We start from the raw sequence: 99,274 nt of genomic DNA, 5'->3' as shown, positions 1-99,274 counted from the left end.
CGATGTTGCAGCCCTGCCCGGCCAGATAGTTCGAGATCGCCGCAACGATCCCACGCGTCGATTGGCACGTCACTGTCAATACATAGCTCGTCATGCTGATCTTCCTCCGCCGTCCGCGGCCAAAATTCCGCTGCCGCGCCGGGGGAATGCACCCCGGCGCCTGAGCCCTGAAGGGCATCTTGCCGCCACGCACTCAGATATCGAGCGTGCTGTCGCGCTCCCACTGCGTGAAGTGCGAGCAGTAGGCGTTCCACTCCTGATGCTTGAGCTTCAGATAGGCTTCGGAGAATTCCGAACCGATCGCCTGCTTCAGCCCCTCGTCCTCGTCATAGGCACGCAGCGCATCGAGCAGATTGAGCGGCAGTCGCGGCGCATTCTTCACGAGATGACCCTCCGCATACATGTCGATATCGTGATGAGGCCCCGGATCGGCCATGCTGCGTAGGCCATCGAGGCCGGCAGCGATGATGACGGCCTGCAGCAGGTAGGGATTGACGGCACCATCGGGCAGACGCAGCTCGAAGCGGCCGGGACCAGGCACGCGCACCATATGGGTGCGGTTGTTGCCGGTCCATGTCACGGTATTGGGAGACCAGGTGGCACCCGATGTGGTGCGCGGCGCATTGATGCGCTTGTAGGAATTAACGGTGGGATTGGTGATGGCCGCCAGCGACGAGGCATGCTTCATGATGCCGCCGAGGAAATGCTTGCCCTCGGCCGACAGGCCGAATTCGGCCTCCCTGTCGGCAAAGACATTGATCCTGCCGTCATTATCCCAGACGGAGATATGGCAATGGCAGCCGTTGCCCGTCAGCCCCTTGAAGGGCTTCGGCATGAAGGTTGCTCTAAGACCATGCTTTTCGGCGATCGACTTGACCATGAATTTGAAGAAGGAGTGCTTGTCCGCCGTCTTCAAGGCATCGTCGAATTCCCAGTTCATCTCGAACTGGCCATTGGCATCCTCGTGGTCGTTCTGATAGGCGCCCCAGCCAAGCTCCAGCATATAGTCGCAGATCTCGGAGATGACGTCATATCGCCGCATGACAGCCTGCTGGTCATAGCAGGGCTTTTCAGCCGTGTCGTATTCATCCGATATCTTGGCGCCATCGGCGGTGATCAGGAAGAATTCGGCTTCGACGCCGGTCTTGACGCGCTTGCCCGCGGCTTCCGCTTCCTTCACGAGCTTCTTCAAGACGTTGCGCGGCGCCTGGGCGACCAGCTCGCCCTCCATCATGCAATCGGCCGCGACCCAGGCAACATCCTTCTTCCACGGGAGCTGGATAACGGAGGAGGCATCGGGTACGGCAAAAAGATCGGGATGGGCGGGCGTCATGTCGAGCCAGGTGGCAAAACCGGCAAAGCCGGCACCCTCCTCCTGCATCCCGGCAATCGCCTGCGCCGGGACCAGCTTGGCACGCTGGCCGGAAAAAAGATCCGTATAACTGATCATGAAATATTTGATGCCTTTGTCCTTTGCAAAGGCAGCAAGATCCAGTGTCATTCTCGTTCCCCTTTGGATTTCTTCGAGACACTTCGATGATGCATGCAGCGGCCGGACCTCTCGGCCCGGCCGGTATCTTAAAAGCCTCCCTTGCCCGGGTACCAATTGGTGCCGGCGAGCGGAATCTGCGCCATGGCGGCGGCCTCCATCGTCAGCGCACAGAGATCCTCCGGCTCCAGGTTGTGCAGGTGATTCTTGCCGCAAGCACGCGCGATCGTCTGCGCTTCCAGCGTCATCACCTTGAGATAATTGGCAAGGCGCCGGCCGGCTGCAATGGGGTCGAGCCGGCTTGCGAGCTCAGGATCCTGGGTCGTGATACCGGCTGGGTCCTTGCCCTCGTGCCAGTCGTCATAGGCGCCGGCCGTCGTGCCGAGCTTCTGATATTCTTCTTCCCATTTGGGATCGTTGTCGCCGATCGCGACCAGCGCCGCCGTACCGATGGCAACGGCGTCGGCGCCCAGCGCCAGCGCCTTCGCCACATCGGCTCCGGAACGAATGCCGCCCGAAATGATGAGCTGTACCTTGCGATGCATGCCGAGATCCTGCAGTGCCTGGACTGCGGGGCGGATACAGGCAAGCGTCGGCATGCCGACATTCTCGATGAAGACATCCTGCGTCGCAGCGGTGCCGCCCTGCATGCCGTCAAGCACGACGACGTCGGCACCGGCCTTGACCGCAAGAGCCGTATCGTAATAGGGGCGCGCACCGCCGACCTTCACGTAGATCGGCTTTTCCCAATCGGTGATCTCGCGCAGCTCCATGATCTTGATTTCGAGATCGTCCGGACCGGTCCAATCCGGATGGCGGCAGGCCGAACGCTGATCGATGCCCTTCGGAAGATTGCGCATATTGGCGACGCGATCGGAAATCTTCTGGCCGAGCAGCATGCCGCCGCCGCCGGGCTTGGCGCCTTGGCCCACAACGACTTCGATCGCATCGGCGCGGCGCAGATCCCTAGGGTTCATACCGTAGCGCGACGGGAGGTACTGATAGACCAGCGTCTGCGAATGGCCGCGCTCCTCGTCCGTCATGCCGCCGTCGCCTGTCGTCGTCGACGTGCCTGCGATCGTAGCGCCGCGGCCAAGTGCTTCCTTGGCATTGCCGGAAAGCGCGCCGAAGCTCATGCCAGCAATAGTGATCGGGGTCTTCAGCGTGATCGGCTTCTTGGCGAAACGGCTGCCGAGGACGACGGTCGTATCGCACTTCTCGCGATAGCCTTCGAGCGGATAGCGCGATATCGACGCGCCGAGGAACAGTAGATCATCGAAATGCGGCACCTTGCGCTTGGTGCCGGCGCCGCGAATGTCGTAAATGCCCGTCGCCGCCGCGCGGCGGATTTCGGCGAGCGTATGATCGTCGAAGGTAGCGGACTTGCGAGGCGGCGTGTGCGGATTGTGGTAGCTCATGAGGTCCCCTTCGCCTTAGTACGCGTCGGCATTGTCGATATTGAAATTATAGAGCTTGCGCGCCGATCCATAGCGCTTGAATTCCTCCGGCCTGACGCCGCGCACGCCGGCCTTTTCCAGAAGCTCGGAGAGCTTCTGCAGGTGTTCCGGGCGCATCTCCTTTTCGATGCAATCGGAGCCGAGGCTTTTCACCGAACCGCGGACGAAGAGCTTGGCCTCGTAGAGGCTGTCCCCCAGCGCATCGCCGGCGTCACCGAGCACGACCAGATGGCCTGACTGTCCCATGAAGGCCGACATATGGCCGATATTGCCGTAGACGACGATATCAATGCCCTTCATCGAGATGCCGCAGCGTGAGGCGGCATTGCCCTTGATGACAAGCAGGCCACCCTGCCCGGTCGCCCCGGCATACTGGCTGGCATCGCCTTCGATGACGACGGTGCCGGACATCATGTTTTCCGCAACGCCCGGTCCGGCCGAACCGTGGATGGTGACGTTGCCGCCATCATTCATGCCGGCGCAGTAATAGCCGACGGAGCCCTTGATATCGACAGTGACGGGCGCGTCGATACCTGCGGCAACAGCATGATGGCCGCGCGGGTTGACGACTTCGAAAGCCGTATCGTTGGTGCCGGCGGCGAGGCCATGAAGGGCGCTATTGAGTTCGCGCAGCGGCGTGACGGATAGGTCGAAAACTGGCATGTAAGATCTCTCTCGATTACGGCGCTTCTGATCAGGCAACCTTTTCGTGATCCCAGAAATAGACGGTCGCCGGCTCCGGCTCCCAGATGCGGGCATCCTCGATGCCCGGAAGACTGACGAGCGCACGATATTCGGAGCCGAAGGCGACATACTGGTCCGTCTCGGCCATAACTGCCGGCTTGCAGGCGATGGGGTCGCGAACGACGCCGAAGCCGGACTTGGTGCCGACGACGAAGGTGAAGAAGCCGTCGAGATCGTCGACCGCGCTTTCGAGCGCCGCCCCGAGATCCTTGCCCTTGGCCATCTCGGCCGTCAGATAGGCGGCCGCGACCTCGGTATCGTTTTCCGTCTCGAAGGTCATGCCCTCGCGCTTCAGCTCGCGCCGCAGGTTGTTGTGGTTCGATAGCGAACCGTTGTGAACCAGGCACTGGTCCGAGCCGGTGGAGAACGGATGAGCGCCGAGCGTCGTGACGGCCGATTCCGTCGCCATGCGCGTATGGCCGATGCCGTGCGTGCCTGACATGGCGGTGACGCCGAAGCGCGAGACCACATCCTTCGGCAGGCCGACCTCCTTGTAGATCTCGACGGTATCGCCGCTGCTCATGACCCGGATATTCGGGCGCAGACCCGCCAGAGCCACCCTGCCCTCTTCAAGCTTGTCCTTGGCAAGGGTGATGACGGCATGCGTGCTCTTAACCGCCACGGCCACGGGAATGTCGAGCGCCCGCCTCAGCTCATATTCCAATCCGTCGAAATCCTTGACCGGATCAGGTGACTGAACGGTGATCTTGGCCGAGCTGCCATTATCGTTGCCGTAGATCGCGATACCCGCACTATCAGGTCCGCGATCGGTCATCGTGATCAACATGGAAGACAGAAGCGCGCCGAGTTTCGGCTCCAGCGCCTTATCCTTCAAGAAAAGACCGACAATTCCGCACATGCCCAAAGCCTCCGTTTTCGCATCTGCAAAAATGGCTATCAGGTCCGTCGCGGTTTTTCAACTCAAAAGAATAATTTTTTCTTTTAAGGCAAGTCAGTCGGTCTTGCCTCGCTGTGGGTAACTAATGATCGAAAGGTATTTTGCCGGCAGTTTCACCAGCACCTCCGGGCCATGCGGAGCATCCGCATCGAAGAAGAGGCTATCGCCGGGCTGCATGGGGTAAAGCTGGTCCCCATGGCGGTACATGACCTCGCCCTCGAGCATATAGAGGAACTCCATTCCCTCATGCTGAAAGGTCGGGAAGACGTCGGAATCCGCCGTCAGCGTGATGAGATAGGGCTCGACGATGACGCCGCTGGAATTGTTGTCGATATGGCCAAGGAGATTATATTGATGGCCCGCGCGCGTGCCACGGCGTTCCAGCTCGACACCCTGGCCCGCCTTGACGAAGACGGCGTTGCGCGGCTCCTCATAGCGACGGAAGAATGCGGTCAAGGGCACGCCGAGCGCACGCGACAGCGATTGCAGCGTCGTCAACGACGGCGAGATATTGCCGTTCTCGATCTTCGACAGCATGCCGAGCGAGATCCCCGTCGCGGCGGCGAGATCCGTCACGGTGATGCCGAGCTTCTTGCGATAGGCGCGAACTTCGTGGCCGATCGCCATTTCGAGATTGTTTTCCTTCGGCTCGCGAACCGCATGCGGGTTTTGGGAGAAGGCCGAGCGTCCAGCATGGGATTGGTCGTCGGCCGATATCGTGTCTGCCTTGGTTTTCATTCTGTATCCTTTTTTGTCGGCAGGGCCTGCTGGGAAGAACTCTATCCTCCCAGTGAAATTTTCTCAACTGCGACGAAAATCAAACGCGGCGGGTTTCGCTGGGTGCCATGCCATAAAGCGAGCGATAGGCTCTGGAGAAATGCGCGCCGCTGGAAAAGCCGGTGGCGATGGCGATTTCGGAAATCGAAAGTGGACTTTGCTCCAGAAGCCGCCGGGCATGCCGCAGGCGTATCAGCCGATATTGATCTAGGAATGTCGAGCCGAGATGACTAGCAAACAGCCGGTCAAGATGACGCGGCGTGACACCTGCAATGCGCGCCATGGCCGTACGGTCGAGCGGCATCTCGATCGTTTCCTCCATTTTTGCAAGAACGCTGAGCAGGCCCGGATGGTGAACGCCGTAGCGTTCTGCGAGCGAACCACGTTGCGGCGCCGCTGGCTCGCCGACTTCGGTGTGCAGATACCAGTCGCTGACGCGCCGGGCGAAATCGGCGCCCATGTGCTCAGATATTAGCACATGCATCATGTCTAGCGGCGCGATGCCACCGCCGCAGGTGATGCGATTGCCATCGATGACGAAGCGTGCCTGGCGCGGCGCAAGTGCTGGAAAGGCTTCGAGCAGGGCCGGCGCATGCTCCCAATGAATGGTGAAATCGCGCTCGGCCAAAAGCCCGGCGGCGGCAAGCAGATAGGGGCCACCGGAGATGCCACCGATGCGCACGCCCTCGCGTGCGAGCTGGCGGAGGCAGGCGAGAACCGAAGGGTAGTGCCAATCGCGCGGCGAGCCGCCGGCGCAGACGAAGACCGTGCCGAGCTCGGATCCGCGACCCGGGAGAGGGTCGGCCGGCACCGGTACACCACCAGAGGATACCGCCGGGATGCCATCCGGCGAAAAAATCGACAATCGATAGATTTCACGTCCGGCCAAAAGATTCGCGGCGCGCAACGGCTCGCTCGCGGAAGCATAGGACATCAGCGCGAATCCCGGGATCAGGACGAAGCCGATGGACTGACTATTTCTTGCATCGATTGGCGCCATGTCCCTTTTCTATCGAAAGAGGTCCTAATTGGGCAAGTCGGCATTTGCCACTCTGTCATCATGAGCGCATTCACAGCGGATCGAACCATGCGCTATTCGGCTTTCTCTGTTTTCCTCAACGGTCTTCGCGGCAACACCGGCTGGGCGCCCGCCTGGCGCCAGCCACAACCGAAACCGCATTATGACGTCATCATCGTCGGTGGCGGCGGTCATGGGCTGGCAACCGCCTATTATCTGGCCAAGACCTTCGGCATCACCAACGTCGCCGTTCTGGAAAAGGGCTATCTCGGCTCGGGTAATGTCGGCCGCAATACGACGATCATCCGCTCGAACTACCTGCTGCCCGGCAACAATCCGTTCTACGAGCTCTCGATGAAGCTCTGGGAAGGGCTGGAGCAGGATTTCAATTTCAACGCCATGGTCTCGCAGCGCGGCGTTCTCAATCTATTTCATTCGGATGCTCAACGCGACGCCTATACCCGTCGCGGCAACGCCATGCGCCTGCACGGCGTCGACGCGGAATTGCTCGATCGCGAAGCTGTTCGCAAAAAGCTGCCCTTCCTGGATTTCGAAAACGCCCGCTTCCCGATCATGGGTGGCCTGTTGCAGGCGCGCGGCGGCACGGTGCGCCATGACGCAGTCGCCTGGGGCTATGCCCGCGGCGCCGACAGCCGTGGCGTCGACATCATCACCGGCTGCGAAGTGACTGGTATTCGTTCCGACAATGGCCGGGTCCTTGGCGTCGAGACCACGAAGGGCTACATCGGTTGCGGCAAGCTGGCGCTCGCGGCCGCGGGCAATTCCACGGTGGTCGCCGACATGGCGGGTCTGCGCTTGCCGATCGAGAGCCATGTGCTGCAGGCCTTCGTCTCGGAAGGCCTGAAGCCGTTCATCGATTGCGTCGTCACCTTCGGCGCCGGCCATTTCTATGTCTCGCAGTCCGACAAGGGCGGTCTCGTCTTCGGCGGCGATATCGACGGATACAATTCCTACGCCCAGCGCGGCAATCTCGCGACCGTCGAACATGTCGCCGAAGCCGGTGTGGCGATGATCCCGGCGCTGACGCGCGTGCGCTACCTGCGCACATGGGGTGGCGTCATGGACATGAGCATGGATGGCTCTCCAATCATCGACCGGACGCATATCGACAACCTCTATCTGAACGCCGGCTGGTGCTACGGCGGTTTCAAGGCCACGCCGGCGTCGGGCTATTGCTACGCGCATCTGATCGCCCGCAACGAGCCGCATGAGACAGCAATGCAGTTGCGCCTCGATCGCTTTCGGCGCGGCTATCAGATCGATGAAAAAGGCGTCGGCGCCCAGCCGAACCTGCATTGAGGACATGATGACATGGCAAGCCTGATTTCCTGCCCTCACTGCGGCGCCCGGCCCAAGGAAGAGTTCACCATCAAGGGCGATGCGAACCTCAGCCGCCCGAAAGCCGACGCCGGCGCGGAAGACTGGTACGATTACGTCTATCTGCGCGACAATCCGAAGGGGCTTCACAAGGAGTATTGGCATCACTCATCCGGTTGCCGCCGCTGGCTGATCGTCGAGCGCGACACTGTTACCCACAAGGTCCATGGCGTCAGCGACGCGGCACTTGCCAAGCTTGGGGGCGGCGCATGAGCAGCTATCGTCTTTCCTCCGGCGGCCTGATCGATCGTTCGAAGACCCTCGCCTTCAGCTTCGACGGCCGGGATCTGACGGGCCATCCCGGCGACACGCTTGCCTCCGCCCTGCTCGCCAATGGTATCCAGCTTGTCGGCCGCAGCTTCAAATATCATCGCCCGCGCGGCATCTTGACGGCGGGTGCCGCCGAACCCAATGCCCTTGTCACGACCGGCACGGGCGGACGAACTGAAGCCAATACCCGTGCCACGATGATCGAGCTTTACGATGGGCTCACGGCGCGCAGTCAGAATCGCTGGCCGTCGCTCGGCTTCGATATCGGCGCCGTCAACGGCTTGTTGTCGCCTTTCCTCAGCGCCGGCTTCTACTACAAGACCTTCATGTGGCCCGCCGCCTTCTGGGAGAAGGTCTACGAACCGCTGATCCGCAAGGCCGCCGGTCTCGGCAAGGCATCCTATGAGGCGGATCCCGATTCCTATGAAAAATGCTGGGCGCATTGCGATCTGCTCGTGATCGGCGCCGGACCCACAGGTCTTGCCGCGGCGCTGACGGCGGGACGCGCCGGAGCGCGGGTGGTTCTTGCAGACGAAGGCTTCGCCCTCGGCGGCGGTTTGCTCGCAGAGAAGAATCCGACGTTCGAAAGCATGATCAATGAGCTCGAAAGCCTGTCGAACGTGCAGTGCCTGCCGCGAACGACAGTTATCGGCTGGTACGACGACAATGTCTTCGGGGCGGTCGAACGCGTGCAGAAGCATGTGGCGACGTCTGATCCGCGACGGCCGGTCGAGCGCCTGTGGCGCATCATCGCCAAGCAGGCGATCCTCGCGACCGGAGCGGAAGAGCGCCCAATCGTCTTCGGCGGCAACGACATTCCGGGCGTGATGATATCAGGCGCAATGCGCAGCTATCTGAATCGGCAGGCGGTTGCGCCTGGCAAGCGCACGATAGTCTTCACGACCAACAGTTCCGGCTACCGCACCGCCGCCGAGCTCGAGGCAGCGGGCGTCGAGGTTACCGCCATCGTCGATAGTCGCGCCGATGGCAACGATCTCTGGAACGGCAAGGCACAAGTCTTGGCCGGCGCTCGCGTCATTGACGCGCATGGCGGCAAGCAGCTGCGCCGTGTGACCGTGGCGAGCTCCTCCGGTAGCCGGGAAATCGAAGCCGACGCGCTTGCCATGTCCGGCGGCTGGAGCCCGATCATTCACCTCGCCTGCCATCGCGGTGCAAAGCCGACCTGGTCGGAAAAGTGTGCAGCCTTCCTGGCCCCTGAAAGACAGGATGGCTTGCTGATTGCCGGCTCCGCAGCCGGCCTTGCCTCCACCGATAGCTGCCTTGGCGACGGGGCAATGAAAGCCGCCGAGGCGCTGGAAGCAATCGGCCTTGGCAAGATCGTCCCGGCCTTTGCGTCAATGGAGGAAGTACCGCCTGCTGCCAAGCCGCTCTGGTTTGTCAAAGGTGGCAAGGGCAAGGCCTTCGTCGACTATCAAAACGACGTGCACCTCAAGGATCTCGGCCTTGCCGTTCGTGAAGGCTATGGCGATGTCGAGCTTGCCAAGCGCTATACGACCAACGGCATGGCGACCGATCAGGGCAAGCTCTCCAATGTCAACGCCATCGGCATACTCGCCGAGGCCCGCGGTGTATCGCCGGCCGCGGTCGGCACCACGACGTTTCGTCCCTTCTATACGCCGGTCACTTTCGGGGCGCTGACGGGCGCCTCGCGCGGCAAGCACTTCCAGCCCGCGCGCAAATCCCCTTTACACCAGTGGGCAAAGAAGAATGGCGCGATCTTCGTGGAAACCGGGCTTTGGTATCGCTCCTCCTGGTTTCCGCGCGAGGGTGAAAAAACCTGGCGCGAAAGCGTCGATCGCGAAGTGCTGAACATCCGAAAAAATGCCGGCATCTGCGATGTCTCCACACTCGGCAAGATCGAGATCTTCGGCAAGGATGCCGCCACTTTCCTCGACCGTATCTATTGCAACGGTTTCGCCAAGCTTTCCGTCGGCAAGGCGCGCTACGGCATCATGCTGCGCGAAGACGGCATGATCTATGATGACGGCACCACCAGCCGGTTGAATGAAGACCATTTTTTCATGACCACAACGACAGCGCTTGCCGCCGGCGTGCTCACCCACCTGGAGTTCTGTGCCCAGACGCTCTGGCCCGAGCTGGAGGTCTGTTTCGCGTCGTCAACCGATCAATGGGCGCAGATGGCGGTCGCCGGACCGAAGTCGCGGTTGATCCTCTCCGAAATCGTCGACGAGGATATTTCCAACACCGCCTTCCCGTTCATGAGCGCGCGCGCGGTCTCATTGTTCGGCGGCAAGCTTGAGGGTCGCCTCTTCCGCATATCTTTTTCCGGGGAGCTCGCCTACGAGCTCGCCGTGCCGGCGGCCTATGGCGAATTCGTCGCCGACGCCATCATGGAGGCGGGTCAAAAGCATGAAATTTGCGCCTATGGCGCCGAGGCGCTTGGCGTCATGCGTATCGAGAAGGGTCATGTCACCCATGCCGAGATCAACGGCACGGTAACGCCAGGCGATCTTGGCTTTGCCCGCATGGTTTCGGCGGCGAAGCCTGATTTCATCGGCAAGGCGATGCTCGCGCGCGATGGTCTCCAGGCCGCCGATCGGCCTCGCCTCGTCGGTGTCAAACCGGTGGACCCGGCAACAAGCTTCCGTACCGGCGCTCATATCCTTGCGGACGGTGGGGCGGCGACACTCGAAAACGACCAAGGCTATGTGACATCGAGCGCCTTTTCCCCCAGCCTCGGCCATACGATCGGGCTCGCTCTCATCAAGAATGGAGCGGAGCGCATCGGCGAGAAGGTCGTCGTCTGGAACGGGCTTAGAAACGAATACACGGATGCAATGATCTGCAGCCCGGTCTTCCTCGACCCGCAGAATGAGAAACTCCATGCCTGATTTGCCGATATCGAAGCCGGTCCTTGCCGGAAAGGCCGTCCTGCAAAGCGAGACCATCCGGCTTGAAGCCCTGCCTGAGGGACATCTCCTGCATGTGCTGGGCACGACCACGAGCGAAGAGCTTTTGGCCCATCTTCCTGTGGCCGGCCTCAAGCGGAGTTCCGTACGCCCGGCGGGATACCGGCAATGGTTCATCGCCGGTAACGAGCAGCTCGTTCAATCCCAAAGGCGGACTCTCGCCGATGCCCTCGCCGGCCGCGCCTTCATCTGCGACCAAAGCCACGGCCGTATCCGCCTCCTGGTTTCGGGCCGGGACGCGCCCCGGATACTCAACAAAGGTACGGCCGTCGATCTGCATCCATCGAGCTTCCCGGAGGGGCGCAGTGCCATGACGCTTTTCGGTCATATCTCGGTGCAGCTTACGCGCATCGGCATGAACGATTTCGAGCTGACTGTGCTGCGCAGCTTTGCGGAATCGCTTTATGAGGAACTCGAGGCTCTGGTTCGATCTCAGGATGCCGAGCAGCTCGCGCTCTGAACCACATCTCTGGCGCGGACATGGTCGGGCAGGGCTATCTTGCCCGCAACCGCAATACGCGCAAAGCGCGAGGTGCGCCTCAAACACAACGTTAGTAAGAAAAACTTATAATTAGGTCCCTGTTAACCATCTTGAGCTTAGAGATTGTTGATCCAGAGGCACGTCCGCCTTCCCCTGTTTTGCGAATAAATCGTTCATGTCGATCATCCACGCCCTCGGCGCAAATAGCGGTCGCCTCATCAGAATCACCTTTGGTCCGGGTGGACGCGAACGCCCGCCAGTACGCGCGACGGGCAAAGCCAAACTCGCCAAAGCTCGCATCATGATGCTCGCGGGTGGGCTGCTCGTCTGCTATGTGGCGATTTTTGCCAGGCTTACCTATTTCGATATGGAGCCGAGGACCGACACCTCGGCGATTCCGCCTGATCATGTCAGCGCCGCGCGCCCGGATATCGTCGACAGAAACGGCGAATTGCTCGCAACCGATATTCGCACAGTCTCGATGTTTGCCGAGCCCAACCGCGTGATCGATCCGGACGAGGCAGTGGAAAAGATCGCCTCGATCTTTCCCGATATCGACCGAAAATCACTTTATAAAAAGCTTTCCGACCGCCGCTCGCATTTTGCCTGGCTGCGCCGGCAGCTGACGCCGAAGGAACAGAGCGAGATCCTGGCGCTCGGCATTCCGGCGATCGGCTTTCGGCCTGAGGTCAAGCGTTTCTATCCGGGCGGGCGAACAGCCGCACATATTCTCGGCTATGTCGATATCGACAATCACGGCGTCGCCGGCATGGAGAAATACCTCGACATGCAGGGCCTGTCGGATCTCGCTTCCACGGGCCTGACGAGCCGCGACCAATTGGAGCCGGTACGGCTTTCGATCGATCTTCGTGTTCAGAACGTTGTGCATGACGTGGTGTCGGATGCAATCGGCCGATATCAGAGTCAGGCGGCCGGCGCCGTCATCCTCGACATCCATACCGGCGAAGTGCTGGCCATGGCCTCGGCTCCCGATTTCGATCCGAACGATCCGCAGGCTGATGTCAAAGGCTGGCTGAACCGCATGTCGAACGGCACCGACGAGATGGGCTCGGTGTTCAAGACCTTCTCGATCGCGATGGCCGTCGACACGGGCATGGTCAAGCTGACGGATACCTTCGACGCCAGCGCCCCTCTACATTACGGCGGCTTCACCATCCATGACGACCGCGACGTGCCGCGGCGTGTCCTGTCGATCCCGGAAATCTTCCGCTATTCGTCCAACATCGGCACGGCCAAGATGATGGATAAGGTGGGCATGACCATCCAAAAGAGCTATCTGACCCGCTTCGGGCTGTTGACGAAGATGCAGACCGAACTGCCCGAGGTGAAGGCGCCCAGCCAGCCAAAGGTTTGGAAGAAGCTCAATTCTATCACCATCGCCTTCGGCCACGGCGTCGCCACCACGCCGATGCAGACGGCCGTCGCTGGCGCAGCCCTCATTGATGGCGGCAAGCTGATCGAGCCTTCCTTCCTTCCGCGCACGCAGGAAGAAGCGGAAAAGACCGAGACGATGATCGTCAAGAAGAGCACCAGCGACACGATCCGCTACCTTTTCCGTCTGAACGGCGAACAGGGCACCGGCAGAGCCGCCGACGTCCCCGGCTATCATGTCGGCGGGAAGACGGGCACCGCAAACAAGGTCATTCACGGCGTTTACTCGCACAAACTCAGCTTCAATTCGTTCCTGGCGGCATTTCCCATGGATAATCCGAAATATGTGGTGCTGGCCTTCATCGACCAGCCGCTGACGGGTGTTCACAACCTGAACCTCGCTGCAGAAACGGCGGCCCCCATGGTCCACGATATCATCAGCCACGCCGCGCCGCTGCTCGGCGTCGAGCCTGATTTCGGATCGAACTTGCTCGCCGCCTACTGAGGATTGGGTGTTTGATCCCTAGCTTCGATGGGCAAAGTCACGCCTTTCTCGAAAGCCGCGGCTTGATGAAATGCGTCTTGCCCCAAAAGACAGGGCTCGCCACCTCAGCTTATGTTCCACAATGAATCTATCTTATACAATTTAAGATTGTATATTTCAAATCACTACCGATACTAGGTTTAGCTATTTCTCGCACCTCCCTCGACGGGCATTTGTATGTTTTGCTGTTGGTCTTGCCCCGACAAGCGGGGCAAGCATATTATCGCGAGGTAGCCGGTGAGTTCTTCACCGATCAGGCAACCTCCCGCGCTAGTGTTTCAAAGATTGGCGTCAGCCGCCGATGGCGGCCGACCGGTGGATGCTCGATTTCCACCAGACGCCCGGATTTCTTCTGCCGTTTCAGCCATTCGCGCAGGGTTTCGGCGCTTGTATGATCAAGGTAGTGCAGGCGCGTGCCGGCAATCCTGATCTTGCGACCCTCGGGAAGCGTTTCCAGCATATTGAGCAGGGCGGGAACATCCTTGCATGTCGCCACGCCCACGAGGTCGAGATGGATGGTTTCATCCTCTTCCAATCTGTCGATGGCGAGCTTGCGACGCAGATATGGAAGGATTTCCAATATGGACAGCGCAAGACCGAGTGCCACGCCCACAAGCAGGTCCTGAAGCACCACCATCGCGACCGTCGCGGTCCAGATCCCGACAGGGACCCAGCCGTGATGATCGAAGAGATGCCGGACATGATGAAGACTGATCAGCCGCCATCCTGTCACCAGCAGCACCGCGGCAAGCGCCGTCAGCGGCACCATCGCGAGCAGCTCCGGCAGAAACGCCACCAGTCCGAGGATCCAAACGCCATGCAGCACGGCCGACGCCCGCGAGCGCGCGCCAGCCTGAATATTGGCGGACGACCTGACGATGACACCGGTGATGGGCAGCGCACCCAGCAGACCGCAAAGCCCGTTGCCGATACCCTGCGCAAACAGCTCCTTGTTGAAGCGGGTCCGCACGCCATCATGCATGCGATCGACGGCGGCGGATGAGAGCAGCGTTTCCGCACTGGCGATCACCGCGATGACCAGCGTCGTCACGATGATGCCGGGCTCGACCATCCTGGCAAAGCCATCCAGCGTCGGCAGTGTAATGCTTTCGATAAGGGAGGACGGCACCTCCACTCTTGCGATTGGCAGCTGCATGCCAACCGTCAATATCGTACCGGCCGCAACGCCCACCAGGGCACCGGGTATCAGCATCAGTGGCTTCGGCCTGAATTTCTCCCAGGCGATCATGGCCAGCAAGGAAATCAGCCCCACGAGGAGAGCGACTGCTTCACGCGTCAGCCCCGCGCCCCATACGCGAGCAAAGGTCTGCTCCATGGCGGTGACGTTCTCGATGCCTCCGGCAGCCGGTCTCGCCCCCATCAGCACATGGATCTGGCCAAGAATGATGAGGATGCCGATCCCGGCGAGCATGCCGTGGACGACCGCGGGTGAAATCGCCCGGAACCACGAGCCGATCTTCAGGAATCCGGCAAGGACCTGCAGTAAACCCGCAACGATGAGAACCGGCCCGAGCATGGCGATGCCATATTGCTCGACGAAGCCGAAGACGATCACGGCAAGGCCAGCGGCCGGCCCTGATACCTGAAGCGGAGATCCCGCCAAAAGGCCGACGACGATACCGCCGACAATGCCTGAAATGAGGCCCATCGCCACCGGAACGCCTGAAGCCACGGCAATGCCGAGGCAGAGCGGTATGGCGACGAGGAATACGACGAGCGATGATGCGAGGTCGCGTGAAAGAGCAGAGCTTGACATCATCGGCCTACTCCGCGGCTTGCGGGATCACATGCGGACGACCACGACCCTTAACCGCGACAGCCAAGGGCCTGTCCTCAAGGATTTCCGTGAAGCGAGCGGCCGTACCGTCATAGACGAGCACCTCCCCCGTCTCGATATCGAAGAACCATCCATGCAGTGTGATGTCGTTGATCGCAAGCTTGGCGGCGACGGAAGGATGCGTGCGCAAGTGGTCGAGCTGAACGACGACGTTTTCCATCGCGATGGCGCGAACCCTTTGACGCTCGGACAGGTCGGCGGGGTAGGCTTCGCAGACGATCGAATGGGCGGCATGACTGTGCTTCAGCCAGGCGGCGACATTCGGCATCGGTTTCAAAAGATCAGGATGGCAAAGCCCTTTCATCGCACCGCAATCGGAATGCCCGCAGACGATGATATCACGAACGCCGAGTGCTACGACCGCATATTCTATTGCCGAGGACACACCGCCATTCGCCGTGGAAAAGGGAGGAACGATGTTTCCGGCATTGCGGCAAACGAAGAGTTCGCCGGGGCCGGATTGCGTGATCGTTTCAGGCATGACCCGGCTGTCGGCGCAGGAAATCATCAGCGCTTGCGGCTGCTGCCCCTCCTCCGCCAGCTTGCGATAAAGTGCCTGATGGTCGGGAAAGACGGCACCGCGAAAGCTGGAGATCCCTTTAAGCAAATCACCCATTGTCGAGTCCTTGTAATGGGCCGGACGGCAGGCAGGGGGCGTACCCATGCCCGGCGGGTTGGAATGCGCGATCATCTCGCAAGTGCGAGATAGGAACTGGAAACGGGAAGAAAATAGCGAGCGCCGAATTAGCGTAGCCTAATTTATAAAAATCTTGTGAGTGGACTGTGAGATCCTTTTAGTTGACCTCCGGCGCATGCGTCACAACGACAGCCCATATGAGACCATTGGACGGTGCTCTTCCAATCGGTAAGGTCCGTCCCTGATCTGCGAGCCTCGCCGACTATGATCCGGATGGCCGCTGCTAGGCCTGCGGATCGCTTCTCGCCGGCCGTCTCCTTGACCGGCAGCCTAGAGGCGCCTTTGCATCAAGCCACCGGCGGGTGGTGGCTGGAAATGGGCGATAAGGTTATTGACGCTCACCGCCTTCGGATGCGCAAGCAGGCGCCGCCGGCAATTATCGTTGGAAACGTCGCTTTCGACCACGTGAATTTACTCATAAAACCGCTCTGTGATCTTCCCGTCAATTGGCGGGCAGACTAATGACCGCCAAGTCCGAAATCGCTAGGGTGATCCGCCCCACCCGCCTCCTTCATGAAGGCGAGCAGCAGCTCGCTCAGCCGGCCCGGCTGCTCCTGCTGGATCCAGTGACCGGCGCCGTCGATCAGCTCGATGCCAGCCATCTTCGTCGCTGCCTTTGTCCTCATGATATCGAGCGCGCCCGGCGCCGCGTAGGTGCCCCAATCGCTCTTCCCGCCGACGAAGAGTGACGGGATATCGATCGTCCTGCCCGAAAACAGGCGCAACTCGGCATTCAGGTCAGGATCGGAATAGACGCGATAAGTCTGCAGCGCGCCCTGAAATCCGGTGCGGCCATATTCCTCCGTGTATATGTCAAGTTCCGGCTCGGTGAGCCATTTGCAGGTTTGGACCTCGGCGGCGGAAGGCTGGAATGGAGCGACAGTCTCGGGCATCGTCTTGCCGAGATCCATGACATAGTAGGTGGGCATTTTTGCAAGCTCCGTGGCGGTTCGCGCCTGCAGCGGCTGCGGCTTGTTTCCCGGCCAGTCGGCGCTCTTGACGTAGAAAAAGGTACGAAGAAACGCATGTAGACCTTGAGGGGGGTGCCACATGTCGTCATTGGCCTCCCGAGTGCTCAAATATTGCTGATAATACTCTCTGGGCGGATCGAGCGCAGCCAGCGCGGCCGCCAACCTTTGATTGTCAGTGTTCGATTGGACCGGCGACGATGCCTCGCTTTGCGCGGTGTTGAACGGAAATGCCGGCGGGCCGGGGAAAGGCGCGCTCATCAGCACCACCGATGGAAAGACGTCAGGTCGAGCGAGCGCGCAATAAGCCGCCACGGGCGAACCGAAGTCGTGCCCGACAAGAATCGTCGTGCGCCGATACCCCAGCGCCGAAACCAGCCCGAGCGCGTCGCGCGTCATGTTCAAGAGGCTGAAGGGCGCGAGCGGGGTGTCATAGCCGTTCATCCAACCGGTGGTGCGGCCAAAACCCCGCTGATCGGGCGCCACGACATGGTACCCCGCGTCAGCCAGAATCGGAATCAGATGTCGCCAGCCGTAAGCCAAATCCGGAAAGCCGTGCAGAAGCAGCGCGAGCGGCCGGCCGGCGTTTTCGTAACCGGCCTCGAGAATATGGACATCAAGGCCGTTGACCCCGTGGATCATGCGCGAGCGGACCCCCTTGGGAAGCGTTCCCCCGCCGTAAGGTGGTGTAGTCAAAGCACTTCCTCCCATGGGGTTTGAGCGAGCCGATCGAAGGGACGCGGCAACCAGACTGGCCGCGCCCATCGCCAGGACGGCGCGTCGGGACATCGATGGTTTGAAACGAACGGGATGATTCATCCGCCAGCCTTTTTCTATGGTGATCACCATAGTATGGCGATCGCCATAGCCTCGTCAAGCGAACCGTGTTATGTTTATTGCATGCCACGTAAGACTGACGCCCGCGCCAACGCGATTGCCACGGCCCAAAGACTGTTTCGCATCCAAGGCTATACCGCGACTGGATTGACCCAGATCATTGAAGAAAGCGGTGCCCCTAAAGGATCGTTCTACTTTCACTTTCCACGCGGCAAGGCACAGCTCGCAGAAGAAGCAATCGATCAATACGTCGCGAGCCGAATTGCGGTTTTGCGAAATATCTCCGCGAACACGGCCGGCGATGCGGAAAATTTCGTTCGCCAGATTTTCGGAACATTCGCCGCCGAAATGGTCGCCTCCGACTTTCAATATGGCTGTCTGATGCAAAATCTGGCGAATGAACTGCCCGCGCTCGACGCTGAGCTGACCAAAAGGGTCGCGCGCGGATTTGTCGATTCGACCGAGATTATTGCAGAGCATTTCAGGCGGTGTGGCTTCGCTCCCGCGCGCGCGTCCTCCACCGCGGCCGCTTTGGTAGCCGCGCTCGAAGGCGCGCGAACGATCGCACGCCTGGAACGCACGCCGGCCGTATTCGAGGCACTGGCGGAGGTTAGTTGCCAGAGGTGCTTACCACCGGCATGACTACGGGCAGCGTCCTCTCGACAAAATAATATCGCGACACATGCGCTGCCGCGCGAACGTGATCGCTCCCGGCGCCACCCATCAAAGATCTGGATGCAGATCCCTGACGGTGCTCACACTCTCCAGTTGGGACGCGACCGCCAGGATCGTCGACTCCGCCAGCCAGCTGCCGACGATCTGGACGTTGATCGGAAGACCTTCCCTGCTCGTGCCGAACCGCATTGAAATTCCCGGCAAGCCGGTGACGTTGAGCGGCACGGTCGCACCCTGCAGATATGTGGCGTCGACCGCCCGGCCATTGATGACGAACTCCTCCTGGCCGTGCTTGTGGGCCGGCAAGGGCAGCACCGGCGTGATCAGCGCATCGAACTTCTGGAAATACTCGGCGAAGCCATCGCGCAGACGCTCGGCCGCCTGCTCGGCCTCGATGAAATCTGCCATGGAGGTGTCCGGTAGCGACAGCATCGTCTTGGACATCTTGTACATCTGGTCTTCGTGCCCGGCGGTCGCCTCCGCGAAGGCCTGCTTCATCTCCATCACGTGGATACGATTGAAGACATCGAGCGCAAAATCCCTTTCGAGCGCGGGAATGCGCACCGGCTCGACATGTAGCCCGAGACCTTTGAGCGCCCCGGCGGCCGCCTCGACCACCTTGGCTACTTCAGGGTCGATCGGCCCGAAGCCCGGTTCGACCAGCCAACCCACCCGGAGCTGCCGATAGGGCTGACGGCCGATACCGGCGTCGAATTGAACAGTGCTCGTCGCGAAAGCGTCATGGCCGTCAGGACCGGCAAGCTGCGAGAAGGCGAGCGCCAGGTCGCGGATGCTGCGGGCCATTGGACCTACGTGCCAGAAGCGGCGCGGCGCGCGCGGATAAATGCCGGTCATCGGCACACGGCCGTGCGTTGCCTTGATGGACGAGATACCGGTCTGGGCGGCCGGTCCACGCACCGAGATGGCGAGATCGGTGCCGAGGCCGATCGGCGACATGCCCGCCGCAATCGCGGCCGACTCGCCACCGCTCGAACCGCCCGGCGTCCGCGAGAGATCCCAGGGATTGTTGGTGCGGCCGGTAAGCAGATTGTCGCTTTCGATCCAATAGGAGAATTCAGGAAGATTGGTCTTGGCGAGCAGGATACCGCCAGCCCTCTTCATGCGTGCGACGCTGGTGGCGTCGGCATCGGGCATGCGTCCCTTGAAGATCGGCGAGCCGCGCTGCGTCGCCACGCCGGCGGTATCGATCGAGTCCTTGACCGTGAAGGGGACGCCATGAAGGGCACCGAGCTCATCACCCGCGCGGACCGCGGCGTCCGCCGCCTCGGCCTTTTCCAGGGCGTCTTCGGCGAGTGTGACGATCGCATTGATCTTCGGGTCAACCGCCTGGATGCGATCCAGATGGGCCTTGACGACCTCGACCGCTGAAACCTCGCGGCTGCGGATCATCTCAGCGAGCTTGGTCGCGTCTGAATAGATGATGTTCTCACTCATGGCTTTCTCTCTCTTCCGGCTACGTCCGCTCCGGACGTGGCCAACCTAACGTTCGTTAGGGAGAGATAAACCCTTTCCTTTTTGTGCGTCAACCCCTATCTAACATTTGGTAGGGCAATAACCATTCAATCCTCGCCGCTGAGATGACGATGACGAATTCAAAGGAAGCGATCCTGGCCGCTGCCAGGCAGATCGCTCAATCACATGGCTACAGCGGGCTGAACTTCCGCGATCTCGCGGCCCAGGTCGGGATCAAGGCAGCGAGCATCTATCATCACTTCCCAAGCAAGGCGGGGCTCGGTGCGGCGGTTGCTCGGCGCTACTGGGAGGATACCGAACGGGAGCTCGATACCCTCCTTATAAACGCGGCCGATCCAATCAGCGCGCTACGGGAATATCCGAAAATCTTTCGAAGGTCGCTGGAGAGCGACAACCGACTTTGCCTCTGCAGCTTCATGTCGGCGGAATATGATGACCTTCCAGATGAGGTGACGGCGGAGGTTCAGACCTTCTCCGACGTCAATGTGGCCTGGATCAGAAAGGCGCTCGCCGCCGCCGGCGTGACGCGCCCAGAAGACAGCGAGGCGCGGGCACGTGCGATCTTTGCGGCGGTCGCCGGAGCTCAGCTGATGGCGAGAAGCCGCTGCGACATATCATTGTTCGACGCCTTGATCGAAAGCTACCGAGCCACGGGGCTCCTGCCGGCATAGACGTGATCCGCGCTCGGTTGCCTATTAGCATTCAATTCAACGCGCCGCCGGCATTCGCCCAGCTTAGCTCCACCTGCTCAATCACCGGCTCCAGGCTCCTTGCAGGACGGCATCAGGGTGCCATGGGCGGCTCGTTCCGCTTCATATGGATTATGCCGGCTGGAGCCCGCGGCCTCACCTCTCGAGTGGCAGGATCTGCGTATCGGTTATCAATGCCCGCAAAGCGCTGATCACCTGGTATTTGCACGGGGGTATGAGAGGAGCGGCGAGATCGAGCCGATCCCCGAAGCATAGATCACCACGACAATTGCGGATGCCTGGATCACACGATGTCGGTGACAAACTCATCACGGCTTCGTCGGACCTTCTTCAGGTGCACGAGCCAATCGCCCTCTGGGGCTCGGTATCCAATCGGCAGCATGACGACGCTGCGCAGCCCCTTCGATCGCAGGTCCAATATCTCGTCGACCGCGGCCGGGTCGAAGCCTTCCATAGGTGTCGAGTCCACCCGTTCGAAGGCTGCCGCGATGACGGCGACGCCCAAGCCGATATAGGCCTGCCGGGCAGCAGCTTGATGATTGGCCTCTGTTCCCTGCGCGGCGACTATACTCAACAGTTTCTTGCGATAATTTTCCCAGCCCTCGTTTCTAAAACCTCGAACCTCATTGGTGAGGTCGAACATCATGTTGACGCGAGCAGCGGTGATGTCGTCCCAGGCAGCAAAAATCAGCAGGTGCGAGCAGTCGGTGATTTGCGCCTGATCCCAGGCCGCGGCTCGAATTCTCGTGCGGACGTCCTGGTTGCTAACGACAATCAGCTCGAAGGGCTGAAGCCCGCTCGACGTGGGTGCTAGGCGCACCGCCTCGACAATGCGCGAGAGCGTGTCGGGGGCGACGCTCCTGCTCGGGTCGTATTTCTTGGTCGCATAGCGCCATTCCAGACGTTCATTCACAGTCGTCATCGTGGTTTTCCTTTTCGTCTCGTATCCGGACGGCAATCGCATCGCTGCCGTGTCGAAATAGAGGTAGCCTCACTGTGGAGCTAGGAAAATTAGGGTTCGTCGCATTATAATGCTGCAATATGTGCAGCAATCCTGCTTCTCTGAAAGCGATTTGGAGGCGATCCGATAATCATGTATCTCGAACAAGCGCGGACCGACGAACTTGCAGCACTCGTGGCTGTTGCCAGGGAAGGCTCATTCGTCGCGGCAGCCGCCATGCTCCGCCGACACCCGACCATTGTGTCCAAACGTATCGCCGCGCTGGAACGACGCCTCGGCGTGCGTCTGCTCGAAAGAACGACACGGCGGGTTCGACTAACGGAAGCCGGTGCCCAGCTCGCGGAACGCATTCTAAGTGCAACCAACGCCATTTTAGAGGCCGAGCAGGAGGCGGCCGCCGGCGGTATCGAGCTCAAAGGTCGGCTGCGCCTGGCCTTCCCGGCGGCGATGGGCCGGCAATGGCTGGCGCCTGCGATGCCAGCTTTTGCTCGCCGATATCCAGGCCTTGACATCGAGGTCGACTACGCCGAGCGGCATGTCGATCTCATCGGCGAAGGATTTGACGCAGCAGTACGCCTTGGAACGCTCGGTGACAGCCGTCTTGTTTCACGCAAGCTGGGCGACCACCGGATCGTTCTCGGCGCATCACCGGATTATCTCGATCGCCATGGGATTCCCGCCTCTCCCCGCGCGCTCGTGGACCACAACCTCCTTCGATATACCGGGCCAGTGCTGGTGCCGGAGTGGCGCATGCGGAAAGGCCCCCTTCGCGAGACGATCCTGCCTTCCGGAAGCTATCGATCGAACGACATCGATACGCTGCTCGAAGCGGCACGGCAGGGAATCGGCATCGTCGGCTTCGGCGAGTGGTCCATGGCCCGTGACTTCGCTGCCGGGACGCTCGTCCGGCTCCTACCTGAGTGGCAGTTCGAGATCGATGGCGGGATCCATCTTGTCCGTCCGTCCGCGAAATTCACGCCGGCACGAACTGAAGCGTTTATACAGTGGATCACGACACTATTCGCTGGCGGGCTTCCATGGGAGAATCAGAGTATACGCAATGAAATGCAGGTTCCGACCTGCTGATCGGGCGGGCTACCGAGTGATCCCGCGGCTTTTCCGTTTCGGGAAGACGCGGCTTTACGATGCAGCGCTCTCTCACCACATCGGCTGCTTCTCGGACACGGCCCCATCACCTTGATGGCCTTGCTCCGACGACCACTCGATTTCATCGAACGCGTGCCGCCGCAACAGCATGAAAATCGCTTCGTTTATGTCGCGTCCGTCGAGGAGGCTTGGATTGTCGCACAACACATCAATCGTCCGTTGAGTGACACGTCTCGCGACCGCCTCGGATCTGGTAAACTTGCGAGCCCAAACCAATAACGCTTCGCGAAAATTGGGATCATCTGGAATAGATGCGTATTTCCGAAAGGGCATAATACCGCTCCCTCGGTCTTGCAGGCGGGAGCACGTCTAAGCCCTCCGTCGTCACCGCCTACGTATTCGGTTGGTGCCGATACTTCATCTTACGCTTCGAGAAAGACGAGTCCACCAACTTCTATGAACGCTAGCGAACAAAGCTTTCGGGAGCTCTTAGGCCTAAGTCCCTACTTGATCGGGACTTTCGTCCGTATTCACGAGCAGTGCTCATGGCATACTACATTTAGGGCGCGGGTTAGCGCGCCGCAGCTGTACATAAATCGGAATGGAAAGACATGAAAAGAATCGTAATCGCAGCGTTGGCGCTCGCCACGACCTTGGCCGCGTCCCCGGCATTCTCTCAGGTCTACTTTGAATACGGAGTTGGGCCTCGCTACGACTATGATGCGCCGCCGCCGCGTTATTATCGTGCTCCGCCGGCCTACGCGGATGATGGGTACTATGACGGCCCACGCTACAGATATCATCGCCGGTGCTGGACCGAGAGACGCTACAGCTACCGCCATCATCATCGGGTAGTGGTGCGCGAAACCGTCTGCGATTAGTTGGCGCGAAAGACCCAGTTGTGATTCCGCCTGCCCGTCTTCGGATACCCCTGGCGGCATTCACAAAACCGCGGCACAATGATAGATTGGATCGTGCAAGTTACTGAACTCAAGTTCACAGCCGACACGCGCGATAGTGCTACGCAGCCGCCCTGCCTGGGCCCACCGGGCACGGCAATTCATCTCAGACCACTGAAACCTTTCCCAATCGCCGCCCGGTGGCGTGGTCTATTCCAGGGCGGTTCGGCGCTTCATCCAATCAGGAAATCGCCCTTTGTTTTTTCGCAATTCCGGACGAACACCGCTTCGTACTTTTCCGGGAACTCTAACGGCTCGCCGACTGACCGGCCGTGCCTATGAAAGGATTGCGCTTCAGCGCGGCAAGCACGGCCCATGCCGTCGCTCCTATATGGGGAAGGCGGAAGTACTTGAAGTCAACGGAGGTGGAGTCGGGCCCAACCTTCAGGCCGGTCGATAGCTCAGCGTTGACCGTGGCATAGAGCAGGCCATCGGGGGCAACTTGCCTGGAAATCGTCTCGAACAACGGCTCAGCCTCTTTCCCCCTGCCGCTCAGACGAAACACGAGGGCGGCCTGGGCAGTGCCCTCAAGCCAGGTGCCGTCGCGGTCATTGTTGAAGTCGAAACCACCATCAACGCCATGATTGCGTTTCGTCCATTCCAGGACGCGCGCGCGCCTGAATGCATAGGCCGGCACGGCGATGAGCGGCCACAATTCGGCGTCGAGACCCGACATCCTTGTATTCGGCACGGCGCTGTCCGGCAGGCTGCCGACAAAGAAACGACCGTCCTCGAAATCCCACATGGCCTCCAGAAACGCGCGCGCTTTCTCGGCGTGATGCATCCAGTCGCCCATGGGATCGAGCCCGGCAAGCCAGCGATCCGCCGCATAGACATCGAGGTTATGTTCCGTGGATTTCCAGCCTATGCGTTCCGGTGAGGGCTCCTGACCAAAAAAGCCTCCGAAATAACCGGGATTTTGCGGATCTGCGGTGCTGCGATGGATCCAGTCCATGATTGTCCGAGCGGCATCCAGATAGGGCCTTCGGCCGGTCTGTTCGTAGGCGGTCAGCAATGCCAGCGCCCCCCAGGCCGTGCTGCCCGTCGCGCTGCCGACCTGATAGTCGTCTTCAATCCAAGACTTGCTAACGGGGCTCCAATAGCCCGGAAGCAGCATGCTGCCGTTATCCTCAACCGGGCCGGCGCGATAGGCGTTTCGGAGCCGCCCATCGTGATAAAATCGATCCGTCTTCAGCGCGAGCACCAATGCATCGGCGACCCGGCCCGCTTCCGACTTTCGGCCACAGGCATATAGCGCCATGACCGCCAGTGCGTTGTCATAGGTGAAGCCCGCATTCTCGAGCGCGGGATGGAGCGGCGAAGCATCGGCCGGAGGCTCGTAGCTGCGGAAGACGAAAGGCTGCGCCGGCTCGCCGCTCATATGCGCAACAAGGCCGGCGCAAAGCCTTGCGGCGAGTTGAACATGCCGCTCCTCGCCTGCCCATGCCCCGTTTACCCAACATGCGACGACGGCGCCGGCCAGAAAGGCCCTGAAAAAGCTTCGCATATATCACCCTGGGTCTGTCGAATGGTCCTGCCCGCCCATCAGGAAAAGGCGCGCCACAAGAGCATCTGCATCGATTTGCGCAAGTCTCCCCGTTCCGCGACGTTGTCGGGCGCGCTCCTGAAAAGTAGTCGCAGGATGGCATTGTGCTGCTCCGGCGTCGGCATCAGGCAGAAAGCCGTCGACGATGGCGCCACTCTGGCCGAGGAGGAAATCCAGCCGACTTCCGGGATGAACACGGCCTCGTCCTTCGCACCGGCCGGGCCGTGCTCCGCCAGCGTCACGCCTTCAGTGGACACGGCCGTTATCGTCACGTCGGCGATGTGCCCATTGGCCCGGTGCCGTCCGCGAAGCCGGACTTCGATCGGTTCTTCCTGGCCGAAACGCGGCAGCTCTATGCAACAAAGCAGGCTCGTGAACGCAATGATCATCGCCACCGACGACCAGACGAGATTAAGGCATTCGCGTGCGGAAAATTCAACGGGCGCATCCCACCCATAGACCACCCGGACGACGGACAGCCCCGACATGGCCGCTACGAAGCCGAAAAACAGCGCGGTCGGGCGGTGAACGCGGATCGCGGACCTGTCCCCTCCCTTCTCCGTCACCTTGAAAGGGCGGCCAAACGGCTTACGGATCGCCTGGAAGAGAGTGATGGTGATCGGCACGGCGGTCAACGCATGTGTAACCTCGGTGAAGAGCGGCAGCGTGCGCCTTTCGGATATCCATGTCGAATAGGTCCAGAACAGGAAGAGCGAGCTGAGGCCGTATTTCATGAAAAGCAGTTCGTCAGCCTGCAGCGCCGAAACTCCGGTCAGCCAATAGACGGACGGCGCCAGCAAAAGGCAGAGGATGAAAGGCTTCGACAGCCAACAGAATAGCCCGTGCAGATAATGCAGACGCTGGATGAGGGTGAAGTTGCCGCGCCAGAGCGGCCCGTTGCGCAGCAGGCCGATCTGGATCGTGCCGAGGCACCAGCGAGTTCTCTGCGTGATATATTCGGGAATCCCTTCGGCTGACAGGCCGACACTCAGCTTCTCGTTCAGCCAGCGGGTTACATAGCCCCGCTCCATCAGACGGTAGGTAAGCAGCATGTCCTCGGACAGCGCATCATGCGGAAAGCCGCCGATCTCGTTGACGGCGACGCGACGCACCACGAAGCTGGTGCCCACACAGAACGCGCATCCGACGGCATCCTTGGCGGGCTGGAACGTGTCGAAGAAGACCCGCTGGTCATCGACGAAGGAACGTCGGATGCCGAGATTGTGTTGGATCGGATCACTGTTGAAATAAAATTGCGGCGTCTGCACGACGGCCACCTTCCCGTCCTTGAAGAGACCGATGACTCGGTTCAGGAAATTTGCCTGAGGGGCGAAATCCGCATCGAGAACCATGATGAAATCGGAAGTCTCGGCGAGCGCGTTCGTATGATTCAAGGCATTGTTCAGATTGCCGGCCTTGGCATGCTTGTTATCCGGACGCGTCAGGTAGTTCACACCGACGCGTGCGCAATAGTCGCGCACTTCCTGGCGACGAGTGTCGTCGCAGACGAAAACACGAAGCCTGCGATAGTTCATCGCCTGGGCGGATATGACCGATTTTTCCAGGACATTCAGTGGCTCGTTATAGGTGCAGATGAAAACGTCGACGGAAGGAATGTCGGCCTTGGCCGCCAGTTCCTTTTCACCGAGATCGGCCTCCCTCTTCCAGTCAGTCGTTCTCAGAAGGATCAGGATCGAACCGATGGCGTAAAGCACCGACACCGCCTCGAAGAGGAAGTAAACATAATTCCAGAGCACTTCGGCGGAAAACTCGAAGGGCGGAAGCGTGTCGAGGGCGCGCCACGAAAGATAGAGCCCGAGCGACAAGAGCATGAGCAGACTGAATGCCGCCCGCTCGAACGGTTTCTTCGGGTTTGCGAGCATCGCGAACAACATCGCGCAAGCGGCGATGACAAGATCGAAGGTCAGAACACTGAATAAGTCGTCGTCGGAACTAAAGAACACGGTCTGTTTCTCCCTGACTTCAGCCTGGATGCGATCGGTCACGGGCCGCCGGGTGCCGCAGCGACTTGCGTCAGCTTTTCACCGGCGCAGCTCTCATTCGCTCGTTAAGGAGCTCGACGGCATGCGCCTCGGCACGCCGAGGCTGGGGATAGAGGATCCTCCAGCTGGCGCGGATGTCCCGAGGGCCCTTTGCAAGGCGCTCCTCCAAATTGAGCACGCCGAACTGTTCGGCCGACCGCCGGACGAGACCGGTCAGTTTTGTCTCAGCCGCGGGCCATTGCGCGGCGGATGCCTGGGCTACGCCAATGAGCGATGTCGATGCCTCGCGTATATAATGCTGCGTTTTCTGAAGCCATTCCTGGGGCATCGTCACGTCGACCCACGTGCCGACAGAGCAGAACGGACTGCCTCGCAAGTCTGCCGTGCCAGGCTCGGTCAGGCGGATGTACGCATAGAGCTCGCGACGCTCCGTCGGCGGGAAAGGAACGGCGTAATCGAGATCCACCCTGTCGGTCGTACGCGGAACCAGCCGCTCGACGACGCCGCTTGCCGCTTGAGGCCAACCTTCGGCATTGACATCAACCTTCGACCCCACGACGAGGGCTTGCGCCTGCCGCTCGGAAAAGATTGCGACGACAAAGGCGTCGCGGCAGTCGAGCGTTTCAGCGAGCGTGTCGCCAGCCGTGACCTCGCGTCCGGATGCAGCCACCGGCTTGTAAAGCTGGCTCGTCGAGGGAACGTGCAAATCGGCCCGCGCCAGCCTGTCGACCCGCGATGCCTCCGTCATCACGAGCGAGCCGAGCTCGGTCTCTTTCGTGCGCATCGTCGCGATCTGCAACTTGATCTGCAGGAGGTCGGCCTTGCGCGTGCGGATTTCCTGCTGGAGATTTTGCAGCGACTGCAGGTCGGCGCCAACATAAACACCCTGTCGGGCAAAATCGAGTTCCGAGGCGAGCTTGGCCACGGCGAGCTTGGCGGCTTCAAGCTTGGTGTCCTCCAGACGAACCGTATCGGCGACCTCGCCTTCGCTGCCGGCGGCGATACCCCGAGCCATGAGCCTGAGTTTGCGCGCCGCCTCGGCTTTCGCGATGCGTGACGAGTAGGTCACCATCTCCAGAGCCGCCTCGGCGGCCTTGAGATCCGCGGTGATCCTGACGAGGAGTGCCGCCTGCTGGCCGGAAAGATCGTTTTCAAGGTCGCCGATACGCTGGGCGTAGTCGCCGACGATCGAATTCTTCTGTTCCATCTCGTTGCGCAGCGCGGCAAGCTGAACCTTCAAGCCGATCAAGGTCGAATTGTCGACGCGATCGTTCTCGACCGTTATTTCGCCCGCTGCGCCGAGCGACGTCACCTTGCCGCTGATCGGCGTTGTCAGCGGCACGAGCGGTGCGTTGATCACAGCGCGAGTAGAAGTCGATGTGAAGAATGGAGGGAATGCGGATGAGGCAAATACTGTACCCATTACACCAAGTACAGCGTAAGATGCCAATCTCACCGATGCATCATTATTTCTGCCATCTTTGCTTTTTCTAAAGAAAAACATAGCCATAGATCCTTTGATGAATGCGCTATATTATTCCTCCCGAAAGAATGCAGCGATCGTTGCACGGTTTTTTGTGCGCCGCAATATCGTTAAGATTGTGCTAACGGCATGGTCCGCAGATGCCCAATATTTGACCAGCAATCTGAAGGGGCCATCTTACGAATTGGGATCAGCCTTTCAGTCCATCCCGCTACAATAGCAGCCGTTATATCCGCTACGGTGAGAAGCGAAGTCCAGCGCGCGCAAGTGAAACACGTGGCATTATTTGTGCATCCTTGGCTCCTGGGAGCTTGGCGAAACCGACCATTCGCAACTTATACGATTAATTATCTTGCTAAATACCACCATCGTATGATCTACAGCTTCGAAACTCATCATAAAGAAGTAGATGAAACGCAGCGTCGGCGCGGATTCCCCCCAGATTTCCACCTTCTGCTGACGGCGCTACTCCAAAAGGATGATCAGATCCGTAAGCCGGTCTTCCGCCTTAGTACTGGAATTAGGTTTCAGATGAAAACATGCGTCACTCTCCGCATCCAGCCGGATGGCTTTGCATGTCGGTCGCAAGCCGGCTAGATTGGTATTGGCTTGGCGCCAGGAGATCGAGGCTTTGAAGGAGCCGCTTGGAGGGGTGTCTGGTCATCGTGAAAGAGCGTTTATCGTGGGGCGCCTTTCTTAAGGGCGGTCACCAGCTTCGCCGAGCCGGATTCGCAAAGCGGGCGGGGAGGCGGCAACTCCCAACTGCCTGATTCGCATGCAGCGAAGACAAGCTGTGGATGTTCTTTGCCGGCACTCATGTTCCGCAATGGACGTCCATAGGAAAGGTCAAGGATAAGGAATGGTCTGTCGCGCAGCCCCGCATCGACCATCTTGGCACGTGCGATACCACCCTAATTCGCGGAGGCGTCATGCCCGCTCTCGGCTCGTCGAACCAGGCGAGCGACCACCTCAGTCCGGTTCTGCGCCTGCAACTTACGCATTATGTGTTGCAGATGCATCTTCACCGTATGCCCCGACAAATTGAGTTTTCCTGCAATAACCTTGTTCGAGCAGCCACATTGCAACTCCGCGAGGACCTCCGCCTCCCTGGGAGTGAAATCGGCGATCGTCCAATATTGCGTCCTTTCATCCAGGTTTTTCTCCACCTCGTTTCTGGCCGGAACATGCTCGCTTGATTCATCTGCAACAACGCCTAACAGCTGCGGGCAGAATGTTCCTCCCGCCAGAACGAGACGAAGGCCGGCAAGGGCGATATCAATGGGAAGTGAAGTCGAAAAGAAACCGCGGATGCCCATTTTGAGCGCCTGACGGACTATGTCGACATCATCCGTACCTAAGAGCAGGGTGATGGGAGCCTGGGGAAAGCGCGCGGCAATCGCGGCGAGATCATTACGCAGGCTTGCACTCTCGACACCTCTGCCGGCCAGATCCAGCGCAATCAAACGTACCTCGGCACCAAGGGCTCTATCGAGACTTTCCGTCGAGATCATGTCGACAAAATTCCAGCCGGCGAATTCACGCTCAAGAAGCTTCACCACAGTCGTACGCGCCAATGTGGAATGCTGAATAACGACAATAGTTGGTATATTGCGCCCCATATGACGCTTGGATTTGGCACTGTTGGACACTTGACCGCTCCCCGGAATATCTGCAGCCCAACCGCAACCCAGATTATTTCCGCTCTCGTTTCATGTCATGACATGAAAAAGAGGTACTATCGATATCAATAGTCTTATCTATCACGAGAGTTGTTATAGAGTGCAATGGCTCAAGGACAGTCAACCTTTGCATGTATATCGCACTGAAATCATTATTCACTAATATATGTTGCATCGATTCACTTCGTTGAATTCATATGCAGAAAGCGTGTCAACAAAGCTATCGGTGACATTAAAAATACATATGATATTCGACAAATACATCACAGGAAAAACAGACAGAATATCATTATCTGTCAATGAGATTCAGTTCAAGCACGTCCTTCAACTTAAAGCAGCCTCAATACTGTATTGGCACCTATAGGTTCCGATCAGACACAACAGCCTAGAACGATCGAGATTTATAACAACATAAATTGGGTTACGAGGGGAATACTCGGCGTCTCGGTGACCGGGCATTCCGCGCCATGCCTCTCCGAGAGGCAAGGCCAAACGGATGAAGCAATCCAGCATATGGTTCTTAAAGGCGCGGAGAATGGCTTCATGAAGTTGAGCCTTCACAATGCCCGCAAGGAGACTATCTGTCAGGTATGTACGAAGCCCAGAATGTCGTCTACGAGAGCCGAATGGGCGTCCGTAAGATTGCCGCCGCCACCGTGGCCGCCGACGCCGGCCAATTGAAGTGCATGCTGATCGTAGAGAACATGGTCGATCTGCTGGGCGTCCGCCGTCCCACCGGCAGGAACTGCGATATTGATGGGATGGAAATAGGCGAGATTAATGTCGACCATGCTGCCGGTCGATGATCCAACGCCACCACCGCCAGCTTCATGGCTGCCGGTAAAAATCGTCCCCGATGACATGTTGAAGCCACCACCGTTGCCGCCGATGCCGGCAATCTGCATCGTGCCCTGATCAAAAACCGCATTGTTTGTCTGATGGGCTTCGGCCGAACCGCCTGCGGCGCCTACCGCGATGTTGATCGGGGAGAAAATGGCCACGTTCACATCGACCATGCTGCCGACGAAAACTCCGTTGCCGCCATGCCCCGCATAATTGTCACCGGTAAACGTAACCGCGGTTCCCGGGTTCATCGTCGAGTCGTGGATCGCGACATTATGATCGCCGCCGGAGCCACCGATGCCGCCCATCTGGGTTGCCCCCTGCAGGAACAAAGCGTTGTTCGATTGATCGGCGTGAGCCTCAGCGCCATGGCCAACCGCCACAGCCGTGTTCACGGGAGCAAACACCGCAACATCAGTGCTCACGAGACCGCCAAAAAAGAGGCCGTTGCCACCGGTGCCGGCATGACTGACGTCGCCGCCGCCAATCGCAATATTGCCACTTCCGCCATTCCCGCCGATCCCAGCCATTTCGGTGGGATGCTGGTTGACCAGCGCATCGTTACCCTGGAAGGCGTCCGCGCTCGAATGAGGTCCCGCAATGGCAGCATTGGAAGGCACGAAGACGGCCAGCGCGTTGCTGTCGATCACGCCTTCGCTTATCCCGTCGCCGCCGCTACCAGCTGAGTTGTAGTTCGGACCCGACGCGACATCCAGTGGAAGCCAGGTTGGCACCAGAGCCAGGTGCCCCGCTGCCGAATTGGAGGTGAGGTTTTGATCGGTGCCTGTTTTGGGTAAGTCTTCCAATAAGGGACGGGTGTCCGTCATAACCATCTCCATTGCAAATCAACCGAACATCCCACAAGGCGAGCAACTTATGCAGGCAGGATTTTTCGGACATTGTGCACCTGAACGTGAGAAAAGCAGAGCCTGCAATTCGTCTACATCCTGCCGGCTAGCGTCCTAGCCATTTGGCTATCATGGATCGAGCGCCCCGCGATGAGAATTCGAGGGCGCCAAACTGGCCTTGCAGCAGAGACCCGAATGCCGCCTGTTTGCTTGAACCTCCTTTGCTTCGAAAGATCAGGCGTGTCGATCGGGCCGCAGGCCCGATCATGACCATCTCATCTGGTGCCGACCACGACGCGCCGAGGTCAAATTGCGCTCATCTCCAAGCATACGCCTGAAGGAGCGTCACCGAATATCTAGATAGCTCCCAGATTTGACCGCGGGTAATATTCACCCGCGGTTGTATTGCGGGCGGTGAGACGCTGGAGACCCATGCCGTAGAACCACACGGACGAAACGAAATCGAAGGAGGAACATCAATGCCTATCCCACAAATATCTGACACGATCCATTTCAGTGACCCGGTTGCCGGCGACGCGAGCGCCGGCAACGGCGGCGATGGCAACAGCCATGGCAATATTGACTACAATCCAGTTGCGTATGTCGCCAATACGCAAACGGTCGACGGGGCATCCATCGATCTGCACAACGGCGATCACGTGGGGCAGATGGCAGATTGGACCGCCGGCAGCGGCGGACCTGGCGGCTTTGCGCAAGCCCAGAATGGCTTCCTAGCGGCGGTCACGAATAGCGGCGCGGGAGGCGCCGGAGGAGATTCTCATTCCAACGGCAGCCAGGGAAGCGTGAGCGGCGGCGACACGGCGGCGGTCAGCGCGGATACCACGGCGACACAATATACTCAGCTTCTTGCAGATCAGCATGCCACCATTCTTGCTGGCGTCGGCGGCAACGGCGGCAACGGCAACTTGGCTCGCGGCGGCGACATCTCGGCAGCGCTCGTTCACACGGACCCCTCAACGACGACAGTGAACAATGCTCTCGATCATTTCTCGAACGACTTCGGCCATATCGATCTCAGCCATCTTGGCTCATGAACCCCAAACCCAGAGGGTCGCCGGCTTCACTCGGCGACCCTCATAGGTTGCGGAACCCATCGGCAGCCTCGTCTTGTCAGTCTCACGCGGAGCGAGATCGGATAATGGCAACGCTTTCTGTAACGCCATCGCGCCAACAGACACAGCTCGTCATCGCGCTCCGGGCTTGCGCCGGAGCACTTGGGCTGGTTTTCCTCTATAGCTGTGGCTACAATCTCTTCCTTCTGGCGCCTTCCGTTTATCTCCTGCAGATCTATGACAGAGTTCTGTCGAGCCGCAGCGCCGACACGCTTCTGATGTTGACAATAGTCATCGCCGTCGCCGTGGTGGTTGGCGCAACGCTGGACATTGTGCGCCGGGCAGCCCTCTCGCGCATCGGCAGCTGGCTGGATCACAGGCTACGGCCCATGGTGCTTACCGCATCATTCGAATATGCCGCACGCGCCGATGCAGGAGCCGCCACGGAGTGCTTCAGGGATCTGACCACCTTACGCCAATTCCTCGATTCCCCGGCAAGTTCCCTGTTTTTTGACCTCCCATGGGCACCGATCTTCCTGCTCCTGCTCTTTCTTGTTCATCCGCTGCTTGGGGCGCTCGGTCTTCTGAGCGCATTAGCGCTTCTGCTGTTTGCCTGCCTCACGGAGCTAGCGACGCAAGAACCGCTTGCCAGCGCCAATCTTGCCCTCTCCAGAAGCTATCTGCGGTTCGCGAACGCCCTAAAAAACATCGAGGTGATCCGGGCGATGGGCATGGAATATGGTGCCGCGCTAGTGGTCTATCGCGATGCGGAAATGGCAAGACGAGCACAAGACATCGCGATGCATCGGACGGAGATCATTCTTGGTTTTTCCAAATCGATCCGAACACTGGCGCAGATCCTGTTGATGGGATCCGCGACCTGGCTGGTGCTCTCGAGCAACAGCAGTCCCGGTATCATCTTCGTCGCCAGCCTGCTGCTCGGGCGCGGACTTGCGCCGATCGAAGGCGCGATAGGCGCATGGCGCTCCCTAATGTTTGCTCGCAACGCCTTCAATCGCCTCAACCGCATGCTGATCGCCGTTGCGTCGGAACGCGATGCCCGAACGGTGCTTCAGCCGGAACCCAATGGCCTGGTTCTCGAAGACGTCGGCTATATTCAACCATTCGCCAACAGGCAGATACTAACCGGAATCACGTTGCGCCTGGCGCCTGGCGATTGCGTTGCCCTCATCGGCCCTTCCGGATCGGGAAAATCGACGTTAGGTCGTGTTATTGCGGGCGTCGTGCAAGCAACAAGCGGGTGCGCCCTTCTTGGTGGGGTAGATGTTTCGGCTCTGCGTCTTTGCGGAGGCGCCTACCACGTCGGATATCTGCCGCAGGACATCGAGCTTTTCGGCGGGGCAATCAAGGATGTGATCGGCCGGCTGGATGGAGGAGATCCCGCCAGGGTAATCGATGCAGCCAAGCTGGTTGGATTGCACGAGGCGATCATGCGGCTGCCAAAGGGGTACGAGACCGATATTGGAGAAGGTGGTAGCCTGCTCCTTCGCGCTCAGCGCCAACAGCTGGGGCTGGCACGGGCCGCCTATGGAAATCCATCCCTCATCGTTCTCGATGATCCGAACTCTAGCCTGGACTATGATGGCGAGCGCATGCTGCACAAGGCAATTGAACGCATGAAATCCAGGGGCATGACCGTTGTTATCATAACTCACCGCATGGGTATCCTACCAGTTACCAACAAGATCGCCATTATGCGCAACGGGACGGTGGCTGCCTTCGGCGACAGCGAGCAGATTTATGAAACCTATCTTCAACCGCCGTCGCGAACGGGAACATAGAGGGGACTGGGACATGACCCTTGTGCAACTGGATGCAACGCTGGCGAGATTTTCAAGTTCGTCAAAAGTGAGCCAGCGCTTTGCCGAACGATCGACGGCGACAGACAAGCAACAGACAGCTTACGCGCCGGTGTTCGGCACGAAACAGCGCGGACCCGCTCCCCCTTCGCCCATGCCGCGGCTCAGGGGCGTTATATGGACGGGGAACCTGTTGATCGGAGTCTTTATAGTCGGATTGGGAATCTGGTCGGTGCTGGCGCCGCTGAAAAGCGCCGCAGTTGCATCCGGCGTCATCGAGCCGGAGTCTAGCCGCAAGACCATTCAGCACCTGGAAGGCGGTATCGTGCGACGGATACTCGTCAAGAACGGCGATGCCGTGACGGCAGGGCAAGTCGTGATAGAACTCGACGATACGAAGTCCCGCTCGGAGCGCGACAATATTCAAGGGCAACTTTGGGACGCCGAAGCAAGCCGCGCCCGCCTGCTTGCCGAGCAGACGGGCGCCGATCATATCGCTTTTCCGCAGGACCTCAGGTCGGCAATGGACAGAGATCTCTCAGTCGGCGCGATTCTGACTGGACAGCGGAAAATCTTCGAAGCGCGTCGTCAGGTCATGCAGGCGGAAGTTGGCATAACCAGCGAGAAGATCGCACAGGTGCGGCAGGAAATCGTAGGGCTTGGCGCGCAGAAGACAGCACTGACCGACAGGGCGGCAATCTCGCAGCAGGAACTGGATCAGGTTACGGCCCTCAACGCCAAGGGATTGGAACGAAAAAATACTGTTCTCAACCTCCAGCGGGAAAAAGCAGACCTTGCCGGCCAGCAGGGTCAGGTGGAGGCCCAGATTTCGCGCGCCTACCAGGTGATCAGCGAGGCACAGGCCGATCTCGCAAAGCTCGAGAGCGACCGGCTGAGCGAAGTCGCGCAGGGCATGCGCGACACGGAAAGTCAGATCATGCAGTTGCGCGAGCGCTTGTGGGCGATCGACGACCAGCTTTCAAGGACCGATGTCCGGGCGCCCGAAGACGGAACAATCATGAACCTGCGCATCCACACCGCCGGCGGAGTGGTCGGCGCGGGCGAGCCGCTCGTCGACCTTGTGCCGCGCAGCGATCGCCTCATCGTGTCCGCCCACGTCAGACCGGAAGACATCAATCTCGTCCGTGCGGGGCTTGAGGCGCAGGTTCACCTCCTTCCATACAATCAGCGGCGCGTTCCATTGCTGAAAGGCAGGGTCGAGTATGTATCAGCGGACCGTCTCACCGACGCGCAGAGCGGCCAGCCATACTTTGCCGCGACGATCCGAGTGACGGACGAGCGGTTGGCTAAAATGAACGATGTCGAATTGGTCGCAGGCATGCCTGTGCAGACACTGATCGAAACGGGCAAAAGCAGCGTGGCATTCTATGCCATCAGACCACTTATCGACAGTTTCCACAGAGCATTTCGTGAGGACTAAAGCGGTGATGGGCAAGAGAAAATTCGACGACGATCAGATTACCGGCATACTAAAAGAGCACCAGGCTGGGGTGACGGTTGCTGATGTTTGCCACAAGCACGGTATCAGCGAGCCGACCTTCTATCGGTGGCAATCCCTTCATTTCGGAAATGCCGGTCTCGATTCCAAAAGAATGAGAGCACTGATGGAAGAAAACCAAAAGCTTAAGAAACTTTTAGCCGAAGCCATGCTCTCGGCGGCAACGCTGAGTGAGATGCTGGCGAAGACATCGAATGGGCGAAACTAATCCCCAATCATGGAGTGCGGCCGCGTTCGGCCCATCTCTACGCGATAAACCATTGCGATTGCATTCATCCTTCAACGAAGGCGGCAAGCTCGTCGGGCGTCCCTTGAGGAAAGGCCTCCTTCAGATAATCCAGGAATGCCGAAACACGCGCGCTGAGGAGCCGACGCGTTGGATATAGTGCCCAAAGAGCGGTCTGAAGCCCCGCTAGCTCACCCCAGCTCACCAGCCTGCCGGTAGCCAAATCCGGAATGGCGAGCGATAGGGGTAGACGCGCCGCTCCCGCCCCCGCTCGAACGGCATCACGAACCATGATGAACGAGGAGACGCTCAGAACTGGCCTTGCCGCGATGCTCAATTTTCCCGCTGAGGTCATGACCTCCCACGATTCAGCTTGGGCCATCGATCCACGAGTGATGGCGGCAACGGGCTCGCGGCCCATCGGGCGCGGTAGATCGGGGCTTGCCACGACCACCAGCCGATCATGCAGGAACACGCGACCAACGAGGCTTTCGTCCGGCTCAGGATTGACGCGAATGACTAGATCATAAGCCTCCTCGATCATATCGACGGCCCGGTCTTCCGTCGTGATCTCAAGCTGAACTTCGGGGTGTTTCAGGACGAATCCCGCCGCAAGCTTCCCCATTGCCGTCTGGGAGAACAGCAAAGGCGCGCTGATCCGCAATCGCCCTCGGGGACTATGTCCGCCCGAGGCGATAGCCTTCGCCGTTTCGTCAAGCTCGGTCAGGAGTGCGCCTGTTCGCTCGAAGAGTGCGCGCCCTTCCTCAGTGAGCTTTAGCGTCCGTGCACCGCGCTCGAACAGACGCAGGTCGAGACTTGCCTCAAGGTCGGCCACACGCCGCGACAAGGTTGCCTTCGGTCGGCCAGTGGCGCGAGCAGCCCTGCCGAACCCGCCGTGGCGAGCGACCAGATTGAAATCGGCGAGAGCGAGCAGATCCATGTGTTTCACCAACGAGACAGTCTGTCCAAATAAGACGTCTATCGGGCATAATTTGGATCATTAAATTGATGACTGTCAACTGAACACCTCAACGGAGCAATCACAATGACCATTCTCGTTACGGGCGCCACTGGTCGTGTCGGCCACCACGTCGTGGATCAACTCATCAAGCGTGGCGCGAAGGTTCGCGTGCTGACCCGCGATCCCTCAAGGGCCAATGTCTCGGCCGGCGTCGAAGTTACTCAAGGCGACCTGCTCGACATCGATGCGCTGCGCAACGCCTTCCACGGCGTAAGCACGCTCTTTTTGTTGAATGCCGTTACCGGCGATGAATTCACCCAGGCGATCATCACGCTCAACATCGCCCGCGAGGCGGGCGTCGAACGGGTCGTCTATCTCTCCGTGTTCGATGCCGATCGTGCGGTGAATGTGCCGCATTTCGCCGTCAAGTTCGGTGCTGAGCGCATGCTCGTCCAGATGGGCTTCAGCGCCACCATCCTGCGCCCGACATACTTCATCGACAATGAGCTGATGATCAAGGACGTAATCCTCAATCACGGCGTCTATCCGATGCCGATCGGCGGCAAGGGCGTCGCCATGGTCGACGCCCGCGATATCGCCGAGGTCGCCGCCATCGAACTGATCCGCCGCGACCAGGCTGCCCGCAAGCTACCGATCGAGACGATCAACCTTGTCGGCCCCGACACACTGACCGGCCCGGATGTGGCCAAGATCTGGTCGGACCTGCTCGACCGCCCGGTTGTCTACGGCGGCGACGATCCCAGCGGATTCGAGCAGAACATGGCAAGCTTCATGCCGAAGTGGACGGCCTATGAGATGCGCCTGATGGCCGAACGCTACGTCACCGATGGCATGATCCCCGAGCTCGGCGACGTCGAGCGGCTGATCACGATCCTGGGTCGCCCTCTGCATTCCTACCGGGCCTTTGCCAGTGAGATCGCTACCGCGGCCTGAGGCCCGGCAGCCAAACCGCTCCGGAGAGGGAGTGGGCGCGACGCGCCTCTTCCTCCCATCCGGCCTCCGCACCCAATGCGATGTGACGAGCATACGCGAGTCACCGATCAATAACAGGAAGCAGGAACATCAATCCGTGCCAAGGGCAGGACATTGCCATTGGGCGTGATCGCGGGGCGACCTTCAGGTCAGCTCGCCTCGGCCCAGGCGACCGCGTCGGCGCCTGCGGGGATTCGCACGGGGCTCGAGGGATCGTTCACCGCGCGCCACACGGCTTCGGCGACATCCCGCGAACAGGTGACCGGACCCGGCTGGCTGAAGCGGGCCATGAAGCCTTTGACGAGATCGGCATAGGCCTCGTGGTCGAGACCCCGCATTCGGGAGCTGCCATTCTCGGCGAAGCGGGTCTCGGGCGCGCGCCTGGGTAGCACGATGTGCGCGCGTATGCCGAACTGTGCGACTTCCAGCGCCATGGACTCGGTAAAGGCGTTCACAGCCGCCTTGCTCGCCGTGTAGACTGCGCCTTCACCCGCCATGTCGGGCTGCCGCCCGCGCGCTATGCGCGGCAGCAGGACCTCCCTGCGTCCTAAGAGCCAAGAAGCTCGGCGCTACGCTCTGGATGGCTATCGGTACATGAGCACCGTCCCGCCTCAAGCGTTTCGCTCGACGCAGGCGCCCGCCAGGATGAAATCGACGCCGGCAACGAACTGTTGGCGATCGTCATGCTCGCTCAGTTGCGCCGCCACCCGCCGAAGAAATGGACGCGCTTCGGGATCATCCTGAATCCAGCCCGTGGCGATGGTTTCCAGCCACGCCTTGCGATCCGTTCCGTCCGGAAGCGTGCGGGCGTTGGCCGCGTTCTGGCCGGCCACACCGAGGATGTAGTTCGTCAGCGCGGAGGCGCAGTCGAATTGTGCATCCGCAGGAACACCAAGCGGCTGGAGCCATCCGCCGATGCGTTCGAAGATCTCTCCGACCGCGGAATGCCATGGCTCGCGCGAAAGGTGAGCGCCGGCCCAGGGGTGAGCGTCAATCGCATCGAGTACCGCGAGCGCGATGGCGCGGATCGCGGCTCTTGGCTCCTCTTCCTTGGCCACATTCGCCAGGGCGCGGGCAAGAACATCTCCCGTCGCTGCGGCAAGCAGGTCGTTCCTGTCGGCGATATGCCAGTAGATCGCCCCGCTGCCCGTCGCCAGCTGTATCGCCAGCGCCCGAAATGTCAGAGCGGCCTCCCCGCGCGCATCGAGAATCTCGACCGCCGCCTTGACAATCCGCGCCTTGGAAAGGGCGTCCGCGCGTCGCGCTGTCTGGTGAGCTCGTTTAGACATATGCCTATGATGACATATCTGGAACGCCGTTCCAATCCCTGCTATATGGAACAATGTTCCAATCGTCTCGAGGTGCCATCATAACCACTCCCGTTACTATTGTTGGCGCAGGCCTGGGCGGCCTGACCCTCGCCCGCGTGCTCCACCTTCACGGCATCACCGCCACGATCTTCGAAGCGGAGCCCTCCCCACACGCCCGCACTCAAGGCGGCCAGCTTGACGTTCACGAACATGACGGTCAGCGCGCGCTCGCTGCCGCCGGCCTGACCGACGCATTCCGCGCAATCGTTCACGACGGTGGCGACGCGACGCGCGCCCTCGACCGAAACGGCAATGTGCTGCTCGACCAACCCGGAGACGGCCGACGTCCCGAGGTGCTCCGAGGCGACCTGCGGCGAATCCTCATCGACTCCTTGCCTGCCGGGACGATCCGGTGGGGGCGGAAGCTCGCCGGAGCCAGACCGCTTGGCGCCGATCGTCATGAACTGACGTTCACCGATGGCTCAGCTGTAGAGACCGCGTTGCTCGTGGGAGCCGATGGCGCCTGGTCAAAGGTACGCCCGCTGTTGTCAGACGCGAAACCCGGCTATGTCGGCGTTTCCTTCGTCGAGACCTACCTGCATGACGCTGATCGGCGGTTTCCCGCAACGGCCGCGGCGGTCGGGGCCGGCGGAATGTTCGCGCTCGAACCGGGCAAGGGGATCACCGCGCACCGGGAGCCGGCAGGCGCTCTCCACACCTATGTTCAACTGATGCGACCTGCGGCTTGGTTTGCGGACATCGACTTCAACGACGCCGAGACTGTGAAAACACGGATAGCAGCCGAATTCGACGGGTGGACACCCACTCTCACCTCATTGATCACCGGCAGCGACACGGCGCCGGTCCTGCGAGCGGTCAACGCGCTCCCGGTTGGTCATCGATGGGATCGTACGCCAGGAGTGACGCTGCTCGGCGACGCCGCGCATCTGTCGCCTCCGGCCGGCGACGGCGCAAACCTGGCGATGCTCGACGGGGCCGAACTCGGCGAGGCCATAGCCGCTCAGCCTGGAAACATCGAGAATGCGCTGACCGTCTATGAGGCGGCGATGTTCGCGCGCAGCAAGGCCGCTGCCATTGACGCGCACCGAGTCCTAGACCTTTGCCTGGGTGAGCATGCGCCCTTCAGCCTCATCGACTTTCTCAACGCCGCGTCATAACCGCGGCGCGCCAAAGAAACGAAGCTGGCATTGTCGAACGTATCGGCTGTTGCGCAGCGAGCGCGTTCAGCCATGTCGGCCTGCCCTCCGCCAGACAGCGGGCCTACTCTGATCCACCGCGACCGGTAGGAGCATGCTTGTCTTGATCATAACGCGCCCGGTTGTTCTCGATCTCGTCGATATGCTCTCCCGCCCACGCACCCAGTGCGCGGACCGGCACAGCCAGGGATTGTCCAAGTTCCGTCAGGGCATATTCGACTTGCGGTGGGACCGTCGGATAGACCGTCCGGCTCACCATCCCGTCGCGCTCGAGCGCCTTCAGGGTGCGTGTCAGCATCTGCTGCGAGATGCCCCCGACCGTCCGTTTGATCTCGTTGAAGCGATGCGGCCGCTCGACCAGTATCCTGACGATCATCACTGTCCATTTGTCGCCGACGATGGCGAGCACTTTGCCGACCTTGTGGCATTGGGCGCTGACGGCCGGCGAGGCAGGCATATCCATGTGACCAGGTCCTAAAAATATGCGTTCTTGGCGGAGCACCTGTGGTCACATAGATAGTCCTGGTCACAAATCAAGACCGGAGATATCCAGTGAAACTTCTTCATCTCGACTCCAGTATCATGGGCGCAAACTCGGCAAGCCGGGTGCTCTCTGCCGCTATCGTCGAGCGGATCGTCGAAACACATGACGCGGTGGACGTCACCTATCGCGACCTTGCCAGCGAACCGCTCCCGCATCTCACCCTCGACGCGTTCAAGGTGCTCGACGCCGGCACTGACGTGCAGCAATTCCTCGACGCGGACGTTGTGGTGATCGGGGCCGGCTTCTACAATTTCTCTGTTCCCACCCAGCTCAAGGCCTGGATCGATCATATCGTCGTGCGGGGAAAGACCTTTGCGCGCGGCGAAAACGGGCCGATCGGTCTCGCCCAGGGAAAGCGCGTGATCGTCGCGCTGGCGCGCGGCAACGTCTACAGCGATGGCTCGCCCTATCACTCGTTCGAACATGCCGAGACGCTGCTCCGCTCCGCATTCGCATTCATGGGTGTCACGGATATCGAGTTTATTATCGCCGAGGGGCTCGGGCGCAGCGAGGAGGTGCGTCGGGCCTCGATCGCGGGCGCACTTGAAGAGGTGCGCAAGGTCTCCCCAAACCCCAAAGCTCCGGCTCCACTCGGAGCTTGAGAGCACAGACGCGAATGCACGGCATGCCTGGCTTTCGCGCCGTAACGGAGGAATCGCTGCTTCAATTGCTCGGACGAAATTTCCTGATGGCAGATCTCTCGGCCGGGCATGTCGGACAGGATCGCGGACATGCCGTTGTCGGACAGATCCTCGCGGCCAACCGCGGGGATCCTCCTGCCGGCCGGCGACCAAAACGGGAACCATGTTGAACGTGTCCGCTCCACCGTTAAGGGAGTGACGAGAAGGACTGCTCACTACCAGACGCTAGGCGACGTCCAGCTTCACCCGCCTCGACCTGCCGGCGGCCATATTGCCGGGGCGAGCAGTTCATCACCCGCTTGAAAGCGGTACTGAAGGACTTTTCGGATTCGTAGCCAAGCGCCAACCCGATCTCGGCAAGCGACTGACGCGTCGAGGTCAGCCTGTCCGCCGCCTGCATCATGCGCCAGCGCGTCAGATAGTCCATCGGCGAAAGGCCAACCCTTTCCTTGAAGGTCACCGCGAAGGCGGTGCGCGACATCCCAGCCTCCCTGGCGAGGGTCTGCAGCGTCCATCGCTGGCCAGGTGCTCCGTGCATTGCGGCGATGGCCGCGCGCAAACGCTTATCCGCGAGCGCGGAGAGCCAGCCTGCTTCCTCGGCCGTCCGGTCGGACAGGTAAAGCCGCAGCGCCTGCACCAGCACGATCGTCGCCAGTTGCTGCGCGACGATGAAATCGCCGGGCTGTCCCTCCGACAGCTCCTGCCGCATGCGCTCGACGCACCAATTCAGGGTCGCGCTGCCAGGACGATCACGGATGTGCAGGAGTGGCGGAAGGACGTTCAAGAGCAGCTCCGACTGGCCCTCCGACAGCGTGAAGTAGCCGCCAATGCTGAGATAGTCGCCACCGCCATTGTAGGTGAGGATGCGGCCGCTCGGCCGTGGCGGCAGGATCTGACTGACATCGACCGGCGCGACCGACAGGTCGCTTGCGATCCGGAACGGCCGGCCACGCGGCAGCAGGAAACATTCGCCGGCGCTGACCTGAACGGGAGACTCGCCTTCCACCGATATCCAGCACGAGCCGGTCACGACGGCGTGAAACTTGATCCCGTCGTGCGGCCCGAAACTGATCGCCCAATCGCCCCCCGCATCAAAGCCGCCCGACACATAGCCGCGCAGCTTCAGGAGCGAGAGCACATCCGAGAGTGCATCCATCCGTGACTTCCTGAACGATCGAAAACCATATTCGAACTATGCGGCATGGATCGTTCCCGATCAACGGCCTAAATTGGGTTTGAAGTCAAATACAGGAGAAGCGCCATGCGCATATTCGTGACCGGTGCCACCGGCTTCATCGGGTCCGCCATCGTCCGCGAGCTCGTCGAGGCCGGGCATAACGTCACCGGGCTCGTCCGCTCAGCAGAGGCAGCTGCGAAGCTTGAGGCGGCCGGTGCGAAACCCCAGCGCGGCGGAATCGAGGATCTGGAAAGCCTCACCCGCGGCGCCGGCCGGGCGGACGGCGTGATTCACACCGCCTTCTTCCATGCCTTCTCGCACGCCAGTCTCGCAACGCGCCTGCGGGTCATGCTCGGCGGCAGCCCGACCAATATCGTCAAGCGGTTTATGACTGCCGCCGTCGAGGCGGACCGGCGCGCGATCGAGACGCTCGGCAACGCGCTGCGCGGAGATCAGCGATCGCTGGTCATTGCCTTTCCGACAATGGCGATGGTTCAGGGACGGCTGGCGGTTGAAACGGATCCCGCCGATCCGAATGCTGTGGGCGGTCTCAGGGCCCGATCCGAGGGGGCAGCCCTGGCGCTCGCAGCCCGCGGCGTGAAGGCCACGATCGTTCGGCTACCGCCTTCGGTACACGACGAAACCCGGCAGGGCCTCGTCACCCAGTTGATCGCTATCGCGCGCAAGAAGCGGGTCTCCGCCTATGTCATCGGCGATAGCGAAAACAGGTGGGGCGCTGTCCATCGGCTCGACGCATCGCGCCTCTTCCGCCTCGTCCTCGAACAGGGCGAAGCCGCCACCTGCTATCATGCGGTCGCCGAAGAAGGAATCCCGGTGCGCGCCATCGCGGAGGCGATCGGCAGCCACCTCGGAATCCGCGTCGAAGGTTTGTTTCCGAAAGACGCACACAAGCATTTCGGCTGGCTCGCGCCCTTCGTCAGCGCCGACAATCCGGTGTCCAGTGAACTCACGCAGCGGCGCCTGAACTGGCAGCCGACCCATCCGCGGCTCATGGACGATATCGGCGCGGCTCTCCGCAACGCCGACGCGCGGGCATCATCGGCCCTCGCCTGAAGCGAACCCAAAGGTACAAGCACACTCACATTCCTGCATGACTTCGGTCGCGGAACATCGCGCGCGCTGAAGAACGTCGCTGCTCGGCCTGCGGACAACAAAGGAAAACCTCCCATGCGATTGACCAAACTACTGCCCCTTGCCTTCACTCTCGCGCTCGCTTTTGCCAAGCCGAGCCTGGCGACGCCTGTCGCCTCCGGCGTTCCCGGGATGCTCTTCGACCATGATGTGCCGATCACCATGACCGATGGCCTGCAGCTGCGCGCCAACATCTATCGCCCGGAAAAGCCGGGCCGGTACCCGGTCCTGATGCTGATAGGCCCCTATGGCAAGGATACGAGCCTCGCGGATGCGCCCGCCTACAAGACGTCGTGGGCGAAGCTGATCGCGAAATACCCCGATCTCTGCAAAAAATCCTCCTGCCGCTACATCCGCTTCGAGGCGCCCGATCCAGAACGCTGGGTCGCGAACGGCTACATCGTCATCCATGCCGATGTCCGCGGCGCCGGCGCCTCACCAGGCGTGCTCGATCCCTTCTCGCCGCGCGAAACGCAAGATTATGCGACGCTGATCACCTGGGCCGCGCGGCAGCCCTGGAGCTCGGGAAAGGTCGGCCTGCTGGGCACGTCATTCCAGGCGATCAATCAGTATCAGGTTGCCGCCTTACACCCTCAGGGTCTTGCGGCGATCCTGCCGTGGGAGGGAGCCTTCGATCAGTATCGTGAGATCGCCTACTATGGCGGGATCCTCAACGTCGCCTGGGAATATTGGTGGACTCATCAGGTGGTGCCCAACCAGAATGGCAACGCAGAAACGCCGCTCATCGACTCCATCGATGGCGGCAAGGATACGGGGGCGCCTCTCCCTCCTGATGTCTTGAAGCAGAACCGCGTCGATCCGGTCGAGGCCTTCGCCAAGCATCCGTTCGATGATGCCTATTATCGCGAGCGAATCCCCGACGGAAGCCGCATCACGGTGCCACTGCTCGATGTCGCCAACTGGACGGACTGGAGCACGCAGGGGTTTCGCTCTGCCGCCAGCAAGCAGAAATGGCTGCGCATCCAGACCGGCGATCATCTGACGCCCTTCTATTCAGACGAAGCGCTGGCGCTGCAGAAGCGCTTCTTCGATCACTTCCTCAAGGGCGTGAACAACGGATGGGAGAAGGAACCGCGGGTGGCGTTGCAGATCCGTCGTCCCAACGGAACGGCGTGGCGCGGTGCCGCGGCATGGCCGCTGCCTGGAACCCACTGGCAGCGTTATTATCTCGACGCGGCAAACGGATCGATGGACCCCGCGCTCGGAACTGCCGCACCCGCGGAGAAATCCTATCTCGGACAAGGCGACGGGCTGACGTTCACCTCCGCGCCGTTCACTGAGGAGACGGAGTTCACCGGCCCAATCGGCGTCAGGCTCTGGGTCGGTTCCTCCACAGCGGACATGGACATCTTCGCGGCCGTGCGGCTGATCGATCCGCAGGGCCGCGACGTCGCCTTCATGGGCAACAGCGACCCGAACGTACCGCTCGGCCTCGGCTATCTGCGCGTGTCGCACCGAGCGGTCGATCCGGCGCGCTCGACCGAGTATGCTCCGTTCCATCCGCATCTGACGTCGGAGCCGATGACGCCCGGGCAGCTTTACCCAGTGGATGTGGAATTCACCGAACCGACGAGCATCGTCATTCCGAAGGGCTATCGCCTGGTCTTGACGATCCAGGGCAAGGATTTCGACTACGGCCCAGGCGCCAACATCGTTCGCGCCAAGGACTACGATCTTCCGAACTCCAACAACTCCGGGCTGTTCTTCGCCGCGCATCCTAACCGCGACGCCACCCTCTATGGCGGGACGGATACGCTGGCGACGGGCGGAGAGCATGCATCCTATCTGCTGTTACCGCACATATCGACTCGCCGATGACAGGAGGCGATCAACCGCGTTCAACCCGCTGTCGTTTCGCGCTAAATCGGCTTCTTCCTCACCTTGTCTTACCAGCGAGGCTGATCACCGCGCATAGCAGATCAAGCGACACTGTTCGACCGAGCCCATCCGCGCCTGACAACCCATGCGATCGGCAACCCAAGACCGAACATATGGATCAGCAGGGCCGGCACGAAGGGCATCGGGGTCACCGATGCGGGTGTCGTGAAGGCACTAAGCGGCAATACGACAAAGCCCATGAAGAAGAACTGGATGATGCCGAGCACAGGACCACCGATCCACGTCCAGCGGTTCACCACCGGCACTTGCCAGACGACCAGCGCGTAGACGACGGCTGGAACGACCGACACGAAAAAGTGGAGCAACGTCCCGAAGACGAAGCCGGTCGCGCCCGCATAGGCAGCCATGCCCATCAGGCTGCTGGCTGCCAGTTGCATCTCAGGTACGATCCCAACGCCGCGGGACAGTTGCAGGATCAGAACGGGCACGAGAACGATCACGCCAGCAGTCAATCCAGCGCTGAAACCGACTGAGACGGCGCGGGACAAATTGTGCTCCAGACGCGTTGTTGAAGACGTCGCCTTGTCGGTTGTTTGATATTTCGTGGGCATGGGGCAGCTCTCCGGATTAATCCTACGAGACGAATTGAACTTGATCGCGTTGATGAGTGGAACTTCCTCACCTCGCGGACACGTTGGTGTCACGCGAGCTTGCGAGGCTGGATGGAGGTCAGGCGGCTCCGCCCAACAGGAAACCATGGCCGTTCTGTCAACGTGACATCGCCTGAAGACCTGGCTCAGACGCGCAACGCGGCGGCGACCAGGCTCTGCAGCGAAGTGGTCGGACGACCGATCAACCGCCCTAACACACCACTATCGTCGAACAGCGCACCGCGCGAGGCAGCGGCGTCGGCATCGGCCAGAAGAGCGGCGAGGTCGCCTGGCAGGCCGGCGCCCGTCAGGACATCACGATAGGCAATCTCGGACAGGTCGTTGTAGACGACGGCCTTGCCCGACTGGCGCGAGACCTCTGCGGCAAGCTCAGCAAGGGTAAAGGCCTGGTCGGCTGCAAGCTCATAGGTCTTCCCGGCGTGCCCGTCAGTCGCCAGCACCACGGCTGCCGCCTCGGCATAGTCCTGCCGGGCCGCGGATGAGAAACGCCCATCCTTCGCGGCGCCGACGAAGGCGCCATGCTCTAGTGCTGCGGGGAGCGCCATAAGGTGGTTCTCGGTGTACCAGCCGTTGCGCAGGATCACCGTGGACAGCCCAGAGGCCGCGATGACCTCCTCTGTCTGGCGATGCTCGATTGCGAGCCTTGCCGGCGACGTGTCGGCGTGCAGCATACTGGTGTAAGCGATCAGCGAAACTCCGTTCGCTTTGGCTGCCTCGATCACAGCGCTATGCCGCGGAAGACGGCCGCTGACCTCGGTCGAGGAAATCAGCAACAGCTTCTCCACGCCGGCCAGCGCCGGACCAAGCGTGTCGGGCCGGCTATAATCCGCCTCGCGCACGATCACGCCGCGCTCAGCCAGATCGCTGGCCTTTGGAGGATTGCGAACCGCCGCGACGATCCGGTTGGCGGGAATGATTTTCAGCAGCGCCTCGATCACGAGGCGGCCAAGTTGTCCGGTTGCTCCAGTTACTGCGTACATCGTTCAGTCCATTTCGTGGTTGCGATGAATTCGATGGCCTTTACATAGCGGCCATCGTTACCAGGGGAAACCACGTATCTTGCGGTTACCTCTATTTTCCGGTAACCAACTGGAAACTGCCGTTGAAGGAAGGACGATGGTACTCAAGGTACGAAAGAAGGTGGAGACGCCTCCGGGCTGCCCCATGTCCAAATGCATGGATCTCCTTGGCGGCTGCTGGACGCCGGAGGTGCTCTGGTCCTTGAGCGAAGGCTCACGCCGGTTCTCGGAATTGCGCCGGGACAATCCTTTCATCTCGGCGAAGGTGATGACGAGCAGGCTGCGGGATCTCGAACAGCGCGGCGTCCTCACGCGCAAGGTTTTACCGACATCACCGCCCACCGTAGAATACGAGTTGACCGAGTTGGGGAAGGAACTCCTCCCCGCAATCAGATCCATCGTAGAGGTCGGCACGCGCCTGCTGTTGCGTGATTCTACCCCCTAGCGCCGTTGACGCGGATGCTTACTTTGCAGCCGGTGACATCAGGGAACGCGCCGGCGATGAAGGACGCCGCCCCTCCAATCCGACGGTGCGGCACCCGCTTAACCGCCTGCTCTGCCCAAAGGATGGGACCGATTGCGTTAATTGCGCGATGCCGCAGCTTGACCGCAAGATCTCGAAACGAAGTTAAGCGTCGGCTCTTGCGTAAATGGCAAGCTTCAGCGCTGGATTATCGTTTGCTTGATCGGATAGCGAAGGTGGCCGGTTCGTAGAATTCGGTGTGCTCCACACTGCTTGCTAACCTTCAGGCTGATCGGTCTTAAGGCCGAGCGCGAATTTGATCCCGGCGGGATGAGGCTTCATCTCGCCCATCTACGTTTTTAACCTGACCATTACTCAGTTGGATGGGAGATAGGAGCGTCCCTTCAGAAACGCGACGAACGCGCGCAATGCCGCTGATTGATGGCGCCTGCTCGGAAAGTAGAGATAAAGCGCCTCCAGCGGCGTAGACCATTCGGGCAGGACCCGTGACAACTTTCCAGCGGCCAGGAGGTCGGACACGCTCGCAGCCGGAGCGCTGACAATTCCTAAGCCCCTTACAGTCAGCTCGATCTGTGAGGCGAGATCGTGAACGATCGTTGCCGCGGGCGGCGCGATCTGTACGGTCTCGCCTGCGGATTGCAGGATCCATGGTATGATCAAGCCGGTCGTCTGACTGCGGCACACCACGGCGCGGTGACCGAGCAGATCGCTTGGGAGATTTGGTATCCCTCGGGCATGAAGATAGGCAGGTGAAGCGACGAGAACGGCTTCTGACTTCGGGGCGACTCGAACTGCCACCATGTCCTTCTCGAGGCAATTGCCATAGCGTAATCCTGCGTCGTAGCCTTGCTTGACGATGTCGATCATGCGCGCCTCGACCGCGATCTCGAGCTCCACCTCAGGATAGGTGTCCTGAAAAGCCGCCAGTGCTGCGGCGATGAGCAGGTCGAAGGGCGCGCGCGGCATGGTGAGGCGCAAGGGGCCAGCTGGCCGACCACCCCGCCGTGCGGCCTCCTCCGCCGCTCGCCTCAATTGCGACAGGGCAGGAGCCGCCGCGAGCAAATAGTCGGTACCGACTTCCGTCAAACTCAAACTGCGGGTCGAGCGGCGCAAAAGCGGCGTGCCGAGACGCTCCTCGAGGCTTCGGATCGCCTGGCTGGCCGCGGATGGAGAGATGCCGAGACACCGCGCTGCTTCGGAAAAGCTACCAGCTTCGGCCACGGCGACAAACACAGCCACGCCTTCGAGGATATTTTTCTGTCGCAAGTGATCCACCTTGAAGTTTTGCTTCATACTTCATGTGTGATTTCAGGCCTAATCGCAAGCATCTGCTCGGGGTACGGTTGCGCATGCCTACGATCCAACACCATCCCGTCGAAGGTCCGATCCTGATCGGGCATCCCGACCAACGGTCCATCCCCCTCGTGACCGACGCGGCCGTCCTGGCGGGCGCAGCGGGGGGAATGCTCTCATCAACGCTGGTTTCCCGCACCTTCAGCACGCCCCGTCAGACAACGCATTACATCGAATGCGGGCCGGCCGACGGACCGCTGATGATCTTCCTCCACGGCTGGCCGAGCATAGGTTTGATGTGGCGCGCCCAGATGAACGCCTTCGCCGCCGACGGGTGGCGCTGCATCGCCCCTGATCTTCGCGGCTTTGGCAGCTCTTTCGCACCTGCAGCCAACGATGCCTATACCATCGAGGAAATCGTGGCGGACATGGCGGAGCTCCATAACCACCTTGGCCGCGAGGCTGCGATCTGGGTTGGCCACGACTGGGGCAGCATCGTAGCCGGTGCCTTGGCCGCGCATGAGCCGAAACGCTGCCGTGGCGTCGTACTGATCTCGTGGGCGTATTTCCCCGACGGGAACGCCCTGCCCACGCTCGTTGCGCTGGTCGATCGAACGATTTACCCCGCCGACCAATATCCGGACGGCCAATGGGACTACTATCGGTACTACACGACGCATTTCGACACGGCGGTGGCTGATCTCGACGCGGACGCGGAAGCATCGTTGGCATCGATCTTTCGATCGGGCAGCCCTGCCGCCGTCGGCGAGGTTTCGCCATCCGCGAAAGTCACCCGCAACGGTGGGCGCTTTGGCGCCGCACACCGAGCCCCACCCACCCGGCCCGACCCGGCACTTTGGCCGCCGGCGGACTTCGAAGAGCTGGTGCACGCGTTCAAGCTTCGCGGCTTCCTCCCTACCTGCGCGTTGTATCTGAACGGTGATGCCAACACCGTCTACGCGCGCGGGGCGCCCAATGGGGGCCGACTGTCGCAGCCGGTGCTGTTCGTCAACGGCGACTTCGATCAGATCTGCAGCATCAACGGAAATGGTCAGGGCGACCCGATGCGTGCAGCCTGCCGAGACCTTACCGTGGCGAGTCTGTCCTGCGGGCATTGGCTGCCGTTGGAGCGCAAGGAAGAACTCATCCAGGTCATCCGACGCTGGCTCCAGAGCAAAAAACTTTAATGGCGGTATACGAAGCAGCTTGAACGAAGACTCAAGCGAGCAACGGTGCTGTATGTCGACAGCCCCGTGGCGGTGCTCCACTTTCTCGCCAACCACGAACACGACGCCCCGGCTGAACTGAGCGAATTCCTCGTCAACGCCTCGGAGCGGATGGAAGGCTTCCGTGTGGTGGATGGAGTGTTTTCGCGAATCCCGCAGACGATCGCGGTGCGCAAACGCGCCATTACCGCTTCGCTCTTCTTTACGGACTTCAGCCAGGGCAGCATCTCACTCATATGTCGTCGCTCGGGCGCATCTGGGGCCAACCATGCCCAAGGAGCTGTCCATTCATCGCACTCAAGGCGGCGGCCCGACGGAAGCGCGAAGGATCAACTGGCACTCCATCTTCAGCCTCACTGGTGGCTTCTTCGGCTGCATCACCTTTTCCAAAAGCTCGGAGACTGCCCAGCGGCCCATATCCTCGTGCGGCAGCTTCAATGTTGTGAGCGGCGGCAGGATTTTTCGAGCGAGACTTTCATCGTCGAAACCAACGACCGAAATGTCGTCGGGAATCCTCAACCCACGCATCCTGATCGCATCATAAGCGCCCATCGCGACCCGGTCGGAAAAGCAGAAAACCGCCGTCGGCGGCAGCGGCAGATCGAGGAGCTGCAGCATCTTTTCCCGCCCGAGATCGAGCGACCAGGCTTCCGAAAGGATCAGTTCCGGATCGACGGCGATATCGTAGGTCGTCAGCGCCTGGCGATAGCCGCTCAGGCGATCGCGCGCCGCTTCAAGCCGCTGCCTGCCGGCATCGATCATGGCGATGCGGCGATGGCCGGCCTTGATCAAGGCTTCCGTCGCCGCATAACCGCCGGCATGATCGCCTGGAATGATCGAAGAGAACTCGGCCCGCTGCTGATGGCAATTCAGAAGGACGGCCGGATAGTTGCCAAGGTTGGAAGGCAGCACCGGCGCTAGCTGGGTGATGAGCGTGGCGTAGATTACGCCGACGATCTGGCGCCGTCCGAGATAGTCGAGAATGGATTCGGCGAATTCGACCTGTCCGCCCGTCACGACGGTGAGCGCCGCCAAGCCCTGCTCTTCCGCCGCGCTCCGAACACCTTCTATCAGTGGCGCGGCATGCTGCGAGGCCATGAGATCGTCTATCAGCAAAACGATGATGCCGCCGATCGGGTCATTGGCCGGCGCGGTCTTCTGATAGCCAAGTTCCGCGGCGACAGCCAGCACGCGCTCGCGCACTTTCTCCGAGACCCTTTTGCCGGGCGCCTCGTTCAGCACCAGTGAAACCGTCGCATGCGAAACGCCGACCTGCGAGGCGATATCGGACATGGTCGGTCGTTTCATCGTCTTGTCGTTCACTCGGTTTCTTTCTCGGACTCAAGGGCAGTCTGCGCGCACGTTAGGAAATCTGACGGACAATGTGAAGCTACGGCCCTTGCAGAAGTTACGTTTATAAGTTACGAAACTTTCGTGTAACTTATTTTGTGACTTAATCCAACCGAAAAGCTCGCGGCCATGACCATCGCCTCTCGCCGTTTCGCCGATACCCGTTCCGGGCCGCGTGCGCGCCTGTCTCTCGACGGAACCTGGGACTTTCAGCTGGAAGGGCGGACGCCGACGACGATCGCCGTGCCCGCGCCCTGGCAGGCTCATTTTCCGGATCTGCGAGCCGCGGCCGGCGTGGCAACCTATTCCCGAGCCTTCACCGTGCCGCAGGAATGGCTTGGCCGTCAGGTCATCGTGCATTTCGGCGCCGTGAATTATTTCGCCGAAGTATCGGTCAACGGCCGCGCGCTCGGTTCTCACGAAGGAGGCTATCTGCCCTTCGAATTCGTTATCCCTCCCGATCTGTTGACCGGCGAGTTGCGTCTGGATGTGAAGGTTACGCTGCCAAGCGCCGATGTCCGGGCCTTCCCGGATTTCCCGTTCGACGAGATCCCGCACGGAAAGCAAAGCTGGTACGGAATGGTGGGTGGCATCTGGCAATCGGTCTGGCTGGAATGCCGCAGCGAGGCCCATATCACCCACCAGGCCATTCGGGCCGATCTCGCAACGGGCGATGTCGCTATCGATGTCGAGCTGGCAGCGGCTTTTACCGGCGCCTTGAAGATCACGATTCTGCATCGTAAGGGTGCGGTCGCAGCTTCGAGCGAATTTGCGCTCAACGACAAGGCCCGGTTTTCGGCTGCGCTCAAAGTCGCCGATGTCGAAGCGTGGTCGCTCGACGATCCCGTTCTTTATCGGGCCGTTGCCGAGCTATCCGAGGGGGGCAACGTTATCGATGCCGCCGAGGAGAATTTCGGTTTTCGCACCTTCGAGGCAAGGGATGGAAAGTTCTTTCTGAACGGGCAGCCCTTCTACATGCGCGGCGCGCTGGATCAGGATTATTATCCCGAGGGTATCTATACACCGCCGTCGCTGGAATTTCTGGAGGATCAGGCGCGCAAGTCGAAGGAGCTCGGCCTCAACCTCCTGCGCTGCCATATCAAGGTTCCCGATCCACGCTACTACGATGTGGCGGACCGGTTTGGCCTGCTGGTCTGGACGGAGATTCCAAACATTCAGACCTTCACCGAAAAATCGGCGAAGCGCCTGCTCGATACGATGGAAGGAATTCTGCGACGCGACGGCAATCACCCTTCCATCGTGATCTGGACCATCATCAACGAGGATTGGGGAACACGCCTCGTCGAAAGCGCCGATCAGCGAGCCTGGTTGGAAGGCGCCTATCACTGGCTGAAGAGGATGGACCCGACACGGCTGGTCGTTGACAACTCCGCCTGCATTCCGAACTTCCATGTCGTCTCCGACATAGACGACTATCACTATTACGCCTCGGTTCCGGAAATGGCACGCGAATGGACCGACTGGGTATCGGCTTTCGCCACGCGGCCCGCGTGGTCCTATTCGCCGAACGGCGATGCGAGCCGGCGCGGCGACGAGCCGCTCGTCGTCTCCGAGTTCGGCGTGTGGGGTCTGCCGCATCCCGACAAGCTCAAGCAGGACGGCAAGGAACCTTTCTGGTTCATCAATGGCCTGGAGTGGGACAGCGACGGCGCGACCTATCCGCATGGCGTCGAACAGCGCTTCCGCACCTATCAGTTCGACAAGGTCTTTCCGTCCTTCGGCTCCTTCATCGAGGACACGCAGTGGCATCAGTTCAATGCGCTCAAATTCGAAATCGAGGAGATGCGCCGCCATGCCTCCATTCAGGGCTATGTCATCACGGAGCTGACCGATTTGCACTGGGAAGCCAATGGCCTGATGGACATGCAGCGCAATACGCGCGCCTACCACAATCGCTTCCACGAGATTAACACCGATGTCGTCATCATTCCGCGCATGCAGCACTATGCTGTGTGGGCAGGCGATACCGCCGATGTAGAGCTCGAAATCTCGACCGGTGGCAAGGCAATCCACGCGGCCGAACTGAGCTGGAGCGTCGATGGGACGGACGCTGGAAAGATGGCGATCCCGGCTATTAGCGCGACCTCGGTGCATCATCTACCGGCAATTTCTCTGCCCTTCACCGCCACCATGGCCGGCAGGCAGATCAGCATCCTGTTTACGATCACCACCGGCGGCAAGGAGATTGCGCGCAACAGCTTGGACGTCAGCGTCTATGGCAGCCGCTCGAAGCCGGCCCTTTCCGTCTTCTCGGCCGAACCCGCGATCGCGCAATATCTGGCAGCGCTTGACTATGCGGTCGTCGAGGCCGGCAAGGCGGACGTGCGGGTCGCGTCTTCTCTCAGCCAGGCCGATATCGACGCTATGGAGCACGGCGCCCGGTATGTGTCTCTCGCCGATGTGGGCCCGCTGCCGTTCGGCAATCTGCGCAACGATCAACCGAACTGGAACTATCCGACCGGCGGCGATCGCGGGCAATCCATGCCGCAGATGCGCGTCTCCGAACGCAACGGCACCATCTGGAAAGGCAATTGGGTCACGGGCTTCAGCTGGGTGAAGCGTTCGGGGAAATTCGAGCGCATGCCGGGCGGCCCGTTGACCGATCTCTCCTTCGTCGGCGTCAACCCGAACCGCGTCATCACCGGCTTTCGGCCGATCCATTTCGACGGCTTGGTGCACGCCGGCACGATGGTGGGCTGGATCCACAAGCCATGTGCAACCATTGCCGAGAGGGAGGTTGGCGCCGGCCGTATCGTCGCCACGACCTTCGGCCTGATGCGTGAAGCGGCCGGTGTCGATCCCGTGGCGGCAACCTTGCTTGATTGCATCATCGAGACGGCAGCCGGATAGGTGGCCAAAGGATTGAACCGCGGCATATGACCGGGAGGAGGTCGAGGCGGTCCAGTTAGTTGCAAGGGATATCACTCGGCTCGTTGGCCGTCGCGCGAGGCATAAGGGTCGCCCAGCGAAGAGCGGCCCGGGAGGAAAAGAGAAACAGCCTGGAGGAGAGAGAATGCGTAACCTGTTGAGAACATCGATCGCGGCGTTAGCCCTCATGACTGCCTTTCCGGCGTTCGCGGTCGAAAACGTCGTCTGGTGGGACTTTCTGTCCGGAGGCGACGGCGTGCGGATGAAGGCGCTGATCCAGCGTTTCAACCAGGAGCACAAGGACAAGATCCAGATCACGGGCACGACGCTCGAATGGGGTATTCCCTACTATACCAAGCTGCAGACATCCGCCGCCGTCGGCCAGGGGCCTGACATCGCCACATACCACCTGTCACGCCTGGCAGCCGCGGTTGCGGCCAAGACCGTCTCGCCGATCGATCCGAAAGAGCTCGAGGCCGTCGGCCTGAAGGACAGCGACTATCCACCGAACGCGATCGCCGCCTCGACGGTCGACAATCTGCGCTACGCCGTCCCCTTCGACGTGCATGGGGAAGTGCTCTACTATAACAAGACCATACTGAAAGAGCTGGGCGCATTGGGCGACGACGGCAAGCCGACCGGCATCGACACGCTGGAAGGCTGGCGCGCAGTGCTGGCCAAGGCGAAGGACGCCGGCAAGAACGGCGTCGTCATTTCTTCGTCCAACGGCGATCTGCGCGATATCTACACCCTGTTTGGCCAGCAAGGCGGCCAACTGACCGCGGACGGCAAGTTCCTGCAGGGCGACAATTTCGACAAGATGGAAAAAGCCTACAATGAAGTCGCCGACTGGGTGAAACAGGGCTGGGCGCAGCCCTATGTCGACACCGAAACCATAACTCCCACCTTCATCGCCGGACAATCCGCCTTCTTCCTGAACGGCAACTGGGAACTGCCGACCATGGAAACCGAAGTCGCCAAGGGCAACGGTTTCGAATACGGCATGGTCAACATCCCGGCCTGGATGGGAAAACCCGCCAATTGGTCAGACTCGCACTCCTTCGTGATCCCCAACAATGTCGGCGTCACCATGACGCCGGAAAAACGCGCCGCGGTTCTCGAGGTCATCCGATGGATGAATGTCAACTCGCTGGAATGGGCTGCCGCCGGCCATATCCCGGCCTATCTACCGGTTAGCACCTCGGCCGCCTACAAGGCGCTCAAGCCGCAGGCGGATTATGCCGCCATGGCGCTCAACGCCTTCTACATGCCAAAGACCCCGCTGACGGGCGCGGCTTCGAAGTTCGACGACGATTGGCAAAACATGGCGTCGGGGCCGCTCAATGGCGAGGGCGACGTGAAGGAAACGCTCGAGAAGTTTCGCGATCACATGAACTCTCAGTGACGTTTTCTTCGACAGCCCCGGGACGCCTCCCTGCCCCGGGGCTGCATCAGCGAGAGAGGTGGCGGATGGCCGCGGTCTGCAACAAGAAACAGGATCATGTGGTTGCCGCCCTGCTGGTCGCACCGGCGGTCGTCGCGTTTCTAGTGATATTTGCCTACCCGACATGGCGGATGGTGGCGATGAGCCTGACCAATGCACCGTTGATCGGCCCCGGCGAATGGGTTGGCCTCGACAATTATGCGCGCCAGCTCTCTTCACCCCAGTTTCAAAAGGCGCTTTTGAACACGCTCTACTTCATCGTCCTGACCGTCGTCCCCGGCACTTTTCTGGCGCTGTTCCTTGCCATGGGCATCAATCGCCTGAGCGGCCGCATACAGATGCTGGTTCTCGCCTGTTTTTTCCTGCCCTCGATCCTGCCGGTATCGGTGGTGACGCAGATCTGGACCTGGATTGCAAACATGCAATACGGCGTCATCCAGAATGTCATCGGTCTGTTCACCGGAGGGCGGCCGCTTCCGGTGTTGCGTTCGCCAACCTATTTTATGCCGTCGGTTGCCGTGGTCACCATCTGGTGGACGATCGGCTTCAACATCCTTCTGTTTCTTGCGGCGCTGCGCAGCATCTCGCCCGAGGTCTACGAGGCGGCCGCACTCGACAATGCCAGCCGCTGGCGGGTGTTTTCGAGAATAACATGGCCATTGATCTGGCCGGTCACGGCGCTGGTTCTGACACTGCAGCTGATTGCGCAGTTCAAGATCTTCGCGCAACCTTATCTGCTCGGCTATTTCGCCCACACGCCGGCGGACGCGCAGGCCGTTGTCATGACAGTCATCTACGATCTCGCCTTCAAGCAGAACAAGGGTGGCGAAGGCGCCGCCGTCGCCACCATCCTGTTCGCGATCATTCTCATTGCCTCCGTCCTGCAATATCAGTTCCTGCGTGCACGAGGGGAAAAATGAGCGTTCTCACGACAAGCGCGCGGACAGAGCTGGCCACGGCGAACAGTCGTGTCGCTTCGAGAGGTTGGAGCGGGCGCGCACTAACCGCGCTGACGGCATTCGGTGCCCTTATCTGGTTCTTTCCGCTCTACTGGGCGGTCATGACATCGCTCAAATCCGACACGGAGGTGGTCAGTCGGACACCCGGGCTTTTCCCGAAGGCGCCGACGCTCGAACCCTACCGTTACGTGGTCGAGCACTCCAGCATCGTGCAATGGTATATGAACTCGGTCGGCACCTCGGCGATCATCGCGGTTCTCGTGCTTGTGATGAGCGTCGGCTGCGCCTATGCGCTCAGCCAAATCCAGTTTCCCGGCCGCCGCGTGATTTATGGGGCGTTGATCGCTTCGGTGATGGTGCCGGCGGAGGCGCTCATCATCAACCATTTCGTGCTGATGAACATGTTCGGACTCATCAACAGCTGGGGCGGCATCGTGCTGCCGCAGCTGGTGGTGCCATCGGTCATCATCATCCTCAAGCAATTCTTCGACCAGATTCCAAAGGAATTCCGCGAGGCGGCGATGCTCGACAATGCCGGGCACTTGAGAACGCTCTGGAAGATCTATGTGCCGATGAACTGGGGCGTGATCACCGCGCTCGGCATCACAACCTTCATCGCGGCATGGAATAATTTCCTGTGGCCATTCCTGGTCGCGACATCGGACGGCACGATCACCATTCCCGTTGGGATTACCCAGGTAAAGGATGTCTTCGGCGTGCGTTTTGCCAAGGACATGGCCGCCGCTGTTCTGGCTGGCCTTCCCGTCGCCATTCTCTACCTTGTCTTTCAGAAGCAGATCACGCGCGCGATCATGCTTTCGGCCGGAATAAAGGGATAGCAGCCCGCGCGAGGGCGGAACGGGGTTGCTGGAAATTTCTCCTATCATTCGAGGCTATGTGATCAGCGCGATAACGTCAAAACATGACCGCGGTAGACTCGCCTGAAGTCGCGGGAAGGATCTGCAACCAAGCGTCTTGGCCATGCGCGAGAGAGAAGACGGCGCAGTCTGGCAGACTGTGTTGCGAAACGCCAAGACGCCGAAAGATTATCGACGGCATCGTGTTTGAAACGTGAAGTCGCCGGCTACATGCCGCAGGTCCAGTTCCTGAGACGAGAGGAACAACGTCGCCGAGTTTCGAGAGGGGCGCGAAACTTTGTTGTTGCCCGCGGGCGTTGGCATCACCCCTGCCTGGACATCGGTTCGCAGACTTTCGACAGAAGGTGAGCATCAGCTCACCACAGCGACGGATACCGTGCCGTTGATCGGATCCGAACCGGTGACGCCTCGCTCAGATAGGTACTGCCGCGCCATGACCGGCCTCATCAGACCGAGCCAGCCATCGCGTTCGTACCAATCGCGCGCCAACACAAGCAGTGTGTCCCTTTCTTCCAAGCATACCACCCCTTGGGCGGCACAGTTCGCTCGCCGAAGAGGCCGCGGTGTAAGCGGCCTGCACCAGGCGCTGCAATAGGCCCAGCAGGATCTATTCGGCAGCCACCACATGCCTGCTCTTCAGCACCGCGATCGAAAGGAGGAGCACGATGGCCGAGCAGATGGCAACGACGGCTACCATCGGTCTCGCCGTGCCATCCATGAACATACCGCTGACGCCAACCACCAGCGCCGAGGTCATGAACTGGACCGTCCCCATCATCGCCGAGGCCGTGCCGGCGATACGACCATGATGTTCAAGCGCTAGTACCGCCGCATTCGGCACGATCATTCCAAGGAAGGCATAGCCCGCAAACAGGAAGGCAGCCATGATGTCTAGGCGATCGACTCCGCCGGCCATCAGGACGGCCAGCGCCACCATCGTCAGCGCATAGCCAGATACCGCGCCGCGAATCACCTTGCGCAAACCAATCCGGCGGGCAAGCCAGCCGTTCATCTGCGACATGCCAATGAAGCCAATGGCGTTCACGGAAAAGACCACGCTGTAAAAGCTCGGAGAGAGCCCGTAATGGCCGATGAGCACGAAGGAGGAGTTGGCGACATAAATCATGTAGCTGGACATGCCAAAGGAAGCCATCAGCACCAGACCGAGATAATACGGGTCCCTAACGAGTGTTCCATAGGCCTTCAACGCCCCGCCGAGGCTGCTCTCACTGCGCGCCGCAACCGGACGGGTCTCCTCGAGGAAAAAGCGGCCCGCGACGAAGCCGACAGCGCCGGCGAAGACCATGACCCAAAAGATCAGCCGCCAGTTCCCGAACACCGTCACGATGCTGCCCGCGAGCGGCGCCAGGATGGGTGAGATACTGAAGACCAGCATAAGCCGCGACATCAGTTGCGCCGCGGCCGCTCCCGTATGCAGGTCGCGCACGATGGCGCGGGCAATCACGACGCCGGCACAGGCGCCGGTGCCCTGAATGAAACGGAAGGCGACCAGCCAGCTAATATCGGTGGAGAGCGCGCAGCCGATCGCGCCGAGGATGTAGAGCGCCAGACCGACATAGAGAGGCCGTTTACGACCAAACATGTCCGACAGCGGACCGTAGATAATCTGCGACACGGCCATGGCGGCGAAGAAGGAGATCAGGCTTGCCTGGACTGCATGGCTGTCGGCGTGAAGATCCAGACTGATCGTCGGCAACGCGGGTAGATACATGTCGAGGGCGAAGAGACCGACGGCTGAAAGAAGGCCCAGGACGATCGCATGGTGGGAGCCGCTAGCCCTGGGGGATGAAACGTAATCCTTGCTCTGCACGGAAAGACCTTTCCCGCACACGACATTCCCCGGACGAAGCAAGGCCTCATACAAAAAGCATGTGACGGGGATTGAGTGGGCGATTATAGATAGGACGGTGGAACGACGGAAATAGTTCAATGCGGAGCCCGTCATTCCTGTAAAATATTTTGGACAGTATTGTCCAATTAGTCAAGTCCTATATGGTGGTGTCATGAAAACTTCGCCCGCAGCGGTTTCTTCCGAGATAGAGAGTCCGCCCGCCACCAGCAAACGTCAGGCAATCCTGAAGGCGGCCGCAGACGTTTTTGCCGAGGAGGGGTTCGCGGCGGCGAGCATCGATGCCATCGCGGCAAGGGCCGGCGTGTCGCGTCAGACGGTGTACAATCAACTCGGCGACAAGGATAATCTGTTCAAGGTCGTGGTTGCAGAGATCACCGAGAAGTCGAGCGCCGACTTCTTTCGGGTGTTGGACACATTTCCCGTGGCGCCTGTCGATCTCGAAAAGGAACTGACCGAATTTTCATCGCTTCTCCTACGCAAGGCGGTCTGTGATCCGAATGGTCGCTGGCTACGCAAGCTCCTGGAGACCGAAGGCAGCAGATTTCCCGAACTGTTCGAGACCTGGAAGGAATACGGACCGGGCAAGAAATACCCAGCCATCGCGGCTCGGCTCGCGCAGCTCGCGCTGGCTGGCCATCTCGACATAGAGGATCCGGCACTTGCCGCACGGCAGTACATGGCGCTACTCGCGACAGATCTACGGATTAACCAACAGATCGGCCGTCCAACTGCAGAGGAAGAAATCCATCGTATGGCAAGAGAGGCGACAAAGACCTTTCTGCGCGCATTCGGCAAGCGCTAACGGCATCGCGTCGGGAGACCGAACGTCATTCCGTTGAGGCGCGCGCCCGCGGCATTGCCTCGACAATCGCGGTGCAAGATTCTGTTCTCTATCTCTTCGATATTTTGATCATTGCATCATGCTCGGGAACAAGGCAGCATATTCTTTCGTGGCGCAGCAGACCGATAGATTTTTGTAATTCCTCGAACCGTTGTTACTTATTGCCGGGGATGCACGGCAAAAGGGCTGACACCATAATGGTGACGCGTGCGCAGCAAATTGGCGTCGTGATCGGCCTGGCCTTCGTCACGGCATTGACGACCCTACGGGCAAGTGATCCTCCCTTGCTAAGGCTCGCGCGCGATTTGACATTCGACCAGTATCAGCGCCTGGTGCCCCGGACGTTCGATAACCAGCCCGTCCGGGTCGTCGACATAGACGAGGCGTCGCTGCGGGAGTTCGGTCAATGGCCCTGGCCAAGAAACCGGATTGCCGCCCTTGTCGACAGGCTTTCCGATCTGGGCGCGGCCGCTATCGCTTTCGATATCCTCTTCGCCGAGCCGGACCGACTTTCGCCGCGCAATATCGTTCGCGATGTCATTGGCATCGATCCGTCACTGCTTGGCAAACTACCGGATAACGATGAGATTTTTTCCCAATCGCTGTCGGGAAGGCCGGTGGTTCTAGGCTTCGGCCTCTCCAACGAGGGAGACTATCTGCCGCCGGTCAAGGCTGGGTTTGCCTATACCGGCGAAGATCCCTCCGGTGCGCCGCCGACGATCAAGGCCGCCACGCCTGTGCTGCCGCAATTGGAAACCAATGCTGCGGGGCTCGGCCATATCAGCCTCAATCCGGGCGCTTCATCGGCCGTGGTACGCGCGGTTCCGCTTTTTCTCAGCGACGGCAAGCAGCTTTATCCCAATCTCGGGCTTGAGGCGCTTCGCGTCGCACAGGGAGCCTCCACCTACGTGCTTGACGCCGCGCCGCGCACACCCAATACCCTCACCCGAGTCAAGATCGGCAATTTCGTCGCGCCGGTAACAGCAGCCGGCGAGCTTTGGCTCTATGTCAGCCGCGACACCGCGAAGCGATATATCTCGGCAAGCAAGATACTCGCGACCGAAGGCGCCTCCGCCGATATCAGAACCGCTATCGAAGGCAGTATCGTTTTCGTCGGAACCTCCGCTTCCGGCCTCCAAGATGTCCGCACGACGGCCCTTGACGAGAACGTGCCGGGTGTCTCCATCCACGCGCAGATCGTCGAGCAGATCCTTTCAGGCCGCTTCCTTTCCCGGCCGGACTGGGCGGATGGGCTGGAAATCCTGTCCATCGCCCTCTTGGGCAGCCTTCTGGTGGTCGTCACTACCTTCGTCAATCCGGCCGCGGCCCTCGCCTGCGGCCTGCTAATTACCTTTTTTGCCCTTGTGGCCTCCTGGGCCGCCTTTCTTTATGGAGGGCTTCTCTTCGACCCGCTGGCACCGATCGTCTCTGGATCGATCACGCACTTCGCCGCGACGGCATTCCGCTTTCTCGTGACGGATCGGGAGCGGCGCGACGTGCGGCGGGCTTTCGGCCACTACCTCTCGCCATCGCTGCTCCATCGCATCGAGCATACGCGCGACGCACTACGCCTCGGGGGAGATGAACGCGAACTGACGGTCATGTTCGTCGACGTGCGAAACTTTACCCAGATCAGCGAAGAGATGAGCCCAAGCGCCGTCGTTGCGTTTCTGAACACGCTGCTCGATGCGCTGAGCCACCATGTCATCGCCAATGACGGCACGCTCGACAAGTTCATCGGAGACTCGATCATGGCTTTCTGGAATGCCCCTGTCGATGTCTACGATCATGCCGGCAAGGCCGTGCGCGCGGCTCTCGGCATGCGGGAAACACTCGCCCACCTCAATGGCGACGATGCCTTCGGTTTCGGAGACGCGCGGCGGGTTGGAATAGGCATCGGCATCCACACAGGGCTTGCATGCGTCGGCAATATGGGGGCCGAGACCCGTTTCAATTACACGGCGGTCGGCGATGCCGTAAACATTGCCGCGCGTATCGAATCCGCCTGCAAGGACGTCAATTTCGATATTCTGGTATCCGAATCGACGGCAGGCTTGCTGCCCGATTGCGCTCTGCTCGAAGCGGGAGCGCTGACGCTGAAGGGTAAGAGCATGCGAACTAAACTCTTTGCGGTGGTCGGCGACGAACGCGTGGCGAGGTCCGCCGGATTTGTGGAACTACAGGCTGCTCACAGGCAGCTTGTCGATGCCCTTCGGGTACGCTCGACAGGCAGCCGCAAACTTATCAGCGCCGCCAAATTTAAGGCGCGAGCGGCGGCAGCAGGACTACTGCAGGATTTTTACGCCCAGATTTCTCGACGAGGCGGACACTTCGTCGACGAGACCGCGGACAAGGCAGCCGATATCTAGCTGATTTTGCGATTCAGCCTTTTCAGGCTTGGAGACGCCCTAACTTGCTATTCTCTCGCAATTCAGGACCTCAGCGATGGTGATGCCCGCCATCGTGATCACCTTGATCATTATGATCGCCGTCATCGCCTTCATTGTCCTCGTCGCCCCGATGATGATCGCCCCATCCGTGGTCGCCCCTGCCATGATGACCGTCGTAATGCTTGCCATCATCATCGTCATGGTTATGCGGTTTGTCGGGTGTATTTGGTGTATTTGGGACGTTCGGCGTCGTGGGAGTTTCGGTCGGTGCAGTCGGCGACTCCGTATGTGTCGGCTCCCGCGTGTTAGGTACGCTCGGCGTATCAGGCTGTGTCGGGCCGGGATTGTTCGCCGGAGCGCTGCGTGGGGAGATCCCGTTTGGCTGGCTCTTCATCGCCGTCGACAGACCGCAGCCACCGCCACTGACAAAACCCATTCGCCCTGAAAGCTGCTGATCCCCGGACAGAAACGGCAGAGCCCGCTGGTTGCCTAGCGTTTTGAGAACGTCGCGATTGACCCGGCGAGGTTCGCTGATCTGACCGTTGCGCTTCGCGACGACGCAATCACATTGCTGCTTCAGCTGCCTGCAGCCGCCAGCGCCGCAGAATTGCGCAGCGCCGTTCAACAGGACGACTGCAGTCGTGCCGTTGGCTCCGACATAAAAGTCAAACGCTGTTCCGCGCACGCCGATCGTTCCCGCCGGCGTCACGATCTGATAGGCTGAGTGGTTCGAATTTCCGCTCATCCAGCGAAAGCTGCCCTTTGCCGCATTCACGGTCAGCTTTTTCACCGCGCCCGAGTCATCGAACACGAATTTGTCGATGGTAACGGACGATCCGGCTCCGACGGCCAGTCTGGTGCCGTCCCGAAATGTGAACTGTCCGAGACCCGAAATCGAGGTGCGAATTTGCTCGTCCCGATGAACGGGATCATCGACCGCGAGCGGGCCGCCAGCACCCGTGACCTCGGTTTTGATCAACACCGCCTGACCGACCTTCTCGGCGGCTTTCAAAGACAGCGGCGCGAGCAGCGTGGCACTCAACACAACGGCCACGGCGTGACGAAGATAAAACACCCTCCCCTCCCAAGCTTACTTATATTTTATCATAATATATTTCTTATTACAAATCACGACCTACGGTTATATCCTTGCATATTTTTCAATTCTGGAATTTAATCATGGATAAACTGATGTATAGTTTCGATAATATTGCATTCATATCTTCTAATCGGAAATTCATAGAATGATTTCAATAACATTATCCGAATCAATTCTTCCATAGCACTAAAAAAAGAGGTGAGCCTATTCAAGGTTGCCGAGATCGAAGGAATTGCGTCAGACTCCTTCTCGACGCAACATTCATCACACGATTGCAGTCCATTGAAGAACCGATGGCTCGTTGGCCATGGTCGGTCATCGATTAGTCACCGCTACAGGTCAGTTCCGCATGTCTACAATTCGCTGAAGCAGCGCAGTGCGGGTCGCTGCTGTGTTGAAATATTTGAAAGGGACCGATTGCGCCTTTCGCAATGATTCATACGGATACTTTTAATTGTCGGGATATTTTGATTTTCTTCGCTCGCGCGGAAATAGAGACGCAAGCATACCGCCGGCACTGTTTGATCCGCAAATCAGAAAACCTTTATTTAAGTAGGCAGCTTAGTTGCTTCCGATGCTGCGATTCGGTCCATCTCAGGGGTCTTCCATAGCCAGGCGACCGTTCCGATCAGCGGCGGCCGTATGGACAGTACAGGTCGTCAGCACTTGAATGGCAATAGAGACCCTATCGTTGCCTATTGCCCGCGCAATGCTCCCGTTTGGTGAAGCAGGAAGCTAGGCTGCCGGAGATGGTCCATCTAGAGCTAGTTGTCTGCTTTCCGCTTCTAACCCAACTGGGAATGTGAAAAGATCCCAAACAGCCCCTTGGCCATTACGCCCCATGGCTTGCTTAAAACTCTTTCCAATCGGAAACGACTCGACCGCTAACGGCAGCCGATCTACGGGCCGTTTGCGCGACCGGCTCGGCGGAAGCGCGACGCGAAGGCTCAGCCATGGCGCGCGCGGTTTGTCGCAAGACTGCCGAGCTGGCGGAGGCCGCGGCGTCGAGGCGGAATTGAGATACGAGTTCGCGCAGCTTGCTGGCCTCAGCGGCAAGTGCGGCGGAGGCTGCCGTCGACTGCTCGACCATCGCCGCATTCTGCTGCGTCGTCTGATCCATCGTATTGACTGCCGCATTGACCTCGGCAAGGCCTGTCGACTGCTCCTTAGCGGATGCGGCGATGGCGTTCATGTGCTGGTTTATGCCCGAGATGCGCTCACCGATTTCCTTCAATGCGACACCCGTTTCACGCACCAGCTTCACTCCACCATCGACCTCGGTCGAAGAAGCATTGATCAGCGCCTTGATCTCTTTTGCCGCGGCCGCGGAGCGCTGCGCCAATTCCCGCACTTCCTGCGCCACGACGGCAAATCCTTTACCGGCTTCGCCGGCGCGCGCCGCTTCCACACCGGCATTGAGCGCCAATAGGTTAGTCTGGAAGGCAATGTCATCGATCACGCCGATGATATTGAAAATCTGCTGGGAGGAACTCTCTATGCGCTGCATGGCTTCCTCGGCCCTGCTGACGACATCAGCCGACCGGGTTGCGCTATCATCGGCGGCAGTCGCCGCCGCTCGCGCTTCTTCCGTCCGATTGCTCGAGTTGCTTACATTGACCGTAATCTGATCGAGAGCGGCGGCCGTCTCTTCAAGCGATGCCGCCTGCTGCTCGGTGCGGCGGGAAAGATCGTTGGCTCCGGAAGAGATCTCCTGCGTGCCGCTGTCAATCGATACAATACTCTCGGCAATCGCGTGCAATGTGCTGCTCAATTGCTGCAATGACGTATTGAAATCGTGTCGAAGAGCTTCGAAATCCGGAGCGAATGGCTCATCGAGCTGGAAGGAAAGATCCCCGGAAGCCAACCTCTTAAGTCCCATGGCAAGACCGGATGTCGCGACTCGCAAACGGTCCGCGGCATCGGTTTCCGCCTGCCGCTGAGTGGCGATCCGGTCGGCTTCCGCCTGCTGACGGTCCCTTGCCGCGTCCGCTTCGAGCTGGCCCTTGGCGATCGCTGCTTTTCGGAATACTTCAACAGCCTGCGCCATCGTCCCTACTTCGTCGCTTCGACCGATGCCGGTACAAACGATATTGGTGTCACCGCCCGCGAGCTTGGCCATATCGGCGCAAAGCGCCAGGATGGGTTTGGACACGGTCCTGCGGAACAACACGAAGAGCATGATGGAGAACAGCACCGTCAGCCCTAGGAGCCCCTGCATGATGCTGCGTATGGAACCTGCTGTGCGCGCACTTTCTGCCGAGATCGACTCCGATACGTTTTGTATCTGATCGCCCGCCTTCTCCATCGCGGTTTCCAAAGCGGAGAATTGCTTCATGAAATCGGGCAATGCCTTTAACGCGCCTGCCGGATCCTTCTCAGCCGTCGCGACCATTTTGGTTGCGTTGTCGATATAGCTCAGCAACGGAGATTCCACGCCGGCGAGCACCCTTTGAGTTTCCGGATCTGTCGCGAGCGCCTTGTTGGCCTTGATCATCTCGCGAAACGACGTGACATGTTCCGAAAGATCCGAGTTGACCGTTTTAAAGCCGATGCCGGATGCGGGATCGGATGCGAGCAACGCAGCCAGCACATCCGCTCTCAAAGCGTCATGCATCATATCTGCCTGCATGTGATTACGCAGCACCTGAGCCGACCCTGCTATTTTCTCGGCATTCTGCGTCAGGGTCGAGGCGGACCATATGCCAACACCAGTCGCGCCGCCCGCAATTACAAAGATTGCCACGCTTGCAAGGATGATTTTCTGCTGGATCGATGCCATGGAACATATCCCAAGATTTCCTCAAGAGAAGGATGTGGGATTGTGCTTAATTATCCGTCAAAATATGTCGATCCATGGAAATCTATTTCCAAATTATCAAAAAATACAACTACCTTTATTATCTGTCTTGATACATACCGCCAGGCGTTGATCTTCAACGTCAGTGAGAAAGTATACATCAAGCTAGTCCTGATAAGTACTGCTATATCGCTCAGCGGATCTTTTAAAGTAACCTTTTGAGAAGTTCGCCACGGAGCGGACCGCTGGATAGGAACTTCGTACTCCTGATAATATGGCGGCAAGGAAGCGATGAGCCGGTCGAAAGGAGCCTTATCGACAAAAAGGATCGTCGTCAGATTCCGGAAGCCAAAGATTGAATGAAGTGGCTAGTCCGTTGCTGCGTGGATTTTCGCGGCAAGGTTCCTCATATCGGCTCGTGATGAAGTGTGAATGCTCTCCGGCCCGATGAGCAGGCAGTTAATTGTTGCTCAAACCCTGAACGTCTCGCTCTTGAAAGGAACCTGACAAGCGCCCATTGCGGGATTCGGTCAGCATGGCGCCTCAAGAGACCGATGTCATTCGCACCGCTGAAGAGCAAGGTCTTGCTCGGACGTCAAGACGGTGGATGATGTCAAACCATTCGATCATCCCTGCTTCCTTTTCCTGCACCGCGTGGCGCGAGTAGTCGACTGCTCCGTTATTCACCTTGGGCGTTAAGCTTCGCGGCGCGTTGACCGAGCTTTGCGTTAAGCTGATCCAATAAGTGGCTGAGAACCCATTGATGAGTTAGAGATATCGGCATCCGCAGAGGTCACGGTGCAATGCAGAGATGGGTGAATCTCGGCACACATGAACACTGAATTGGCCAAACGAAAATGCCCCGTACAAAACGTCCGGGGCAATCCTTGCTTCTTGAACCGCGCTAGAGCCGCGGTGCCTCTCCTCACATCAAACCGATCAGAACTCCGACCATTCCTGCTGAAGATGTTTAAGCGCAGCATTGCCTTGCGTGACAGGAGCGGTGCGCACAGCAAGCCGGCCTGCTGTCGGGGCTGAGGCAGGCCGGGCCGGGGGCCTCGCCCGCGGCTCCATGCGCTCGGTTTCGCCTGTGCGGAATGCGCTCAGAAGCTCGCCAAGACGCTTGCTCTCTTCGGCCAAGCCTGCGCCGGCGGCATTCATCTCTTCGACCATGGCGGCATTCTGCTGCGTCGCCTGGTCCATATGATTGACGGCGCTGTTGATCTCCGACAGCCCCATGGACTGCTCCTGAGCGGCGGTGGCAATGGCATCCATGTGCTGATTGATCTGCAGGACCAAGTCGGCGATAGCTGCGAGGCCCTCGCCAGTGTCGTTGACGAGTTTCACGCCCTCGCCGACGGCAGCTTCGGAATTGCCGATCAGGGCCTTTATCTCTTTGGCGGCATTGGCAGAACGCTGGGCCAGTTCGCGAACTTCCTGGGCTACAACAGCGAAGCCCTTTCCGGCTTCGCCCGCGCGCGCAGCCTCGACACCGGCGTTGAGCGCAAGCAGGTTGGTCTGGAAAGCGATCTCGTCGATCACGCTGATGATCTGGCTGATCTGCTTGGACGAATGCTCAATTCTGCCCATGGCGCTGACTGCATTGCTGACGACCTGGCTGGAGTTTTCCGCTCGCGATCGAGCACCGCGCACCAAGTCACGTGCATCGCCAGCCCGCTTGGAGGTCGATTGAACATTGGCCGTAACCTCTTCCAGCGCAGCTGCCGTCTCTTCCAGCGAGGCGGCCTGCTGCTCCGTGCGCTTGGAAAGATTATCGGAAGCCTGCGAAATCTCGTAACTGCCGCTGTTAACGAGTGATGCAGCCTGGCCGACCTGGGACATGGCAGCGCGCAGCTGGCTGACCGATGAATTAAAGTCGTGACGCAGAGCTTCGAATTGCGCAGCCAACGGCGTTTCGATCTCGCACCGCAGGTCGCCAGATGCCAGATGACGAAGTCCCGTCGCAAGCGAACCCGTAGCCTGCAGCAGCCTCTCTTCCGCTTCTTCTTCGGCTCGGCGCTGCACTTCGAGGCGTTCATTCTCCGATGTAATGCGTGCTTCGGCGGCTTCGGCCTCGAGCGCCTTGTTGCGCAGGGCTGCCTGCTGGAAAACCTGTACGGAACGCGCCATGGCACCAATCTCATCACGCCGTTCAACGCCACTGATCGAGACCAAGAGGTTGCCTTGGGCAAGTTCGGTCATGGAACGAGTTAGCGCGCCGACGGGCCTCGTGACGCGAAGGAGGATGACGCATATGCCCGTGGCGCTCAGCACCACGGCAACAAGGAAGGTGAGTCCATAGGCGATCAAGCTGACGAATGCATCATTCTGGCTGGCGGATGCCTTGGCGACCATGCCATCCGCGGCTGCCGCCGCGGTGTTCGTGATGGTGAGAAGGGTTGCGTTGCCAAGCGGACGCCAGTCGTCGAGGGGCATGGCCTTCTTCTCACCGGCCGCGAATCTTGCAAGCAATGCATTATGTTTTGCTGCGAAGTCACCGCTGAAATAGGTCGCGCTGCTGACTTTATAGGCGTCCTTGACGACCTGTGGTGTCGACGGATGATTGACCAGAGTGCCGATTTGTCCCCAGGTGAAACTCGCAGCGTAATCGAATTGCTGGATCTTGCTGACGTCCTCGGGCTTCATTGCCTCTCCAGAGGCCAGCGTGTTGACGAACAACAGGTTTGCGGCACCGGCCGTCGCGCGCGTGTACCATGTCAGTGCACGGATCTGAATGAGTGCCGTCATTGAGGGATCACTCGTGCGGATCCGGCTTTCGATGGCGGTCGAACCTGCCTCCAACGCGGTCAAGAGCTGCTGACCGAGGTCCAGCGTCGTAGCCTGCAGTGCCGGATCGCGATCAGCAAGCTTCTTGGCGACTTCGCTGTCGAGCTTTGAGCGGAATTCGACAACCCGATCATAGGCATTCATGACATCGGCAATCGGGGCTTTGAGCGTCTGGTCGTCAATGTTCGCAAAGACTGATTTCGCGTCAGCTATATATTTGTCGACGATGCCCCTATCCGTTCTTAACAAGGCAAGCGTTGCATCTTGCCCGCCAAGCTCAAGTTTGGCGAGCGACGACCCATCGCCTCGCTCGTTGCGGAAGTTCGCAAGCGTTTGGAAGAGAGCCCGATCTAGCATGGTTAACTTCGAGATGTCGGCATACTTACCTGCATCGCGATAGGCATCAAGCGTCGAAGATCCCGTTAGCACGCACAGAGCGACGCTGAGAAAAAGGAAAATTCCAACAAGTATATTGCGAAGAGAAAAAATCATAATTGCTCACCTACGTTCGGGGTGCCGTAACGCTAACCCGCTTCGCCGAAACCCGTATTTCTGGAGCTCTCGAGGTGAAATTTCTAAAAGAAAAGCAGTCCGTGAGCCATCGAGACGCCGCTCGATCACAGGCGCATCATGCCCTGCCCAATCAGGAGAAAAGTTAGCCCGGTTTTGTTGAAACAGGATTAACGCTTTCCCCTAAAAACACAGGGGATTTTTGATCACCCGGTTAATGTCGTCCATGGTCTCGATTTAACCCGTTTTGCTTCATCTTTCCTGCGTTAGCCAAGAAAGACAAAGTATTCCGAAAGTTGAAAGTATCTCTTTGAGTTGACGCAAATGCGCGATTGGTCCTTTTCAGATAGAAATCTGCAATAACGGCCTAATCGCCAAACGCCAGCCGCTTAACCATATTGGAGGATCAGCCAAATCACGCCCTAAGCATGTTTGAGTGCATGACTACTTGGCGGTCTCGCGGCTGCCTAGACCATCAGCGGGAGTGCTATCGCGGGGAGCGAGACGATGTCCCGCCGAGTCCCAAGCAACGTTTGATGAGATGCCTGGCGACGACCAAGCGGGAAGATTTGTCGCTCAGAGGCAAGCGTCGCCAACCATCATGAAAGAACCGCCGCGGTCAGGTGTTCAAACCGCCATCGACGTTAAGGATCACACCCGTGACCTGCCTTGCCGTGGGACTAGCCAGGAACGCGACGGCCGCCGCGATGTCCGAAAGCACCCCATATCGGCCCAATGGGATGAGGTTACGCTGGAATTCAGAATAGTCTCCATTCGCCGGGTTCATCTCGGTATCCGTCGAACCTGGCTGGATCAGATTGGCCGTGATATCGCGCGGTCCCAGTTCCTGCGCTAAGCCCCGGGTGAAAGACTGCAGCGCCGATTTCGTCATGAAGTAGACCGTGCCCGTCGCGCCGACGATCCGATCCGCACCGGCTGAGCCGATCGTGATCACTCCCCCCGGGCCGAGATGCGGAAGGGCAGCCTGCGTCGAAAGGATCGTGCCGCGGATGAGTTGTCATTCCGTTTCGCGACAAGACCCGAGTGGTGAGTGCTTTGCGAAGCGACTGCCCTTTCTCCAGAAGGCAAAATGGCATGGTCGTCGTATTTGCCGCCGAACAATGCGCACAAGGTGCCGCCTTCGAAATTGTCGGCCATGACGATGCCCTTTCCCGCTCGTTGAGAGACGCGAACATGGTTGTCCATGCCGCCCTGAAGGAGGTATTTTCGGGACGCATCGATGATACGCGCCCCGCCTTCAAGGTTTTGACCGATCTGAATGATCTTTCCGCCTTTTCAACATCGTAGACATCAGAGGCCGTTGCCGCCCTGGCGTTCTTGATGACGAGATCAAGCGCGTTCATCGACCACTTCCTATCCTGATTTCATTTGCGGCGCGCGCGGCATCCACTACGGCGGCTCCGGTTTTACGGCTATGATTCAGCATCAAAAGCCCCGCCTGCGACACGTCTCCCCTTATGATGGCATCGAAGATGGCCTGGTGCTCGGCCACGGACTCCTTCCATCGCTGCTCCGAAATCAGTGTTTGGTGTCTGTTGTGCACCGATTGCTTGGTCAGGGTCGTATGCGTAGCTGTCAGCGCCGGGTTGGCCGCCAACTCGACAATCAGCGCATGGAGCTTTTGGTTCGCCTTGAAGTACGCTTTCTGATTACGCTTCGCATAGGCCTCGCCCATCTGATGATGCAAGCGCTCGATCTCCGCGAGCGCCCTTGGCGTCATCCTGGAGACCGCGATCTCGATCGCATGTCGCTCGAGCGCGCCAAGGACGTCAAACATATCCAACAGCTCCTCGGCCGAATACTGCCGGACCCGGGCACCGCGCCCTGGCAGAAGCTCAAGCAGCCCCTCGGACGCGAGCAATTTCACGGCCTCGCGCATGGGAGTTCGAGAAACACCAATCGCCTGAGCAAGAGCGACTTCATTCAATCTCTCGCCGGCAGGCAGGTCGCCACGGCTGACCATCTCACGCAACTTGTCGACTACGTGATGATGCAGCGAGGCGCGCTTTATGGCCACCGCATATGGTGCTTTCGTCGCCGGATCGTCGTCTTCGTCCATGGCCGCTTCCTTGGGCATGATTGTCGCGCCTGCCTCACTGATATCCAACCGAGCAGCAATTAAGCAAGTCACTTTGATGACTAAAATTAAAGCATCCTGACCACATTGAGGGCATGCAGATAATTACATAAATAATGCACTTTGTAAATATATATAATATTTTCAATAATTTATGATTTGGCATATTGCTTGCAAGTCATGTTTGTCCGTCACACCAGCAGAAGGTTTCGCCAACATGGCCAAAAGCAAATCCGCGATCGCTCGCATGCAAGCCTGCCGCTCCCGCACATCCCTTCTGATCGCAGCGACCTTGTCGCTTGGTCTGCTTAATAGCTCCGCCCACGCAGAAACCCCGAAAGACGTCCTGATCGAAGTCGCGGAGCATGGCCCGAACTCGCTCGACGCCATGGCGCCTGCTGCGAATGAATTCAGTCAGATGGCCTCGTGGCAACTCTACGATCGGCTGATAACGCATGGAACGAAGACCCTGCCGGATGGCAAGGTCATGTACGACGCGACCAAGATCGAGCCCGAGCTGGCAAAGAGCTGGGAAATCCAGGACGGTGGCAAAACTCTGATCTTCCATCTGCGTGAAGACGCCACCTTCCACGATGGCTCGCCGGTGACCGCGGAGGACGTCAAATGGTCATTTGACCGCGCCGTCTCTGTCGGCGGCTTTCCGACGGTGCAGATGGCGGCCGGCTCGCTGACCGATCCCAAGCAGTTCTCCGTTATCGCCCCCCATACCTTTAAGATCACCCTCGCTGTGGCCGACAAGCTCACACTGCCAGACCTTGCGGTCCCGGTTCCGTATGTCGTCAACAAGAAGCTCGCCCTCCAGCATGCAACGGCTGACGACCCGTGGGCGCTCAAATGGACCTCACTTAACGATGCTGGTGGCGGCCCGTTCAAGATCGGCAGCTGGAAGAGCGGCGACCGCATCGTCTTCGAACGCTTCGACAACTGGAAATCCGGCGCCCTGCCGGCGCTGAAGCGCGTCGTCCTTCGGGAGATCGCCTCGCCAGGAACCCGTCGTGCCCTACTGGAAAAGGGCGATGTCGACGTCTCCGTCGGATTGCCGCCGAAGGACTATGCCGAGCTTGCAGCCGCCGGCAAGGTCAACGTCATCGGCACGCTGATGCAGAACGAGCAGTTCAACGTCGACCTCAATGTCTCGATGAAGCCTTTCGACGACAAGCGCGTCCGCCAGGCGATCGCCTATGCCCTTCCCTATGACAGCATCATGAAGCAGGCGCTCTACGAGCGCGGCGAACCTCTCTTCGGCGCCGATACGGCAACACCCTTCCCACCGAAGTGGCCGGTTGCTTCCAAGTACAATACCGATCTTGACAAGGCCAAGGCGCTTCTGAAGGACGCCGGCTATGCCGACGGTTTCAAGTCCGACCTCTATATCGACATGAGCCAGACGACCGTTCAGGAGCCGATGGCGCTGCTGATCCAGGAACAGCTGAAGAAGATCGGCATCACCATCGAGATCCACAAGGTGCCCGGCTCCGAATGGTTCGCCAAGATGGGTTCGAAGAGCATGCCGATGGACATCAACTATTTCTACGGCTGGCTGGACTATCCGGAATACTTCTATTTCTGGACCTATGACGGCAAGAACAACAGCGTGTTCAACACGGCCAACTACTCGAATCCCGAACTGGACAAGCTGATTGAACAGGCCCGCTTCGAAAGCGATCCCGCGGCCTACGACGCGATCATCACCAGGATGAACACTATCGCCATGGACGACGTGCCGCGCGTGCCCGTTGCCCATTTGTATTCGGACATCGCAATGCAGAAGAACGTCAAAGGCTACGTTTACTGGTTTCACACGCACCTCGACCTGAAGTCGATCTCGAAAGAATAGCGCGGAGGCCGGGGCGTCCTCGACGGCACCTCCCCGGCATCTAACCCGTATCGGCCAATTGCTTAGGAACGTGATGCGCGGAGATTGAGTTCATGAAGATTGCCCTGAATTTTGCAAAGCGGATCGCGACGGCGATCCCCAGCATCATCGGCGTTGTCGTCGTCACGTTTCTGCTGGCGCGGGCGCTGCCCGGCGATGCGGCTGTCTATTATGCCGGATCCTCCGCAACGCCCGAAAGCATTGCCCAGATTCGCAAGGCTCTCGGGCTCGACAATCCACTCTGGTATCAATTCGGCGATTACACCTCGCGCCTTCTTCATGGAGATCTCGGCACTTCGCTCTCCAGCGGCCAGCCGGTGTTTCAGGATCTATTCACGCGACTGCCAGCATCGATCGAACTAACGCTCTGCGCGCTTATGTTCGCCATGCTGATCGGACTGCCGCTCGGCATCGCGGCCGCGACACGCCCGGGAAAGGCGATCGACCACCTCTGCCGCGTCATCGTCTCTGTCGGAGCAGCCTTCCCTACTTTCTTCGTCGCCCTGGGACTGGTTTATGTCTTCTATTTCAGGCTTGGCATCGCGCCGGAACCGCTCGGTCGCCTGAACGACACATATTTTTCGATACCGCCGACGATTACCGGGCTCTATCTCGTCGACACGTTGCTGGCGGGCGACATCCAGGCATTCTGGGCCTCCCTCTCTCAGCTCTTGCTTCCATCCATTTCGTTAGGGCTGTTCGCGCTAGCACCGATCGCCCGCATCGCCCGCGCCTCCATGCTGGCTTCGCTTTCCAGCGATTTCTGTCGCACCGCGCGCGCCATGGGCCTCTCTCGAACCAGGATCGTTTACGGATACGGCCTACGCAACGCGATGCTGCCCGTCATCAATATTCTCGGCATGGTCTTTTCCTTCCTGCTCGGCGCCAATGTCTTGGTCGAGCAGGTCTTCGCCTGGCCCGGGATCGGCGCCTATGCCGTCAATGCCGTCATCACGTCGGATTATGCCGCCGTCCAGGGTTTCGTGCTGATGATGGCAATCCTCTACATCCTCCTCAACCTCATGGTCGACCTCGCCGCGGCCGTGATCGATCCGAGGGTTCGCTACGATGGCTGAAACCACCTCATCAAACATGCAGGCCAGCACCTTCTGGCGAGATATCAGGCATATGGCCGGCGAAAACAAGCTAACGCTGGCCGCAGCTCTGATCCTGCTGTTCTTCGTCCTCGTTTCGGTATCGGCGCCCTGGCTCGTACCCTATGATCCGCTGGCGGTGGAGCCGGCCGCGGCCCTGAAGGCGCCGAGCCTGGCGCATCCTTTCGGAACCGATGCGCTAGGCCGCGACATCCTCAGCCGGGTTGCCATCGCCACGCGGCTCGACATCGGCATGGCGATCGGCGCCGTCGCGTTGTCGTTCGTCTTCGGGACGGCGACCGGCGCGATCGCCGGCTATTTCGGTGGCTGGACGGATGCCATCATCGGCCGCTTCATGGATACGATCATGGCGTTTCCGCTCTTCGTCCTGGCGATGGGCATCGTTGCCGCCCTTGGCAACAGCGTCGAGAACATCGTGCTGGCGACGGCCATCATCAATCTGCCGTTCTATAGCCGTTTCGCTCGAAGCGAGGTCAATGTCCGCCGCGACATGACCTTCGTCGAGGCGGCGAGAATGGGCGGTAATCGTCCGTTCAGGCTGCTGGCGTTTCACATCGTGCCCAATATCCTGCCGACCATGATGGTCCAGGGATCCCTTAATCTCGGCTGGGCGATCCTCAACGCGGCCGGTCTTTCCTTCATCGGTCTCGGCGTGCGGCCTCCAACGCCGGAATGGGGCATCATGGTCTCGGAGGGCGCCTCCTACATCTTCTCCGGCGAGTGGTGGACCTTCGTCTTTCCCGGCGCGGCACTGGTCATCACAGTCTTCTGCTTCAACCTGATCGGCGACGGCCTGAGAGACATTATCGACCCAAGGAGGCGCACGTGAGCGTACCTCTGCTTTCAGTAAAAAACCTGAACGTCGATTTCCTGACACGATCGGGCACCGTGAAGGTTCTCAACGATGTCAGCTTCTCCCTTCCAAAGGGAGAGATCCTCGGGATCGTAGGCGAAAGCGGATCGGGCAAATCCGTGCTTTCCTATGCCCTGATGGGGCTGCTCGACGACAATGCCGCGATCAAGGCGGATAGGATAGAATTCGGGGGGATCGATCTGGCCGGCCCGACCTCGCCGCTCGCATCCATTCGTGGTCGCGAGCTGTCGATGATCTTCCAGAGCCCACGCACCGCCCTCAACCCGATCATGCGGGTTGGGCGGCAGATCGAGGATGTGTTGCGGCGGCATGGCCCGGTCTCCCGGGCAAACGCCAAGGCCGCGGCCATTGCCGCCCTTGCCCGCGTCCGCATCCCGGATCCCGAGCGACGCTATGAAGCCTACCCCTTCGAGCTCTCAGGCGGAATGTGCCAGCGCGTGATGATCGCCATGGCGCTGTCTTGCTCTCCGTCATTGCTGATCGCCGATGAGCCGACGACAGGGCTCGACGTCACGACCCAGGCGGTCGTCATGGATCTGATCCGCGACCTTGTCCGGGAGACCAGAATGTCGGCCATCCTGATCACTCATGACCTCGCCCTTGCCGGGGAATATTGCGACCGTATCGTCGTGATGCATGCCGGCCATATAGTGGAAGTCGCACCGGCCGGTGAACTGCAATCACATCTCGCACACCCCTATACGAAAGGGCTTTTCGCCGCGACGCCCACGGCGGAGACGGAGCTTGAGCACCTGGCCTCTATCCCAGGCAGCCTGCCCGATCTGCGAGGCGAGCTTCCGTCGTGCAGATTCCTGCATCGCTGCGACCGGCGACAGCCGGACTGCCAAACCGCACTGATCCCGCTTCGCCCGATCGGTGGTGATCACTCCGTCCGCTGCAGGCACCCGCTATGAGCGCTTTCTCCTCGCCACTCATTGAAATCCACGGTCTGTCGAAACGCTATCCCGTCGGTACCTTCCGCCGGAAAATGCTTCACGCCGTCGACCAGGTCGACCTGACAATAGCTGAGAGCGAATGCATTGGACTCGTCGGCGAATCCGGTTGCGGAAAATCGACGCTCGCCCGGGTGCTCGCCCGCCTGATCGATCCGACGGAAGGCGGGATAAGGCTCTCCGGCGTCGAAGTCGGAAAGATTCCGGCAAAGGCGTTCGGCGGATCGCCTCTGCGACGGGACATCCAGGTCGTGTTTCAGGATCCGACGGAAAGCCTCAATCCGGGCTTCACTGTGTTTCAGGCGATCGCCGATCCACTGAAGCGTCTCGTTGGCGGCACCGGCAGGGAGATCGCCGACCGGGTGCTTGCAGCGCTGGACGATGTCGGGCTGCCGCGGGAATATGGCAGCCGCTATCCGCACCAGCTGTCGGGCGGCCAGAAAGCCCGCGTCGGCATCGCGCGGGCAATCGCCGTCAATCCGAAGCTTCTCGTTCTCGACGAACCGACATCAGCACTCGATGTCTCCGTTCAGTCGCTCATCCTCAATCTCTTGTCGAAACTGCAGAAGCAGCGAAACATGAGCTATCTCTTCGTATCTCATGATCTCAACGTCGTCCGGCTTCTCTGCGACAAGATCGCGGTTATGTATCTCGGACGAATCGTCGAATTCGGACCCTCAAAGTCCGTCTACTTCAATCCGCGCCATCCCTACACCCGGGCGCTGATCGACGCCATTCCTGATCCAGAACGGAGGAATTCCGAGCGCACAAAGCTCGAAGGTTCAGCCTCCAGTCCGATCGATCCGAACCCGAACGCATGTCGCTTCGCCGGCCGCTGCCCGGTGGAACTCCCGGCCTGCACGCAGTCCATGCCGCCCCTGACACCATGCGGCGACGGCAATCTGGTGGCTTGTCATCGCGCGGCTGAAGGCGATCCATCATGACCCGAATTCTGCTCTTCAACCCCAACATATCGACTGACGTAACGGACCTTCTGGTCCAGGCAGCAAACCCCTTCCTCTCGGCCGGATCGACGCTCATTCCCGTGACCGCGCCCCGCGGCGTTCCCTATATCGCCACACGGGCGGAAGCCGTGATCGCATCGGGCATCGTCCTGGATGTCCTGGCGGAACGGGAAGGCACTTTCGATGTCGCCATCGTCGCCGCATTCGGCGATCCGGGCCTCGCCGGCGCACGGGAATTGATGCCGGTCCCGGTGATCGGCCTTGCCGAAGCCGCCATGCTCAGCGCCTGCATGCTCGGCCAGCGCTTCTCGATCGTGTCCTTTTCGCGCGCGCTCGGACCGTGGTTTCGCGAATGCGTGGCAATGCATGGCCTTCTCGACAGGCTGGCAAGCATCCGGCTTCTGGATGGACCATTCGCATCGCTGGCCAATATACAAGACGAAAAGGAAGGGCTGCTGATCGAACTGGCGCTCAGGGCCATTGAAGACGATGGCGCCGACGCCATCATCCTTGCCGGTGCGCCGCTTGCGGGCCTCGCGGCACGCGTTCGCGACCGAATTCCGGTGCCGGTGGTGGAATCCGTCGTCGCCGCCGTCAAACAGGCCGAGCTTCTCCTTGCCCTCAATCCGAAAAAGGCATCCGCCGGCAGCTTTCGCCGACCGGACCCGAAACCGTCCATCGGCCTTTCGGCAGCGCTCGAACGTTCGCTGCTGGCAAGCGCACGCCCGGCATCGCCACGGCACGAAACGTTCTCATAGCAGGAGGATCCCATGCCTATCGAAGAATACCCGACCCTGTCAGCCCGCACGATCACGCAGCGCGTGTCGTCCGGCGCGGTTTCGGCCCGCGAGATACTGGACGCCGCATTCATGGCTCTCGACAAGGTCGAGCCGATCATCCATGCCTTCGCGACACTTGCGCGCGAAGAAGCCTATGCGACCGCCGACGCGCTTGATGGCAGGATCGCCCGTGGCGAACCGGTTGGCCCTCTCGCCGGTGTTCCGGTCGCAATCAAGGATCTGGTTCTGACGAAGGGCATACGAACCACCTTCGGATCCAACCTTTATGCAGACTATGTCCCCGATGCCGATGACATCGTCGTCGAACGGCTGAGAGCGGCCGATGCCATTATTCTCGGAAAGACGAATGTCTCCGAGTTCGGCTTTGGCGCGCATGGCAACAATCTGCTGTTTCCGGCCACCGGCAATCCATGGAACACCGAACGATCTCCAGGCGGCTCCAGCGCGGGCTCGGCGGCAGCCGTGGCGGCCGGTATCTGCCCCATCGCCATCGGCAGCGATGGCGGAGGCTCGGTGCGTCTGCCAGCGGCTCTGTCCGGCCTGGTCGGCATAAAGGCGGCGATGGGCCGCGTACCGCTTTGGCCGGGATGCCGCGACATTTCGCTTCCAGGCGTCTCGGGCTGGGAATCGATCGAACATATCGGCCCCATCGCCCGTGACGTTGCAGACGCAGCGCTCATGCTCTCCGTTATCGCCGGCCCCGATCCTCGCGACCGCTGGTCCATACCCTGTGCCGATCTCGACTGGACCAGCATCGCCCCACTGCCCCCCGGCACGAAGGTGCTCTACTGGCCGACCTGGCATGACCAGGCGATCGAACAGGCACTGAAGGATGCGACGGACAAGGCAGTAGCGCTGGTTGCCGAGGCCTGCGGACTGGAGTTGGTGGTCGGCGTTCCGCCTGAAATCGCCGTGCACGCGACCTTCAAGGCCATGGTCGCTCTCGAAACCGACCTGACCGGCATGCGCAAGCTTCTTACAGAAAAGTCGCTTCCCGTCTCCAAGGCGGTGACAGATCTGCTTGCCGAGTCACGGCCTTTCGAGGATGCCACGAATGCCATCACCGCCCGTAAGGCCTTCGTCGATGAAATAGCAAAGGTGATGAGCGGCTGCGATTTCATCTTGACGCCCACTCTCTCGGTCACTGCCTTCCCCAAGGACCAGGATGGCCCGTCGACAATCGACGGCAAGCCCATTGTCCCTTACGAATGGTGCCCCTTCACCTCGCCCTTCAATCTGACCGGTCAGCCGGCCGCCAGCGTACCGTGCGGCCTCGTCGATGGCCTACCGATCGGCCTGCAGATCATTGGTCCCCATCTCGGTGACGCGCCGGTGCTTTCAGCGGCCGCGGCCTTCGAGACGGTTCTGCCGAAAATTGGCCGCCCGCCCATCCATGCATAATCAACCCTACCATCAGGAAACACCCGTGAAACCGCTTCGCATCGGGATGCTGACTCCATCCTCCAATACCGTCCTTGAACCCGTGACCATGCACATGCTCCGGAAGCTGCCCGACGTGACGGCGCATTTCTCCCGATTCCGGGTCACTGCGATCGGGCTCGACGCCGCACTACTGAGCCAGTTCGACGATCGTCCGATGATGGCGGCTGCCGAATTGCTGGCCGACGCCAAGGTCGATGTCATCGTCTGGAACGGCACCAGTGCCGGCTGGCTCGGCCTCGACAGCGATCGTCATCTATGCGAGCGCATCACCAAGGCAACGGGCGTGAAGGCGTCTACATCGGTGCTTGCCCTCTTTGACGTGATGCGTAAGCGAAATGAGAAAAGGATCGGCTTGGTTTCCCCGTATACCGACGACGTCCAGGTCGCGATCGTGAAGTCCTTCGCCAATGAAGGGGTCGATATCATCTGCGAACGGCATTTAGGCATTCGAGACAATTTTAGCTTCAGTCAGGTGACAGGCGAAAAGATTTCCAAGATGGTCGACGAGCTCGCACCGTCAAAACCTGATTCAATTGCTGTATTTTGTACCAATCTCGCCGGCGCCTCGCTCGTTGATCAACTGGAAGCGGCACATGGGATACCCGTACACGACAGCGTCGCGACGGCAATTTACGGCGGACTATCGGCGGTGGGGTATGATCTGAGCCGTGTGTCCGGCTTCGGAAGGATGTTTTCGTAGACCGGTACATCGGAACACGAAAGTGAGCTCGCGCTATCGCGAGCACTCTTGGTCGGACCAGAGGGCATATTAGGCGCGCCATAACGTCCGACCATCGACGCTATCGATGTGCCGTTGTGTTTAGGAACGATCGGGAAGTTGAGGGCCGGCGCTCACCCGATCGACGGCTTTCAGGAAATCGCCAAGGTGACTGGAATGGCTAAAGGGAAGGCGCGATGCTGCCATGACGGAGGTCCGCCGGAAGGCGACATCCCACGCCTATTCGCCTCTTGAGCATCGATCACGGCGTTTGCTAGGCGCTGCTTGACACCTGCTTCACTTCGTCGGCGCAGTCCGCGCGGTCAATTTATTTCCGTCCGGGTCGCGAAGATATGCGACGAATGACCCGTTCGGACGCTCCGTGGGCGGGCTCTCGATCGCCATGCCCCCATGTGCCGTACCGGCGGCATGCCACGCAAGGACATGGTCGGGGGTCGCGGCGGCTATGCCGATAGTCCCGCCATTGGCCGCGGTCGCCGGCTTGCCATCGATGGGCTTCGTGATCATGAGCCGGCCGCCCTCATGGGTATAGATCAGCCTGCCTCTCGCGTCCATCTCGCCGGGATTGCCTCCCAGTGCAGCGAATGTGGCGTCGTAGAAGCTTCTCGCTCGCTCCAAATCGTTGCTTCCAATCATGACGTGAGTGAACATCGTTTCATCTCCACTAAGGTGTCCAATGGCCCTATCCTACGCTAGCCTAGCCATGCTGAACGCGCAAACCTCCCAATTGGACAGCCTCTCCCGTTCATTCTGCCCGTATCGGCGATGAAATCCAGATCATTGTCGCTGGCGTATTGCGGCCGCTGATCACGATGCGGGGATAATTTGCAGCTGAATGATGAGCAATTGTCAAATAGCCGGATATAACGTCGAGCGGTCTTGTCATCGATCCCGACCTGGCCGACCAATTGGGTAAAATCGGGCAACAGCATTACGTCGCCGCAGCTTCAAGGCACTACCGCTGCTCGGCGAAAACAACGCTGGCATCGCTGACGGTGGCGACATGTGAATAAGCCGCCTGTCTAGCCGCCTGAGCGTCTGCGCGCATGATCGCGGTGACGATGATGTCGTGCTCATCGAAGGACTTGGCGAGACGTCCGGGAAGGCGGAATTGCGCGCGACGGAACGGAGCGAGCCGGGCGCGCGTTTGCGTCACCAGCTCAAGGATATGGTCGTTATGAGCGCCGCGATAGAGCTGGTTGTGAAACTCGACATTGTATGTGGCATAATCCTCCTCGGCCCCGGCGCGCACCAGCCGGGCGGAAGCGCGATGTTGACGCTCGAGGGCGCGACGTTCGTCGATGGTCATTCGCTCCGCCGATAAGCGCGCGCAAATAGCTTCGAGCTCCGCCATTGCCTCAAACATCGAATGCAGATAGGCACCACTAACATTCGTCACGACGGCGCTGCGGTTCGGTTCACGACCAACGAGACCCATCGCGCCAAGTTCGCGCAGCGCTTCGCGAACCGGGGTTCGTGATACCTCGAAACGAGCCGCGAGTGTGATTTCGTCAAGCTTCTCGCCCGGCAGGAGCGACCCGGTTACGATCATATCGGCCAGAGCCCGCACCATCTGCTCGACGGTCGTTCCTGGCCTCACAACGTCCTTACGCTTGATCTGCTTCAAAGAAATAGGCGAATCCCTCAGTTCGTGCATACAGATGTACGCACGAACAAACTAAAGTCAATCATCAATTTAATATATTGTTTTTAAATGATATTTTTTCAAAAGAAGAACTCGATCCTATTGATTATCGCGGCGCGGCTTTCAAAATAAAGATCAAAAAAAGTGCATTGCTTATTTAAGGGCATTATTCCAAGAAAATCTGCATCCACTTTCGGCGATCAGAACTTCGATGGAATTTTATTACAGTAATATCATTAACTTAATATCTGGCATAGCGATTGCATACACTTTGATGTGATCTTTTTTACGAACCGGGCTCCCGCCCCAAGGAGCATTCCATGACGACACTCCTTCACATGAATCGCCGCAACTTTCTCCGGGCTTCGGCCGCAGGTGCGCTTGCCAGTGTCGCGCCGGGCCTTCTGTCATCTCGCGCCCATGCCCAGACCGCCCTCACCGTCGGCTTCATCTATGTCGGCCCAAAAGATGATTATGGCTACAACCAGGCCCATGCCGAAGGCGCTGCCGTCGTCAAGGCGCTCCCTGGCGTCACCGTGGTCGAGGAAGAAAACGTCCCTGAAACCGTCGATGTTCAAAGGACGATGGAATCGATGATTAATCTTGACGGCGCAACGCTGATCTTCCCGACGTCATTCGGTTATTTCGATCCGCATATGCTGGCCATGGCCGCCAAATATCCCAACATCCAGTTCCGCCATTGCGGCGGCCTCTGGCAGGCCGGCAAGAACCCGGTCAATACGGGCTCCTATTTCGGTTATATCTTCCAGGGCCAATATCTGAACGGCGTGACCGCCGGCTATGCCACGAAGAGCAAGAAGATCGGCTTTGTTGCTGCCAAGCCGATCCCGCAGGTTTTGCAAAACATCAACGCCTTTCTGCTCGGTGCGCGCTCCGTCGATCCGGCCATCACCTGCCAGGTGATCTTCACGGGTGAATGGTCACTGGCCGTAAAGGAAGCCGAAGCGACCAACGCGCTGATCGACCAAGGGGCGGACGTCATCACCTGCCATGTCGACAGCCCGAAGGTCGTCGTCGAAACCGCCGCCGGCCGCGGTGCCTTCGTCTGTGGCTATCACGCCAATCAGAGCCCCCTTGCTCCCGCGAAGTATCTGACTGGCGCGGAGTGGGCCTGGGGGAATGTGTACTCCGACTTCGTCAAGAAGGCACAAGCTGGCGGAACGCTCGGCAATTTCGTTCGCGGTGGACTGAAGGATGGCTTCGTCAAGATGAGCCCGCTCGGCCCTGGCGTTTCGGATGAATCCCGCAAGAAATTCGAGGCGACACTTGCCGAGATGATGGCCGGAAAATTCTCGGTCTTCAAGGGGCCCATCAAGGACAACAAGGGCAATGCTGTCATCACTGCGGACAAGAGCTTCGCCGAGGACGCGATCGAACTCGAAAGCATGAACTATCTCGTCGAAGGCGTCGTTGGCTCCACGGCTTGATTACCGAGGGAGCACCGTCATGACGGTTGAAATCAATGAGCCCGCATTGTCCATCGTTCAGCAGCAGCGGACGCAGCTGCGCCCGGCCATCGAATGGCTCGCGCGGCGGGCCGAGCCTGTGGTGATCACGCTTGGCGCGATCCTGGCGGGCCTCGCGCTGTTCTCCCTATTCATCCTGTCGGTCGGCAAATCGCCGGCCGACCTCTTTCGCTTCATGTACGCCGGCGGCTTCGGCAGCTGGTTTTCCATCCAGAACAGCTTGAGCCGCGCCTCCCCGCTGTTACTCACCGCGCTTTGCGTCGCGCTGCCAGCAAGGCTTGGCCTCGTCATCATTGGCGGCGAAGGCGCCGTCGTTCTCGGCGGCGTGGCGGCCGCGGCGATCGCACTGCCGATCATAGGCCTGTTGCCGCCGATTATCGTTCTTGTCCTCATGGCGCTTGCCGCCATGACAATCGGCGGCATCTGGATCGGTCTTGCCGGCTTCCTTCGCCACTATCGCGGCGTCAACGAAACCATCTCCTCACTGCTGCTCGCCTATATAGCCATCGCATTGATGAACCAGTTCGTTGAAGGCGCGCTGCGCGATCCGGCAAGCCTCAACAAGCCCTCCACCAAGCCGCTGCCTCACGACTATATGCTCGGCAATATTCCAGCCATGGAGGTGCATTGGGGCCTCGTCATCGGCGTTGTCGCCTGTGTAGGCTCGTGGATATTGCTCGAGATGACCAGTTATGGCTTCGCCGCCCGCATCGCCGGCGGCAATGTTCGCGCCGCGCAGATCCAGGGTTTGCCCGTGGGACGGCTGATTGCCGGTTTCACGGCGATTGCCGGCAGCTTCGCCGGCCTTGCCGGCATGATCGAGGTCGCCGCGGTCCAGGGCAGCGCCAATGCCTCGCTTGCCGCCGGGTATGGTTATACCGGCATCCTCGTCGCTTTCCTGGCGCGTCACAATCCGCTTGCGATCATCCCGGTCGCCATCTTTCTCGGCGGCATCGATGCGTCCGGCGGCCTGATCCAGCGCCGCATGGGCCTGCCCGACGCGACCGTGCTCGTTCTGCAGGGCACGCTCTTCATCGTCATCCTCTTTGGCGAAACCTTCTATGGCCGCTTCAAGATCTTCAATCCCGATCTCTGGAAAAGGAGCGCATGATGGACGATGCCGCAATCGGTCTCTGGGGCGTGCCCCTTGCCATTCTGGCCGGCGCGATCCGCGTCTCGACGCCCTTCATATTCGTCAGCCTCGGCGAGACGATCACCGAACGCTCAGGCCGCATCAATCTCGGCCTTGAAGGCACGCTCGTTTTCGGCGCCATGACCGCCTATGCCTTCGCCGTCATGAGCGGCTCCCCCTGGCTCGGCGTGCTCGCCGCGATGGCGAGCGGGGCGATCTTCGGCGCTGTACACGGCTGGATCTGCAAATGGCCGAAGGTCAACGACATCGCCATCGGCATCGCCATGATGCAGTTCGGTCTTGGCCTTGCCTTCTTTCTCGGCAAGTCCTTCATACAGCCTGTCGCGCCGCGCCTACCGGCGATCCCCTTCGGTTTCTGGTCAAACCTGCAGCCTGTACGGGCAGCCTTGAACATCAATACCCTTTTCATTCTCGGTGCAGTCCTCGCCCTCGTCCTCTGGTGGGCATTCAGGAACACCAAGATCGGGCTCATGCTGCGCGTCGTGGGCGACAGCACGGACGCGGCGCGCGCCATGGGCATAGACCCCGATCGTGTCCGGCTGCTGGCAACCGCTGTCGGCGGTTCGCTGGCTGCGATCGGCGGCGCCTATCTATCGCTCTACTATCCAGGCTCCTGGAACGAGCGCATCTCCTCCGGACAGGGCCTGATGGCCGTGGCGCTGGTGATCTTCGCCCGCTGGAACCCGATCGGCTGCTTCGTCGCCGCGCTTCTCTTCGGCGGCGCCGGCGCGCTTGGCCCAGCTCTGCAGTCCGTCGGCGTGACGCAGGGATATTATCTTTTCTATGCCGCGCCGTACGTGCTGACGCTCGTCATCATGATCATCACCTCCTCGCCCACCCGTGCGCTTAGCGGCGCTCCCGGCGCGCTTTCGCTCACCAAATAGGAAGATCAGCCATGAATAGTCTCGCAGCCGCGGCCAACGGGCAGAAACTGACTTATATCGACGCCGATCCCTATCCTTGGCCCTATAACGGCACCCTCGGACCGGACAACACAGCGCTCATCATTATCGACATGCAGACGGATTTCTGCGGTAGGGGCGGCTATGTCGATCACATGGGCTACGACCTTTCGCTGGTCCAGGCGCCGATCGAGCCGATCAAGGCCGTCCTGGCTGCCATGCGTACAAAGGGCTATCACATAATCCACACGCGGGAGGGTCATCGGCCTGACCTCGCCGACTTGCCGGCTAACAAGCGATGGCGCTCGCAACGCATCGGCGCCGGCATCGGCGACAGCGGCCCCTGCGGCCGTATCCTCGTGCGTGGAGAAGCCGGTTGGGACATCATTCCCGAGCTTTATCCGATCGAAGGCGAGGCAATCATCGACAAGCCGGGCAAAGGCTCCTTCTGCGCGACCGACCTTGAGCTGATTCTCAACCAGAAGCGCATCGAAAACATCATCCTGACCGGGATTACGACCGACGTCTGCGTCTCAACCACCATGCGCGAGGCGAATGACCGGGGCTTCGAATGCCTGTTGCTCGAGGATTGCTGCGGCGCGACCGATTACGGAAATCACCTTGCCGCCATCAAGATGGTGAAGATGCAGGGCGGCGTTTTCGGTTCGGTCTCCAATTCCCAGGCCTTGATCGAGGCATTGCCCTGATGCCTTCACTACGCGCCCATGTCTATCGCGTCGCCGCCCAAGGGCCGGACGATACCTCCGGCGTCGAATCGCTTCTTGCTGACGGCCTGGCGGCCAAGAATGTCGTGGCTATACTCGGCAAGACCGAGGGCAATGGCTGCGTTAACGACTTCAGCCGCGGCTTTGCTACCCGCAGCTTCGAAACACTCTTTCGACATCACGGCGCCGATGGCGTCTCGTTCGTCATGTCCGGAGGGACGGAGGGGGCGCTCTCGCCGCACTGGACGGTGTTCGCCCGAGAAGTGGTCGATGCGCCGGCCGAACGCGCGCTGGCGATCGGGGTCGCGCGCACGCCTTCGCTGCCATCCCAACATCTCGGGCGGCGCGAACAGGTTCTGCTTGTGGCTGAAGCTGTGCGCGTAGCGATGCGTGACGCCGGCATCGACGACCCAAGCGACGTCCATTTCGTGCAGATCAAATGCCCGCTCCTCACGCTCAGCCGCATCAGCGCGGCTGAGGCCGAGGGAAAGACACTCGCCACCCGGGACACATTGAAATCGATGGGCCTGTCGCGCGGCGCGTCGGCGCTCGGCGTGGCGGCCGCGCTCGGCGAGGTCGACGAAGGAGCACTCCGAGACACCGACATCTGTCACAGCCATGAGCTCTTCTCGCGCCGCGCCTCCGCCTCGGCCGGCGTTGAATTGACGGATCACGAAATCATCGTGCTCGGCATGAGCGATCGATGGTCGGGGCCGCTGGCGATCGACCACGCGGTGATGCGTGATGCCATCGATGTAGCCGCGGTGCGCGAGGCATACGAGCGCCTGCCGGCCAAAAGCCGCCTTGCTGCCGTTCTCGCCAAGGCCGAACCGGATCCCACCGGAAAGGTTCGTGGCAAGCGCCATACGATGCTGGACGATTCCGATATCTCAGGCACGCGCCATGCGCGCGCCTTCGTCGGCGGCGTGCTCGCCGGCTTCTTCGGCATCACGGATCTCTACGTCTCCGGCGGCGCCGAACATCAAGGGCCTCCCGGCGGCGGTCCCGTCGCCATCATTGTCGAAAAGGAGCACTGAGGTGAGCATAATTCGCGATACCCCTCTTCCCCAAGCCGGCAAGGCGGTCGGCATCGAGACGCACGACATGACCATGCGTTTCGGTAGCTTCACAGCACTGGACCAGGTATCCGTGAGTATTCCCGCAGGTAGCTTCCACGCGCTGCTCGGTGAAAACGGCGCGGGGAAATCGACGCTCGTCAAATGCATCATGGGTTTCTATCACCAGACCTCAGGTTCCCTGTCCGTGGACGGCCATGAGGTGGCGGTCGCCTCCCCGAAGGATGCTGCTATTTTTGGTCTCGGCATGGTTTACCAGCATTTCACGCTGGTGCCGTCGCTGACAGGCGCGGAAAATCTCGTTGTCAGCCGTGCCAAGATACCCCCTATTATCAACTGGGCCAAAGAGCGTAAGGCGCTCGCCGCCTTCATGGAGCGGATGCCCTTCAGGATCCCGCTCGACCGGCGGGTCAGCGAGCTTGCCGCCGGCGAAAAGCAGAAGCTCGAAATCGTCAAGCAGCTTTATCTCGGCCGCAGCTTCCTCGTGCTTGACGAACCAACCTCCGTACTGACGCCGGCGGAGGCAGATGAGATGCTCGGCCTGGTGAGGGGCATGACCGAACGCGGCGAGCTGACCGTTTTGATGATCAGCCACAAATTCCATGAGGTGACGAAATTCGCCAATGCGGTCTCGATCCTGCGGCGTGGCAAGCTGGTCGGTGGCGGCAAGGTCGGCGAACTCTCAACGGCGGACATGGCGGCGATGATGATCGGCGACATCAAGCTTGCCGAACTCGACACGCGCGTTCCTGTCACTGATACGGCCAAGCCGGTATTGCAGGTGGACCAGGTCAGGGCGCCCGACCGCTCCGGCCTGAAGACGATCGAGATCGACAAGCTGACGGTGCGTTCCGGCGAGATTGTCGGCATCGCTGGCATTTCCGGCAATGGCCAGAAAGAACTCACGGAAATTCTCGCCGGGCAGCGGCCAACCGAGACCGGGGCGATCAGCGTCAACGGCGAGATCTATGGTGCGACGCGGCCCGAGACACGAAAGAACAACGTCCGCTTCATTCCGGAAGAGCCGCTGCAGAATGCCTGTGCGCCGCGCATGACCGTCAGCGAGAATCTCGCTTTCCGCACCTTCGACCTGACGGAGACCGGCGCCGAGGCGATCTGGCTAAACAGAAGCCGGATGAAGAAGCGTGCGACATCGCTGATTGCCGACTTCAAGGTGAAGACGGCATCATCGGCCTCGCCGATTGCGGCGCTTTCCGGCGGCAATGTTCAGCGTGCCGTGCTGGCGCGGGAGCTGACGGGCGACGTCGATCTGTTGATCGTCTCCAATCCCTGCTTCGGCCTCGATTTTTCCGCCGTCGCCGAAATCCGTGCCCGTATCATGCGTGCCCGCAACGCCGGGGCGGCGGTACTGCTTTTGTCGGAGGATCTCGACGAACTTCTGGAAATGTCGGATCGCATCATGGTGATCTCCGAAGGCAGGCTCGTCTACGAAACACCGGCGCCAACCGCCGATATCTCGGTGATTGGCGCTCATATGGCGGGACATCACGGATGACCGACATCAGGGCTCAACCGTTTCCCTTCGCGCTGCGACGCGAGGCCGTGGCATTGATCGTCATCGACATGCAGCGCGATTTTGCCGAGCCCGGCGGCTTCGGCGCCAGTCTCGGCAACGATGTCAGCCGCATCACGAAGATCATCCCCGACGTGAAGCGGCTGATTGCGGGCTTCCGCTCAGCGGGCCTGCCCGTCATCCACACGATGGAGTGCCACAGACCTGACCTTTCCGACCTGCCACCCGCCAAGCGCGACCGTGGCAATCCCTCGCTCAGGATCGGCGATCTCGGACCGATGGGCCGCATCCTGATTGCCGGCGAGCCTGGCACGGCAATTCTTCCCGAACTCGCCCCCATCGACGGCGAGATCGTCATCGAAAAACCTGGCAAGGGCGCCTTTTACGCCACCGGACTCGGCGACATCCTGAAGCGTAAGGGTATCAAGCAGCTCGTCTTCGCCGGCGTCACCACGGAGGTCTGTGTCCAGACCACCATGCGTGAGGCCAACGACCGCGGCTATGAATGCCTGCTAGCCGAGGAAGCAACCGAAAGCTATTTCCCCGAATTCAAGTCTGCCGCGATCGCGATGATCCAGGCGCAGGGTGCCATCGTTGGCTGGACGGCGCATGTCGACGACATTCTGGAGACCATCAACAATGCCTGAAACGACACGCGAACTGCTGACGACGGGTGGCTGGAATGAACTGACTTTCGGTCCGTTTCGGGATGGCGTCACGATCCATTGGATTCAGCATTTCGAGGGCGACCAGCCAGGCGTCGCCCTACTGAAATACGAGGTCGGCGCGTTCGTGCCCCGCCACCGGCATGAGGGGCTGGAGACCATTCTGGTGCTCGAAGGCGTGCAATCGGATGAGGCCGGCGACTATGCCAAGGGCTCCTACGTTGTCAATGCCGCCGGGACGGAGCATTCGGTGTGGAGCGATACAGGCTGCGTCGTCCTGATCCAGTGGGATCGGCCCGTGACAATATTGGAAGAGAAAACGGCGTGACACACCTAAGATCTACCCGCCACTATCGAAGCTAGAGATTATTCACTTTCAATCCAGCCGCCTCGAATGGGTTTGTATCGCGAGTAGATCATCGGTTCCGCAGGTGCCTTCTCGCGACCTTTCCGCGGTGTTTCAACGTCTCGGTCGCGGCCGATAGCCGCTGGTAAAGAGGCAAGCGTAAAGCGTTCAAGGGGACGAACAGCTGCCTCAATAACATCACGGATCCCGGTCTCGGTGCTTCGGCCATGACGAGCACGATGAGATGTCCGTTCTGGACCGCGTCGCTGGAAAGGATCCGAACCAAAGACCCTTTATCGCTCCGTTCTCACGCCATTGATCTCATTGGCATTACGCGTGCATGCAGGAGTCAGCGGCCGATATCTTGAAGACTTCGCGCGGTATGTAGGTGTCAAGGCGTCGCTATCCCGCGTCGGAAAAGGTTACGAGGGTCATGACATCGGAATGTCTCGACCCTCGCTGGGAGACGCTTAGCTGCCCTTGCGACCCGCAAGCTGCGGAACGAACATATCACTCCACTTGGTAGGCATGGTCTTGATCAAGCCGGCACGGTGCATAAATCGGCGAAATTCATGATCCCGTTTGGGGTCGTATCGAACTTCGCATCCTTGTCCTCGATCATCTCCTGCGCATCCGCGGGCTCCACCTTAACCTTGGAGCTCTTGGCGAAGATTTCCGCTGCCCGCTTCTTGTCCTTGGCGATCAGTCCGTTGGCTTCATCGAGTGCATCGATGAAGGCCTGCGTCATCTTGGGGTTGGCATCGACGAACTTCTTCGGTGCGAAGGTGACGTCAAGAGTGATGTTGCCGAGATAATCGGTCGAACTCAGCACCCGGTGAACATTGGGCGATTTGGCTTCGACGTACTGGAACGGCGGGGACGTGAAATGGGCGTTGATTTCGGTTTTTCCGCTCACGAGCGCCGCCAAAGCTTCGGGATGAGGAAGGCTGACCGTGAGGGGGTCAAGTTTCGCGTAGTTCTCTTCGCCGAACTCCTTCGCGACAATCATCTGCAGCACGACGGCGGAAAGCGATGTTTTGATGCCGGGAAGTGCAATCTTGTCGCTGCTCTTGAAGTCTTTGAGCGACTTGATCTCGGGATTGTTCGTGTTGAGCCACAGCGAAGTGGAGCTCATGCCCGAGACGCCAACGACTTCAACGTTGGGGATTCCCTTTGCCTTGGACCACAGAGTCACGAAGCCCGGAGCACCCGTTCCGGCAAAATCCAAGGTACCGGCCATCATTGCGTCGTTGATGACGTTGCCGCCATCAAGCGACAGCCAGGAAACCTTGACGTCGCCAAGACCGGCTTCCCTGGCATGCTTCTCAAGAAGCTCCTGATCTTCCATGACGATCAAGGGCAGATAGAGAATGCCGAAGCCCTTGGAAATCCTGACTTCGTTGACCTCTGCATGCGCGGCGGTCGCAAGCATGCCAGCTGCAAAAAGACATAAGAATGCCTGTTTCAGTTTCACGTATTCCTCCTCCTTGTGAACATGAACTCTTTGCTTGAAGATTAGTGTTGCATGCCCCAGCGGCGAACCGTCTTGCGCTCGATGGCTGCAAAAATGATGTTTTCCACGAAAAGGCCGATCAGGATGACGGTGAACAAGCCAGCGAACACATTCGCCGTTTCAAGCTGATTGCGGTTTTCATAAATGAACCAGCCAAGCCCACCCGAGCCGGACGACACACCAAAAACCAGTTCTGCTGCGATCAAGGTGCGCCAGGCAAACGCCCAACCGACCTTCAAGCCCGTCAAAATGGCGGGAAAGGCCGCGGGAATAAGGATGAGTCTTACAAGACTGAGGCGCTTGAGGTGGTAGTTCTGACCAACCATCTTGAGTGTGGGAGAGACCGAGCGGAAGCCGGCATGGGTGTTGAGTGCGATTGCCCACAGAACCGAGTGAACCAGAACGAAGATGACACTGCCAGAACCAAGGCCGAACCAGATAAGTGCCAGTGGTAGAAGTGCTATCGCCGGAAGCGGATTGAACATCGAGGTCAATGTCTCGAGCAGGTCCGCACCCAGCCGTGATCCAATCGCAAGCGTGGTCAGCAGCGAGGCGAGAACGATACCGATCCCGTAACCGATGACCAGCGTCTTGAGCGATACGATCATACGATCGGGAATAACGCCATTGACGATATTGGCAACAAAGGCTTCAACCGTCTGCCCGAATGTCGGGAAAAGCAGAGGGTTGGCTAGCCAACGGCCATAAATCTCCCATATGAGGGCCAGAACCAAGAGAATGGAGGCTTTCCGCAGAAAACCGACGCGATAGACGCGTTCGAGCGCACTCACAGATTTTGCGACAATCGGAGCGTTGCCGGAATTCACGTCGTTTATGACTTCGGGTCTGAAGGTAAAAAGATCGGTCATTTTGGTCACCCCGTCAGTGTGATGCGAACAGCATGTCGTTGATGCGGCTCTCGAGCTCCGCCTGTCTGGCAGTCCCGAGTTGATCCGGCGCGATGCTATTGAGCTCGGCCTTGACTTCGCCAGGATGGGGCGACAGCAACAGAATGCGCGTGCCGACGCGGATTGCTTCTTCAATCGAGTGCGTGACAAATAGAACGGTGAATTTGGTATCGTCCCACAGACGCAATAGCTCGTCCTGCATCTTGCGGCGCGTCAGCGCATCGAGAGCCGCGAAAGGCTCGTCCATGAGAAGGACATCGGGCTCCATGGCCATTCCGCGTGCAATTGCCACGCGCTGCTTCATGCCGCCTGAAAGCATATGCGGGTAGCTGTTCATGAACTTCGCCAGCCCCACCTTTTCGATGTAGGATTCGGCCCGCTCACGCGCTTGCGCACCCGAAAGGCGACCCGATGCGGTGAGCGCAAACATGACGTTCTCGATAACGGTCTTCCACGGAAGCAGTTGATCGAACTCCTGAAAAACCATCATGCGGTCTGGACCAGGCTCGGCAACCAAGCGGTCCTTGATCGTGATTTTACCTTCCGTCACGGGGAGATAACCACCGATCGCCTTCAACAGAGTGGATTTTCCGCAACCCGACGGGCCAAGAAGAATGAAGCGGTCGGAATTATGCACATCGAAGCTCACACGGCGGGTCGCGGTGATCAATGCATCAGGTGTTTTATATTGTATCGTGACGCCTTCAACGCGCAGCAAAGGTGCCGGCGCCCCGCCAATGGATAGCGTGTCCATCAATCCTCCCGAAATATGGTTTGCAACTCCTCTAGTGCGATTTGGACGTTAGCAAGCTATTCTGACTCTTATCTGACTCAAGCAGCACGGGAGGCGTGGGAGCGTGCGGGTTTTAATCGTGGAGGATACGGAAGACATTGCGAAAGCGATATCTATCCGTTTGGAAAATGCGGGCCATGCCGTGGATCTGGAAGCAGATGGAGCCAATGCCATCGATCTGCTGAATGTTCAGGCCTACGATCTGGTTATTCTCGACCTGACTTTGCCTGGCCGCGACGGGCTCGAAGTTTTGCGCAGCATTCGCGCCCGCCGCGTGAAAACGCCGGTTCTCGTGTTGACGGCGCGCTCGGAAGTCAACGAGAAGATCAGCGCTCTCGATCTGGGTGCCGATGACTATTTGACCAAACCGTTCGACTATGGGGAACTCGAAGCAAGAGCGAGAGCCTTGATGAGACGCAACGACGGGCTGCCGGATAATCGCATTTCTTTCGGCGCTCTTGTGGTGGACCGCAAGGCACGAGTGGCAGCAGTCGATGGCCAGCCGCTCAGTCTCACGCGAAGGGAGTTGACCGTTCTTGAAATACTCGCTTCAAGACCGGAGAGAATTTTTTCCAAGGAAGAATTGGTCGATCAGCTTTTCAATTTCGATCAGGATCCAAGCTCCAACGCCGTCGAGCAATTCGTCGCCAGGATAAGGCGAAAGCTCAGTGGCTCTTCCGTGGAGATCCGAACGTTGCGGGGCCTCGGGTATCAAATTGTTTCTACGTGAATTCAGTCGATCGATCAGGGTCAGGATACTTGGGCTTGTTGCGGGTGTTCTTGCCGGTGGTGCTATCATTTTAGGCTGCATGGCGTCCTACGCTGCCAATACCGCGGCACAAGAGGCCTATGACCGGCTCCTTGGAAGCGGTGCGGTCCAATTTGCAGAAAACGTCTTCGTGCAAGGCGGCGTCGTGACGTTGGACCCTCCAGCCTCGACCATCTCAGGCCTCGCCGCCTACGATCTTGTCTTCTATCGCGTCGTCGACCCACGCGGCATCGTCGTTGCAGGAAGTGAGGATCTTTCCCCGACGGCGCCGCCTCGGCACACGCAGAAGGAGTTGGTTTTCGAGAATGGCGTCTATGCGGATCAGCCCGTGCGCATGGCCACTATTTCGAGAAAAATCGAAAATCCCGCCGTTACCGGCTGGGCGGAGATCACGGTCGCACAGACGATACATGCGCGTATCGCCCTCGCCCGTAGCCTGACATACCAAGCGCTCGGTGTGATCGGCGTGATGTTCTTGCTTGCCGTGGCGGCGACTACGCTCTCGCTGCGATTTGCCCTGAAGCCGCTCATACAGATCGAGCACGAAATCCAGTCGCGCGATCCTGACGATCTGTCGCCAATTCATGCCGAACCTCCGGTCGAGATACGCAACCTCGTCCAGTCCATCGACGGATTCATGCGCCGACTGTCCGAGCGCATCGCGATGTTCCAGAGGTTCATCGGCGATGCCGCACATCAGATGCGCACGCCGCTCGCTGCACTCGACGCTCAGGTCGAGATGCTTTCACATGCGAAATCCGGTGCTGCAATTAAGGATTCAATCTCACGGATCAGGGACAGGAACAACGAGCTGGGGCGTCTCACGGGGCAATTGCTCGACCATGCCATGGTCCTCCACCGCATCGATTCAGCCCGACTCGAACCGGTGAATATCAACGAGTTTGTCAAGCTCGTAATGTCGAAAGCGGTGCCACTTTCGATGTCGAGGGAGATCGACATCAGCTTCAAACCTGCCACCCGAGATATCGTTCTTTCCGTCGATCCGATCAGCCTTCGGGAGGCAATCTCCAACCTCATCAACAATGCCTTGGCTCACGGAGCGACCTCCAAGTTGGAAGTGGAAGTGAAACCTCTTCCAACGGGAGTCAGCATCATCATCCGTGACGACGGAGATGGTTTCGATGCCGATCCACAATCGCTGCTTGCTCCGTTCGAAAAAGGGCCTAGGTCCCGTGGTTCGGGACTGGGCTTGACAATCGCATCAGAGGTCGCGAAAGCGCACCACGGCTCACTGCTTTTTCAGCGAGAGGATGATTTCACCGTTGTCCAACTAATTTTGCCGATGTCGCTCCGATGCTGAGGCGGTGTCGTCCATGACTATCCGAGCCGTCTCGTGCTCCCGATCATAGCCAACGCTTTTCCGACAGCAAGGTCTTTGGCGGAGCTGTCGACCACCGATTGTACGTAGCCAAGGCACACATTTTTCGCTCCACTGATCCTCAGTCAGGCGATTGAAAAACATTACAATGTTGGCTGATTCCAGCGCCCATGCATCGACGTCCATGACGGCGTTTTAGAGATTATCGCCGGCACCAGTAGCAGATTTCCCATGACCCTGAACTTCCAGATGCTTGCAGCCATCGGAGGGAGAGAGCGCTATTTGATAAGGTCGGCAATACGATTGAGCGCGCCGGCAAGGCCCTTCAGGGAGACGGCCAGGGTCAGCGGTTGGGCGGGGCTGGCAGCGGAAACGGTAACGTTGAGGGCTTTGCCGGTCCTGAGCTTTGCAATCGTGTCTGCTTCGAAGGTCAGCGGCACGAGGCAGCCTTGCGGCAGGCAGGTCGAGAACGGCAGAGTATTGCCGAGAGGGGCATCGTCGACCTTCAACTGAGCGCCCTGGGGCAGTGCCAGTCCGAGAGGCAGCACCAGCGTACCCCGGAACTTACCGTCCGTTGCCTTGCCGATCTCGACTGCCAGGACGGTCTGCTTCGTCTGATTGCTGGTTTGGATCTGCCGGGCGAGGCAGGATGGAGTATTGGCCTGCATCTGGCACACGACGCCCCAATCGTCGTAGGTCTCGACCAGCGAGCTGGCCCCGCCCGGCAGCGGAGCGGCGGTGGCGATACCGCCGACGAGAGCGAGCATTGCCGCCAGCACTGAAGCCTTCGGCAAATAGCGGGATGACGTCATTAGAATAGGTTCCTTTCATATGGTTGGGATCCGGCCGTGCGTGACGGCTCAGTCCGCCGGACGGCCAGCGTCCAGTGGGTTGTATATCGCAGCTACGGCGTCGCCTGGCCCGGAAGCGAAACGCAGCCGTTGCCATTGTCGAGGCAGACGAACGTGCCCTCGAAGCGTGGATCGGTGATCACATCGTGGCCGCCATCCGCGGTTTCCGTGCCGTCGGAGACCGGCGGGATCGGCGCAAAGCGGCCGGCATCGAAGCTCGGCATCACGGAGCTTGCCTGTGTGCCCGGTTCGGGGTTGGTGGCCTTTTCCACGGTCAGCACGCCTGGAACGAAGTCCATGCGATAATTGGCGGACGCCAGAAGCGTGCCCTGGGTGATCGCATAGGCACCCGGCTCACTGAGACGGGTTGCGGGCGTGGCAAGCCCTCCCGAAAGCCTGTCGCCGTTGACCAGGCCCGCCCCCATGACGGTATAGGTCAGTGCCGGATTGGCGAGGCCATAGCGTCGGCTGAGAGAGTCGGCCGCAACCGTAATGGCACGCTGGTTCACCGTGAGGTCTGCGCCCATGTAGCTGATCGCGTAATTGACGTTGGCCAGCGACCCTTGCGTGATCGCGTAGGCGCCGACATCGGAATATTGCCCCGCCGTGGTCGAAAGCGAACCGGAGAGCGTGTCGCCATTCAGCAGGCCTGCCGCAGCATAGGTCAGCGTCGGATTGGCATCACCATAGGTCTTCGACTTCGCCTCCGCCGTCACCGCGATCGCGCGTCGGTTCACGTTCAGGTTGGCTCCGACATAGGTCAGGGCGTAATTGCTTGATGCCGAGAACGAGCCGGTGATGGCGTAGCTGCCGACGTTGGAATACTGCCCCGCTGTGGTCGAAAGTGATCCGGACAGCATGTCGCCATTGACCAGGCCCGCTCCTCCGACGGTGTAGGTCAGCGCCGGGTTGGCATCGCCATAGGTCTTCGACAGCGTATCCGCCGTGACCGTGAGCGCGCGTCGGTTCACGCTCAGATTGGCTCCAACATAGGTCAGCGCGTAGTTGCTTGACGCCGAGAAGGAGCCGGTGATGGCGTAGCTGCCGACATTGGCATATTGCCCCGCCGTGGTCGCGAGTGATCCGGACAGCGTGTCACCATTGACCAGACCGGTCGCGGTATAGGTCAGCATCGGATTGGCATCGCCATAGATCTTCGACAGCGCGTCCGCCGTCACTGTCAGCGCACGCGGGGTGACTGTCAGGTTGGCGTCCGTATAGCTGATGGCGTAGTTTGCATTGGCCAGTGTACCCCGGGCAATCGCATAGGCACCGACATCGGAATATTGCCCTGCTGATGTCGAAAGCGAGCCGGAGAGCGTGTCGTTGTTGACAAGGCCAGAGGTCGTGTAGGTCAGCGTCGGATTGGCATCCCCATAGGCTCTCGACAGCGCATCCGCCGTAACGGTTAGCGCACGCGGAGTGATTGCCAGGTTGGCGGCATTATAAGTGATCGCGTAATTGGCATTGCCGAGGCCACCGAGAGTGATCCCATAGCTGCCAACATTCGAATACTGCCCCGCCGAAGCCGAAAGCGATCCGGAGAGCATGTCGCCATTGACCAGGCCCGAAGTTGTATAAGTCAGCGCCGGGT

The 99,274-nt window shown here is 59.8% G+C and carries 83 protein-coding genes and 4 pseudogenes; 46 read left to right on the top strand and 41 right to left on the bottom strand.

From position 1 onward, the window contains the following. From purU to FBZ97_RS27560, 7 genes and pseudogenes are all read right to left on the bottom strand, one after another. A pseudogene (gene purU / locus FBZ97_RS27590) lies at positions 1-94 on the bottom strand (formyltetrahydrofolate deformylase); the annotation flags it as partial. A gap of 99 nt (positions 95-193) precedes the next feature. Further along, a complete protein-coding gene (gene glnT / locus FBZ97_RS27585) occupies positions 194-1,501 on the bottom strand; it encodes a type III glutamate--ammonia ligase (RefSeq protein ID WP_069614851.1) in 1,308 nt (435 codons plus the stop codon). 77 nt (positions 1,502-1,578) lie between these two features. Further along, entirely contained in the window at positions 1,579-2,907 is a 1,329-nt protein-coding gene (locus tag FBZ97_RS27580) for an FMN-binding glutamate synthase family protein (protein ID WP_112724650.1), read from the bottom strand. 15 nt (positions 2,908-2,922) lie between these two features. Next, complete coding sequence (locus FBZ97_RS27575; protein WP_112724649.1) at positions 2,923-3,609, bottom strand: GXGXG domain-containing protein; 687 nt, start codon at positions 3,607-3,609, stop codon at positions 2,923-2,925. A 31-nt stretch (positions 3,610-3,640) separates the two neighbouring features. Continuing rightward, positions 3,641-4,549: a glutamine amidotransferase family protein gene (locus tag FBZ97_RS27570; protein WP_145323043.1), complete on the bottom strand. Its 909-nt coding sequence runs from the start codon at positions 4,547-4,549 to the stop codon at positions 3,641-3,643. Between the two features lie 93 nt (positions 4,550-4,642). Further along, on the bottom strand, positions 4,643-5,326 hold the full coding sequence (locus tag FBZ97_RS27565; protein ID WP_113352091.1) for a helix-turn-helix domain-containing protein: 684 nt from the start codon (positions 5,324-5,326) through the stop codon (positions 4,643-4,645). Between the two features lie 79 nt (positions 5,327-5,405). After that, on the bottom strand, positions 5,406-6,365 hold the full coding sequence (locus FBZ97_RS27560; protein ID WP_113391138.1) for a GlxA family transcriptional regulator: 960 nt from the start codon (positions 6,363-6,365) through the stop codon (positions 5,406-5,408). A gap of 87 nt (positions 6,366-6,452) precedes the next feature. Between FBZ97_RS27560 and FBZ97_RS27555 the strand changes: the two genes are divergently transcribed. From FBZ97_RS27555 to FBZ97_RS27535, 5 genes are all read left to right on the top strand, one after another. Then, positions 6,453-7,703: a sarcosine oxidase subunit beta family protein gene (locus tag FBZ97_RS27555; RefSeq protein ID WP_145323041.1), complete on the top strand. Its 1,251-nt coding sequence runs from the start codon at positions 6,453-6,455 to the stop codon at positions 7,701-7,703. Between the two features lie 12 nt (positions 7,704-7,715). Further along, complete coding sequence (locus FBZ97_RS27550; protein WP_113391140.1) at positions 7,716-7,994, top strand: sarcosine oxidase subunit delta; 279 nt, start codon at positions 7,716-7,718, stop codon at positions 7,992-7,994. Beyond that, entirely contained in the window at positions 7,991-10,924 is a 2,934-nt protein-coding gene (locus tag FBZ97_RS27545; RefSeq protein WP_145323039.1) for a sarcosine oxidase subunit alpha family protein, read from the top strand. Before FBZ97_RS27550 ends, FBZ97_RS27545 begins: the two co-directional genes overlap by 4 nt. Continuing rightward, a complete protein-coding gene (locus tag FBZ97_RS27540) occupies positions 10,917-11,462 on the top strand; it encodes a sarcosine oxidase subunit gamma family protein (protein WP_145323037.1) in 546 nt (181 codons plus the stop codon). The genes FBZ97_RS27545 and FBZ97_RS27540 overlap by 8 nt, the downstream gene beginning before the upstream one ends. Before the next feature lie 196 nt (positions 11,463-11,658). Continuing rightward, positions 11,659-13,380, top strand: a complete 1,722-nt coding sequence (locus FBZ97_RS27535; RefSeq protein ID WP_145651031.1) for a penicillin-binding protein 2 — start codon at positions 11,659-11,661, stop codon at positions 13,378-13,380. 292 nt (positions 13,381-13,672) lie between these two features. Here the strand turns inward: FBZ97_RS27535 and FBZ97_RS27530 are convergent, their stop codons facing one another. The 3 genes from FBZ97_RS27530 to FBZ97_RS27520 all read right to left on the bottom strand — a co-directional run bounded on the left by FBZ97_RS27530 (position 13,673) and on the right by FBZ97_RS27520 (position 17,638). Next, a complete protein-coding gene (locus FBZ97_RS27530; RefSeq protein ID WP_145323033.1) occupies positions 13,673-15,199 on the bottom strand; it encodes a SulP family inorganic anion transporter in 1,527 nt (508 codons plus the stop codon). 4 nt (positions 15,200-15,203) lie between these two features. Then, positions 15,204-15,893, bottom strand: coding sequence for a carbonic anhydrase (locus FBZ97_RS27525; RefSeq protein ID WP_145323031.1), 690 nt, complete (start codon positions 15,891-15,893; stop codon positions 15,204-15,206). 539 nt (positions 15,894-16,432) lie between these two features. Next, positions 16,433-17,638, bottom strand: a complete 1,206-nt coding sequence (locus tag FBZ97_RS27520; RefSeq protein ID WP_246661865.1) for an alpha/beta hydrolase — start codon at positions 17,636-17,638, stop codon at positions 16,433-16,435. A gap of 204 nt (positions 17,639-17,842) precedes the next feature. On the opposite strand from FBZ97_RS27520, the gene FBZ97_RS27515 reads away from it, so the two are divergent. Then, the gene (locus tag FBZ97_RS27515; RefSeq protein WP_197044223.1) at positions 17,843-18,421 is read left to right on the top strand and encodes a TetR/AcrR family transcriptional regulator; all 579 of its coding nucleotides are present in this window, start codon (positions 17,843-17,845) and stop codon (positions 18,419-18,421) included. An 81-nt stretch (positions 18,422-18,502) separates the two neighbouring features. On the opposite strand, the gene FBZ97_RS27510 is transcribed toward FBZ97_RS27515, so the two are convergent. Beyond that, the gene (locus FBZ97_RS27510) at positions 18,503-19,909 is read right to left on the bottom strand and encodes an amidase (RefSeq protein ID WP_113421536.1); all 1,407 of its coding nucleotides are present in this window, start codon (positions 19,907-19,909) and stop codon (positions 18,503-18,505) included. 149 nt (positions 19,910-20,058) lie between these two features. Here FBZ97_RS27510 and FBZ97_RS27505 point away from each other — a divergent pair, with 149 nt between their 5' ends. Further along, a complete protein-coding gene (locus FBZ97_RS27505) occupies positions 20,059-20,619 on the top strand; it encodes a TetR/AcrR family transcriptional regulator (RefSeq protein ID WP_162749484.1) in 561 nt (186 codons plus the stop codon). 322 nt (positions 20,620-20,941) lie between these two features. On the opposite strand, the gene FBZ97_RS27500 is transcribed toward FBZ97_RS27505, so the two are convergent. Then, a complete protein-coding gene (locus FBZ97_RS27500) occupies positions 20,942-21,580 on the bottom strand; it encodes an NAD(P)H-dependent oxidoreductase (protein WP_113352103.1) in 639 nt (212 codons plus the stop codon). Between the two features lie 171 nt (positions 21,581-21,751). Here FBZ97_RS27500 and FBZ97_RS27495 point away from each other — a divergent pair, with 171 nt between their 5' ends. Then, entirely contained in the window at positions 21,752-22,705 is a 954-nt protein-coding gene (locus tag FBZ97_RS27495; RefSeq protein WP_113421493.1) for a LysR family transcriptional regulator, read from the top strand. Positions 22,706-22,777: 72 nt separating this feature from the next. Here FBZ97_RS27495 and FBZ97_RS27490 read toward each other — a convergent pair whose 3' ends face one another. Beyond that, a complete protein-coding gene (locus FBZ97_RS27490) occupies positions 22,778-23,059 on the bottom strand; it encodes a hypothetical protein (protein ID WP_113421492.1) in 282 nt (93 codons plus the stop codon). A 278-nt stretch (positions 23,060-23,337) separates the two neighbouring features. Between FBZ97_RS27490 and FBZ97_RS27485 the strand changes: the two genes are divergently transcribed. Continuing rightward, positions 23,338-23,607 (top strand): hypothetical protein, encoded by a 270-nt coding sequence (locus tag FBZ97_RS27485; RefSeq protein WP_113391152.1) that lies wholly within the window; start codon positions 23,338-23,340, stop codon positions 23,605-23,607. Positions 23,608-23,932: 325 nt separating this feature from the next. Here FBZ97_RS27485 and FBZ97_RS27480 read toward each other — a convergent pair whose 3' ends face one another. From FBZ97_RS27480 to FBZ97_RS27470, 3 genes are all read right to left on the bottom strand, one after another. After that, positions 23,933-25,192 (bottom strand): hypothetical protein, encoded by a 1,260-nt coding sequence (locus FBZ97_RS27480; RefSeq protein ID WP_113391153.1) that lies wholly within the window; start codon positions 25,190-25,192, stop codon positions 23,933-23,935. 38 nt (positions 25,193-25,230) lie between these two features. Further along, positions 25,231-27,195: a cellulose synthase catalytic subunit gene (locus FBZ97_RS27475; RefSeq protein ID WP_113421496.1), complete on the bottom strand. Its 1,965-nt coding sequence runs from the start codon at positions 27,193-27,195 to the stop codon at positions 25,231-25,233. A 70-nt stretch (positions 27,196-27,265) separates the two neighbouring features. Beyond that, positions 27,266-28,594, bottom strand: a complete 1,329-nt coding sequence (locus FBZ97_RS27470; protein ID WP_113391154.1) for an HlyD family efflux transporter periplasmic adaptor subunit — start codon at positions 28,592-28,594, stop codon at positions 27,266-27,268. A gap of 828 nt (positions 28,595-29,422) precedes the next feature. On the opposite strand from FBZ97_RS27470, the pseudogene FBZ97_RS35125 reads away from it, so the two are divergent. After that, a pseudogene (locus tag FBZ97_RS35125) lies at positions 29,423-29,571 on the top strand (SOS response-associated peptidase); the annotation flags it as partial. 57 nt (positions 29,572-29,628) lie between these two features. Here the strand turns inward: FBZ97_RS35125 and FBZ97_RS27465 are convergent. Both FBZ97_RS27465 and FBZ97_RS27460 read right to left on the bottom strand, forming a co-directional pair. Then, complete coding sequence (locus FBZ97_RS27465; RefSeq protein ID WP_113352109.1) at positions 29,629-30,336, bottom strand: response regulator transcription factor; 708 nt, start codon at positions 30,334-30,336, stop codon at positions 29,629-29,631. 644 nt (positions 30,337-30,980) lie between these two features. Then, positions 30,981-32,066: a hypothetical protein gene (locus FBZ97_RS27460; protein ID WP_113352110.1), complete on the bottom strand. Its 1,086-nt coding sequence runs from the start codon at positions 32,064-32,066 to the stop codon at positions 30,981-30,983. 500 nt (positions 32,067-32,566) lie between these two features. Here FBZ97_RS27460 and FBZ97_RS27455 point away from each other — a divergent pair, with 500 nt between their 5' ends. The 4 genes from FBZ97_RS27455 to FBZ97_RS27440 all read left to right on the top strand — a co-directional run bounded on the left by FBZ97_RS27455 (position 32,567) and on the right by FBZ97_RS27440 (position 36,707). Next, a complete protein-coding gene (locus FBZ97_RS27455; protein ID WP_113331788.1) occupies positions 32,567-33,142 on the top strand; it encodes a PE-PGRS family protein in 576 nt (191 codons plus the stop codon). Between the two features lie 104 nt (positions 33,143-33,246). Then, positions 33,247-34,962, top strand: a complete 1,716-nt coding sequence (locus tag FBZ97_RS27450) for a type I secretion system permease/ATPase (RefSeq protein ID WP_113352111.1) — start codon at positions 33,247-33,249, stop codon at positions 34,960-34,962. Between the two features lie 13 nt (positions 34,963-34,975). Beyond that, complete coding sequence (locus FBZ97_RS27445) at positions 34,976-36,421, top strand: HlyD family type I secretion periplasmic adaptor subunit (RefSeq protein WP_145323027.1); 1,446 nt, start codon at positions 34,976-34,978, stop codon at positions 36,419-36,421. A gap of 7 nt (positions 36,422-36,428) precedes the next feature. Continuing rightward, positions 36,429-36,707 (top strand): transposase, encoded by a 279-nt coding sequence (locus FBZ97_RS27440; RefSeq protein WP_069614130.1) that lies wholly within the window; start codon positions 36,429-36,431, stop codon positions 36,705-36,707. 64 nt (positions 36,708-36,771) lie between these two features. Here the strand turns inward: FBZ97_RS27440 and FBZ97_RS27435 are convergent, their stop codons facing one another. After that, positions 36,772-37,665: a LysR substrate-binding domain-containing protein gene (locus FBZ97_RS27435; protein ID WP_113352114.1), complete on the bottom strand. Its 894-nt coding sequence runs from the start codon at positions 37,663-37,665 to the stop codon at positions 36,772-36,774. Between the two features lie 105 nt (positions 37,666-37,770). Here FBZ97_RS27435 and FBZ97_RS27430 point away from each other — a divergent pair, with 105 nt between their 5' ends. Next, complete coding sequence (locus FBZ97_RS27430; RefSeq protein WP_113391158.1) at positions 37,771-38,640, top strand: NmrA family NAD(P)-binding protein; 870 nt, start codon at positions 37,771-37,773, stop codon at positions 38,638-38,640. Between the two features lie 188 nt (positions 38,641-38,828). Here FBZ97_RS27430 and FBZ97_RS27425 read toward each other — a convergent pair whose 3' ends face one another. Together FBZ97_RS27425 and FBZ97_RS27420 are read right to left on the bottom strand one after the other, a co-directional pair. Then, positions 38,829-39,176: an SDR family NAD(P)-dependent oxidoreductase gene (locus FBZ97_RS27425; RefSeq protein WP_145323025.1), complete on the bottom strand. Its 348-nt coding sequence runs from the start codon at positions 39,174-39,176 to the stop codon at positions 38,829-38,831. 114 nt (positions 39,177-39,290) lie between these two features. Then, a complete protein-coding gene (locus FBZ97_RS27420; protein WP_145323023.1) occupies positions 39,291-39,968 on the bottom strand; it encodes a TetR family transcriptional regulator in 678 nt (225 codons plus the stop codon). A gap of 53 nt (positions 39,969-40,021) precedes the next feature. Between FBZ97_RS27420 and FBZ97_RS27415 the strand changes: the two genes are divergently transcribed. Beyond that, complete coding sequence (locus tag FBZ97_RS27415) at positions 40,022-41,167, top strand: NAD(P)/FAD-dependent oxidoreductase (RefSeq protein ID WP_233788527.1); 1,146 nt, start codon at positions 40,022-40,024, stop codon at positions 41,165-41,167. A 103-nt stretch (positions 41,168-41,270) separates the two neighbouring features. Here the strand turns inward: FBZ97_RS27415 and FBZ97_RS27410 are convergent, their stop codons facing one another. Next, positions 41,271-41,669, bottom strand: a complete 399-nt coding sequence (locus tag FBZ97_RS27410; protein ID WP_113352118.1) for a helix-turn-helix domain-containing protein — start codon at positions 41,667-41,669, stop codon at positions 41,271-41,273. An 89-nt stretch (positions 41,670-41,758) separates the two neighbouring features. Here FBZ97_RS27410 and FBZ97_RS27405 point away from each other — a divergent pair, with 89 nt between their 5' ends. After that, positions 41,759-42,352, top strand: coding sequence for an NAD(P)H-dependent oxidoreductase (locus FBZ97_RS27405; protein ID WP_145323021.1), 594 nt, complete (start codon positions 41,759-41,761; stop codon positions 42,350-42,352). Between the two features lie 226 nt (positions 42,353-42,578). Here FBZ97_RS27405 and FBZ97_RS27400 read toward each other — a convergent pair whose 3' ends face one another. Beyond that, entirely contained in the window at positions 42,579-43,547 is a 969-nt protein-coding gene (locus FBZ97_RS27400; RefSeq protein ID WP_113352120.1) for an AraC family transcriptional regulator, read from the bottom strand. A gap of 105 nt (positions 43,548-43,652) precedes the next feature. Here FBZ97_RS27400 and FBZ97_RS27395 point away from each other — a divergent pair, with 105 nt between their 5' ends. Both FBZ97_RS27395 and FBZ97_RS27390 read left to right on the top strand, forming a co-directional pair. Then, on the top strand, positions 43,653-44,642 hold the full coding sequence (locus tag FBZ97_RS27395; protein ID WP_145323019.1) for an SDR family oxidoreductase: 990 nt from the start codon (positions 43,653-43,655) through the stop codon (positions 44,640-44,642). Between the two features lie 114 nt (positions 44,643-44,756). Then, positions 44,757-46,559 (top strand): CocE/NonD family hydrolase, encoded by a 1,803-nt coding sequence (locus FBZ97_RS27390; RefSeq protein ID WP_145323017.1) that lies wholly within the window; start codon positions 44,757-44,759, stop codon positions 46,557-46,559. Between the two features lie 101 nt (positions 46,560-46,660). Here FBZ97_RS27390 and FBZ97_RS27385 read toward each other — a convergent pair whose 3' ends face one another. Together FBZ97_RS27385 and FBZ97_RS27380 are read right to left on the bottom strand one after the other, a co-directional pair. Beyond that, entirely contained in the window at positions 46,661-47,191 is a 531-nt protein-coding gene (locus FBZ97_RS27385; protein ID WP_197044222.1) for a hypothetical protein, read from the bottom strand. 185 nt (positions 47,192-47,376) lie between these two features. After that, positions 47,377-48,231 carry an SDR family oxidoreductase gene (locus tag FBZ97_RS27380; protein ID WP_113421484.1) on the bottom strand — a complete coding sequence of 285 codons (855 nt, stop codon included), beginning with the start codon at positions 48,229-48,231 and terminating at the stop codon, positions 47,377-47,379. A 136-nt stretch (positions 48,232-48,367) separates the two neighbouring features. Here FBZ97_RS27380 and FBZ97_RS27375 point away from each other — a divergent pair, with 136 nt between their 5' ends. Continuing rightward, complete coding sequence (locus FBZ97_RS27375) at positions 48,368-48,715, top strand: helix-turn-helix domain-containing protein (protein ID WP_113395642.1); 348 nt, start codon at positions 48,368-48,370, stop codon at positions 48,713-48,715. A gap of 393 nt (positions 48,716-49,108) precedes the next feature. Here FBZ97_RS27375 and FBZ97_RS27370 read toward each other — a convergent pair whose 3' ends face one another. Further along, positions 49,109-50,020 (bottom strand): LysR family transcriptional regulator, encoded by a 912-nt coding sequence (locus tag FBZ97_RS27370; RefSeq protein ID WP_183811474.1) that lies wholly within the window; start codon positions 50,018-50,020, stop codon positions 49,109-49,111. An 83-nt stretch (positions 50,021-50,103) separates the two neighbouring features. Here FBZ97_RS27370 and FBZ97_RS27365 point away from each other — a divergent pair, with 83 nt between their 5' ends. Continuing rightward, on the top strand, positions 50,104-51,234 hold the full coding sequence (locus tag FBZ97_RS27365; RefSeq protein ID WP_246661864.1) for an alpha/beta hydrolase: 1,131 nt from the start codon (positions 50,104-50,106) through the stop codon (positions 51,232-51,234). Between the two features lie 336 nt (positions 51,235-51,570). Here FBZ97_RS27365 and FBZ97_RS27355 read toward each other — a convergent pair whose 3' ends face one another. After that, positions 51,571-52,596, bottom strand: coding sequence for a LacI family DNA-binding transcriptional regulator (locus FBZ97_RS27355; RefSeq protein ID WP_246661863.1), 1,026 nt, complete (start codon positions 52,594-52,596; stop codon positions 51,571-51,573). Between the two features lie 156 nt (positions 52,597-52,752). Here FBZ97_RS27355 and FBZ97_RS27350 point away from each other — a divergent pair, with 156 nt between their 5' ends. The 4 genes from FBZ97_RS27350 (at position 52,753) to FBZ97_RS27335 (ending at position 58,754) form a co-directional block, all read left to right on the top strand. Then, on the top strand, positions 52,753-55,494 hold the full coding sequence (locus tag FBZ97_RS27350; RefSeq protein ID WP_145323013.1) for a sugar-binding domain-containing protein: 2,742 nt from the start codon (positions 52,753-52,755) through the stop codon (positions 55,492-55,494). A gap of 163 nt (positions 55,495-55,657) precedes the next feature. After that, positions 55,658-56,917: an extracellular solute-binding protein gene (locus FBZ97_RS27345; protein ID WP_145323011.1), complete on the top strand. Its 1,260-nt coding sequence runs from the start codon at positions 55,658-55,660 to the stop codon at positions 56,915-56,917. Positions 56,918-56,982: 65 nt separating this feature from the next. After that, positions 56,983-57,876, top strand: coding sequence for a sugar ABC transporter permease (locus FBZ97_RS27340; protein ID WP_145323009.1), 894 nt, complete (start codon positions 56,983-56,985; stop codon positions 57,874-57,876). Positions 57,877-58,016: 140 nt separating this feature from the next. Further along, the gene (locus FBZ97_RS27335) at positions 58,017-58,754 is read left to right on the top strand and encodes a carbohydrate ABC transporter permease (RefSeq protein WP_233788547.1); all 738 of its coding nucleotides are present in this window, start codon (positions 58,017-58,019) and stop codon (positions 58,752-58,754) included. Between the two features lie 390 nt (positions 58,755-59,144). On the opposite strand, the gene FBZ97_RS34545 is transcribed toward FBZ97_RS27335, so the two are convergent. Continuing rightward, complete coding sequence (locus FBZ97_RS34545; protein ID WP_156090771.1) at positions 59,145-59,309, bottom strand: hypothetical protein; 165 nt, start codon at positions 59,307-59,309, stop codon at positions 59,145-59,147. 91 nt (positions 59,310-59,400) lie between these two features. Beyond that, positions 59,401-60,624, bottom strand: coding sequence for a multidrug effflux MFS transporter (locus FBZ97_RS27330; protein WP_145323006.1), 1,224 nt, complete (start codon positions 60,622-60,624; stop codon positions 59,401-59,403). Positions 60,625-60,817: 193 nt separating this feature from the next. Between FBZ97_RS27330 and FBZ97_RS27325 the strand changes: the two genes are divergently transcribed. After that, positions 60,818-61,468 carry a TetR/AcrR family transcriptional regulator gene (locus FBZ97_RS27325; RefSeq protein ID WP_145323004.1) on the top strand — a complete coding sequence of 217 codons (651 nt, stop codon included), beginning with the start codon at positions 60,818-60,820 and terminating at the stop codon, positions 61,466-61,468. Between the two features lie 236 nt (positions 61,469-61,704). After that, on the top strand, positions 61,705-63,876 hold the full coding sequence (locus tag FBZ97_RS27320) for an adenylate/guanylate cyclase domain-containing protein (RefSeq protein WP_281406134.1): 2,172 nt from the start codon (positions 61,705-61,707) through the stop codon (positions 63,874-63,876). A 70-nt stretch (positions 63,877-63,946) separates the two neighbouring features. Here FBZ97_RS27320 and FBZ97_RS27315 read toward each other — a convergent pair whose 3' ends face one another. From FBZ97_RS27315 to FBZ97_RS27300, 4 genes and pseudogenes are all read right to left on the bottom strand, one after another. Continuing rightward, positions 63,947-64,972: a FecR domain-containing protein gene (locus tag FBZ97_RS27315; protein ID WP_145323000.1), complete on the bottom strand. Its 1,026-nt coding sequence runs from the start codon at positions 64,970-64,972 to the stop codon at positions 63,947-63,949. Between the two features lie 874 nt (positions 64,973-65,846). After that, positions 65,847-67,775, bottom strand: a complete 1,929-nt coding sequence (locus tag FBZ97_RS27310; RefSeq protein WP_113421547.1) for a methyl-accepting chemotaxis protein — start codon at positions 67,773-67,775, stop codon at positions 65,847-65,849. Positions 67,776-68,732: 957 nt separating this feature from the next. Then, positions 68,733-71,072 carry a HAMP domain-containing methyl-accepting chemotaxis protein gene (locus tag FBZ97_RS27305; protein WP_145322997.1) on the bottom strand — a complete coding sequence of 780 codons (2,340 nt, stop codon included), beginning with the start codon at positions 71,070-71,072 and terminating at the stop codon, positions 68,733-68,735. A gap of 637 nt (positions 71,073-71,709) precedes the next feature. Next, positions 71,710-72,102, bottom strand: a pseudogene (locus FBZ97_RS27300) (SDR family oxidoreductase); the annotation flags it as partial. A gap of 83 nt (positions 72,103-72,185) precedes the next feature. On the opposite strand from FBZ97_RS27300, the gene FBZ97_RS27295 reads away from it, so the two are divergent. After that, positions 72,186-72,398, top strand: coding sequence for a hypothetical protein (locus FBZ97_RS27295; RefSeq protein WP_113352136.1), 213 nt, complete (start codon positions 72,186-72,188; stop codon positions 72,396-72,398). Between the two features lie 52 nt (positions 72,399-72,450). Here FBZ97_RS27295 and FBZ97_RS27290 read toward each other — a convergent pair whose 3' ends face one another. Continuing rightward, on the bottom strand, positions 72,451-73,170 hold the full coding sequence (locus tag FBZ97_RS27290) for a GntR family transcriptional regulator (protein ID WP_246661862.1): 720 nt from the start codon (positions 73,168-73,170) through the stop codon (positions 72,451-72,453). Between the two features lie 235 nt (positions 73,171-73,405). Between FBZ97_RS27290 and FBZ97_RS27285 the strand changes: the two genes are divergently transcribed. The 8 genes from FBZ97_RS27285 to FBZ97_RS27250 all read left to right on the top strand — a co-directional run bounded on the left by FBZ97_RS27285 (position 73,406) and on the right by FBZ97_RS27250 (position 81,935). Then, a complete protein-coding gene (locus FBZ97_RS27285; RefSeq protein WP_145322993.1) occupies positions 73,406-75,046 on the top strand; it encodes an ABC transporter substrate-binding protein in 1,641 nt (546 codons plus the stop codon). Positions 75,047-75,138: 92 nt separating this feature from the next. Then, positions 75,139-76,161 carry an ABC transporter permease gene (locus FBZ97_RS27280; protein WP_145322991.1) on the top strand — a complete coding sequence of 341 codons (1,023 nt, stop codon included), beginning with the start codon at positions 75,139-75,141 and terminating at the stop codon, positions 76,159-76,161. Next, positions 76,154-77,029, top strand: coding sequence for an ABC transporter permease (locus tag FBZ97_RS27275; protein ID WP_233788531.1), 876 nt, complete (start codon positions 76,154-76,156; stop codon positions 77,027-77,029). Before FBZ97_RS27280 ends, FBZ97_RS27275 begins: the two co-directional genes overlap by 8 nt. Next, a complete protein-coding gene (locus FBZ97_RS27270) occupies positions 77,026-77,988 on the top strand; it encodes an ABC transporter ATP-binding protein (RefSeq protein ID WP_113331795.1) in 963 nt (320 codons plus the stop codon). Before FBZ97_RS27275 ends, FBZ97_RS27270 begins: the two co-directional genes overlap by 4 nt. Continuing rightward, positions 77,985-78,971, top strand: coding sequence for an ABC transporter ATP-binding protein (locus tag FBZ97_RS27265; RefSeq protein WP_113331794.1), 987 nt, complete (start codon positions 77,985-77,987; stop codon positions 78,969-78,971). The genes FBZ97_RS27270 and FBZ97_RS27265 overlap by 4 nt, the downstream gene beginning before the upstream one ends. After that, positions 78,968-79,750, top strand: a complete 783-nt coding sequence (locus FBZ97_RS27260) for an aspartate/glutamate racemase family protein (protein WP_113421552.1) — start codon at positions 78,968-78,970, stop codon at positions 79,748-79,750. Before FBZ97_RS27265 ends, FBZ97_RS27260 begins: the two co-directional genes overlap by 4 nt. A 12-nt stretch (positions 79,751-79,762) precedes the next feature. Further along, complete coding sequence (locus tag FBZ97_RS27255; RefSeq protein ID WP_145322989.1) at positions 79,763-81,193, top strand: amidase; 1,431 nt, start codon at positions 79,763-79,765, stop codon at positions 81,191-81,193. 46 nt (positions 81,194-81,239) lie between these two features. After that, complete coding sequence (locus tag FBZ97_RS27250) at positions 81,240-81,935, top strand: aspartate/glutamate racemase family protein (RefSeq protein WP_113421557.1); 696 nt, start codon at positions 81,240-81,242, stop codon at positions 81,933-81,935. A gap of 315 nt (positions 81,936-82,250) precedes the next feature. Here the strand turns inward: FBZ97_RS27250 and FBZ97_RS27245 are convergent, their stop codons facing one another. Together FBZ97_RS27245 and FBZ97_RS27235 are read right to left on the bottom strand one after the other, a co-directional pair. Further along, entirely contained in the window at positions 82,251-82,625 is a 375-nt protein-coding gene (locus FBZ97_RS27245) for a VOC family protein (protein ID WP_145322987.1), read from the bottom strand. A 304-nt stretch (positions 82,626-82,929) separates the two neighbouring features. Continuing rightward, positions 82,930-83,601, bottom strand: a complete 672-nt coding sequence (locus FBZ97_RS27235) for a GntR family transcriptional regulator (RefSeq protein WP_145322984.1) — start codon at positions 83,599-83,601, stop codon at positions 82,930-82,932. A gap of 338 nt (positions 83,602-83,939) precedes the next feature. Here FBZ97_RS27235 and FBZ97_RS27230 point away from each other — a divergent pair, with 338 nt between their 5' ends. From FBZ97_RS27230 to FBZ97_RS27195, 8 genes are read left to right on the top strand one after another with little or no spacing between them, the layout of a single operon-like run. After that, on the top strand, positions 83,940-85,067 hold the full coding sequence (locus FBZ97_RS27230; protein WP_145322982.1) for a BMP family ABC transporter substrate-binding protein: 1,128 nt from the start codon (positions 83,940-83,942) through the stop codon (positions 85,065-85,067). Positions 85,068-85,086: 19 nt separating this feature from the next. Next, the gene (locus tag FBZ97_RS27225; protein WP_145322980.1) at positions 85,087-86,217 is read left to right on the top strand and encodes an ABC transporter permease; all 1,131 of its coding nucleotides are present in this window, start codon (positions 85,087-85,089) and stop codon (positions 86,215-86,217) included. Then, positions 86,217-87,143: an ABC transporter permease gene (locus FBZ97_RS27220; RefSeq protein ID WP_145323067.1), complete on the top strand. Its 927-nt coding sequence runs from the start codon at positions 86,217-86,219 to the stop codon at positions 87,141-87,143. Before FBZ97_RS27225 ends, FBZ97_RS27220 begins: the two co-directional genes overlap by 1 nt. An 11-nt stretch (positions 87,144-87,154) precedes the next feature. After that, on the top strand, positions 87,155-87,868 hold the full coding sequence (locus tag FBZ97_RS27215; protein ID WP_145322978.1) for an isochorismatase family cysteine hydrolase: 714 nt from the start codon (positions 87,155-87,157) through the stop codon (positions 87,866-87,868). Beyond that, on the top strand, positions 87,868-88,923 hold the full coding sequence (locus FBZ97_RS27210; protein ID WP_145322976.1) for a ring-opening amidohydrolase: 1,056 nt from the start codon (positions 87,868-87,870) through the stop codon (positions 88,921-88,923). The genes FBZ97_RS27215 and FBZ97_RS27210 overlap by 1 nt, the downstream gene beginning before the upstream one ends. 1 nt (position 88,924) lies before the next feature. Continuing rightward, a complete protein-coding gene (locus FBZ97_RS27205; protein ID WP_145322974.1) occupies positions 88,925-90,478 on the top strand; it encodes an ABC transporter ATP-binding protein in 1,554 nt (517 codons plus the stop codon). Next, complete coding sequence (locus tag FBZ97_RS27200) at positions 90,475-91,143, top strand: isochorismatase family cysteine hydrolase (RefSeq protein WP_145322972.1); 669 nt, start codon at positions 90,475-90,477, stop codon at positions 91,141-91,143. The genes FBZ97_RS27205 and FBZ97_RS27200 overlap by 4 nt, the downstream gene beginning before the upstream one ends. Further along, positions 91,136-91,489 (top strand): cupin domain-containing protein, encoded by a 354-nt coding sequence (locus FBZ97_RS27195; protein WP_145322970.1) that lies wholly within the window; start codon positions 91,136-91,138, stop codon positions 91,487-91,489. Before FBZ97_RS27200 ends, FBZ97_RS27195 begins: the two co-directional genes overlap by 8 nt. Positions 91,490-91,977: 488 nt before the next feature. On the opposite strand, the pseudogene FBZ97_RS27190 reads toward FBZ97_RS27195, so the two are convergent. The 3 genes and pseudogenes from FBZ97_RS27190 to FBZ97_RS27180 form a co-directional block, all read right to left on the bottom strand. Further along, positions 91,978-92,939, bottom strand: a pseudogene (locus tag FBZ97_RS27190) (ABC transporter substrate-binding protein). Positions 92,940-93,022: 83 nt separating this feature from the next. Next, the gene (locus FBZ97_RS27185) at positions 93,023-93,889 is read right to left on the bottom strand and encodes an ABC transporter permease (protein WP_145322968.1); all 867 of its coding nucleotides are present in this window, start codon (positions 93,887-93,889) and stop codon (positions 93,023-93,025) included. A gap of 13 nt (positions 93,890-93,902) precedes the next feature. Then, the gene (locus FBZ97_RS27180) at positions 93,903-94,682 is read right to left on the bottom strand and encodes an ABC transporter ATP-binding protein (RefSeq protein ID WP_145322966.1); all 780 of its coding nucleotides are present in this window, start codon (positions 94,680-94,682) and stop codon (positions 93,903-93,905) included. A 103-nt stretch (positions 94,683-94,785) separates the two neighbouring features. Between FBZ97_RS27180 and FBZ97_RS27175 the strand changes: the two genes are divergently transcribed. Both FBZ97_RS27175 and FBZ97_RS27170 read left to right on the top strand, forming a co-directional pair. After that, complete coding sequence (locus tag FBZ97_RS27175) at positions 94,786-95,451, top strand: response regulator transcription factor (protein WP_145322964.1); 666 nt, start codon at positions 94,786-94,788, stop codon at positions 95,449-95,451. Beyond that, the gene (locus FBZ97_RS27170) at positions 95,390-96,811 is read left to right on the top strand and encodes a sensor histidine kinase (RefSeq protein WP_145322962.1); all 1,422 of its coding nucleotides are present in this window, start codon (positions 95,390-95,392) and stop codon (positions 96,809-96,811) included. Before FBZ97_RS27175 ends, FBZ97_RS27170 begins: the two co-directional genes overlap by 62 nt. A 296-nt stretch (positions 96,812-97,107) precedes the next feature. On the opposite strand, the gene FBZ97_RS27165 is transcribed toward FBZ97_RS27170, so the two are convergent. Beyond that, the gene (locus FBZ97_RS27165) at positions 97,108-97,596 is read right to left on the bottom strand and encodes an invasion associated locus B family protein (protein WP_145323065.1); all 489 of its coding nucleotides are present in this window, start codon (positions 97,594-97,596) and stop codon (positions 97,108-97,110) included. A 137-nt stretch (positions 97,597-97,733) separates the two neighbouring features. Continuing rightward, positions 97,734-99,274: MBG domain-containing protein (locus FBZ97_RS34625; protein WP_281406148.1), on the bottom strand; the 1,541-nt coding region annotated here is incomplete at its 5' end.

Source organism: Rhizobium sp. ERR 942 (genome assembly GCF_007828395.1).
Taxonomy (GTDB): Bacteria; Pseudomonadota; Alphaproteobacteria; order Rhizobiales; family Rhizobiaceae; genus Rhizobium; species Rhizobium dioscoreae.
Note: the sequence above shows the minus strand (reverse complement) of the source record. Positions and strands in the feature narration are given on the sequence as shown.

What these genes read in the sequence shown, in the direction of transcription:
- glnT (WP_069614851.1), bottom strand. Translation starts at nt 1,501, where the DNA reads ATGACACTGGATCTTGCTGCCTTTGCAAAGGACAAAGGCATCAAATAT.
- FBZ97_RS27580 (WP_112724650.1), bottom strand. Translation starts at nt 2,907, where the DNA reads ATGAGCTACCACAATCCGCACACGCCGCCTCGCAAGTCCGCTACCTTC.
- FBZ97_RS27575 (WP_112724649.1), bottom strand. Translation starts at nt 3,609, where the DNA reads ATGCCAGTTTTCGACCTATCCGTCACGCCGCTGCGCGAACTCAATAGC.
- FBZ97_RS27570 (WP_145323043.1), bottom strand. Translation starts at nt 4,549, where the DNA reads ATGTGCGGAATTGTCGGTCTTTTCTTGAAGGATAAGGCGCTGGAGCCG.
- FBZ97_RS27565 (WP_113352091.1), bottom strand. Translation starts at nt 5,326, where the DNA reads ATGAAAACCAAGGCAGACACGATATCGGCCGACGACCAATCCCATGCT.
- FBZ97_RS27560 (WP_113391138.1), bottom strand. Translation starts at nt 6,365, where the DNA reads ATGGCGCCAATCGATGCAAGAAATAGTCAGTCCATCGGCTTCGTCCTG.
- FBZ97_RS27555 (WP_145323041.1), top strand. Translation starts at nt 6,453, where the DNA reads ATGCGCTATTCGGCTTTCTCTGTTTTCCTCAACGGTCTTCGCGGCAAC.
- FBZ97_RS27550 (WP_113391140.1), top strand. Translation starts at nt 7,716, where the DNA reads ATGGCAAGCCTGATTTCCTGCCCTCACTGCGGCGCCCGGCCCAAGGAA.
- FBZ97_RS27545 (WP_145323039.1), top strand. Translation starts at nt 7,991, where the DNA reads ATGAGCAGCTATCGTCTTTCCTCCGGCGGCCTGATCGATCGTTCGAAG.
- FBZ97_RS27540 (WP_145323037.1), top strand. Translation starts at nt 10,917, where the DNA reads ATGCCTGATTTGCCGATATCGAAGCCGGTCCTTGCCGGAAAGGCCGTC.
- FBZ97_RS27535 (WP_145651031.1), top strand. Translation starts at nt 11,659, where the DNA reads ATGTCGATCATCCACGCCCTCGGCGCAAATAGCGGTCGCCTCATCAGA.
- FBZ97_RS27530 (WP_145323033.1), bottom strand. Translation starts at nt 15,199, where the DNA reads ATGATGTCAAGCTCTGCTCTTTCACGCGACCTCGCATCATCGCTCGTC.
- FBZ97_RS27525 (WP_145323031.1), bottom strand. Translation starts at nt 15,893, where the DNA reads ATGGGTGATTTGCTTAAAGGGATCTCCAGCTTTCGCGGTGCCGTCTTT.
- FBZ97_RS27515 (WP_197044223.1), top strand. Translation starts at nt 17,843, where the DNA reads ATGCCACGTAAGACTGACGCCCGCGCCAACGCGATTGCCACGGCCCAA.
- FBZ97_RS27510 (WP_113421536.1), bottom strand. Translation starts at nt 19,909, where the DNA reads ATGAGTGAGAACATCATCTATTCAGACGCGACCAAGCTCGCTGAGATG.
- FBZ97_RS27505 (WP_162749484.1), top strand. Translation starts at nt 20,059, where the DNA reads ATGACGAATTCAAAGGAAGCGATCCTGGCCGCTGCCAGGCAGATCGCT.
- FBZ97_RS27500 (WP_113352103.1), bottom strand. Translation starts at nt 21,580, where the DNA reads ATGACGACTGTGAATGAACGTCTGGAATGGCGCTATGCGACCAAGAAA.
- FBZ97_RS27495 (WP_113421493.1), top strand. Translation starts at nt 21,752, where the DNA reads ATGTATCTCGAACAAGCGCGGACCGACGAACTTGCAGCACTCGTGGCT.
- FBZ97_RS27490 (WP_113421492.1), bottom strand. Translation starts at nt 23,059, where the DNA reads ATGCCCTTTCGGAAATACGCATCTATTCCAGATGATCCCAATTTTCGC.
- FBZ97_RS27485 (WP_113391152.1), top strand. Translation starts at nt 23,338, where the DNA reads ATGAAAAGAATCGTAATCGCAGCGTTGGCGCTCGCCACGACCTTGGCC.
- FBZ97_RS27480 (WP_113391153.1), bottom strand. Translation starts at nt 25,192, where the DNA reads ATGCGAAGCTTTTTCAGGGCCTTTCTGGCCGGCGCCGTCGTCGCATGT.
- FBZ97_RS27465 (WP_113352109.1), bottom strand. Translation starts at nt 30,336, where the DNA reads ATGGGGCGCAATATACCAACTATTGTCGTTATTCAGCATTCCACATTG.
- FBZ97_RS27460 (WP_113352110.1), bottom strand. Translation starts at nt 32,066, where the DNA reads ATGACGGACACCCGTCCCTTATTGGAAGACTTACCCAAAACAGGCACC.
- FBZ97_RS27455 (WP_113331788.1), top strand. Translation starts at nt 32,567, where the DNA reads ATGCCTATCCCACAAATATCTGACACGATCCATTTCAGTGACCCGGTT.
- FBZ97_RS27450 (WP_113352111.1), top strand. Translation starts at nt 33,247, where the DNA reads ATGGCAACGCTTTCTGTAACGCCATCGCGCCAACAGACACAGCTCGTC.
- FBZ97_RS27445 (WP_145323027.1), top strand. Translation starts at nt 34,976, where the DNA reads ATGACCCTTGTGCAACTGGATGCAACGCTGGCGAGATTTTCAAGTTCG.
- FBZ97_RS27440 (WP_069614130.1), top strand. Translation starts at nt 36,429, where the DNA reads ATGGGCAAGAGAAAATTCGACGACGATCAGATTACCGGCATACTAAAA.
- FBZ97_RS27435 (WP_113352114.1), bottom strand. Translation starts at nt 37,665, where the DNA reads ATGGATCTGCTCGCTCTCGCCGATTTCAATCTGGTCGCTCGCCACGGC.
- FBZ97_RS27430 (WP_113391158.1), top strand. Translation starts at nt 37,771, where the DNA reads ATGACCATTCTCGTTACGGGCGCCACTGGTCGTGTCGGCCACCACGTC.
- FBZ97_RS27425 (WP_145323025.1), bottom strand. Translation starts at nt 39,176, where the DNA reads ATGGCGGGTGAAGGCGCAGTCTACACGGCGAGCAAGGCGGCTGTGAAC.
- FBZ97_RS27420 (WP_145323023.1), bottom strand. Translation starts at nt 39,968, where the DNA reads ATGTCTAAACGAGCTCACCAGACAGCGCGACGCGCGGACGCCCTTTCC.
- FBZ97_RS27415 (WP_233788527.1), top strand. Translation starts at nt 40,022, where the DNA reads ATGTTCCAATCGTCTCGAGGTGCCATCATAACCACTCCCGTTACTATT.
- FBZ97_RS27410 (WP_113352118.1), bottom strand. Translation starts at nt 41,669, where the DNA reads ATGGATATGCCTGCCTCGCCGGCCGTCAGCGCCCAATGCCACAAGGTC.
- FBZ97_RS27400 (WP_113352120.1), bottom strand. Translation starts at nt 43,547, where the DNA reads ATGGATGCACTCTCGGATGTGCTCTCGCTCCTGAAGCTGCGCGGCTAT.
- FBZ97_RS27395 (WP_145323019.1), top strand. Translation starts at nt 43,653, where the DNA reads ATGCGCATATTCGTGACCGGTGCCACCGGCTTCATCGGGTCCGCCATC.
- FBZ97_RS27390 (WP_145323017.1), top strand. Translation starts at nt 44,757, where the DNA reads ATGCGATTGACCAAACTACTGCCCCTTGCCTTCACTCTCGCGCTCGCT.
- FBZ97_RS27385 (WP_197044222.1), bottom strand. Translation starts at nt 47,191, where the DNA reads ATGCCCACGAAATATCAAACAACCGACAAGGCGACGTCTTCAACAACG.
- FBZ97_RS27380 (WP_113421484.1), bottom strand. Translation starts at nt 48,231, where the DNA reads ATGTACGCAGTAACTGGAGCAACCGGACAACTTGGCCGCCTCGTGATC.
- FBZ97_RS27375 (WP_113395642.1), top strand. Translation starts at nt 48,368, where the DNA reads ATGGTACTCAAGGTACGAAAGAAGGTGGAGACGCCTCCGGGCTGCCCC.
- FBZ97_RS27365 (WP_246661864.1), top strand. Translation starts at nt 50,104, where the DNA reads ATGCCTACGATCCAACACCATCCCGTCGAAGGTCCGATCCTGATCGGG.
- FBZ97_RS27350 (WP_145323013.1), top strand. Translation starts at nt 52,753, where the DNA reads ATGACCATCGCCTCTCGCCGTTTCGCCGATACCCGTTCCGGGCCGCGT.
- FBZ97_RS27345 (WP_145323011.1), top strand. Translation starts at nt 55,658, where the DNA reads ATGCGTAACCTGTTGAGAACATCGATCGCGGCGTTAGCCCTCATGACT.
- FBZ97_RS27340 (WP_145323009.1), top strand. Translation starts at nt 56,983, where the DNA reads ATGGCCGCGGTCTGCAACAAGAAACAGGATCATGTGGTTGCCGCCCTG.
- FBZ97_RS27335 (WP_233788547.1), top strand. Translation starts at nt 58,017, where the DNA reads ATGACATCGCTCAAATCCGACACGGAGGTGGTCAGTCGGACACCCGGG.
- FBZ97_RS27325 (WP_145323004.1), top strand. Translation starts at nt 60,818, where the DNA reads ATGAAAACTTCGCCCGCAGCGGTTTCTTCCGAGATAGAGAGTCCGCCC.
- FBZ97_RS27320 (WP_281406134.1), top strand. Translation starts at nt 61,705, where the DNA reads ATGGTGACGCGTGCGCAGCAAATTGGCGTCGTGATCGGCCTGGCCTTC.
- FBZ97_RS27310 (WP_113421547.1), bottom strand. Translation starts at nt 67,775, where the DNA reads ATGGCATCGATCCAGCAGAAAATCATCCTTGCAAGCGTGGCAATCTTT.
- FBZ97_RS27305 (WP_145322997.1), bottom strand. Translation starts at nt 71,072, where the DNA reads ATGATTTTTTCTCTTCGCAATATACTTGTTGGAATTTTCCTTTTTCTC.
- FBZ97_RS27295 (WP_113352136.1), top strand. Translation starts at nt 72,186, where the DNA reads ATGGTCGTCGTATTTGCCGCCGAACAATGCGCACAAGGTGCCGCCTTC.
- FBZ97_RS27290 (WP_246661862.1), bottom strand. Translation starts at nt 73,170, where the DNA reads ATGGACGAAGACGACGATCCGGCGACGAAAGCACCATATGCGGTGGCC.
- FBZ97_RS27285 (WP_145322993.1), top strand. Translation starts at nt 73,406, where the DNA reads ATGGCCAAAAGCAAATCCGCGATCGCTCGCATGCAAGCCTGCCGCTCC.
- FBZ97_RS27280 (WP_145322991.1), top strand. Translation starts at nt 75,139, where the DNA reads ATGAAGATTGCCCTGAATTTTGCAAAGCGGATCGCGACGGCGATCCCC.
- FBZ97_RS27275 (WP_233788531.1), top strand. Translation starts at nt 76,154, where the DNA reads ATGGCTGAAACCACCTCATCAAACATGCAGGCCAGCACCTTCTGGCGA.
- FBZ97_RS27265 (WP_113331794.1), top strand. Translation starts at nt 77,985, where the DNA reads ATGAGCGCTTTCTCCTCGCCACTCATTGAAATCCACGGTCTGTCGAAA.
- FBZ97_RS27260 (WP_113421552.1), top strand. Translation starts at nt 78,968, where the DNA reads ATGACCCGAATTCTGCTCTTCAACCCCAACATATCGACTGACGTAACG.
- FBZ97_RS27255 (WP_145322989.1), top strand. Translation starts at nt 79,763, where the DNA reads ATGCCTATCGAAGAATACCCGACCCTGTCAGCCCGCACGATCACGCAG.
- FBZ97_RS27250 (WP_113421557.1), top strand. Translation starts at nt 81,240, where the DNA reads ATGCTGACTCCATCCTCCAATACCGTCCTTGAACCCGTGACCATGCAC.
- FBZ97_RS27245 (WP_145322987.1), bottom strand. Translation starts at nt 82,625, where the DNA reads ATGTTCACTCACGTCATGATTGGAAGCAACGATTTGGAGCGAGCGAGA.
- FBZ97_RS27230 (WP_145322982.1), top strand. Translation starts at nt 83,940, where the DNA reads ATGACGACACTCCTTCACATGAATCGCCGCAACTTTCTCCGGGCTTCG.
- FBZ97_RS27225 (WP_145322980.1), top strand. Translation starts at nt 85,087, where the DNA reads ATGACGGTTGAAATCAATGAGCCCGCATTGTCCATCGTTCAGCAGCAG.
- FBZ97_RS27220 (WP_145323067.1), top strand. Translation starts at nt 86,217, where the DNA reads ATGGACGATGCCGCAATCGGTCTCTGGGGCGTGCCCCTTGCCATTCTG.
- FBZ97_RS27215 (WP_145322978.1), top strand. Translation starts at nt 87,155, where the DNA reads ATGAATAGTCTCGCAGCCGCGGCCAACGGGCAGAAACTGACTTATATC.
- FBZ97_RS27210 (WP_145322976.1), top strand. Translation starts at nt 87,868, where the DNA reads ATGCCTTCACTACGCGCCCATGTCTATCGCGTCGCCGCCCAAGGGCCG.
- FBZ97_RS27200 (WP_145322972.1), top strand. Translation starts at nt 90,475, where the DNA reads ATGACCGACATCAGGGCTCAACCGTTTCCCTTCGCGCTGCGACGCGAG.
- FBZ97_RS27195 (WP_145322970.1), top strand. Translation starts at nt 91,136, where the DNA reads ATGCCTGAAACGACACGCGAACTGCTGACGACGGGTGGCTGGAATGAA.
- FBZ97_RS27185 (WP_145322968.1), bottom strand. Translation starts at nt 93,889, where the DNA reads ATGACCGATCTTTTTACCTTCAGACCCGAAGTCATAAACGACGTGAAT.
- FBZ97_RS27180 (WP_145322966.1), bottom strand. Translation starts at nt 94,682, where the DNA reads ATGGACACGCTATCCATTGGCGGGGCGCCGGCACCTTTGCTGCGCGTT.
- FBZ97_RS27165 (WP_145323065.1), bottom strand. Translation starts at nt 97,596, where the DNA reads ATGCTCGCTCTCGTCGGCGGTATCGCCACCGCCGCTCCGCTGCCGGGC.